The 110008-nt window shown below is 71.5% G+C and carries 122 protein-coding genes, 4 tRNA genes and 2 pseudogenes (1 of these 128 cut by a window edge); 54 read left to right on the top strand and 74 right to left on the bottom strand.

Annotation, left to right across the window (positions count from 1 at the left end):
* From OO60_RS40680 to OO60_RS40650, 7 genes are all read right to left on the bottom strand, one after another.
* A protein-coding gene (locus tag OO60_RS40680) for a thioesterase family protein (RefSeq protein WP_033263373.1) crosses the window boundary here: on the bottom strand, positions 1-791 show its 5' portion. The gene continues 28 nt to the left of window position 1, outside the view; the window shows 791 of its 819 coding nt (coding positions 1-791); its start codon is at positions 789-791; its stop codon lies beyond the left edge, outside the window.
* 143 nt (positions 792-934) lie between these two features.
* Positions 935-1747 carry a sugar phosphate isomerase/epimerase family protein gene (locus tag OO60_RS40675; protein WP_205624189.1) on the bottom strand — a complete coding sequence of 271 codons (813 nt, stop codon included), beginning with the start codon at positions 1745-1747 and terminating at the stop codon, positions 935-937.
* A 110-nt stretch (positions 1748-1857) separates the two neighbouring features.
* Positions 1858-3525 carry a hypothetical protein gene (locus OO60_RS40670; RefSeq protein ID WP_244885653.1) on the bottom strand — a complete coding sequence of 556 codons (1668 nt, stop codon included), beginning with the start codon at positions 3523-3525 and terminating at the stop codon, positions 1858-1860.
* A gap of 157 nt (positions 3526-3682) precedes the next feature.
* A complete protein-coding gene (locus OO60_RS40665) occupies positions 3683-4666 on the bottom strand; it encodes a Ppx/GppA phosphatase family protein (RefSeq protein ID WP_003062716.1) in 984 nt (327 codons plus the stop codon).
* Positions 4667-4778: 112 nt separating this feature from the next.
* On the bottom strand, positions 4779-5468 hold the full coding sequence (locus tag OO60_RS40660; protein ID WP_003062718.1) for a response regulator transcription factor: 690 nt from the start codon (positions 5466-5468) through the stop codon (positions 4779-4781).
* On the bottom strand, positions 5465-6706 hold the full coding sequence (locus OO60_RS40655; RefSeq protein WP_033263362.1) for a sensor histidine kinase: 1242 nt from the start codon (positions 6704-6706) through the stop codon (positions 5465-5467). Before OO60_RS40655 ends, OO60_RS40660 begins: the two co-directional genes overlap by 4 nt.
* Before the next feature lie 145 nt (positions 6707-6851).
* Positions 6852-7712 carry an oxidoreductase gene (locus OO60_RS40650; RefSeq protein ID WP_033263361.1) on the bottom strand — a complete coding sequence of 287 codons (861 nt, stop codon included), beginning with the start codon at positions 7710-7712 and terminating at the stop codon, positions 6852-6854.
* A gap of 67 nt (positions 7713-7779) precedes the next feature.
* Here OO60_RS40650 and OO60_RS40645 point away from each other — a divergent pair, with 67 nt between their 5' ends.
* The 3 genes from OO60_RS40645 to OO60_RS40640 are packed head-to-tail and all read left to right on the top strand — an operon-like array spanning position 7780 to position 8767.
* Complete coding sequence (locus OO60_RS40645) at positions 7780-8418, top strand: helix-turn-helix domain-containing protein (RefSeq protein ID WP_033263360.1); 639 nt, start codon at positions 7780-7782, stop codon at positions 8416-8418.
* Entirely contained in the window at positions 8415-8573 is a 159-nt protein-coding gene (locus OO60_RS46825; RefSeq protein WP_156081358.1) for a hypothetical protein, read from the top strand. The genes OO60_RS40645 and OO60_RS46825 overlap by 4 nt, the downstream gene beginning before the upstream one ends.
* Entirely contained in the window at positions 8546-8767 is a 222-nt protein-coding gene (locus tag OO60_RS40640) for a hypothetical protein (RefSeq protein ID WP_033263359.1), read from the top strand. The genes OO60_RS46825 and OO60_RS40640 overlap by 28 nt, the downstream gene beginning before the upstream one ends.
* A 116-nt stretch (positions 8768-8883) precedes the next feature.
* Here OO60_RS40640 and OO60_RS40635 read toward each other — a convergent pair whose 3' ends face one another.
* From OO60_RS40635 to OO60_RS40605, 7 genes are all read right to left on the bottom strand, one after another.
* On the bottom strand, positions 8884-9633 hold the full coding sequence (locus tag OO60_RS40635) for a phosphoglyceromutase (RefSeq protein WP_003062725.1): 750 nt from the start codon (positions 9631-9633) through the stop codon (positions 8884-8886).
* A gap of 420 nt (positions 9634-10053) precedes the next feature.
* Positions 10054-10920, bottom strand: a complete 867-nt coding sequence (locus tag OO60_RS40630; protein ID WP_051767959.1) for a DUF4349 domain-containing protein — start codon at positions 10918-10920, stop codon at positions 10054-10056.
* A 70-nt stretch (positions 10921-10990) separates the two neighbouring features.
* The gene (locus OO60_RS40625) at positions 10991-11503 is read right to left on the bottom strand and encodes a type III secretion system chaperone family protein (protein ID WP_003062728.1); all 513 of its coding nucleotides are present in this window, start codon (positions 11501-11503) and stop codon (positions 10991-10993) included.
* A complete protein-coding gene (gene mshA / locus OO60_RS40620) occupies positions 11500-12804 on the bottom strand; it encodes a D-inositol-3-phosphate glycosyltransferase (RefSeq protein WP_209441427.1) in 1305 nt (434 codons plus the stop codon). Before mshA ends, OO60_RS40625 begins: the two co-directional genes overlap by 4 nt.
* Before the next feature lie 18 nt (positions 12805-12822).
* Positions 12823-13638 carry an alpha/beta fold hydrolase gene (locus tag OO60_RS40615; protein ID WP_004559467.1) on the bottom strand — a complete coding sequence of 272 codons (816 nt, stop codon included), beginning with the start codon at positions 13636-13638 and terminating at the stop codon, positions 12823-12825.
* A gap of 3 nt (positions 13639-13641) precedes the next feature.
* Positions 13642-14820 (bottom strand): L,D-transpeptidase, encoded by a 1179-nt coding sequence (locus OO60_RS40610; RefSeq protein WP_004559466.1) that lies wholly within the window; start codon positions 14818-14820, stop codon positions 13642-13644.
* Between the two features lie 157 nt (positions 14821-14977).
* Positions 14978-16033, bottom strand: coding sequence for a UDP-N-acetylmuramate dehydrogenase (locus tag OO60_RS40605; protein ID WP_004559465.1), 1056 nt, complete (start codon positions 16031-16033; stop codon positions 14978-14980).
* A gap of 24 nt (positions 16034-16057) precedes the next feature.
* On the opposite strand from OO60_RS40605, the gene OO60_RS40600 reads away from it, so the two are divergent.
* From OO60_RS40600 to purU, 5 genes are all read left to right on the top strand, one after another.
* Entirely contained in the window at positions 16058-16564 is a 507-nt protein-coding gene (locus OO60_RS40600; protein WP_004559464.1) for a DUF2505 domain-containing protein, read from the top strand.
* Positions 16543-17343: a hypothetical protein gene (locus tag OO60_RS40595; protein WP_004559463.1), complete on the top strand. Its 801-nt coding sequence runs from the start codon at positions 16543-16545 to the stop codon at positions 17341-17343. The genes OO60_RS40600 and OO60_RS40595 overlap by 22 nt, the downstream gene beginning before the upstream one ends.
* Before the next feature lie 63 nt (positions 17344-17406).
* Complete coding sequence (locus OO60_RS40590) at positions 17407-18108, top strand: DedA family protein (RefSeq protein ID WP_004559462.1); 702 nt, start codon at positions 17407-17409, stop codon at positions 18106-18108.
* A complete protein-coding gene (locus OO60_RS46155) occupies positions 18005-18292 on the top strand; it encodes a maleylpyruvate isomerase N-terminal domain-containing protein (RefSeq protein WP_081656035.1) in 288 nt (95 codons plus the stop codon). The genes OO60_RS40590 and OO60_RS46155 overlap by 104 nt, the downstream gene beginning before the upstream one ends.
* 23 nt (positions 18293-18315) lie before the next feature.
* The gene (gene purU / locus OO60_RS40585) at positions 18316-19182 is read left to right on the top strand and encodes a formyltetrahydrofolate deformylase (protein WP_004559461.1); all 867 of its coding nucleotides are present in this window, start codon (positions 18316-18318) and stop codon (positions 19180-19182) included.
* A 54-nt stretch (positions 19183-19236) separates the two neighbouring features.
* On the opposite strand, the gene OO60_RS40580 is transcribed toward purU, so the two are convergent.
* Positions 19237-20286 (bottom strand): NAD(P)-dependent alcohol dehydrogenase, encoded by a 1050-nt coding sequence (locus tag OO60_RS40580; protein ID WP_004559460.1) that lies wholly within the window; start codon positions 20284-20286, stop codon positions 19237-19239.
* A gap of 88 nt (positions 20287-20374) precedes the next feature.
* Between OO60_RS40580 and OO60_RS40575 the strand changes: the two genes are divergently transcribed.
* Genes OO60_RS40575 through OO60_RS40565 form a run of 3 tightly spaced genes read left to right on the top strand, consistent with a single transcriptional unit; the run spans position 20375 to position 22238 of the window.
* Positions 20375-20986, top strand: a complete 612-nt coding sequence (locus OO60_RS40575; protein ID WP_004559459.1) for a TetR/AcrR family transcriptional regulator — start codon at positions 20375-20377, stop codon at positions 20984-20986.
* Positions 20987-20995: 9 nt separating this feature from the next.
* Entirely contained in the window at positions 20996-21610 is a 615-nt protein-coding gene (locus OO60_RS40570; protein ID WP_004559458.1) for a pyridoxamine 5'-phosphate oxidase family protein, read from the top strand.
* A 4-nt stretch (positions 21611-21614) separates the two neighbouring features.
* Positions 21615-22238: a haloacid dehalogenase type II gene (locus tag OO60_RS40565; RefSeq protein WP_004559457.1), complete on the top strand. Its 624-nt coding sequence runs from the start codon at positions 21615-21617 to the stop codon at positions 22236-22238.
* On the opposite strand, the gene OO60_RS40560 is transcribed toward OO60_RS40565, so the two are convergent.
* Positions 22235-23242 carry an NADP-dependent oxidoreductase gene (locus OO60_RS40560; RefSeq protein WP_004559456.1) on the bottom strand — a complete coding sequence of 336 codons (1008 nt, stop codon included), beginning with the start codon at positions 23240-23242 and terminating at the stop codon, positions 22235-22237. The genes OO60_RS40565 and OO60_RS40560 overlap by 4 nt on opposite strands.
* Before the next feature lie 94 nt (positions 23243-23336).
* Positions 23337-23771 carry an SRPBCC family protein gene (locus OO60_RS40555; protein WP_004559455.1) on the bottom strand — a complete coding sequence of 145 codons (435 nt, stop codon included), beginning with the start codon at positions 23769-23771 and terminating at the stop codon, positions 23337-23339.
* 201 nt (positions 23772-23972) lie between these two features.
* Between OO60_RS40555 and OO60_RS40550 the strand changes: the two genes are divergently transcribed.
* Both OO60_RS40550 and OO60_RS40545 read left to right on the top strand, forming a co-directional pair.
* Positions 23973-24443, top strand: coding sequence for a MarR family transcriptional regulator (locus OO60_RS40550; protein ID WP_004559454.1), 471 nt, complete (start codon positions 23973-23975; stop codon positions 24441-24443).
* A 62-nt stretch (positions 24444-24505) separates the two neighbouring features.
* On the top strand, positions 24506-25249 hold the full coding sequence (locus tag OO60_RS40545; RefSeq protein WP_004559453.1) for a class I SAM-dependent methyltransferase: 744 nt from the start codon (positions 24506-24508) through the stop codon (positions 25247-25249).
* Between the two features lies 1 nt (position 25250).
* Here OO60_RS40545 and OO60_RS44830 read toward each other — a convergent pair.
* Positions 25251-26009: pseudogene (locus OO60_RS44830) on the bottom strand (ABC transporter substrate-binding protein).
* A gap of 139 nt (positions 26010-26148) precedes the next feature.
* Here OO60_RS44830 and OO60_RS40535 point away from each other — a divergent pair.
* Positions 26149-26841 (top strand): ABC transporter permease, encoded by a 693-nt coding sequence (locus OO60_RS40535; protein WP_004559451.1) that lies wholly within the window; start codon positions 26149-26151, stop codon positions 26839-26841.
* Entirely contained in the window at positions 26838-27548 is a 711-nt protein-coding gene (locus tag OO60_RS40530; protein ID WP_033263357.1) for an ABC transporter permease, read from the top strand. Before OO60_RS40535 ends, OO60_RS40530 begins: the two co-directional genes overlap by 4 nt.
* Positions 27549-27554: 6 nt before the next feature.
* Here the strand turns inward: OO60_RS40530 and OO60_RS40525 are convergent, their stop codons facing one another.
* The 7 genes from OO60_RS40525 to OO60_RS40495 form a co-directional block, all read right to left on the bottom strand.
* Positions 27555-28118, bottom strand: a complete 564-nt coding sequence (locus OO60_RS40525; RefSeq protein ID WP_004559449.1) for a cadmium resistance transporter — start codon at positions 28116-28118, stop codon at positions 27555-27557.
* A gap of 28 nt (positions 28119-28146) precedes the next feature.
* Positions 28147-29595 carry an aromatic amino acid lyase gene (locus OO60_RS40520; protein ID WP_004559448.1) on the bottom strand — a complete coding sequence of 483 codons (1449 nt, stop codon included), beginning with the start codon at positions 29593-29595 and terminating at the stop codon, positions 28147-28149.
* Complete coding sequence (locus OO60_RS40515) at positions 29592-30599, bottom strand: ornithine cyclodeaminase family protein (RefSeq protein ID WP_004559447.1); 1008 nt, start codon at positions 30597-30599, stop codon at positions 29592-29594. Before OO60_RS40515 ends, OO60_RS40520 begins: the two co-directional genes overlap by 4 nt.
* On the bottom strand, positions 30596-31138 hold the full coding sequence (locus OO60_RS40510; protein ID WP_004559446.1) for a YbaK/EbsC family protein: 543 nt from the start codon (positions 31136-31138) through the stop codon (positions 30596-30598). The genes OO60_RS40515 and OO60_RS40510 overlap by 4 nt, the downstream gene beginning before the upstream one ends.
* 13 nt (positions 31139-31151) lie before the next feature.
* Positions 31152-31445, bottom strand: coding sequence for a DUF2516 family protein (locus tag OO60_RS40505; protein WP_004559445.1), 294 nt, complete (start codon positions 31443-31445; stop codon positions 31152-31154).
* A gap of 84 nt (positions 31446-31529) precedes the next feature.
* A complete protein-coding gene (locus OO60_RS40500; RefSeq protein WP_004559444.1) occupies positions 31530-32219 on the bottom strand; it encodes a hypothetical protein in 690 nt (229 codons plus the stop codon).
* Positions 32216-32617, bottom strand: coding sequence for a helix-turn-helix domain-containing protein (locus OO60_RS40495; protein ID WP_004559443.1), 402 nt, complete (start codon positions 32615-32617; stop codon positions 32216-32218). The genes OO60_RS40500 and OO60_RS40495 overlap by 4 nt, the downstream gene beginning before the upstream one ends.
* A gap of 144 nt (positions 32618-32761) precedes the next feature.
* On the opposite strand from OO60_RS40495, the gene OO60_RS40490 reads away from it, so the two are divergent.
* Positions 32762-33910 (top strand): methyltransferase domain-containing protein, encoded by a 1149-nt coding sequence (locus OO60_RS40490; RefSeq protein WP_004559442.1) that lies wholly within the window; start codon positions 32762-32764, stop codon positions 33908-33910.
* Here the strand turns inward: OO60_RS40490 and OO60_RS40485 are convergent.
* The 3 genes from OO60_RS40485 to OO60_RS40475 are packed head-to-tail and all read right to left on the bottom strand — an operon-like array spanning position 33903 to position 35242.
* Positions 33903-34517, bottom strand: coding sequence for an AAA family ATPase (locus OO60_RS40485; protein WP_004559441.1), 615 nt, complete (start codon positions 34515-34517; stop codon positions 33903-33905). The genes OO60_RS40490 and OO60_RS40485 overlap by 8 nt on opposite strands.
* A gap of 1 nt (position 34518) precedes the next feature.
* Positions 34519-34866 (bottom strand): TFIIB-type zinc ribbon-containing protein, encoded by a 348-nt coding sequence (locus OO60_RS40480; protein WP_081656034.1) that lies wholly within the window; start codon positions 34864-34866, stop codon positions 34519-34521.
* Between the two features lie 7 nt (positions 34867-34873).
* On the bottom strand, positions 34874-35242 hold the full coding sequence (locus OO60_RS40475; protein WP_004559439.1) for a VOC family protein: 369 nt from the start codon (positions 35240-35242) through the stop codon (positions 34874-34876).
* A gap of 83 nt (positions 35243-35325) precedes the next feature.
* On the opposite strand from OO60_RS40475, the gene OO60_RS40470 reads away from it, so the two are divergent.
* A complete protein-coding gene (locus OO60_RS40470; protein ID WP_004559438.1) occupies positions 35326-35787 on the top strand; it encodes a CGNR zinc finger domain-containing protein in 462 nt (153 codons plus the stop codon).
* A 356-nt stretch (positions 35788-36143) separates the two neighbouring features.
* Here the strand turns inward: OO60_RS40470 and OO60_RS40465 are convergent, their stop codons facing one another.
* Entirely contained in the window at positions 36144-37442 is a 1299-nt protein-coding gene (locus tag OO60_RS40465; protein ID WP_004559437.1) for a DUF445 domain-containing protein, read from the bottom strand.
* A gap of 29 nt (positions 37443-37471) precedes the next feature.
* On the opposite strand from OO60_RS40465, the gene OO60_RS40460 reads away from it, so the two are divergent.
* Both OO60_RS40460 and OO60_RS40455 read left to right on the top strand, forming a co-directional pair.
* Positions 37472-38638 carry a pyridoxal phosphate-dependent aminotransferase gene (locus OO60_RS40460; RefSeq protein ID WP_004559436.1) on the top strand — a complete coding sequence of 389 codons (1167 nt, stop codon included), beginning with the start codon at positions 37472-37474 and terminating at the stop codon, positions 38636-38638.
* A gap of 733 nt (positions 38639-39371) precedes the next feature.
* Complete coding sequence (locus OO60_RS40455; protein WP_244885652.1) at positions 39372-40592, top strand: hypothetical protein; 1221 nt, start codon at positions 39372-39374, stop codon at positions 40590-40592.
* 496 nt (positions 40593-41088) lie between these two features.
* On the opposite strand, the gene yczR is transcribed toward OO60_RS40455, so the two are convergent.
* Positions 41089-42543, bottom strand: coding sequence for a MocR-like transcription factor YczR (yczR, locus tag OO60_RS40450; protein WP_051767957.1), 1455 nt, complete (start codon positions 42541-42543; stop codon positions 41089-41091).
* Between the two features lie 61 nt (positions 42544-42604).
* On the opposite strand from yczR, the gene yczE reads away from it, so the two are divergent.
* Positions 42605-43243: a membrane protein YczE gene (yczE, locus tag OO60_RS40445; protein ID WP_033263354.1), complete on the top strand. Its 639-nt coding sequence runs from the start codon at positions 42605-42607 to the stop codon at positions 43241-43243.
* On the opposite strand, the gene OO60_RS40440 is transcribed toward yczE, so the two are convergent.
* Positions 43222-43749 (bottom strand): Clp protease N-terminal domain-containing protein, encoded by a 528-nt coding sequence (locus tag OO60_RS40440; protein ID WP_004559390.1) that lies wholly within the window; start codon positions 43747-43749, stop codon positions 43222-43224. The genes yczE and OO60_RS40440 overlap by 22 nt on opposite strands.
* Positions 43749-43958 carry a sigma factor-like helix-turn-helix DNA-binding protein gene (locus tag OO60_RS40435; protein WP_004559389.1) on the bottom strand — a complete coding sequence of 70 codons (210 nt, stop codon included), beginning with the start codon at positions 43956-43958 and terminating at the stop codon, positions 43749-43751. Before OO60_RS40435 ends, OO60_RS40440 begins: the two co-directional genes overlap by 1 nt.
* A 91-nt stretch (positions 43959-44049) precedes the next feature.
* Between OO60_RS40435 and OO60_RS40430 the strand changes: the two genes are divergently transcribed.
* Positions 44050-44835: a protein phosphatase 2C domain-containing protein gene (locus tag OO60_RS40430; RefSeq protein ID WP_004559388.1), complete on the top strand. Its 786-nt coding sequence runs from the start codon at positions 44050-44052 to the stop codon at positions 44833-44835.
* A gap of 36 nt (positions 44836-44871) precedes the next feature.
* A pseudogene (locus tag OO60_RS46150) lies at positions 44872-45438 on the top strand (DUF998 domain-containing protein); the annotation flags it as partial.
* Between the two features lie 78 nt (positions 45439-45516).
* Here the strand turns inward: OO60_RS46150 and OO60_RS40420 are convergent.
* The gene (locus tag OO60_RS40420; RefSeq protein WP_033263353.1) at positions 45517-46545 is read right to left on the bottom strand and encodes a D-cysteine desulfhydrase family protein; all 1029 of its coding nucleotides are present in this window, start codon (positions 46543-46545) and stop codon (positions 45517-45519) included.
* An 86-nt stretch (positions 46546-46631) separates the two neighbouring features.
* Between OO60_RS40420 and OO60_RS40415 the strand changes: the two genes are divergently transcribed.
* From OO60_RS40415 to OO60_RS40405, 3 genes are read left to right on the top strand one after another with little or no spacing between them, the layout of a single operon-like run.
* Complete coding sequence (locus OO60_RS40415; protein ID WP_033263352.1) at positions 46632-48008, top strand: amidase; 1377 nt, start codon at positions 46632-46634, stop codon at positions 48006-48008.
* Positions 47975-48550, top strand: coding sequence for a TetR/AcrR family transcriptional regulator (locus OO60_RS40410; RefSeq protein ID WP_003097441.1), 576 nt, complete (start codon positions 47975-47977; stop codon positions 48548-48550). The genes OO60_RS40415 and OO60_RS40410 overlap by 34 nt, the downstream gene beginning before the upstream one ends.
* Positions 48550-49416 (top strand): oxygenase MpaB family protein, encoded by an 867-nt coding sequence (locus tag OO60_RS40405; protein ID WP_003097440.1) that lies wholly within the window; start codon positions 48550-48552, stop codon positions 49414-49416. Before OO60_RS40410 ends, OO60_RS40405 begins: the two co-directional genes overlap by 1 nt.
* Positions 49417-49547: 131 nt before the next feature.
* Here OO60_RS40405 and OO60_RS40400 read toward each other — a convergent pair whose 3' ends face one another.
* On the bottom strand, positions 49548-50123 hold the full coding sequence (locus tag OO60_RS40400; RefSeq protein WP_003097438.1) for a CGNR zinc finger domain-containing protein: 576 nt from the start codon (positions 50121-50123) through the stop codon (positions 49548-49550).
* A gap of 54 nt (positions 50124-50177) precedes the next feature.
* Here OO60_RS40400 and OO60_RS40395 point away from each other — a divergent pair, with 54 nt between their 5' ends.
* From OO60_RS40395 to OO60_RS40375, 5 genes are all read left to right on the top strand, one after another.
* Positions 50178-51032, top strand: a complete 855-nt coding sequence (locus tag OO60_RS40395) for an alpha/beta fold hydrolase (RefSeq protein WP_033263351.1) — start codon at positions 50178-50180, stop codon at positions 51030-51032.
* 95 nt (positions 51033-51127) lie between these two features.
* Positions 51128-52525, top strand: coding sequence for a hypothetical protein (locus OO60_RS40390; RefSeq protein WP_003097434.1), 1398 nt, complete (start codon positions 51128-51130; stop codon positions 52523-52525).
* Complete coding sequence (locus OO60_RS40385) at positions 52522-52914, top strand: FixH family protein (protein WP_003097432.1); 393 nt, start codon at positions 52522-52524, stop codon at positions 52912-52914. The genes OO60_RS40390 and OO60_RS40385 overlap by 4 nt, the downstream gene beginning before the upstream one ends.
* An 11-nt stretch (positions 52915-52925) precedes the next feature.
* Positions 52926-54068: a hypothetical protein gene (locus OO60_RS40380; RefSeq protein ID WP_003097430.1), complete on the top strand. Its 1143-nt coding sequence runs from the start codon at positions 52926-52928 to the stop codon at positions 54066-54068.
* Positions 54061-54606 (top strand): hypothetical protein, encoded by a 546-nt coding sequence (locus OO60_RS40375; RefSeq protein ID WP_033263350.1) that lies wholly within the window; start codon positions 54061-54063, stop codon positions 54604-54606. The genes OO60_RS40380 and OO60_RS40375 overlap by 8 nt, the downstream gene beginning before the upstream one ends.
* A 117-nt stretch (positions 54607-54723) precedes the next feature.
* On the opposite strand, the gene OO60_RS40370 is transcribed toward OO60_RS40375, so the two are convergent.
* Complete coding sequence (locus OO60_RS40370; RefSeq protein ID WP_003097427.1) at positions 54724-54978, bottom strand: DUF397 domain-containing protein; 255 nt, start codon at positions 54976-54978, stop codon at positions 54724-54726.
* A 300-nt stretch (positions 54979-55278) separates the two neighbouring features.
* Here OO60_RS40370 and OO60_RS48295 point away from each other — a divergent pair, with 300 nt between their 5' ends.
* Positions 55279-55401: a hypothetical protein gene (locus OO60_RS48295; RefSeq protein WP_276204606.1), complete on the top strand. Its 123-nt coding sequence runs from the start codon at positions 55279-55281 to the stop codon at positions 55399-55401.
* A 3-nt stretch (positions 55402-55404) separates the two neighbouring features.
* Positions 55405-55659 carry a hypothetical protein gene (locus OO60_RS40365; RefSeq protein ID WP_003097424.1) on the top strand — a complete coding sequence of 85 codons (255 nt, stop codon included), beginning with the start codon at positions 55405-55407 and terminating at the stop codon, positions 55657-55659.
* Between the two features lie 118 nt (positions 55660-55777).
* Here the strand turns inward: OO60_RS40365 and OO60_RS40360 are convergent, their stop codons facing one another.
* The 4 genes from OO60_RS40360 to OO60_RS40345 form a co-directional block, all read right to left on the bottom strand.
* Positions 55778-56386 (bottom strand): class I SAM-dependent DNA methyltransferase, encoded by a 609-nt coding sequence (locus tag OO60_RS40360; RefSeq protein ID WP_003097421.1) that lies wholly within the window; start codon positions 56384-56386, stop codon positions 55778-55780.
* Positions 56383-57231 (bottom strand): SAM-dependent methyltransferase, encoded by an 849-nt coding sequence (locus OO60_RS40355; protein WP_003097419.1) that lies wholly within the window; start codon positions 57229-57231, stop codon positions 56383-56385. Before OO60_RS40355 ends, OO60_RS40360 begins: the two co-directional genes overlap by 4 nt.
* The gene (locus OO60_RS40350) at positions 57228-58055 is read right to left on the bottom strand and encodes an SAM-dependent methyltransferase (protein WP_003097417.1); all 828 of its coding nucleotides are present in this window, start codon (positions 58053-58055) and stop codon (positions 57228-57230) included. The genes OO60_RS40355 and OO60_RS40350 overlap by 4 nt, the downstream gene beginning before the upstream one ends.
* Before the next feature lie 101 nt (positions 58056-58156).
* The gene (locus tag OO60_RS40345) at positions 58157-59023 is read right to left on the bottom strand and encodes a helix-turn-helix domain-containing protein (RefSeq protein WP_003097415.1); all 867 of its coding nucleotides are present in this window, start codon (positions 59021-59023) and stop codon (positions 58157-58159) included.
* A 235-nt stretch (positions 59024-59258) separates the two neighbouring features.
* On the opposite strand from OO60_RS40345, the gene OO60_RS40340 reads away from it, so the two are divergent.
* Positions 59259-60179: an MBL fold metallo-hydrolase gene (locus OO60_RS40340; protein ID WP_003097412.1), complete on the top strand. Its 921-nt coding sequence runs from the start codon at positions 59259-59261 to the stop codon at positions 60177-60179.
* 85 nt (positions 60180-60264) lie between these two features.
* Positions 60265-61704, top strand: coding sequence for an NADP-dependent phosphogluconate dehydrogenase (gene gndA, locus OO60_RS40335; protein WP_003097410.1), 1440 nt, complete (start codon positions 60265-60267; stop codon positions 61702-61704).
* Between the two features lie 96 nt (positions 61705-61800).
* Here gndA and OO60_RS40330 read toward each other — a convergent pair whose 3' ends face one another.
* The 6 genes from OO60_RS40330 to OO60_RS40305 form a co-directional block, all read right to left on the bottom strand.
* On the bottom strand, positions 61801-62538 hold the full coding sequence (locus OO60_RS40330) for a Clp protease N-terminal domain-containing protein (RefSeq protein WP_003097408.1): 738 nt from the start codon (positions 62536-62538) through the stop codon (positions 61801-61803).
* A 52-nt stretch (positions 62539-62590) separates the two neighbouring features.
* Positions 62591-63760, bottom strand: coding sequence for a 4-hydroxybenzoate 3-monooxygenase (locus OO60_RS40325; RefSeq protein ID WP_003097404.1), 1170 nt, complete (start codon positions 63758-63760; stop codon positions 62591-62593).
* Complete coding sequence (locus tag OO60_RS40320; RefSeq protein ID WP_003097402.1) at positions 63760-64974, bottom strand: NAD(P)/FAD-dependent oxidoreductase; 1215 nt, start codon at positions 64972-64974, stop codon at positions 63760-63762. The genes OO60_RS40325 and OO60_RS40320 overlap by 1 nt, the downstream gene beginning before the upstream one ends.
* Positions 64975-65077: 103 nt before the next feature.
* Positions 65078-65854, bottom strand: coding sequence for an IclR family transcriptional regulator (locus OO60_RS40315; RefSeq protein WP_003097399.1), 777 nt, complete (start codon positions 65852-65854; stop codon positions 65078-65080).
* Entirely contained in the window at positions 65851-66171 is a 321-nt protein-coding gene (locus OO60_RS40310; protein WP_003097394.1) for an NIPSNAP family protein, read from the bottom strand. The genes OO60_RS40315 and OO60_RS40310 overlap by 4 nt, the downstream gene beginning before the upstream one ends.
* On the bottom strand, positions 66168-67307 hold the full coding sequence (locus OO60_RS40305) for a 5-methyltetrahydropteroyltriglutamate--homocysteine S-methyltransferase (RefSeq protein WP_240490755.1): 1140 nt from the start codon (positions 67305-67307) through the stop codon (positions 66168-66170). Before OO60_RS40305 ends, OO60_RS40310 begins: the two co-directional genes overlap by 4 nt.
* A gap of 118 nt (positions 67308-67425) precedes the next feature.
* Between OO60_RS40305 and OO60_RS40300 the strand changes: the two genes are divergently transcribed.
* Entirely contained in the window at positions 67426-68739 is a 1314-nt protein-coding gene (locus OO60_RS40300; protein WP_003097391.1) for a nucleobase:cation symporter-2 family protein, read from the top strand.
* On the opposite strand, the gene OO60_RS40295 is transcribed toward OO60_RS40300, so the two are convergent.
* The gene (locus OO60_RS40295) at positions 68726-69265 is read right to left on the bottom strand and encodes a TetR/AcrR family transcriptional regulator (RefSeq protein WP_051767955.1); all 540 of its coding nucleotides are present in this window, start codon (positions 69263-69265) and stop codon (positions 68726-68728) included. The genes OO60_RS40300 and OO60_RS40295 overlap by 14 nt on opposite strands.
* An 88-nt stretch (positions 69266-69353) precedes the next feature.
* Here OO60_RS40295 and OO60_RS40290 point away from each other — a divergent pair, with 88 nt between their 5' ends.
* Positions 69354-69806, top strand: a complete 453-nt coding sequence (locus OO60_RS40290) for a pyridoxamine 5'-phosphate oxidase family protein (protein ID WP_003097387.1) — start codon at positions 69354-69356, stop codon at positions 69804-69806.
* Here OO60_RS40290 and OO60_RS40285 read toward each other — a convergent pair.
* Positions 69793-70335 (bottom strand): hypothetical protein, encoded by a 543-nt coding sequence (locus OO60_RS40285; RefSeq protein ID WP_003097386.1) that lies wholly within the window; start codon positions 70333-70335, stop codon positions 69793-69795. The two genes, OO60_RS40290 and OO60_RS40285, sit on opposite strands and share 14 nt — an antisense overlap.
* Positions 70336-70504: 169 nt before the next feature.
* Between OO60_RS40285 and OO60_RS40280 the strand changes: the two genes are divergently transcribed.
* The gene (locus OO60_RS40280; protein WP_155848958.1) at positions 70505-71251 is read left to right on the top strand and encodes a rhomboid-like protein; all 747 of its coding nucleotides are present in this window, start codon (positions 70505-70507) and stop codon (positions 71249-71251) included.
* Positions 71252-71291: 40 nt separating this feature from the next.
* Positions 71292-73616 carry a sensor domain-containing protein gene (locus OO60_RS40275; RefSeq protein WP_003097382.1) on the top strand — a complete coding sequence of 775 codons (2325 nt, stop codon included), beginning with the start codon at positions 71292-71294 and terminating at the stop codon, positions 73614-73616.
* On the opposite strand, the gene OO60_RS40270 is transcribed toward OO60_RS40275, so the two are convergent.
* From OO60_RS40270 to OO60_RS48035, 8 genes are all read right to left on the bottom strand, one after another.
* Positions 73610-74401, bottom strand: a complete 792-nt coding sequence (locus OO60_RS40270) for an arylamine N-acetyltransferase family protein (RefSeq protein ID WP_033263348.1) — start codon at positions 74399-74401, stop codon at positions 73610-73612. The two genes, OO60_RS40275 and OO60_RS40270, sit on opposite strands and share 7 nt — an antisense overlap.
* Positions 74402-74434: 33 nt before the next feature.
* Complete coding sequence (locus OO60_RS40265) at positions 74435-74785, bottom strand: YciI family protein (RefSeq protein ID WP_003097379.1); 351 nt, start codon at positions 74783-74785, stop codon at positions 74435-74437.
* A 109-nt stretch (positions 74786-74894) separates the two neighbouring features.
* Positions 74895-75476 (bottom strand): class I SAM-dependent methyltransferase, encoded by a 582-nt coding sequence (locus OO60_RS40260; RefSeq protein ID WP_003097377.1) that lies wholly within the window; start codon positions 75474-75476, stop codon positions 74895-74897.
* A gap of 48 nt (positions 75477-75524) precedes the next feature.
* A tRNA-Phe gene (locus OO60_RS40255) sits at positions 75525-75598 on the bottom strand.
* Positions 75599-75629: 31 nt separating this feature from the next.
* A tRNA-Asp gene (locus OO60_RS40250) sits at positions 75630-75703 on the bottom strand.
* A 21-nt stretch (positions 75704-75724) separates the two neighbouring features.
* Positions 75725-75797: transfer RNA gene (locus OO60_RS40245), tRNA-Glu, on the bottom strand.
* Positions 75798-75896: 99 nt separating this feature from the next.
* Complete coding sequence (locus OO60_RS40240; RefSeq protein WP_003097374.1) at positions 75897-76691, bottom strand: SCO6745 family protein; 795 nt, start codon at positions 76689-76691, stop codon at positions 75897-75899.
* Positions 76692-76841: 150 nt separating this feature from the next.
* Positions 76842-77096: a hypothetical protein gene (locus OO60_RS48035; protein ID WP_003097372.1), complete on the bottom strand. Its 255-nt coding sequence runs from the start codon at positions 77094-77096 to the stop codon at positions 76842-76844.
* Positions 77097-77880: 784 nt separating this feature from the next.
* Between OO60_RS48035 and OO60_RS40230 the strand changes: the two genes are divergently transcribed.
* Positions 77881-78318 carry a hypothetical protein gene (locus OO60_RS40230; RefSeq protein ID WP_033263367.1) on the top strand — a complete coding sequence of 146 codons (438 nt, stop codon included), beginning with the start codon at positions 77881-77883 and terminating at the stop codon, positions 78316-78318.
* Positions 78319-78423: 105 nt separating this feature from the next.
* On the opposite strand, the gene OO60_RS40225 is transcribed toward OO60_RS40230, so the two are convergent.
* Complete coding sequence (locus OO60_RS40225; protein WP_003097368.1) at positions 78424-78627, bottom strand: cold-shock protein; 204 nt, start codon at positions 78625-78627, stop codon at positions 78424-78426.
* 442 nt (positions 78628-79069) lie between these two features.
* Here OO60_RS40225 and OO60_RS40220 point away from each other — a divergent pair, with 442 nt between their 5' ends.
* The 4 genes from OO60_RS40220 to OO60_RS40205 all read left to right on the top strand — a co-directional run bounded on the left by OO60_RS40220 (position 79070) and on the right by OO60_RS40205 (position 81832).
* Positions 79070-80296 (top strand): L,D-transpeptidase, encoded by a 1227-nt coding sequence (locus tag OO60_RS40220; RefSeq protein WP_420835571.1) that lies wholly within the window; start codon positions 79070-79072, stop codon positions 80294-80296.
* Positions 80297-80467: 171 nt separating this feature from the next.
* On the top strand, positions 80468-80785 hold the full coding sequence (locus tag OO60_RS40215; RefSeq protein ID WP_033263346.1) for a hypothetical protein: 318 nt from the start codon (positions 80468-80470) through the stop codon (positions 80783-80785).
* 4 nt (positions 80786-80789) lie between these two features.
* Positions 80790-81344, top strand: a complete 555-nt coding sequence (locus OO60_RS40210; protein ID WP_033263345.1) for a SigE family RNA polymerase sigma factor — start codon at positions 80790-80792, stop codon at positions 81342-81344.
* A gap of 5 nt (positions 81345-81349) precedes the next feature.
* A complete protein-coding gene (locus OO60_RS40205) occupies positions 81350-81832 on the top strand; it encodes a hypothetical protein (protein WP_063749457.1) in 483 nt (160 codons plus the stop codon).
* 314 nt (positions 81833-82146) lie between these two features.
* On the opposite strand, the gene OO60_RS40200 is transcribed toward OO60_RS40205, so the two are convergent.
* Entirely contained in the window at positions 82147-83481 is a 1335-nt protein-coding gene (locus OO60_RS40200) for an MFS transporter (RefSeq protein ID WP_003059372.1), read from the bottom strand.
* A 237-nt stretch (positions 83482-83718) separates the two neighbouring features.
* On the opposite strand from OO60_RS40200, the gene OO60_RS40195 reads away from it, so the two are divergent.
* Positions 83719-84312 carry a PaaI family thioesterase gene (locus OO60_RS40195; protein ID WP_033263344.1) on the top strand — a complete coding sequence of 198 codons (594 nt, stop codon included), beginning with the start codon at positions 83719-83721 and terminating at the stop codon, positions 84310-84312.
* A gap of 59 nt (positions 84313-84371) precedes the next feature.
* Here the strand turns inward: OO60_RS40195 and OO60_RS40190 are convergent, their stop codons facing one another.
* The 10 genes from OO60_RS40190 to OO60_RS40150 all read right to left on the bottom strand — a co-directional run bounded on the left by OO60_RS40190 (position 84372) and on the right by OO60_RS40150 (position 95756).
* Positions 84372-87008, bottom strand: coding sequence for a serine/threonine-protein kinase (locus OO60_RS40190; RefSeq protein ID WP_033263343.1), 2637 nt, complete (start codon positions 87006-87008; stop codon positions 84372-84374).
* Between the two features lie 55 nt (positions 87009-87063).
* Positions 87064-88038 (bottom strand): glutamate ABC transporter substrate-binding protein, encoded by a 975-nt coding sequence (locus tag OO60_RS40185; RefSeq protein ID WP_244885650.1) that lies wholly within the window; start codon positions 88036-88038, stop codon positions 87064-87066.
* Positions 88035-89453, bottom strand: coding sequence for a type 2 periplasmic-binding domain-containing protein (locus tag OO60_RS40180; protein ID WP_004563020.1), 1419 nt, complete (start codon positions 89451-89453; stop codon positions 88035-88037). The genes OO60_RS40185 and OO60_RS40180 overlap by 4 nt, the downstream gene beginning before the upstream one ends.
* Before the next feature lie 218 nt (positions 89454-89671).
* Positions 89672-90934, bottom strand: coding sequence for a helix-turn-helix domain-containing protein (locus OO60_RS40175; RefSeq protein WP_004563018.1), 1263 nt, complete (start codon positions 90932-90934; stop codon positions 89672-89674).
* Between the two features lie 95 nt (positions 90935-91029).
* Positions 91030-91794, bottom strand: coding sequence for a thiamine pyrophosphate-dependent enzyme (locus OO60_RS40170; protein WP_004563017.1), 765 nt, complete (start codon positions 91792-91794; stop codon positions 91030-91032).
* Positions 91791-92825, bottom strand: coding sequence for an ATP-NAD kinase family protein (locus OO60_RS40165; protein WP_004563016.1), 1035 nt, complete (start codon positions 92823-92825; stop codon positions 91791-91793). The genes OO60_RS40170 and OO60_RS40165 overlap by 4 nt, the downstream gene beginning before the upstream one ends.
* A gap of 195 nt (positions 92826-93020) precedes the next feature.
* Complete coding sequence (locus OO60_RS40160) at positions 93021-93236, bottom strand: heavy-metal-associated domain-containing protein (protein ID WP_004563014.1); 216 nt, start codon at positions 93234-93236, stop codon at positions 93021-93023.
* Between the two features lie 64 nt (positions 93237-93300).
* Complete coding sequence (locus OO60_RS40155) at positions 93301-93504, bottom strand: cold-shock protein (protein WP_004563013.1); 204 nt, start codon at positions 93502-93504, stop codon at positions 93301-93303.
* A 206-nt stretch (positions 93505-93710) separates the two neighbouring features.
* Positions 93711-93884, bottom strand: coding sequence for a hypothetical protein (locus OO60_RS47290; protein WP_004563011.1), 174 nt, complete (start codon positions 93882-93884; stop codon positions 93711-93713).
* A 213-nt stretch (positions 93885-94097) separates the two neighbouring features.
* Positions 94098-95756, bottom strand: coding sequence for a thiamine pyrophosphate-binding protein (locus OO60_RS40150; RefSeq protein WP_081656122.1), 1659 nt, complete (start codon positions 95754-95756; stop codon positions 94098-94100).
* A 183-nt stretch (positions 95757-95939) separates the two neighbouring features.
* On the opposite strand from OO60_RS40150, the gene OO60_RS40145 reads away from it, so the two are divergent.
* Both OO60_RS40145 and OO60_RS40140 read left to right on the top strand, forming a co-directional pair.
* Positions 95940-97172 carry a hydroxyacid-oxoacid transhydrogenase gene (locus OO60_RS40145; RefSeq protein ID WP_004563007.1) on the top strand — a complete coding sequence of 411 codons (1233 nt, stop codon included), beginning with the start codon at positions 95940-95942 and terminating at the stop codon, positions 97170-97172.
* Positions 97166-97579 (top strand): acyl-CoA thioesterase, encoded by a 414-nt coding sequence (locus OO60_RS40140; protein ID WP_004563005.1) that lies wholly within the window; start codon positions 97166-97168, stop codon positions 97577-97579. Before OO60_RS40145 ends, OO60_RS40140 begins: the two co-directional genes overlap by 7 nt.
* 583 nt (positions 97580-98162) lie before the next feature.
* Here the strand turns inward: OO60_RS40140 and lanKC are convergent.
* Positions 98163-100727, bottom strand: coding sequence for a class III lanthionine synthetase LanKC (gene lanKC, locus OO60_RS40135; protein ID WP_033263342.1), 2565 nt, complete (start codon positions 100725-100727; stop codon positions 98163-98165).
* Between the two features lie 444 nt (positions 100728-101171).
* Here lanKC and OO60_RS40130 point away from each other — a divergent pair, with 444 nt between their 5' ends.
* The 3 genes from OO60_RS40130 (at position 101172) to OO60_RS40120 (ending at position 102916) form a co-directional block, all read left to right on the top strand.
* Positions 101172-101537, top strand: coding sequence for a hypothetical protein (locus tag OO60_RS40130; RefSeq protein ID WP_004563002.1), 366 nt, complete (start codon positions 101172-101174; stop codon positions 101535-101537).
* 22 nt (positions 101538-101559) lie between these two features.
* A complete protein-coding gene (locus tag OO60_RS40125) occupies positions 101560-101931 on the top strand; it encodes a hypothetical protein (RefSeq protein ID WP_004563001.1) in 372 nt (123 codons plus the stop codon).
* 268 nt (positions 101932-102199) lie between these two features.
* Entirely contained in the window at positions 102200-102916 is a 717-nt protein-coding gene (locus OO60_RS40120) for a S1 family peptidase (RefSeq protein WP_033263341.1), read from the top strand.
* 47 nt (positions 102917-102963) lie between these two features.
* Here the strand turns inward: OO60_RS40120 and OO60_RS40115 are convergent, their stop codons facing one another.
* From OO60_RS40115 to OO60_RS47600, 3 genes are all read right to left on the bottom strand, one after another.
* Positions 102964-104268 carry an alginate lyase family protein gene (locus OO60_RS40115; protein WP_033263340.1) on the bottom strand — a complete coding sequence of 435 codons (1305 nt, stop codon included), beginning with the start codon at positions 104266-104268 and terminating at the stop codon, positions 102964-102966.
* A gap of 99 nt (positions 104269-104367) precedes the next feature.
* On the bottom strand, positions 104368-104877 hold the full coding sequence (locus OO60_RS40110; RefSeq protein ID WP_003083736.1) for a SixA phosphatase family protein: 510 nt from the start codon (positions 104875-104877) through the stop codon (positions 104368-104370).
* Between the two features lie 226 nt (positions 104878-105103).
* Entirely contained in the window at positions 105104-105253 is a 150-nt protein-coding gene (locus tag OO60_RS47600) for a hypothetical protein (RefSeq protein WP_003083733.1), read from the bottom strand.
* A gap of 148 nt (positions 105254-105401) precedes the next feature.
* On the opposite strand from OO60_RS47600, the gene OO60_RS44820 reads away from it, so the two are divergent.
* The gene (locus OO60_RS44820) at positions 105402-105992 is read left to right on the top strand and encodes a WxL protein peptidoglycan domain-containing protein (RefSeq protein ID WP_003083730.1); all 591 of its coding nucleotides are present in this window, start codon (positions 105402-105404) and stop codon (positions 105990-105992) included.
* Positions 105993-106002: 10 nt separating this feature from the next.
* On the top strand, positions 106003-106287 hold the full coding sequence (locus OO60_RS45260; protein ID WP_155848900.1) for a hypothetical protein: 285 nt from the start codon (positions 106003-106005) through the stop codon (positions 106285-106287).
* A gap of 112 nt (positions 106288-106399) precedes the next feature.
* Here the strand turns inward: OO60_RS45260 and OO60_RS40095 are convergent.
* Positions 106400-106472 (bottom strand) — tRNA-Lys (locus OO60_RS40095).
* Positions 106473-106592: 120 nt separating this feature from the next.
* On the opposite strand from OO60_RS40095, the gene OO60_RS40090 reads away from it, so the two are divergent.
* Positions 106593-106964, top strand: a complete 372-nt coding sequence (locus OO60_RS40090; RefSeq protein ID WP_003083724.1) for an ATP-binding protein — start codon at positions 106593-106595, stop codon at positions 106962-106964.
* Positions 106965-106998: 34 nt separating this feature from the next.
* Here the strand turns inward: OO60_RS40090 and OO60_RS40085 are convergent, their stop codons facing one another.
* Complete coding sequence (locus OO60_RS40085; RefSeq protein ID WP_003083721.1) at positions 106999-107847, bottom strand: COG1361 family protein; 849 nt, start codon at positions 107845-107847, stop codon at positions 106999-107001.
* Between the two features lie 211 nt (positions 107848-108058).
* Here OO60_RS40085 and OO60_RS40080 point away from each other — a divergent pair, with 211 nt between their 5' ends.
* Positions 108059-108601 (top strand): DinB family protein, encoded by a 543-nt coding sequence (locus OO60_RS40080; protein ID WP_003083718.1) that lies wholly within the window; start codon positions 108059-108061, stop codon positions 108599-108601.
* A gap of 4 nt (positions 108602-108605) precedes the next feature.
* Here the strand turns inward: OO60_RS40080 and OO60_RS40075 are convergent, their stop codons facing one another.
* Positions 108606-109247 carry a TMEM175 family protein gene (locus OO60_RS40075; RefSeq protein ID WP_003083715.1) on the bottom strand — a complete coding sequence of 214 codons (642 nt, stop codon included), beginning with the start codon at positions 109245-109247 and terminating at the stop codon, positions 108606-108608.
* A 68-nt stretch (positions 109248-109315) separates the two neighbouring features.
* Between OO60_RS40075 and OO60_RS40070 the strand changes: the two genes are divergently transcribed.
* The coding region (locus tag OO60_RS40070; protein WP_244885649.1) for a lyase family protein at positions 109316-110008 on the top strand (693 nt) is incomplete at its 3' end.

Below are 110008 nucleotides of genomic sequence, written 5' to 3'. Positions count from 1 at the left end.
AGCTGGCGGGCCTGGCACACCAGGCGGCCCTGGGCGTCGACCACCGTCGCGTCCGAGTCGAACCATGCCTCGTGGACCGAACGGGACTCCACCACCACCCGGAGCCAGCCCGGGGCCGGGCGGGTCCGCAGCAACGCCGTCAGCTGGACCGTCGGGGCCCAGCCGATGCGGCCGAGGTTCATCACCACCGGCGGGTTCACGTCCGAGGCCAGCAGCGTGAAGTACGGGTCCACCAGGCTGTGCCGCGGCCGCACCCACAGCCGCATCCGGGGTGGCTCGTCCGTGCGGCCCGCCAGGTAGCCCGCCGTCGCCGGGTCCAGGCGGACCTCGCAGCCCTTGGCCAGGTTGAACGGCCCCTCCGTGCTCTCGGCCATCGCCAGCGCGCCCGGTGGCGGCTCGGCGGGCATCGACGGCACGTCCGTCCACTCCGGCCGCCGCATCGGGAGCCGGCCCGTCGTCACCCTGGCCTCGACGCAGCTGCGGCCGCGCTGCTCCAGGCGGACCTCGACGACCGTCGCGCGGCGGCCGACCTTGCGGACGTCCGTGCGCAGCAGCACCGGGCCGAGCGCGGGCGCGTGCAGGAACTCCGCGCTGACCACCAGCGGCTCCGCGTGCGGCTCGCCGCGCTCGTGCAGCGCGGAGATCGCCGCTCTGGCCAGCAGGGCGAGCAGGAAACCCCCGTGCGGGTGCGAGCCGATGGCCCATTCCGCGCGCAGCACCGCGGTGAAGGTGCCGTCCCCCAGCGACCGCGCCGCACTCGCCGTGTCGAAGGACACAGCGGTGCCGTCGATTCCGCTCACGAACGGCCCGCGCCGATTCGGGAATTCCGGGAGGTGACGATCAACGAGAGCGACGGTTTCACGGTCCGAACTTTACGGGTTGGACCGGCGGAAATGCACTCGGGAGCAGTGTGTCCGGCCGGAACGTGCGCGGGTTATTGCCCGAGGTGGAACCGCGCGAACAACAACGCCTCGGCCAGATCACGGACCCGCTGGGCCGCGGTGACGGCGTGCCGGGTGTTGACCTCCAGCACGATCTGGCCGGCAAAACCGTTGCTGACCAGCTTCTCGAGCAGTTCGGCGCAGGGCTGGCCGCCGCGTCCGGGCACCAGGTGTTCGTCCTTCGGGACGCCGGTGCCATCGGCCAGATGGACGTGCGAGAGGCCGTCACCCATCCGCTGCGCGAGGGCCAGCGCGTCCATCTCGGCTGCCGCTGTGTGGGACAGGTCGAGCGTGTAGTGCCGGAACCCGACGTCCGTCGGGTCGATCGACGGCCGGAACGCGGAGACCCGGGAATTCCGGGAACCGCCGGGCGGCCGCACCTTGAACATGTTTTCGACCGCGATTTCGACGCCGCTCGACTCCTCCAGTTCCCCGACCAGATCGCCGAATGCGTCGCCGTACCGGCGCTGCCAGCGGAACGGCGGGTGCACCACCACCGTGCGCGCGCCGAGCTCGAGGGCGGCGTCGACGGACATCCGCAGCCGCACGACCGGGTCCGGCGACCAGATCCGCTGCGTGATCAGCAGCGACGGCGAGTGCACCGACAGCACGGGCACGCCGGTGCGCCGCGACAGGCGCCGCAGCGCCGTGACGTCCTGGCTGACCGGGTCGGCCCAGACCATCACCTCGACGCCGTCGTAGCCGAGCTCGGCGGCCAGCTCGAAGGCCGTTCCCGCCTTGAGGGGCCACACCGACGCCGTGCTGAGGCCCACCGGGACCGGCTGCTCGTCTGTCACGCGCGCCATCCTGCCTGCGAGCGCCGCGAATGACTCATTCGGGACCTCCGACGTCCCGAATGAGTCATTCGCGACACCGCGGCGCGGGGTGGTGCCGGGTGGCGGGGTGGTGCCGGGTGTCAGCGCCCGACGAGCAGCAACGCCGCCGGCGAGACCGTCACCACCAGGCCCACCAGCACCGCGAGCACCGTCGTCTGCAGGTCTTCGGCGCGGCGGATCTTCCGCACGATCCAGACCAGCGCGACGACCACCAGCAGCGCGGCGACCAGCGCGGCGGCCGGGATGTTCACCCACAGCCAGTTGAAGCCCAGCCAGACGGCGGCGCCGCCGACCACGCCCATCGCCAGCTGGCCGGCCAGCGCCAGCCACTGCTTGCCGGGCGAGGCCGCCGGCTCCGGCTCCGCGACCGGCTCGGGGACGTCGTCGTACTCGTCGTCCTCGTAGCCTTCGCCCTGCTCGTAGCCGTAGTCGTCCTGCTCGAAGTCCGGGCCGTCCGCCGGGTAGCCGTCGGCGAACTCGCGCTCGTAGGGCTCGAGGTCGTCCGGGATCGGCGCCCGCGAGGCGCGGTCGCCGGGCGCGAACGGCATCGGCGGCGGGTACGCGCCGGTCGGCGGCCCCGCGTCGTAGGCGGCCTGGTAGCCGCTGCTTTCCGGGGCGAAGCCGTCGGGCTCGAAGTCGTCCTCGGGGTAGCCGTCGGCCGGGGTGTCGGTGGGCACCGCCGGCATCACGCCGATCTCGGTGTCCTCCATCTGCTCCTTCTGCCGCCGCTTGCGCCAGTTCGCCAGGCCCGCGGGCGAGGACGGCTCCGGCGGCTCGGGCTTCTTGCCCTTCGGCGGCACCGGCGGGGACGGCGGTTCGTCGTCGGGGATCGCCGAGAACTGCTCGGTGTGGTCTTCGCGCTTCGGCTCGGGACGGCGCGCCGGGGCACGGCGCGGGCGGCCGGGCGCGGCGGGCGGCGTCGCGAAAGTTCCACTGGCCATCGGGCCCGGCGGGACGTCGATCTCGGCGTCCGGGGTGCCGTTGAGGCCGTCGAGCCGGGCCGAGAGCGGCCCGCCGGGCGGCGGGGGCACCGGGAGCTGCTGGGACGGCTGGGGCGGCGTCGGCAGCTGCTGCGACGGCTGCGGCGGGCCGGGGCGGCGCCGGACCGGCGGGACGGCACGGGTCTCCTCGGCCGACGGCGGGACCGGCAGCTGCTGCGACGGCTGCGGGGGCGCCGGCGGCTGCCGCCGGGGCGCGGCGCGCGGCGGCACGGGCAGCTGCTGCGACGGCTGCGACGGCTGGGGCGGCGCGGGCGGCTGCGCCGGCTCCGGCGGCCGCGCGAACTGGCCGGACTCCTGCGGCGGCCGGGCGAACTGGCCGGACTCCTGCGGGACCGGGCGCGCGTACTGGCCGGACTCGGCGCCGCCCGGGGCGGGCCGCGCCGGGGGCGGCGGCACCGGCCGCGGCAGCGGCTGCGAGTCCTGGGGCACCGCGCGGGGCGCGGGCGGCGGCGGGGGTGGCGGCTCGGCGCGACGACGTCCGGCCGGACGGGCCGGTGGCGCCGGCGGGGGCGGGGTGCCCTCCGCGGCCACCCGGTCGATGATCGCCTGCGGTCCGGTGTCGCTCACGCCGGGACGCCGGTGCGAGCCGGTCGCGCCGGGCGGGGCCTCGGGGGTGCCGGGTTCGTCGTCGTCATCGGCCGCGCGCCGGCGCCGACGGCGTCCGCCGTCGACCTGGGCCCCGTGCTGGGCGAGCAGCTCGGCCACGGTCTTCTGCGGCGGCTGGTCGCCTCCGGTCTGGTCCGTCATACCTGGTAATCCCCTGCGCGCTCCGGGTCCTCGGCACCTCGCGGGGAGGTCCCCGACGGCAGCTCGGGGGCGCAGCGCGCGCTGTACGCCGTCCTCTGCATGTCCGTCACCTCTCCACCGTGCCCATCTTCTGCGTGCGAAGTCCAGCCGTGTGCTTTCACCGGTCCTCCTGTGCGCCGAAGCGCCCCGCGAGGGCGGCTCCAGTCTCATCCGCGCCGGTGGAATGGTCCAGCCGCCGCAGGATGACACCCTCTCGCAGAGCCCACGGGCAGATCTCGAGTTCCGGCACCCCGAGCGCCCGCATCGTGGCCTGCGCGACGAGCGCACCCGCCACGAGCTGGTGCGACCGGCTCGAACTGACGCCCTCGAGCTGCGCGAGATCGGCCGACGGCATCCGCGAGATGAAGGCCAGGAGCTGGCGCAATGCGGTGTCCGTGAGCGTACGTCGCACGCGCGGGCCCGCCGCCGAGGGGGCGGCGCCGGTCAGCCTGGCGAGCGAGCGGAACGTCTTCGACGTGGCCACGACCCGATCGGGTTCACCCCATTTGGTGACCTTGCGCGCGAGGTCGGTGAGCTGGTCGTCCAGCCACGCGGACGTGGCGACGAGCTCCGAGCGCGTCGGCGGGTCGTGCTTGAAGCGGGTGCGCGTGGTGCGCCCGGCCCCCAGCGGCAGGGATTCGGCGAGCACGGGCTCCTCGTCGCGGCCCATCGCGACTTCGAGGGAGCCGCCGCCGATGTCGAGCACCAGCAGCTGACCGGCCGACCAGCCGTACCAGCGGCGGACGGCGAGGAAGGTGTGCCGCGCTTCGTCGACCCCGGAGAGCACCTGCAGGTCGACGCCGGTTTCCTCGGCCACCCGGGCGAGCACCTTCGCGGAGTTCTTCGCCTCGCGGACGGCCGAAGTGGCGAAGGCCATGACTTCTTCGCAGCCGAGCCGGGCGGCGGCGTCCTTCGCGGACTGGACCGCGGTGCAGAGCTCGTCGGCACCGGCGCGGCTGAGCTCGCCGCCCCTGGTGATCCGCTCGGCGAGGCGCAGCACGGACTTTTCGGAATGCATCGGCGTCGGGTGGGCGCCCCGGTGGGCGTCGACCACGAGCAGGTGGACGGTGTTGGAACCGACGTCGAGTACCCCTAGGCGCACGGGTGTCCACGGTACCGGGCCCAGCGCCAGGTCTCGAACATGTAACCGAAAACACTCGGTGCGGTACCGCCCCGGCGCGCCTCCACCGGGGCGATAGCCCACCAAAAAGGACTTACGTCTCGAACTTGTAGCCCAGCCCGCGAACCGTCACCAGGTGCCGCGGCGAGCCCGGGTCCGGTTCGATCTTCGAGCGCAGCCGCTTCACGTGGACGTCCAGCGTCTTCGTGTCGCCCACGTAGTCCGCGCCCCACACCCGGTCGATCAGCTGGCCGCGGGTCAGCACCCGGCCGACGTTGCGCAGCAGGTACTCCAGCAGGTCGAACTCCTTCAACGGGAGCGACACCTCCGCGCCGTCCACTGTCACCACGTGGCGCTCGACGTCCATCCGGACCGGTCCCGCCGAGAGGACCAGCGGGGCCAGCTCGCCCTCCGAACCGGGCTCGCCGCCGCGCCGGAGCACCGCGCGGACCCGCGCGATCAGCTCGCGCGCCGAGTACGGCTTCGTCACGTAGTCGTCCGCGCCCAGCTCGAGGCCGACGACCTTGTCGATCTCGCTGTCGCGGGCGGTCACCATGATGACCGGCACGGCCGAGCGCTGGCGCAGCTGCTTGCAGACGTCGGTGCCGCTCATCCCGGGCAGCATCAGGTCGAGCAGCACGATGTCGGCGCCGTTGCGGTCGAACTCCTCCAGCGCCGCCTGGCCGGTGCCGGCCACGGCCGCGGTGAACCCTTCCTTGCGCAGCAGGAAGGCGAGGGGGTCGGCGAACGACTCCTCGTCCTCGACGATGAGAACCCTGGTCACAGGTTTCCTCCATGATCTGGGCTGTCCTGCCCGGTAACCACGAGCCTCTGGGTGCGCTCGGGGGTCTTCTCCTGCCGCGGTGCCGGCGAGGTCTTGGCGGCCCGCGCCGGCTCCGGCGCCGGCTCGGGGCTGACGTGCGCGGGGATGCGCAGGGTGAACGTCGAGCCGGTCCCGGGGCGGCTCCACAGCCCGACCGAGCCGCCGTGGTTGGCCGCGACGTGCTTGACGATCGCCAGCCCGAGGCCGGTGCCGCCGGTGGCGCGGGAGCGGGCCTTGTCGGCCCGGTAGAAGCGCTCGAACACGCGCTGCTGCTCCTCTTCGGCGATGCCGATGCCGCGGTCGGTGACGGCGATCTCGACCATGCCGTCGGCGAGCCGCCGGGAGATCGACACCGGGCTGCCGGCCGGCGAGTACGCGACGGCGTTCTCCAGCAGGTTCGACAGCGCGGTGACCAGCAGCGTCCGGTCGCCCTCGATGAGCAGGCTGCTCGGGTTGTCGGTGGTGATCCGGATGTCGGCCGACTCGGCCGAGAGCGTGGTGCGGCCGAGCGCTTCGCGGACGACCGCGTCGACCTCGACGACGTTGAGGTCGGGCAGCCGTTCGGCGCCCTGCAGCCGGGACAGCGCGATCAGCTCGGTGACGAGCTGGCCGAGCCGGGTGGACTCGCGCAGGATCTTGCCGCCGAAGCGGCGGACCTCCTCGACGTCCTCGGCGGCGTCGAGCACGGCCTCGGTGAGCAGCGCGATCGCGCCCACGGGGGTCTTGAGCTCGTGGCTGACGTTGGCGACGAAGTCGCGGCGCACGGCCTCCAGCCGGATGGCCTCGGAGTGGTCGACGGCCTCGACGACGGTGAAGCCGTCGCCGAGCGGCCGGACCTGCCCGAGCACCGCCTCCGGCTGGCGGCCGCGCGCTTCGAGCGGCGAGAGATCGATTTCCAGCGGTTCGTCGGTCTCGGTCACCTGCTCGGCGGCCTTGCGGGCCCGCGGGTCGGCCTGGTTGACCTTCACCAGGCCCAGCTCGTAGGCGCGCGGGTTGTGCAGCACCATGTCGCCGAAGCGGTTGAGCACGACGATGCCGTTGGTCGAAGAGCGGACCAGCCGTTCGAGGAGCTCCGCGACGGTCGGGCCCGGCGGCCGAGCCTCTTCCCGGCGGGTGCGCGCCCGCGCGACGAAGTAGCCGACCACCGCACCGGCCACCAGTGCGCCGATGGCCAGTGCAAGTGAAACAGGCGTGGTCACGGCCCGATCGTAAGCTGAGAAGTGGCCCTTCGGCCTAGCGTTGTCCGCCTTGTCGTGAGCACCGCGACACCTGCGGAGGACATGTTCGCCGGGGCTTCAGGCCACGTTCACCCGATCGAATCCCCGGCGAGACATTCCGGGTGAATCACCCGAGGGTGGCCAGGTCCTCGGCGGTGAGTTCGATCGCCGCCGCGGCGACGTTCTGTTCGAGGTGCGCGAGGTCACCGGTGCCCGGGATGGCGAGGACGTTCGGCCCCTGGTGGAGCGTCCACGCGAGCTGCACCTGCGCCGGGGTGGCGTCGTGGCGGCGGGCGACCTCGGCGACCCGCGCGTCCTCGCCGGTCCCGCTCGCGACGGCGAAGAAGGGCACGAAGGCGATCCCCCGCTCGGCGCACATCCGGACGAGTTCGTCGTCCTCGCGGCGGGCGGTGAGGCCGTACTGGTTCTGGACGCAGACGACGGGCGCGATCGCCAGCGCCTCGGTGAGGTGCTCCGGGCTGACGTTGGAGATGCCCAGCTCGCGGATCAGCCCGGCTTCGCGCAGTTCGGCGAGGGCGCCGAAGCCGTCGGCGAGCGAGCCTTCCCCGCGGTCGAGGGCCTGGCCGATCCGGTAGTTGACGACGTCGAGGTGGTCGAGGCCCAGCTCGCGCAGGTTCTCCTCGACCTGGGCGCGCAGCTGCTCGGGCCGGGCGGTGTAGAAGGTGCCCTCGTAGTCCCGGCCCGGGCCGACCTTGGTGGTGATGACGAGGTCGTCGTACGGCGCCAGCGCGGTGTTGAGCAGTTCGTTGGCCGAGCGCGGCCCGGCGAAGTAGAACGCGGCCGTGTCGAAGTGGTTGACGCCGAGCTCGACGGCCCGGCGCAGCACGGCGAGGGACGTCTCGCGGGCGCGGATGCCGCCGTCCGTGGTGGACATCAGGCGCATGGCGCCGAAGCCGAGCCGGTTGACTTCGAAGGAGCCGAGCTTCCAGGTGCCCGCGGCGGCGGCGGGCGTGGTGTTCGTGGTCATGGCTCCAGCCTTCCGGCGCGGCCCGCGCGACCACCGGGTTTGGCATCTTGCTGCCACACTGGAATGCGTGGAGAAGGTGACAGACGTCGTCATGGTGCGCGGCGAAGCGGAGCTGTTCGAGCGGACGGCGCACCTGTTCGAGGCCGCCACGGAGATCTCGTGCGCGGCCCGCGACCTGCACACGTGGTCGGTGGCGCAGCCGACGACCACGGAGCGGGAGCACTCGATGCGCGGGATGACCGTGCGCAAGATGTACCAGCCCGCGGTGCTGCTCGACCCCACTCTGGCCGGGCACCTGCGGCACATGGCCGACAACGGCGCCCGGATCCGGATCACCGAGCGCGAGGTCAACGAGACGATCATCCTCGACCGCCGGATCGCGATCGTGGCCGGCGACCACGTCGGCGGCGTCCGCGGCTACACCGTGATCAGCAGCCCGGCCCTGGTCCAGGGCATCCAGTCGCTGTTCGAAGCGGCCTGGCACGGCGCGACCGACCTCGAGGCGTACCAGGCGAGGTTCACCGAGCTGGGCGCGCGGGAGATCCTGGAGCAGCTGGCCTCGGGCTGCAAGGACGAGACGGCGGCCCGGGTCCTCGGCGTCAGCCTGCGCACCTACCGGCGGCGCGTGGCGGAGGTGATGGAGCTGCTCGGCGCGTCCTCGCGCTTCCAGGCCGGCGCCAGGGCCCGCGAGGCCGGTCTGCTGTGAAGCGGATGCTGCCGGCGCTGGTCCTGCTGACGTCCGCGTGCACGGTGACCGGCACGGCCGTGCCGGTCGGCGGCAACCTCGCGCTGGTCGACACGAGCCGGCGCAGCCGGTGCGCCTGGTCACGCGGGTGCGAGAGGCAGCGGCACTGGAGCTGACCGGCGACCGGGTCCGGGACCTGGCATTGCTCGACCAGGACAGCGGCACGTCGAAGGGCGTGGCCAGGGTTGCGTTCACCGCGATCCGGGACGGCGGGCACTGGCGGCTCTCGGACATCGCGGTCGACCCGGCGCAACCGGCGCCCGCAGCGCGGGCGGGACGCGCGATGCGGCGCCGGCGGGCGCCCGCTTGACCGCCGAGCTCGACGTCGTCCACACCGGCGGCACCTGGAAGGCGACCGCCGTCCACCCGGTCACCGCCGCCTGAAAGCCGTGAAGGCCGCATCGAGGCGGCCTTCACGGACTCAGCTCAGCGGCCCTGGTTCGCCACCGCGGCGGCGGCTTCCTTGGCGGCCTCGGGGTCGAGGTACTCGCCGCCCGGCTTGACCGGCTGCAGGTCGGCCGTGAGGTCGTAGCGCAGCGGGATGCCGGTGGGGATGTTCAGGCCCGCGATGTCGGCGTCGGAGATGCCGTCGAGGTGCTTGACCAGCGCGCGCAGCGAGTTGCCGTGCGCGGCGACCAGCACGGTCTTGCCCGCGCGCAGGTCCGGCACGATCTCGGACTCCCAGTACGGCAGGAGCCGCTCGACGACGTCCTTGAGGCACTCGGTCAGCGGGGCGTCGTCGCCGAGGTTGGCGTAGCGGGGGTCGCCGGCCTGGCTCCACTCGTCCTTCGGATCGATCGGCGGCGGCGGGGTGTCGTACGAGCGGCGCCAGAGCATGAACTGCTCCTCGCCGAACTCGTTCAGCGTCTGCTTCTTGTCCTTGCCCTGCAGCGCGCCGTAGTGGCGCTCGTTGAGGCGCCAGTCGCGCTTCACCGGGATCCAGTGCCGGTCGGCGGCGTCCAGCGCGATGTTCGCGGTGGAGATCGCGCGGCGCAGCAGCGAGGTGTGCACCACGTCCGGGAGCAGCCCGGCACCGGCCAGCAGCTGACCGCCCTGGCGGGCTTCGCCCTCGCCCTGCTCCGACAGCGGTACGTCCACCCAGCCGGTGAACAGGTTTTCCGCGTTCCACGTGCTCTGCCCGTGCCGCAGCAGCACCAACGTCCCAATCTCGGCCATGGCCAACAGCCTGCCAGAACGCACCACGCAGCCGACTGGTGACCTCGTCCTACCCAGAGTGTGTTACTCCGAAGTAACACTTCACCCTTCGACAAGTCCGTTCGCCAACAACGCGCAAAATTCCGGCTACCCACTGCGTTCTGTTATCGCTCAGCGGTAAATTCACTCGAACGGGCTAGCCAGTAGCCTTGTGATTACCCGCCGGGATCTGACAGGTTGACTACGTCCCGAGCGGCCGGATTCCACGCACTCCCCGGCCGGTTTCGGGCTTTGACCGCGGCTCGTCTCCCCCTGCCGAGCCGCGGCCCGCCCGGCCCCGTTGGCACCCCCCTCGTCACCGGGTCCTGATCGGCGGGAACTTCAGCGGGGCGGCTCGAGATCGCGACTCCCCCCTCCCTCGAGCCGTCCCGCCTGTTCCGCTCAGCCCTCGCCCGGCTCCGGCGCCGGGACGACGCGGCGCCGCCGGTGCAGCCACCACGCGAGCCAGCCCAGCGGCGCGAGGAAGAGCAGGAACGGCGCGATCGCCCCGAGCACCGTCAGCAGGCCGCCGCCGAACACGAGGAACGCGTGCCAGCCCCCGGCCAGCCCGCCGAAGAAGCCGCTGTGGTCCTCGCCGGGCGGCGGGGGCGCGGCGACGCTGCGGACGGTCATCGCCACGGTCGCCATCGCGACGCTGCCCGCCAGCGAGTTCCGCTGCTGCTCGAGGGATTCCAGCGTCGCCTCGCGGCTCGTCAGCTCGCTTTCGACCGACGCGATCTCGGACACCGAAGTGGCCCGCGCGAGCAGCGCGCGGATCCGCTCCACCGACGCGCGCTGCGTCGCCAGCCGCGCTTCGACGTCGACGACCTGCTCGGTCACGTCCTGGGTGTTCAGCTCCCGTTTGACCAGGGCCGTGCCCAGGTGCGAGAGCTGGTCGAGCACGCCGTCGAGCTTGTCCGCGGGCACCGCGAGGCTGAGCGTCGCCGACTCGTCGCCGGTGCTCTCCTGCCCGGTGTAGCCGCCGGCGCCCTGCGCGATCCCGCGGGCCTGCGCGACGACGTCGGTGACCTTGGTGGCGGTCAGTTCGAGCCGGGCGCTGCGCGAGAGCTTGCGGTCGGTGGCGCCCGCCTGCGGCGGGGTCACCTTCTCCGCCCCGGATTTGCCGCTGCCCTGCTGCGGCGCGGCCGGGACCGGCCCCGACCCGGCACTGTCCGCCGTGGACGATGCCCCGTTCTCCGCCGCCGAGCACCCGGCCAGCGCGAACGCCACCGCGGCCGCCGCCAGCCCGGCTCTCCATCGAGTCCGCATTCCGCGTCTCCCTCCAGTTTCGACTGGCGAGGAGACGGATGTCCGGTTCAGGGCCGTTGCACGGCCCGGGTCACGACTCGGTCAAGCCCGGTTCGTGCGGCCGCTCGGGCGCGACGAGGTGCTTGAACGCCTGGAGGTTGGCGAGTGATTCGCCGCGGGAGACGCGCCAGTCCCACTCGCGCTTGATCGACGTCGCGAAGCCCAGCTCCAGCAGCGTGTTGAAGTCACCGTCGGCCGCTTCGAGGACCTGGCCGAGCACCTTGTCGAGCTCGTCGGCGGTCAGCGTGTCCTTGCCGAACCGGCCGACCAGGTAGATGTCCCCGAGACTGTCCACTGTGTAGTGGACGCCGTATAGCTTGGCGTTGCGCTGCAACAGGAACCGGTAAACGTCCTCATGGGACTCGTCGGGACGGCGGCAGACGAACGCCTCCACCGAAAACGCGTGGTCGCCGTCGACGAGCCACGCGTTCGTCTGCAGCTTCTTCGTCCCCGGCAGCGTGACGAAGTACTTGCCAGGACCGCGTTTGTCGTACTCCAGCCCGGCAGAGTCCAAAGTAGACTGGATCAGCTGGTCCAGGCTCACACCGCCACCTCCGCGCGCAGGTCCAGCGCGTTCCGGAACGCGCTCGTGGCCTGAGCATAGATGTCCAGCAGCGCATCCGTCGTACGGCGCCAGGAGAACCGGCGCGCGTGCACGACGGCGTTGGCGGCGAGTTCGGCACGCCGGTCCGGGCGCAGCGCGACGGCGGCCAGCGCGTCGGCCCACTCGTCGGCGCCGTGCCCGGGCACCAGCAGCCCGGAGACGCCGTGCGGCACCGCCACCGGGAGCCCGCCGACCTCGGCCGCGACCACCGGCGTCCCGCACGCCTGCGCTTCGAGGGCGACCAGGCCGAACGACTCGTTGTAGCTCGGCACCGCGACGACGTCGGCGGCGCGGAACACCCGGGCGAGCCGCTCGCCCGGCTGCGGCGGCAGGAACCGGACCTGCCGCTCGATGCCCAGCGAAACGGCCAGCTCGCGCAGGGCCTGCGGCTGCTCCAGCCCGGTTCCCGACGGCCCGCCGACGACCAGCACGACCAGGCGCGAGGCCAGCTCGGGGCGGCGGCGCAGCATCGCGGCCGCGGCGTGCAGCAGCACGTCCGGCGCCTTCAGCGGCTGGATCCGGCCGGCGAAGGCGAGCACGACGTCGTCGTCGGCCAGGCCGAGTTCGGCGCGGGCGAGGGACTGGGAGCCCGGGGTGAAGCGTTCGAGGTCGACGCCCGGCGGCACGGCGTGCACCGCGTGCGGCTCGGCGTCGTAGAGCTCGATGAGCTGGCGGGCTTCGACGGCGGTGTTGGCGACCAGCCGGTCGGCCTCGGCGACCACCTGCTCCTCGCCGATCACGCGGACGCGCGGCTCGGGCTTGTCGCCCTCGGCGAGCGCGGCGTTCTTCACCTTCGCCAGCGTGTGCGCGGTGTGCACGAGCGGCACCGACCACCGGTCGCGGGCGAGCCAGCCGACCTGGCCCGAGAGCCAGTAGTGCGAGTGGATGAGGTCGTAGTGACCGGGCTCGTGGAAGGCCTCGGTCCGCAGTACGCCGGAGGTGAACGCGCACAGCTGCGCGGGCAGTTCGTCGCGGCCCAGCGGCTCGAACGGGCCGGCCTGCACGTGCCGCACGGTCACCCCGGGGGCCAGCTCGGCCACCGGCGGCTGGCCGGACGCGGTCGCGCGGGTGAACACCTCGACCTCGACGCCGCGGCGGGCCATCTCGGTCGCGGTCTGGCTGACGTAGACGTTCAGCCCGCCGGCGTCGCCCGTCCCGGGCTGCTCCAGTGGCGAGGTGTGCACGGACAGCACCGCGATCCGGCGCGGCGCAGCGCGGAACCTTCGGATGTTGCTGGTCACCTGGTCACGTCTCCTGCTTCAGCATTCCTCGGCGAACTGCCGGAGCACCGCGTCGAACTCGGCCGCGGACTCGGCGAAGGGCGCGTGGCCCCCGTCAACGAACCAACGCCCGGTGGCACCCGGAATCTTCCCGATGGTGTGTTCGGCCGCCGAGGGCTCGATCACGCGGTCGGCCGTGCCGTGCACGACCAGGGCCGGGACGTCGATCGCGGCCAGCACGTCCTCGTTGCCGGCGTCCCGGCGGAACAGGGCCGAGCGGACCGGCGGCGGCACGCTCAGCGACGCGCCGAGCAGCGCCTGGACCTGCGCGCCGGGCACCGGACCGGCCACCATGCCGCGGCTGAACGCGGTGAGCGCCGGGACCGCGATGTCCGGGTCGTCCGCGAGCATCGCCCGCATGTGCTCGCGCATCAGCGCGCCGACGCGCCCGCCCGGCCGGTCGCGGCCGATCTCGGTGATGGCGCCCACCAGCACGATCCCGCGCAGGCGTGCGGTGCCGTGCACGCGGATGTGGTCGGTCAGCACCAGGCCGCCGTAGGACCAGGCGACGACGATCGCGTCCGGGCCGGCGAAGTCGAGCACCGCGGCGAGGTCGTCCGCCCAGACCCGCGGGTCGTCGTAGCCCGCGGCGGGGACGTCGGAGGCGCCGTGCCCGCGGAGGTCGACGGCGACCAGCCGGAACCGCTCGGTCAGCGCGGGATCGGCGAGCTGCGCGGCCCAGCAGCCGCCCGACTGCGCCCAGCCGTGCACGAACACGATCGGCCTGCTGTTCCCGGTACCTTCGACCCGCAGGCCGAGCCGGACCCCGCCGTGCCCGACGACTTCGGTGCGCACGGGTTACTTCGCACCCAGCCCTTGCCAGGCCGACCAGCTGAAGTTCCAGTCCTTGACGTCCGAGTTCATCGGCGGGGACAGCTTCGAGCCGGTGATCTCGACCGGGTCGCCGATCATCGCCGAGTCGAAGTAGTCCTTGGCGTCGGCCTCGAGGAGGTTGACGCAGCCGTGGGAGTTGTTGTTCTTCCCGATGTTGGCCGCGTTGTCCTGGTTCTCGTGGATGTACTCGCCGTGGTTGGAGAACCGGCAGGCCCACTTCTTGTTGACGTTCGTGTAGCCGTAGCGGGCGTTGTCGAAGACGGCCGTCGGCTCCTTGGTCATGATGATGTAGGTGCCGTTCGGGGTGTTGCGGTCGACCTCGGCGTCCAGGCCGTTCGCGCAGGGGTAGCTCTTGACTTGCGAGCCGCCGCGGTAGACGTGCATCTGGTGGTCCGGGGTGTTGACCTTGACCACCTGGTTGCGGCCGATCTTGAACTTCGTGGTGACGTCGGCCTTGCCGTACGCGCCGCCGCCCAGGTCGACGCCGTAGAGCTTCGCCTCGACGTTCACGGTGATGTTCTCCGGCCAGTACTCCTTCGGCCGGTAGTCGACCTGCCGGTCGGAGAGCCAGCCCCACGCGCCCTCGATCTTCTTGTCCGTCTTCACGGTCAGGGCCTTCTCGACCGCTTTGCGGTCCTTGACCGCCGAGGCGAACTTGACGCTGATCGGCATGGCCACGCCGACGGTCTGGTTGTCGGCCGGGTTGAGCGTGGCGCGCACCTGCGTGGCCGGGTTGAGCGTGGTGAAGCTGCCCTTGAACTCGACCGGCTTGCCGTCGCTGCCGGTGGCCTTGGCCGAGTAGGTGTAGGTCTTGCCGTAGCCGAGCGACTCGGAGCTGGTCCAGGTGAGGCCGTCGGGCGAGAGGTCGCCCTTGACGTCCTTGCCGCCGTCGGCGCTCAGCTTGCACTCGGTGAGCTTGCCGTCGGCGACCTTCAGCACGGCGGGCGTGAGCACCGGGACGTCCTTGGCGTTCGCGGCGGGCTCGGCCGTGATCTTCGCCACAGGCTGCGCGCCACCCTCGCCGTCGGCGCCGGCCGCGCCGGTGGGCAGCGCGGTGCCGTCGTTCGTGCTCGAACACGCGGCGGCGACCAGTGCGGCCCCAGCCGCCAAAGCGGCCTTGAACACCGTACGCCGTTCGATCACCGCAACCTCCCGAAATCCCCCGCCGACCAGCGGGCACACGCCTTTAGCGCTGGTCGCCCGGCCGACGTTACCCGCCGGCCGGTCAAGACCAGCCGATCAGGTGGCGACACTTTGTCGACAAAGACGTATCAGACACGGATGGGTTGCCCGGTTTGACTCAAATCACGCAGTTGATCAGCAGCGGTTCGGGGTGCAGCAGGACGCCGAAGCGCGCGAAAACGCCGTCCCGGACCTCCCTGGCCAGCGCCAGCAGGTCCTCGGTCGTCGCGTCGCCGCGGTTGGTCAGCGCGAGGGTGTGCTTCGTCGACAGCGAAACCCGGTTCCCCGGTCCGGGGTACCCCTTGCCGAAGCCGGCGCGCTCGATCAGCCAGGCCGCGGACAGCTTGACGCCGCCGTCGGCCGGGTACTGCGGCACGTCGGCGCCGACGGCCGACGTGATCCGTTCGAGGACCGCCTCGGCTTCGGCGCCCGGCACGATCGGGTTGGTGAAGAACGAGCCCGCGCTCCACGTGTCGTGGTCGTCCGGGTCGAGCACCATGCCCTTGCCACGACGCAGCTTGAGGACGGCTTCGCGCGCTTCGACGGCCGGGACGCGCGCGCCGATCTCGACGCCGAGCGTGCGGGCCAGCTCGGCGTAGCGGATGGGCGCGGAGAGACCGTCTTCGCGGACCTCGAACCGGACCGACAGGACGACGCCGGTGTCGGTGCCCTTGAGGATGCTGGTGCGGTAGGCGAAACCGAGCTCGCCGGCCTTGAGCGTGCGCACTTCGCGCGTCACGCGGTCGTAGAGCTCCAGCGAGACGATCGACTCGGCGACCTCGCAGCCGTACGCGCCGACGTTCTGGATCGGCGTCGCCCCGACGCTGCCGGGGATGCCGGACAGGCACTCGAGCCCGCCCAGCCCGGCCCCGACCAGCGCGGCCACGAACGCGTCCCAGTTCTGGCCCGCCTGGACCTCGACGTGATCGCCGTCACGGCGCCAGCCGGTGTTCGCCACTTCGATGAGCGTGCCGTCGAACCCCGCGTCGCCGACCACCAGGTTGGAGCCGCCGCCGAGCAGCAGCACCGGCTCGCCCGCCGCGTCCGCCTCGCGGACGGCCGCGACGAGGTCTTCGCTGGTCACGGCGCTGACGAACCGGCGGGCGGGGCCGCCGAGGCGCAGCGTGGTGTACGCGGCGAGCTTCGGGAGGGCGGGAGTTCGGGCGGAGTTCACGCGTCTGACGGTACTGTCCGGCTCATGGGATCCCGGATCGAGCACCGCGCCGAGTTCGCCGCCGACGTCGCGTCCACGTACGCGGCCGTCGCCGGCGAGGACGCGCTGCGGGCCCGCCTGGAGGAGATCGGCGGCCACGGCGCGGCGCTGCTGGCGTACGAGGTGTCGGGCACGGACCTGCGCTACCAGCTGCGGCAGGGCATCAGCGCGGACAAGCTGCCGCAGGCGGTGCGGACGCTGCACAAGGGCGACCTGGTGGTGACGCGCACGCAGACCTGGCGCGTCAGCAACGACGGGACCGGTCACCAGGGCAACGCGTCCGTCGAGGTCGGCGGCGTCCCGGGCGAGATCAGCGCGCGGACGGCGTTGCTGGCCAACGGCGACAAGACTGTGCACCGGACCAGCGGCGAGGTGACGGTCCGGATCCCGCTGTTCGGCGGGAAGCTGGAGAGCGTGATCGCCGAGCAGGTCACGAAGCTGCTGGAGCGCGAAGCCGAATTCACCGCGAAGTGGCTGACCGACGCAACCTGACCCCGGTCGGCGCGCCGACCCGCGGCACCACCAACCCCAACCGCCTGCGCCGGGTCGACCGGTGGATCGCGGCCGCGCCGCCGACGTCCCGGCTGCTGCGCGCGGCGGCGTCCCCGTTGGTCGTCGACCTCGGCTACGGCGCCTCCCCGGTCACGACGGTCGAGCTGGCGCGCTGGCTGCGGCGGGTCCGCCCGGACGTCCGGGTGCTGGGCCTGGAGCTGGACCCTTCTCGCGTGGCTGCTGCGCTGCCCGCCGCGTCGCCGCCCTTTCTGGACTTCCGCCGCGGCGGGTTCGAGCTGGCCGGGACGCGGCCGGTGCTGGTGCGGGCGTTCAACGTGCTCCGGCAGTACGCGGAGGACGAGGTCGCGGGCGCGTGGAACCTGGTGCTGGATTCGATGCCCCCCGAGGGTCTCCTGGTGGAGGGCACGTGCGACGAGATCGGCCGGCTGGCGACGTGGGTGCTGGTGTCCCGGGCCGGCCCGGTGTCGCTGACGCTGTCGATGCGCCTGGCCGGGCTGGACCGCCCGTCGACGATCGCCGAGCGGCTGCCGAAGGCGCTGATCCACCGGAACGTCCCCGGTGAACGCGTCCACGCGCTGCTGTCCGAGCTGGACACCTGCTGGGCGACGGCGGCCCCGCACCAGGCGTTCGGCGTGCGGTCGCGGTGGCTCGAAACGGTCCGGCTGCTGGCCGCGCGGGGCCGGCCGGTGCTGGGCCCGCCGTCGCGGATCCGGCTGGGTGAGCTGACAGTGCCGTGGGCGTCGGTCGCCCCCGCCTGAACGTTCACCGGGTCACCCCCGCTGCGTCACCCCGAAGTGACCTTCGGTGATCACCATTGAGCCGTGGAACTCCTGGGGCACGTCACCGAGCTGCTGCGCGATGCGCTCGGTTCGCCGTGGCTGTGGGTGCTCGTCTTCGCCGTGTCCGGGTTGGACGCGCTGCTGCCCTTCATGCCCAGCGAGACCACTGTCGTCACCGTCGCCGTCCTGCTCGGACCCGATCCCGCGCGGCTGACCCTGCTCGCCGCCGTCGCGGCCGTCGGCGCGTGGGCCGGTGACTGCCTCGGGTACGCCGTCGGCCGGTCCGCGGGGCCGCGGGCGATCGCGCGGCTGCAGCGGGGACCGGAGGGCCACCGTCGGTACGAATGGGCGCGTGACCAGGTGCACCGCAACGGCGGGCTGCTGATCATCGCGGCCCGCTACCTGCCCGGCGGCCGCGTCGCCAGCGCGCTCGCCAACGGCAGCCTCGGCTACCCGCTGCGCCGGTTCGTGCCGCTCGACGCCGCGGGCGCGGCGATTTGGGCGGTGTACAGCGTGCTGATCGGTCTCGCGGGCGGAACCGCCTTCGCCGAGGAGCCGGCCAAGGGCCTGCTGCTGTCGTTCAGCCTGGGCCTGGGCCTGGTGTTCGCCATCGAGGCCGGACGGCGGCTACGGTCGGCGCATGCTCGAAGCGATCGACGTCCACGCCGACGCGCTGAAGCGGGCGGCGCTGGCGGCCGGGCCGGCGGCGCCGGTGCCGAACTGTCCGAAGTGGACTGTCCATGACCTGGTGACGCACATCGCTTCCGTGCACTGCGCAGCCATCGGCCTGGTGCTGGACCGGCCGGGTGCCGGGTTCAGCCAGGTGCAGCAGCGGACCGAAACGTCGCGAATGACTCATTCGGGACGCCGGAGGTCCCGAATGAGTCATTCGCGACACCGGGGACCCGCCCACCTCCCGGCGCTCTGACCTGCGCGGGGGAGAATGCCCGGGTGACCGCTCCCGAACGCCGCTACGTCATCACCTTCGGCTGCCCCGACCGCACCGGCATCATCGCCCGGATCTCCGGGTTCCTCGCCGAGCACGGCGGCTGGATCGTCGAGGCGGCCTACCACACCGACCCGGACACGGGCTGGTTCTTCACCCGCCAGGTGGTCCGGGCCGACTCGCTGCCGTTCGACGCCGCCGAGCTGCGCGCCCGGTTCGGCGAGGTGGCCGGGGAGCTGTCCGCCGAGTCGAGCTGGCAGGTCAGCGACACCGGCGAGCGGCGCCGCGCGGTGATCCTCGTCTCCAAGGCCGGGCACTGCCTGTACGACCTGCTCGGCCGGGTCGCCTCCGGGGAACTCGACGTCGACGTCGCCGCGGTGATCGGCAACCACGACTCGCTCGCCGACATCACCCGCGCGCACGGCATCCCGTTCCACCACGTGCCGTTCCCGGCCGGGGACAAGGCAGCGGCGTTCGAGCAGGTCCGGAAGCTGGTCGACGAGCACGACCCGCACGCGGTGGTGCTGGCCCGGTTCATGCAGATCCTGCCCGCGGACCTGTGCCGCGAGTGGGCCGGCCGGGCGATCAACATCCACCACAGCTTCCTGCCGTCGTTCATCGGCGCGAAGCCGTACCACCAGGCCCACACCCGCGGGGTGAAGCTGGTCGGCGCGACCTGCCACTACGTGACGGCGGACCTCGACGCGGGCCCGATCATCGAGCAGGACGTCATCCGCGTCGACCACGGCGACTCGGTGGAGGACATGGTCCGCAAGGGCCGCGACATCGAGAAGGTCACCCTGGCCCGCGGCCTCCGCTGGCACCTGGAGAACCGCGTCCTGGTGCACGGCAACCGGACCGTGGTCTTCTGACGCCGGTCGTGAGTGTTTAGGCGGGTTAGAACCCGCCTAAACACTCACGAGGGGTCACGCGCCGATGGTCGACGCGTCGATGACGAAGCGGTAGCGGACGTCGGAGTTCTCGACGCGCTCGTAGGCCTCGTTGACCTTGTCCGCCGGGATCGTCTCGATCTCCGCGCCGATGCCGTGCTTCGCGCAGAAGTCCAGCATCTCCTGGGTCTCGGCGATGCCGCCGATCATCGAGCCCGCCAGCACCTTGTTGCCGCCGAGCAGCGAGAAGGCGTTGTAGTTCAGCGGCTCGCCGGGCGCACCGACGTTGACCATCGCGCCGCCGACCTTGAGCAGGCTCAGGTAGGCGTCGATCGGCAGCTTGGCCGACACGGTGTTGAGGATGACGTCGAACTTGCCCTTGAGGACGTCGAACGTCGACTCGTCGCTGGTCGCGTAGTACTCCGAAGCGCCCAGCTTGAGGCCGTCCTCCTGCTTCTTGAGGCTCTGGCTCAGCACGGTCACCTCGGCGCCCATCGCGGCGGCGATCTTGACGCCCATGTGGCCGAGGCCGCCGAGGCCGATCACGGCGACCTTCTTGCCCGGGCCGGCGCCCCAGTGGTGCAGCGGCGAGTAGGTGGTGATGCCCGCGCACAGCAGCGGCGCGGCGACGTCGAGGTCGATGCCCTCGGGGATGCGGCAGACGAAGGCGTCCTTCACGACGATCTGGTTGCTGTAGCCGCCGTAGGTGTTCTCGCCGTCGAAGCCGACGCCGTTGTAGGTCTGGACGTTGCCCTTGACGCAGAACTGCTCGGTGCCGGCCAGGCAGTATTCGCACTCGCCGCAGGAGTCGACCATGCAGCCGACGCCGACGCGGTCGCCCACCTGGTACTTCGTGACGTCCGAGCCGACCGCGGCGACCACGCCGGCGATCTCGTGGCCCGGGACCATCGGGAAGATCGCCTGGCCCCAGTCCTCCTTGGCCTGGTGGATGTCGCTGTGGCAGATGCCGGCGTAGGCGATGTCGATCAGCACGTCGTCGGGACGCAGGTCACGGCGCTCGATCGTGGTCGGCGCCAGCGGCGCGCCCGGCGCCGGAGCGGCGATGGCGTGCGTGGTGGTGCTCATGGAACCCTCCAAGTTCAAGTACCGTCGTTGTAAGAGGTCTCATACATGTCCTACGTAAGAGCCCTCTTACATATTTCGAACGAGAGATGTGATCCAGGTCATGGGCGGCAAGTACCACCACGGCGACCTCCGCGGCGAACTCGTGCGCGTCTCCCTGGACCTCATCGCGGAGCAGGGCCTGGCCGGCTTCTCGGTCGCCGAGGTCGCCCGGCGCGCGAAGGTCAGCCCCGGCGCGCCGTACCGGCACTTCGCCTCGCGGGAGAGCCTGCTCGCCGAGGTGGCGGGCACGATCGCGTGCCAGCTGGCGGACCGCGTCGGCGCGGCGGCGGGAGAGCACGAAGACCCGGCGGACGCCCTGGCCGCGGCGGCGGGCGCGTACACGCGCTACCTCATCGAGCGCCGGGCCGGGATGAACGTCCTCTACGCCGAGGGCCTGCACGGCCCGGAGCACGTCGGCCTGCACGAGCAGACGCGGCGGCTGACCGACGAGTTCCTCCTGCGCTGCCTGACGGTCGCGCCCGATCCGGCGACGGGCCTGGAGCTGATGGAGCAGCTGTTCACCCAGGCGCACGGCTACGGCACGTTCCAGCTCGACGGCGTCTTCGTGAAGCACGGCTACTCGGTGGACCTGGTGGTGAAGAAGTCCACGGACGCGGCGAAGATCGTGATCAAGGGCAGGATTGTCGGTGGCGACCGCTAGCTTGGGGGCATGGGGACCATCGACACGCACGAGGCGCTGCGCGAGATCATCGGCGAAGCGGCCGAGCGGACGCAGCAGAAGATCATCGGCCACCTCGACGAGCACGCACGCAACCTGATCGGGCATTCGCCGTTCGTCCTGCTGGCGACAGCGGCCCCGGACGGCAGCTGCGACGTCTCACCCCGCGGCGACCCGGCGGGTTCGGTGCTGGTGCTCGACGAGAAGACGCTGGTACTGGCGGACCGGCCGGGCAACAAGCTGGCCGACAGCTTCCGCAACATCGTCGACAACCCGCACGCCGGGCTGCTGTTCCTGGTGCCGGGCATGAACGAGACCCTGCGGGTGAACGGCCGGGCGAAGCTGGTCTCGGACGCGCCGTACTTCGATTCCCTGGTGGTCAAGGGAAAGCGCCCGAAGCTGGCGGTGGTCGTCGAGGTCGAGCAGGTGTACATGCACTGCGCGAAGGCATTCCTGCGCTCGTCCCTCTGGGACCCGGCGACCTGGCCGGACCGGGCCACGCTGCCGACCCTGGGCACGATCCTGCGCGACCAGATGGACCTGCCGATCCCGGCGGCCGAGCTGGACGCGAGCCTCGACCACCGGTCGCTGACCGAGCAATACTGACCGAATGCTGTGCGTGTTCGACGTCAATGAGACCCTGCTCGACCTCACTCCGATGGACGCGCTGGTCGGCGGCCCCGAGCTCCGGCGCGAATGGTTCGGCCTCGCCATCCACACGGTCCTCACCGTCACCGCGACCGGCGGCTACCGCGACTTCGCGGGCATCGCCGGCGACGCCGCCATCGAGGTCGCCGCCCGGCACGGCCGGGAAGTCGATCTCGCCAAGGTCGGCGAGGGGCTGCGCAGCCTGCCCGCCCACCCGGACGTCGAACCCGGCCTGGCGAAGCTTCGCGAACAGGGCCACACCCTCGTCGCGCTGACGAACTCGCCGCTCGCGACGGCCGAGGCGCAGCTGCAGAACGCCGGGCTGGCTGCCCTGCTCGACCGGATCTTCTCGGCCGAGCAGGTCGGCAGGCTCAAGCCCGCACCGGAGCCGTACCGCCAGGTCACGGCCGCCTACCCCGGCCAGACCGCGGTGATGATCGCCGCGCACGACTGGGACATCGCGGGCGCCCAGGCGGCGGGGCTCGAGACGGCCTTGCTCACCCGTCCCGGCGTCCACCCGCTGCCCGGTTCGCCCGCGCCCACCTACACCGCGCCGACCCTGCCGGAGCTGGCCGCGCTCCTCTAGTCGGCGATGCGGACCAGCATCTTGCCGGTGTTGGCGCCCGACAGCAGGCCGAGGAACGCCTCCGGCGCGTTGCGGATGCCGTCGACGAAGGTCTCCGAGTACTTGATCTCGCCGGAGTTGACCAGCGGCGCGACCTCGCTGACGAACTGCTGCTGCAGGCCCCAGTGGTCGAGCACCAGCAGGCCGCGGATGGTGAGCCGCTTGGCGATGACCTGCGCGAGGTTGCGCGGCGCCGGCGTCGGCTCGGTCGCGTTGTACTGGGAGATCATCCCGCAGATCGCGATCCGGCCGTGCAGGGTGATCGCGTCGATGGCCGCCTCGAGGTGCTCGCCGCCGACGTTGTCGAAGTAGACGTCGATGCCCTCCGGCGCCGCTTCGTGCAGCTGCGCGGCGACCGGGCCGTCCTTGTAGTTGAAGGCCGCGTCGAAGCCGAGGTCGTCGATCAGGTGGCGGACCTTCTCCGCCGACCCCGCCGAGCCGATGACGCGCTTGGCGCCCTTCAGCTTCGCGAGCTGGCCGACCAGCGAGCCGACCGCCCCGGCCGCGCCGGAGACGAACACGGTGTCACCCGGCTTGAACTCGGCCGACTCCAGCAGGCCGGCGTACGCGGTCAGGCCCGGCATGCCGAGCACGCCGAGGTACGTCGACAGCGGCGCGGCGGTGGCGTCCACCTTGACGTAGCGCCCGGCGTCGAGCACGGCGTGGGTGCGCCAGCCGGCCTGGTGCAGCACGTGGTCACCCGGCTTGACGTCGTCCACGTTCGACTCGACGACCTCGCCGACCGCGCCGCCGGACATGACCTCGCCGACCTGGAACGGCGGCGCGTAGGACTTGACGTCCCGCATCCGGCCGCGCATCGCCGGGTCGACGCTCATGATCAGGTTGCGGACCAGGATCTGACCGTCCCCCGGCGTCGGCACCTCGGTGTCGACGATCTCGAAGTTGTCGTGCGTCGGAACGCCTTCCGGACGCGAGGCCAGCCGGATTTCGGTCGCCGTGCTCATGTCGGATCTCCTCCATGTCTCGAAGCGGGGCAGACGCCCCGGATTCCACCCGATGCAACCAGCTAACCGGGGCGCAGATTCCGATTGTGACGAGCTACACGATCTCGGCGAGCTTGCCGAGCACGCCGTCGTAGATCTTCTTGAGCCCGCCCGGCGCGAACGTCTTCTCGAAGAAGCCGCCGATGCCACCCGCACCGTCCCACGTGGTCTCGATCTTCACCACACTGCGGTCACCCGCTTCGGTGACCGTCCACGTGGTGACCATGCTGGAGTTCGCGTCGGTCTCGACCAGCGTCCCCGGCCGGGGCTCGGTGACCGTGGCCTTGACGTCGCGGACCCGCTTGGACGTCGCCTGCAGCTTCCAGCCCGCCTTGGTCCCGGCGCCGACGCCGCCCTCGGTCACCTGGTAGTCGCGGTAGTGCTCGGTGAGCAGCTTGGGGCGCGTTTCGGCGTAGTCGGCGACGAGCGCGCGGACCTTGTCGGCCGGAGCGTCGATCGTGCGCTCCGCGGTGGCCGTGACCTTTCCCATTTCACTCCTCTTCCCGGCGTACGGATCAGGGTCCACGATTTCACCGCCCGGCGCACCACCGGCGGGCGCCCTCGCACGTCCCAGATAGTGAGCGGCGGAAGTCCGCTCTGGACAGCCGTTTCCGCAGTTCAGGAGCCGGCATCGACGTCGGAGCCCTCAACGCCGACGCCGGACCCGCCGCTCGGCGGTTAGGCTGCCCGCATGGGTTCGGGTGCGCACCGCCGGGCGACGGTGGCGGTGAAGGAGTCGCTGCGGGAGCTGCGCAACCAGCTGTCGCTGCTGAACCACCAGGTCAGCGCGCACCTGGCGCTCAAGGACGTCGACCTGGACTGCCTCGAGCTGATCGGCAGGCACGGCCCGCTCAGTCCGAGCGCCCTGGCCCGCCGCGCGGGCCTGCACCCGGCGACGATGACGGGCATCCTCGACCGCCTGCAGAAGGGCGGCTGGGTGGTCCGCGAGCGCGACCCGGAGGCGGCCGACCGCCGGTCGGTGGCGGTCCGCGCGGTCCGCGGCCGCAACGCGGAGCTGTTCCGCCTCTACGCGGGGATGAACACGGCGATGGACGAGCTGTGCGCGGGCTACACCGAGGAGGAGCTCGAGCTGATCGCCGGGTTCCTGCACCGCGCGACGTCGGCGGGCAACACGGCCACCGGCGACCTCGCAACGGGCTGACCAGCGGGTTTTGTGCTGTACTGCGTCCCATGTGGCAGTCGGGTGACGCGTACGAAGCATTCATGGGGCGGTGGAGCCGCCGGCTGGCGGAGACGTTCGTGCGGCAGCTCGACATCCCACCGGGCCGCCGCTGGCTCGACGTGGGCTGCGGCACGGGCGCACTGACGGCGGCGGTCCTCGCCGCGGCCGACCCGGTGGAGGTGGCCGGCGTGGACCCGTCCGAGGGGTTCCTGGCATCCGCCCGCGAGCGCGTGCCGGACCCCCGGGCAGCGTTCACCGTGGCCGACGCCCGCGACCTGCCCTTCCCGGACGACCGCTTCGACGTGGTCGTGTCGGGCCTGGTCCTGAATTTCGTCCCCGACCCGGCGGCGGCCGCGGCGGAGATCAAGAGGGTGACGGCCCCCGGCGGCCGCGCGGTGGCCTACCTGTGGGACCTGGCGCAGGGCATGGAAATGCTCAGGTGTTTCTGGGACGCAGCGGCCGAGCTGGACCCGGCGGCCGCAGAGCTGCACGAAGGCCGCCGGTACCCACTGTGCCGCCCGGAGCCGTTCGGCCGCCTGTGGACGGAGGCAGGCCTGAAACAGGCGGTGGTCGACGAGCTCACGATCCCGACGACGTTCCGCGATTTCGACGACTACTGGCAGCCGTTCCTCGGCCGCCAGGGACCGGCCCCGGCGTACCTCGCGGCGCTGCCCGAGGAGCAGCAGGGCCGGATCCGCGAGCTGCTGCGCAGCCGCCTGCCGGCGAACCCGGACGGGTCGATCCCGCTGACGGCCCGGGCGTGGGTCGTCAGCGGGACCGCGTAACTCAGAGGCCGGCCTGCGAGAGCCAGTCCTTCGCGACGTCCGCGGCCTGCTCGCCGTCGGAGTCGACCTTCTTGTTCAGGTCGCGCATCACGTCGGTCGTCAGCTTCGCGCTGACCGCGTTCACCGCGTTGGCGAAGTCGGCGCCGCGCTCGTCGAGCACCTTCTTGTTCACCGCCGGCACGACGTTCTCGGTCGGGACGATGTTGAGGTCGTCCTTGAGCACGGTGTAGTTCGGGTCACCGGTCAGCGGGCTGACCGAGTCGACCGGGATCACCGTGACGGCGCCGGACTTCAGCTGCTGAACGCGCGGCCCGGCCTCCTGGATCGTCTGGAAGCTGATGTTCGTCAGCTTGTAGACGTCCTTGAAGCCGAGGAAGCACGGAAGGCGCTTCTCGCACTCCGGCGGCCCCGCCATGACGACCTTGTCGAGCTTCTTCAGGTCGCTGATCGACGCGATGCCCTTGTCCTTGGCCAGGTCGGACTTGACGATGTAGGTGTTCTTGTCCTCGGCCGGCGCGAAGTTCAGCAGGCCGACGCCGCTGGGCTCGAACAGCTTCTAGCCCTTGGCTTCCAGCGCCTGCGCGTAGATCTCGGCGAGGATCTGGCTGTCGGTGAAGTTGAAGGACGCGACGACGATCGGCGCCCCGCCCTTGCCCTGCGCGGCGGGCTTGTCACCGCTGTCGCTGCCGCCACAGGCGGCCAAACCGAGCGTCGCCGCGACGGCCACCGCCACCACGGACGCGTTCCGGAACCAGCGCACGAATCCCCAACTCCCTCGTCACTCGAACAGACGAAAGGACCCTAGCCCCGCCCCCCGACAAGAAACCACATCGTGGGACGAACGGCGCACAATTCCCAGTCTGCGGAATTATCCCGCCCGATCGGGGTAGGGTCGGCCGGTGCACGTGACCGCGGTGACACCCCTGGCCGCCGACAGCGGCCCCCCGATCTTCCAGTGGCGGTGGGTGGACCGCAACGCCGACGCCATCGTCCACCGGCTCGTCGAGCACATCTCCCTCACCGGCGCCGCGCTGGGCATCGGCCTGGTGGTTTCCATCGGGCTGTCGGTGCTGGCGCTGCGTTACCGCTGGTCGTACGGGATCATCCTGGGCACCGCGGGCGCGCTGTACGTGATCCCGAGCCTGGGCGCGTTCGCCGTGCTGGCGCCGTTCTTCGGGCTGACGTTCGTGACCGCGATGATCCCGCTGGCGACGTACACGCTGCTCATCCTGGTCCGCAACATCGTCACCGGCGTCGACCAGGTGCCCAAGGAGGTCCGCGAAGCCGCCATCGGGATGGGCTACACGCGCACGCGGATGCTGTGGCAGATCGAGCTGCCACTGGCGCTGCCGGTGGTGATCGCCGGCCTGCGCGTGGCCGCGGTGACGACGATCGGCCTGGTCACGGTGACGTCCATGCTCGGGCTGGGCGGCCTCGGCTACTTCATCCGCGCCGGCATCCAGAACACCACTCCCAACCCCACGGAGATCATCGTCGGCATGGGCCTGTCGGTGGTGCTGGCGGTGGTCGTCGACCTGCTGCTGTGGCTGGGCGAGCGCCTGCTGACCCCTTGGACCCGGAAGGCGCGATGAGCTTCTTCGACCAGCTGAACGCGTGGCTAGCCGACCCGAACCGGTGGAGCTGGACGGACCGGGAGGGCGTGCCGTACCGGACCTTGGAGCACCTCAGGTTTTCCCTGCTGGCGCTGGTGATCGCGGCGGCGCTGACCATCCCGGCGGCGCTGTGGCTGGCCCACTACCGCCGCGGCGCGTTCCTCGCGAGCAGCGCGGTGAACATCGGCCGCGCGATCCCGAGTTTCGGGTTGATCATCCTGTTCTGGTTCCTGGCCAGCCGCTGGGAGTGGGACACGACGTTCTGGCCGTTGCTGCTGGCCCTGGTCGCGCTGGCGATGCCCCCGTTGTTCACGAACACGTACGCGGGCGTGGTGTCCCTGGAGCAGGAGACGGTCGACGCGGCCCGCGGGACGGGCTACCGCGAACGGCAGATCATGCTGCGCCTGGAGTTCCCGCTGGCGTCGCCGGTGATCCTGGCGGGCGCGCGGGTGTCGTTCCTCCAGCTGATCGCCACGGTGGCCATCGGCGCGATCGTCAACGACGGAGGCGGCTTGGGCCGCTACATCGTCGACGGCTTCGCGGTGGGGGCCCAGGGGTACGGGGAGATCTTCGCCGGCGGTTTGGCAGCGGTGATCCTGGCGCTGGTGTGCGACGGCGCGTTCGCCCTGCTGACTCGGGTTGCCACGCCGCGCGGGCTGGCGTTGCAGAACGCCCGGCGGGACTGACCGGGCCTAAAACGCGCCGACCAGGATCAGCACGCCGAGCGCGATCAGTACGGCCGGCAGCACCACGTGGCCCCAGCGGGAAAGCACGCGCGCCACTCTCCGGCGAGTGGCCAGGAACCGACCGATGACGCACCAGACCGCCACGCCCGTCAGGAACACCGCCGCGTAGCCCGCCAGACCCGCCGGCCCGGTCGCCGCGAACGCGGGGACGTACACGCCGACGTTGTCGCCGCCGTTGGCGAAGCACACCAGCGCGATCCCGAGCAGCCCGGTGGCCGGGGGCGGCTCGTCGTCGTCCTGGTGCCCTGCTTGCCAGGCCGCGCGGAGTCCGAGCAGCAGCGGCAGCACGCCCAGCCAGCGGACGGCACCGTCCGGGAGCAGCCCGGCGCCGAGCGCGCCCGCGATCGAGACCGCCAGGATCGCCGCGAAGCCGAGGAACTGACCGACCACGACCGTGACCTCGCCGCGGCGTCCGGCCGCCCGGCCGAAGAACACCGCGAGCAGCACGAGGTCGTCGACGTTCGTCGCCGCGAACATCGCGGCCGCGCGGCCGAGCAATCCGGCGTCCACACTGTCCTTCCGGTGAACCGCTCGCGGGTCAGGTGAGCGTGGCCAAGTCGTCGAAGAACGCCGTCCGGCAAGCCGCGATCAGCCGCTCGATCTCCGGCCCGAGCGGGCGGTCCTCCGCCACCGGCGGCACCACCGACCGCACCCACCGATAACCCGCCCGCAGCCCCGGCACCCCGTCCCCGCCGGCCAAATACCGGGCCTGGGACGCCGTGACCAGCTCGCACGCCGTGATCGCGAAAACGTGCCCCGCCGCCGCGCGCAATTGCTCGCCGGCCGCTGAAGCAAAGGCCTGGACGTCCTCCTGGCCCGCCGAGGTGTCCAGCGAACCGAGCGTTGCCGGGGTGGCCAGCCGGCGCAGTGCCTGCAGCTCGCCCACCGCTCGTTTGTGCAGCGGGACCAGGCCCGCCTGCGGTCCCGGGTCCGCCGTGAGCTGCGCCGGGAGCCCGGTGAACCGCTCGTCCAGCAGGCGGTGCGCCCGCTGCACCGAAACCTCGCCGACGTGCACCAGCGCCGCCGTCACCGCGTCCATCCGCAGGCCGAGGTCCACCGCGTGGTAACCCGTTCCCGGCACGAACGAACCGTCGACGAAGGACGGCGAATCGCCCGGCATCGTCCCCCAGCGCCGCCAGGTCTCGTGCAGGTCCGCGTTGACGCGGGAAGCGTGGGCGAGCGCCCGCGGCGCCACGCGGACCGACAGCGGGGCCTGCACGACTCCGGGCCGCACCGGGCCGATCCCGGCCAGCGCGTTCAGCTCGTGCAGGAGCGTCCGCAGGTGGTCGTCGCCGCCCGCCATGACCGGGGCGAAGACCTCGCGCGGAGCGCCGAGCACGTCGATCGCCATCGCCTCGGTGAGCGTCTGCAGGTCGATGAGCTGCTGCGTTTCGGTCCAGCCGCGCTGAGCGTGCAGCACCGCGAGCGGAGACCCCTGAAGCAGCGAAGCCCCTTCTTTCGGTCCGAGGACATAAGGTGCGGCACCCCGGCGAGCGAGCGCCGATGCGGCCGGCACTTCGGCGCCGTCCTCCAGGACCGTGCCGATGCCGAGGAACGTCTGGAACGCGTGGGACAGCGCGATGATCTCGCCCGAACTGCCGAGGCCGAAGCGCGGGACAGCGGGCGTGAAGCCGTCGTTCAGGCGGTCCACCAGGAATTGCACCAGCTCCGCGCTCACCCCCGACCACGGCCGCAGGAAATCCCGCAGCCGCTGGACGAGCAGCGCGCGGACGTCCGGCGGCGGCAGCCACGGCGGCCCCCCGACCGCGCGGCCGATCAGCAGGTTGCGCTGGTGCTCCGCCTGCTGCCGCGCGTCGAGGGCGACCCCCGCGAGCCTGCCCATCCCGGTGTTGACGCCGTAGACCGGTTCCGCCCGGTCCGCGAGCGCCGTCAAGACCTCTTCCCGGCGCCGCTTCAGGGCTGCTACCAGCGATTTGTCCAGAACCAACCGTTCACTGTCAGCGAACTCGCCGTCGGAGACGATCATCGGTACGGCAGCATGGTGCCGACGCCGGAAGCCTCGGCACGGGCGAGGATCATGTCGGCCACCGCAACGTCCGTTGTGGACAGTCCGCGGTGCCAGAACAGGATCCGTTCGGTGTCGTGCTCGCGACCCGGCTTCTTCCCGGCCACGACGTCGCCGATCTCGGCGTGGACGTTGTCCTCGGTGAGGAGGCCGGCGTTGAGCTGCGGGCGCAGGGCGCCGAACCGCGGGTTGCCGGACCGCGATTCGCGCCAGTCGTCGACCACGACCTTGTCGATGTCCTCGAGCAGCGTGAGCTCGAGCGCGCTGATCGTGCCGTAGGGCACCAGGAAGGTGCCCGGCCGGAGGAACTCGCGCCGCACCAGCGGTTCGGGTTCGACCAGCCGGGAGGCCTCGACCTGGATGTCCGCGCCGTCCAGGGTTTCCTCGGCCGTGACGCAGACGCGGACGTCCTTGCCGAGCCGTTCGGACAGCCGCCGGCCGAAGTCCTCGCGGGACTCCGGGCGCTTGCTGGTCACGCGGATCTCGGCGAAGTCGAACAAGGAGTCCAGCAGCACGACGTTCCACCAGGCGGTCCCGCGGGCACCGATGTGCCCGAGCACCCGGGAGTCCGGGCGGGCCAGGTACTTCGCGCCGACGGCGGTCATCGCGCCGGTGCGGGCCTCGGTGATCATCGTGCCGTCGACGATCGCCCGCGGCATGCCGGTGTCCGGGTCCAGCAGCAGGATCAACGCCATTTCCGAAGGGAGGCCCCGTTCGAAGTTCCCCACGAAGTCACCGACGACCTTCACGCCACTGACCTGCTTCGCGGACAGGTGGCCGCGAAGGATGTTGAAGTGGCCTTTGCCGCCGTTGTCCGGCACGAGGTGCGTACGCGGCTCGAAGACGACCTGGCCGCGGCCGTGGTCGGCGAGGACGTCCTCGACCGCGCCGACGATGTCGGCGTCCGTGACACCGAGCGAGTCGATGTCGGCGCCGGTCAGGTACCGGAGCCAGACGGACGTCACCGGGCGAGGTCCTCGACGACCTCGGCGCCGGGCAGCGCGGCCAGTGCGGCGCCGGAGATCAGCAGCTTGCTGCCGCGGATCCCGCTGCCGATGACGAGCTCGGGAGCGTCGGCGACGCGCCGGTCGATCAGGATCGGCCACTCGGCGGGCAGGCCGACCGGCGTGATGCCGCCGTACTCCATCCCGGTCAGGGAGACGGCTTCGTCCATCGGCGCGAACGACGCCTTGCGGACGTCGAGACGGCGTTTGACGACGCCGTTGACGTCGGCGCGGGTGGTCGCGAGCACGAGCGCGGCCGCGAAGCGGACTTCGCCCGCGCGCTTGCCGGAGACGACAACGCAGTTCGCCGACGCTTCGAGCGGCGAGCCGTAGGTCTCGCAGAAGGCGGCCGTGTCGGCGAGGGCCGGGTCGATCCCGGCGACGCCGACGGCGTCCGGGTCGGCGAGCGCGGCCAGGGCCTTGGCGACGGGCTCGGCGAGCAGGTCAGTACGCGTGGGGGCGGGAACGACGGTGAGGCTCCCGGCAATGGTCCAGGTCACCCCGCCAGCCTAACTACCAGCTGGAGCCGCCGCGCTGGACCTCGATCAGCTTCGGGCGGACGTCCACGATGTAGACCAGCACCGCCGCCATCGCCGGCACCCAGAAGATCATCCCCGGGCCCATCACGCTGAACAGCGCCATGGCGAGGGTTGCGCCGCCGGTGATCAGCATCCAGATCGGCTTGGTCTTGCGGTCGGCTGCCGAGTACGCGTCGGCGCGCTGGAGCAGCGCGTGCACGAAGGCGAAAAGCCCGACCAGCGCGCTGCCCCAGTGGATGACATTGAGGATCCAGATGGCGACTAGCACAGCGACAGCTTACGGCAAACCACCCGAACGACCCCGGCCCCGCCACCGGGGGTCCGGTGACGGGGCCGGGAGTTCACGGCGTTGTCACTTGTCGGTCTTCGGCGCGGCCGGCTTCTTCGCGGCGGCGCTCGTGGTGCTCGACGTCGTGGTGCGGCGGGCCGGGGCGGCCGTCTTCGGGGCCGTCTTGTTCGCGACGCGGCGGCTGGCCGAACGGGTCTCGTGGGCGACGTCATCACCCAGCTCCTCGATGGCGTCGGCCGCTTCGCCGGCGACCTCGGTCACCTTGCGGGCGGTCTTCTCGCCGGCCGAGCGGGTGCGCTTGGTCACCTTCGCCAGCACGCCGTCGACGCGCTCGCGGACCTCGGTCGTGACGTCCTCGACCTGGCCCTGCGCGGTGGTCAGCGCCTCTTCCAGCTGCTCGATGGCCTTCTTCACCTGCGGCTGCGCGGCGATCTTGTCCCACGCCTGCTCGCCCGACTCGGCCAGCTTGTTGTACAGCTTCAGCGCGGCCTCGGTGTACTCGTCGATGACCTTGCGCAGCTCGGCCGGGTCCAGCTTCTCGCGGAGGCTCTCGACGTCGGTCGGCAGCTCCTGCAGGTTCTTGCGGGCCACCTCGCCGCTCTTGGTCACGTTCTCCTTGGCCTTCGCCACGGCGTCGGTGACGGCGTGGGTGGCCAGGTTGCCGGCGCCGAGCGCGGCGAGCAGCGGGGTGCGGACCTGGTCGAGGGCCGTGGTGACGGCCTTCTTCACGTCTTCGGTCTTGGGCGTGGTCATGCTGACTCCTCGGTGTGGTTCGTGGCTGGGGCGGGAGCGGCGGCCGGCCGTGCCGCGGCGTTCTCCCGGCGGAAGGACTCGTAGACGTCGAGCAGGACCTGCTTCTGCCGTTCGGTCAGCTCGGCGTCGGCGCGGATCGCGTCGCCCACCGGCCCGCCGGTCGGCAGGTCGAGGATCCCGGCCTGCACGTACAGCGCTTCCGCCGAAATGCGCAGGCCCTTGGCGATCTGCTGCAGGATCTCCGCGCTGGGCTTGCGGACCCCGCGCTCGATCTGGCTCAGGTACGGGTTGGACACGCCGGCGAGCTTCGACAGCTGGCGCAACGAAATCTTCGCGGTGTTGCGCTGCTGGCGGATGTACTCGCCGATGTCGGAAGCGATGTCCGCGACCTTTTCCATGGGACTGCCGGATCCTGACGTCCCACCGGTCTCCGTCATCCGGTCACCTCCTCGCGACACCATCGACGGTACGCGCGAGTGCTAGCTATTGCAAGCACCCTGCTTGCAACCATCGGGTGTGATGCGCACCGCTACCGTGGTGCCATGACGCGCTCGGCCCGGCTGCGGCGGCGGCTCGTCGAGCACCTGCTCGACGAGGACGTCCTGCACGCCCCGGAGTGGGTCGCCGCCTTCCGCGCGGTCCCCCGGCACGTCTTCCTGCCGCGGTTCTTCGTGCCGGCGGGCGGGCTGTGGGCGGCGGTCGACCGCGGCGACCCGGGCTGGCTGGAGACCGTCTACTCCCGCGACGTCCTGGTGACGCAGCTGGACGACGACCCGGACCGCTGGGAGCTCGCGCGCCGCACCGGCCCGGTGGCGGGCACGCCGACGAGCTCGTCCAGCATGCCGTCGATCATGGCGATCATGCTCGAGGAGCTGCGGGTGCGCGACGGGCAGTGCGTGCTCGAGATCGGCACCGGCACCGGGTACAACGCCGCCCTGCTGAGCCACCGCTGCGGCGCCGGGCAGGTGTCCACAGTGGACATCGACGCCGGCATCGTCGCGACGGCGCGCGAGCGGCTGGCCGCGGCGGGGTACCACCCGGTGTGCGCGGTGGGCGACGGCGCGCTCGGCTTCCCGGCCGGCACCGTCTTCGACCGGGTGCTGTGCACGGCTTCGGTGTCGCGGATCCCGCCGGCCTGGCTGGCGCAGACGAAACCGGGCGGGCTGGTCGTGACGACGCTGAACCGCCCGATCGGCGCCGGGCTGGTCCGGCTGGTCGTCGGCGAAGACGGCGACGCCCAGGGCCGCGTCCTGGCGCGCGACGGCCGCTTCATGCCGCTTCGCGCGCATCGGCTGCCGGAGACGAGCCCGTTGCCGATGCCGTCGCGCGGTGACTGGGAGCAGACGCGGCTGCCGATGTCGGCGGTGCTCCAGCCCCGCCGCCAGTTCGAGTTCTTCGCGGGCCTGGCGCTGCCCGGGGTCCGGCCGGTGCGCGAAAGCGGCGACCACGAAGCGCCGGGCGTCGCCCTGGTCCACCCGGACGGCTCGTGGGTCCGCCACCGCAAGCGCGGCGGCGCCGACGAGGTGGCGCAGGGCGGGCCACGCGCGCTGTGGGAAGTCGCCGAGGCGGCCTACGTCGAGTGGTGCGAGCTGGGCAAGCCGGACCGCGACCGGTTCGGGCTGACGGTGACCGGCGACCGCCAGGAGTTCTGGCTCGACGCCCCGGACGGCCGCGCCTGGCCGCTCACCTAGGCAGCCGCGCGCGGATCCACCGCTCGACGTGGTCGGCCGTCTCCACCCGGGAGACGTCCGTGGTGTCGAAGACGTCGACGCCGAGGGCCGGCGCCGACTTCCGGAGCCAGTCGTTGAACTCCAGCATCTCGTCGATCCGCTCCTCGTCCCACTCCCGCCAGACCGGCCGTGCCCGCAGCCGGGCGCGCAGCGACGCCGGCGACCCGACCAGGGCCAGGTAGTGGATGTCGCTGAAGAACGCGCGCTCCGGCAACGGCTCGAACTCCGGCGGCGCCACCGTCCCGCACAGCACGACCGGGCGGCCGTTCTGGTGCAGCATCGCCGCCATCCGCAGCCAGACCGAGCGGAACGACGTGACGGCGTCGCGCAGGGCGTCGATCCAGAGGACGTCCTGGTCCAGCACCACGACGTCGCCGCCGAACCGCTCGGCCAGCAGCGGGCCCATCGTCGACTTCCCCGCGCCGCTCGGCCCGGTCAGCGCGAACAGCGGCAGCTTCCGGAACGGCCACTCGTGCCCGCACTTCGCGCACGCGACGACCGCGCCGGTGACCACCGGGCGTTCGGCCAGTTCCCCGCAGGCCGGACAGATCCGCAGGTCGAGACCCATTTCAGTCGAACAGGTTCTCGAGGAAGCTGCGCTTGCGGTGGCCGTACGGGCGCGGGGAGTCCGCGTGGCCACCGCGGTACGGCCGCGGCGAGTCCGCATACCCGCGGTGCGGCCGCGGGGAGTCCGGGTAGCCGCCGCGGTAGGGCCGTGGCGAGTCGGCATGACCCCGGTAGGGCGGCGGCTGGTGGCCGTAGAACGAGCTCTCCGCGCCGACGATCGCCTCGAGCTCGCCGCGGTCCAGGAAGATCCCGCGGCAGCCTTCGCACTGGTCGATGTGGATGCCGTTCTTGTCGACGGTCCGCATCCGGTTCTGACACTTCGGACAAATCACACCGCAGAGCCTACGCAAAAACGCCTCAGCAGGCGCAGAGGCAGAACGGGTGCCCGGCCGGATCGGCGTAGACGCGGAAGGTCTCGGGCTTGTCGTCGAGCAGCTTCGCCCCCAGGCCGAGCACGCGCTCGTGCGCCGCCTCCAGGTCCGTCACGTTCAGGTCCAGGTGCAGCTGCTGCGGGTTCTCCGCGGACGGCCACGCCGGCGGCCGGTGGTCGGGCACCCGCTGGAACGCGATGCCCGCGCCGCCCGCGGGGTTGGCCAGCGTCACCCAGTGCCCGTCCTCGGCCACTTCGGGCGCTTCCCAGTCCAGCACCGAGCGGTAGAACTCGGCCAGCGCCACCGGGTCGGGGCAGTCGAGGGCCACCACGCCCAGGGTCGGTACCGCACTCATCGTCGCTCCCTTCGATCATGAGTAACCAGTGAAGCGATTATGTGGGTTAGCACCCCCGGAGGCAACCGCCGTACAATCGGCAAGTGCACACCGACGCCTCTTTCGTGGTGGAGTTCCTCAACACGGTCAACGTCGAAGAGGGCACTGACCTGCTCGAAGATCCGGGGCAGTGGCACGGGTGGGCGGCCGGGCACGGACTGGCGGCCAACCCGGCCGCCGAGGCGCGGGCGGCGCGGGACGCCCTGCGCGCGGCGATCGGCGACCCGCGGCTGCCCGGCGGCCGCCTCGACGTCGGCACCCGGATCTCCCTCACCGACGACGGGCCGGCGCTCGTCGCGGACGACGTCGTCGGCGCGGTGTTCGCGGCCTGCGCGCGGCTGGTCGTGCGCGGCGACTGGATCCGGCTGAAGATCTGCCCCGCCGACACCTGCCTGTGGGCGTTCTACGACGAGTCGCGCAACCGCTCGCGCACGTGGTGCTCGATGCGCGTCTGCGGCAACCGCGAGAAGGCGCGCGGCTGGCGCGCCCGCGCGGCGGCGGGCTGACCCGCTCCGGCCGACACGCGCACCCAGGCGGACGACACGCGTACCCAGATGGACGACACGCCGGAGCCCACCGAGGTCCGGCCGTGTCGTCCGGCCAGGTACGCGTGTCGTCCGGCTAGGTACGCGTGTCGTCCGGTGGGGTACGGGCCCTCATCCGAGCGGCGGACCCTCGAACGGCTGTGGACAACTTGGGGACGAAGCACCACATATCCACGCCCCGGACGGCCTCGCCCCCACACGTTGTGGACAGCCGTTAGGCCATCACCGTGAAAAGTTGTGGATAACCCCGGGGATAACTCAGGTTCCTGTGGACAACTGGTTTGAAACTCCCCCAGGTGTGGTATAGGACACGGCCCTCAGAACAGCAGCTCCGCCACGGCGTAGATGACGAGCCCGGCGAGCGCGCCCACCACCGTGCCGTTGATCCGGATGAACTGCAGGTCGCGGCCCACCTGGAGCTCGATCTTGCGGGACGTCTCCTCGGCGTCCCACCGCTCGACCGTGTCGGTGATGATCGTGGTGATCTCCCGTGAGTAGTTCTTCACGAGGTACGCGGCGGCCCCCTCGACCCAGCCGTCGGCCTTCGCGCGCAGCTGGTCGTCCGAGATCAGCCGCTGCCCGAGCGACGTGAGCCCGAGCCGGACGCGCCGGCGCAGCTCGCTCGACGGGTCCTCGGCCGCGGTCAGCAGCATCTCCTTCGCCGTGCTCCACGCCGAGCCGATCAGCCGCTGCACCTCCTCGTGGTGCACGATCTGGCCCTTGACCTGCTCGGCGCGGGCCATCACGTCCGGGTTCGTCTGCAGGTCCTGGGCGAATTCGCCGAGGAACTTGTCCAGCGCCAGCCGCATCGGGTGGTTGACGTCGGTCTTCACCGCCCACGCGAAGGACAGCACCTCGCCGTACACCTTGTCCGCGAGCATCTCGTCGACGAACTTCGGCGACCAGCTCGGCGCCCGGTCGGACACCACGCGCAGCATCGTCGTGTGGTTGTCGCGCACCCACTCGTACGCGCGGTCGCACATCAGGTCCACGAGCTTGTGGTGCGCGCCGTCGGCGAACACGCCCTGCAGGATCTTGCCCAGCGGCGGGCCCCACGGCTTGTCGATGATCCGGCGCGCGACGGCCTGCTCCATGATCGCCTGGACGTCCTCGTCGCGGAGGACGCGAACGGCCGCCCGGACCACCGTGGCCAGCTCGGACGTCACGCGCTCGGCGTTCTCCTCCTGCGCCAGCCACGCCCCCAGCCGCCGGGCGATCTCGACGCGCTTGAGCTTGTCGCGCACGACCTCCTCGGAGAGGAAGTTCGAGCCGACGAAGTCGCCGAGGCTGGAGCCGAGCGCGTCCTTCTTGTTCGGGATGATCGCCGTGTGCGGGATCTTCAGCCCGAGCGGGTGCCGGAACAGGGCCGTGACGGCGAACCAGTCGGCCAGCGCGCCGACCATGCCGGCCTCGGCGGCGGCCCGCACGTAGCCGACCCAGCCCGGCCAGCCGGCCGACTGCGCCCAGCTGGTCAGCAGGAACACCAGCGTCGCGCCGAGCAGGAACGACAGCGCGACCAGCTTCATCTTGCGCAGCGCACGCCGCTTTTGCTCTTCACCGGCCGCGCCACCCGGCGGGTCGGCGGGCGTCACCTTCGCGGGGGTCAGTTGCTCCACAACGCCATTGTCCGTGAGGATGGCTGATCGTGCGCGAACCTGCTCTCGTCCCCCGGCTGCGGCCGTTCACGTCGACCATCTTCGCCGAGATGACGGCGCTGGCCGTCCGGCACGACGCCGTCAACCTCGGCCAGGGCTTCCCGGACACCGACGGCCCGGACGGCATGCTCGAAGCGGCGAAGAACGCCCTGTTCGGGGGCGCCAACCAGTACCCGCCGGGGCCGGGACGGCCGGAGCTGCGGGCCGCGATCGCGCGGCACCGGCAGCGGTACGGCACCGAGTACGACCCGGACACGGAGATCCTGGTCACCGCGGGCGCGACCGAGGCCATCGCGGCGACGCTGCTCGCGCTGACCGAGCCCGGCGACGAGGTGATCGTCATCGAGCCGTACTACGACTCCTACGCCGCCGCGGTCGCCATGGCCGGCGCCGAACGACGGGTCGTCGGCCTGGTCGAGGGCCCCGGCGGCCGGCTCGGCCTCGACGTCGACGGCCTGCGCGCCGCGGTCACGCCGCGGACCAGGGCGATCCTGGTGAACTCGCCGCACAACCCGACCGGGACCGTGTTCACCCGCGCCGAGCTGGCGGCGCTGGCCGCGCTGTGCGTCGAGCACGACCTGATCGCCATCTGCGACGAGGTCTACGAGCACCTGGTCTTCGACGACGCAGAGCACATCCCGCTGGTCACGCTGCCCGGCATGCGGCCGCGGACGGTGAGCATCTCCAGCGCGGGCAAGACGTTCAACTGCACCGGCTGGAAGATCGGCTGGGTCTGCTCGACGCCGGAGCTCGTCGCCGCGGTGAAGGCGGCGAAGCAGTTCATCACCTTCGTCTCGGGCGGGCCGCTGCAGCCGGCCGTCGCGCACGCGCTCGACCACGAGCTGCCCTGGGTCGACGGCCTGCGCGCGTCGCTGCAGGAGAAGCGGGACCGGCTCTCGGCCGGGCTCGCGGACGCGGGGTTCGCCGTGCGGCCGACGGCGGGCACCTACTTCGTCTGCGTCGACGTGCGGCCGCTGGGCTTCGCCGACGCCGCCGACCTGGCGTGGGAACTGCCCGGCCGGGTCGGGGTCGCGGCGGTGCCCGTGAAGGTCTTCACCGATCACCCGGACGAGTGGAAACACCTGCTGCGTTTCGCGTTCTGCAAGCGCAACGAAGTGATCGACGAGGCCATCACCCGATTGCGCAAACTGGTCTGACGACCGCGGCCGGGTTGAGTAGACCCGGTCCGGGGCCGTTCCGCGGCGGCACCGCGGTGAGCGCGGCCGCGCCGGGTGCGTGGCGGCGCCGGGACCGCGCGGGCGGCCGCCCACCACTTGCCGCGACCCATCGTCACGCTCCGCGATCAACGTGACGGCGTCCGGTGGGGACGGCACCGGCCGGGAGACGGCCGCGGCCCTCGGCTCCGCCTGCCGACGCTCCGCCGCGCTCGACGCCCTCCGGTGCCGCCGGGGCACCGGCTTCGCGATCACGGACCGCAAGCGGATCGCGGGCCGGTCGGAGGGAAGCGTTTTCGGCGCAGCACAACCGAAGCCGCGTGCGGAACCCGTTCGGCCCAGTGGCCGTCCCACATCCCGGACGTATTTCCGGTCACTTGGCCGAAACCACGGACCGGAATCGCGTCGGCACGCATCGCTGTCGGCGCGCGGGAAACATCAGGTCAACGCTCTGGACTGCAACTTGCACCGCTCCTCCGAATGGCCGCAGGGAAGCACCCGAACGGCACTGAGAGTGATCAACTCGTCGGCCGCAGATACCTTGCCCGGGAGGGCTGGTCCGCCTTGCGGGCTGGATCGAACGCGGGAGAGATGAAAGACTCCCGAGCGGTGCTAGAACGAGTGCAGCCCCGGGGGAACTGCGACCTGGCCGGAGAACGACCCAGCAACGACAGGCTCGACGCGAGAGCCTCAGGCGCGGACGGTGGTGGTGGCGGTGAGCAGCACGGCGGACGTGCGCCGCGGCGCCCCCGCGCTCACTCCCGGTGAAACCCCTTCATACGCGCGCGTGCGCGCGCCGCGCCCGTGGGCGGCCTCGCTGCAGCGGCCCGCCGCCAAGATCCTGTTCGCCGGCGGCCTGACCGTCGCCGGCTGGCTGCTCGGCGCCGCCCTGACCGGCAGCACCGCGTCGGCCGCCGAGGCGCCGACCTGCCCGGAAGCACCCGTCGTCTCCACTGTGGACCATGCCGCCAAGCCGCTCCTGCCGGGCCGGCACCGCAAGCACCACCACGACACCGACGCCGCCGCGTGCCCGGTGCAGCCGAAGGCCGACACCGCCGAGCCGCCGGCCGAGACCACAAAGGACACCGAAGCACCGAAGGCCGAAGAGGCCAGCGGGACCACAAAGGACACGAAGACCACCGAAGCACCCGCCACCACGAAGGCCACGTCCTCCGGCGGCCTGGTCAACGGCCTGGTCGGCGGCACGCTCAACGCGGTCGGCGGCGTGGTCGGGACCACAAAGGACACCGTGACGGCCGCGCCGGGCGGCGGCGGCGTGGCCGGCGGGCTCGTCGGCGGCGTCCTCGACGTGGTCGGCGGGACGCTCTCCACCGTCACGGGCACCGTCGGCTCCCTCACGGACACGGTCGGCACGCTGACGGACACGCTGTCCCACACCGTGCTCTCGCCGCTGACCCAGCCGTCTCCGAACAACCCGGACGCGCCGGTCCTGCTCCCCCTCGACGACGTGCTGGGCCCGGTGCTCGGCGGCTCGAACTCCGGCGGCGGCACCGCGACCGTGCCGGTCGTGACCACCGTCGTCACCCAGGCCGCGGCCGCCGAGCCGGCCGCGGACGCGGTCACCACGACGACGACGGCGGCGGACCCGCAGACCACCCGGGTCTCGGTCACGCACCTGGTCGTGCGGCACGCGCAGTCGCTGCCGGCGGTCCAGGAGCAGCCCCGCGACTCCGGCACCCACGCCACCGGCGGCGGTGACTCCACGCCCGGTCTGCCCGGCGGCACCACCGCCCCGAGCGCGCCGGCCCTCACCGCCACGCCGGGCCACGACGGCCCCGGCGGCGCCCGCCACGCGTTCGCCGTCCACACCGACCGCGTCACCACGACGCAGCTCAAGCTGATCGGCACCAGCCGCGACCACGAGGTCGACGGCGCCGGGCGCGAAGCCGCCCTGCCCACCACTTCCCCCGACTGACACGGAACCCCGCAGCCGGGGACAAGTGCGCCCAAACCAAGATCGACTTGGTGCGCCCGAACGCCGTTGAGGCGTGACGAATCCCCTGCTCAAGCGCGTAATCCGTGGCTCTCTCACGTCTCGTGACGCCCGAGCGCGTCCGACGTACCCCCAGGGGCGAAACCGATGCGAAACCCCAGTCTTTCCGACCGGCCGACCGCGCCCGGCCGGGTCGGATCCCGGTCCCGGCGTCGCGCTGCCCCCGCGACGCCGGGACCCACACCGGGCGCGCTCCGGGAGCCCTTGCTCACCGCGCCGAGCGAGGACTCGCAGTACCGCGAGCGCACCTGAGCCGCCGGCTTCCCGGCACGTCGAGGGGCGGTGCCGGGAAGCCGCGGTACCCGCGAACGGGGTCACGTCCGTGAGCGGGTGTGTGGAACAACGAACCGGTGCGCTGGATGCACCCGAACGCCGCCCATCCCTGGGAGCAGGCTCGCATCCAGCGCACCGGTTCGTTTCACGCGATGGGCGCGTCCAGCGAGGCCGGCGTCCCGCGCACCGACGCCTCCGCCGCGCTCAGCCGGCGGATCGCCTCCTGGATCTTCTCCGGCGGCAACGCGAACGGCAGCCGGATCCAGCGCTCCAGGCCGCCGTGGACGCCGAAGCGGGAGCCCGGCGCCACCTGGATCCCGTGGCTCGCCGCCGCCACCGCCAGCCGGGAGCTCACCGGTTCCGGCAGCCGGCACCACAGCGACAGCCCGCCCTTCGGGAGCGTGAACGTCCAGTCCGGCAGGTGCTGCGCCACCGCGTCCGCCAGCGCGTCCCGATGGCCGCGCAGCTCCTCGCGACGACGGGCCAGCGCCGCCCAGCCGTCGGCCTCCAGCAGCTCCGAAAACACCACCTGCTCGAAGACCGGCGAGCCGAGGTCCACGGCGTAGCGGGCCGAAACGAGCCGGCCGAGCAGGTCTTCCGACGCGCGGATCCAGCCCAGCCGCAGCCCGCCCCAGTGCGACTTCGACGCCGAGCCGACGCAGATCACCAGGTCGCCGGCGAACGCGGCCAGCGGCGGCGGCCCGTTCAGCGGGTCACCTTCGAGGTCCAGTTCGACCAGGGTCTCGTCCACCACCACCGGCGTCCGGGCCCGGGCGAGGACCGCGCCGAGCCGTTCGCGGCCCTCGGCGTCCAGGCGCAGGCCGGTCGGGTTCTGGAAGTCGACCACGAGGTACGCCAGGCGCGGCGACGCCTGGCGCAGCGCCGCGTCGACGCCGGCGATGTCCCAGCCGCGGGCGCCGGTCGGGTCGAGCGCGACGGGCACCGGGATGGCGTGCGCGGCCCGGATCGCCTCCAGGGCGTTCGGGTAGGTCGGCTGCTCGACGAGCACGCGGTCGCCCGGCCCGGTCAGCATCCGCAGGGTCAGCACGAACGCGTGGTGCGCGCCGTTGGTGACCATGATCTGCGCGGCCGTGGTGGGCAGGCCGCGCTCGGTGTAGCGCCGGGCGATCTTCTCCCGCAGGCCGAGCAGGCCACGTTCCTGGTAGCCGTGCTGCCCGAGGTGGTCGACGAGCGCGCAGCGGGCCGCGTCGACCGCCGCGACCATCCCGGGCGGGGCCGCCGGCGAGGCGTGGGCGAAGTCGATCAGGTCGCCGCCGTCCGGGACGACGGTGTCCCGGCGGCGCCGCCCGGGTGCGGTGATCCACGAGCCGGCGCCGCGGCGGCTCGCGACGAACCCGTTCTCGCGCAGCCGGTCCAGCGCCGCGCCGATCAGCGTCCGGCTCGCCCCGAGCGCGTCGGCCAGCTCCCGCTCGGCGGGCAGCCGGGTGCCGAGCGGGAGCTGGCCGTCCAGCACCTGCAGTTCGATCGCCGCGGCGAGGTCCGCCGCCCCTTGCCGCGAGCCACCTTGGCGCCACGAGCCCAGCATGATGGCCAATCGCGGACCGGAGATGCGTCCACCCAGCGGGATCAGCGGTTCCATAAGGCCAATATTCCAGAATTGGCTATGGTTTACCAGGCCACCTGCCGTCAATAGTGGACGCGTGGCTCAACTCGATCTCCGTCCCGTCCGGATCACCCGCGACCCCGCCCGGCGCAGCGTCCAGCTGCTCGCCGGGCTCGCCCTCTACGGCACCAGCGTCGCCATGCTCACCCGCGCCCACCTGGGCCTCGAGCCCTGGGGCGTGCTGGCCGAAGGCGTCATGAAGCACACCGGCCTGACCTTCGGCACGGCGACCGGTGTGATCTCGGTGGCCGTGCTGCTGCTGTGGATCCCGCTGCGCCAGCGGCCCGGGATCGGCACGGTGGCGAACGTCGTGGTCATCTCGGTGACCGTCGACCTGGTCCGGGCGGTGCTCCCGGACGCCCACGACCTCGCCTGGCAGATCGCGCTGCTGGCCGGCGGGGTCGCGCTGAACGGCTTCGCGACCGCCACCTACGTCGGCGCCCGGCTGGGCCCGGGCGCCCGCGACGGGCTGATGACCGGGCTCGCGGCGCGCACCGGCCGGTCGGTCCGGCTGGTGCGCACCGGGATCGAGGTCACCGTGGTCGTCGCCGGCTTCTTCCTCGGCGGGACGGTCGGCGTGGGCACCGTGCTCTACGCCCTCGCGATCGGCCCGCTCACCCAGGCCCTGCTGCCGCTGGTGGTGTGGCGCGACCGTCAGCCCGCCTTGCGCTCCTGAACGACCCGGCGCAGCGTCGCGTAGTCGGCGCCGCGCCGGGCCAGCACCTCTTCGGTGCCGCGCTGCTGCGCCAGCGCCAGCAGGATGTGCTCCTGCCCGAGGTGCTTGTCCCCCATCCGGACGGCCTCCTTGAGGCTCAGTTCCAGGGTCTTCTTCGACTGCGTGGTGAACGGCAGGTGCCCGCGCTTGGCCGGGCCCAGCCGCCCGGCCAGGGCGCCTTCGCCGTGGGTCTGCTCGACGCGTTCGACGATCTGCTCGACGTCGATGCCGAACTCGGTCAGCGCCGCCGCGTCGGCGTCGCTGACCCCGCCGCGGCGGCGGGTGCGGGCCAGCTCCGCCGCGATGTCGTCGGCGGCCACGCCCAGCGCGGTGAGCAGCGGGACGTCCGCCTTGACCAGCCCGGCCAGCAGGTGCACCGGGCCGATCTCCCCCGAGCCGGACTGCCGCGCCACGATCTGCGCCTCGACGACGGCCATCCGCGCGTCCGCCGTGAACCTCTCGAACATCAGTGCCTCCCGTACTTCTTGTGCACGGCCTGCCGGCTGACCCCCAGCTCGGCGGCGATCTCCTGCCACGACCAGCCGTGCACCCGCGCGCTGCGCACCTGCACGGCCTCCAGTTGTTCCAGCAGCCGCCGGAGCGCGGCGACCGCACGCAGTCCCACCCGGGGATCGCGGTCACCGGCCCGGGCGGCCAGGTCCGTTGCTTCGGTCATGGTTGTCAACCTACGTTGACATTCGGCGCGTGTCAACTCCGGTTGACACGCTCAGCGCGAAGCCGCCGGGCCACCGACGTACAGTCGGGTGATGCCCGAGATCGCGATCGCCGAACGGGCCGGGGTGGGCGCGGACGGCCACCCACGCCCCACCGAGGACCACGTCGTCGTGCTCGGCAACGCCGTGCTGGTCCTCGACGGCGCCACCTCTTCGGACCCCTCGCAACCCCCGGGCGGCTGGTACGCCGAACGGCTGGCCAGGCGCCTCGCCGACGACCTCCGCGCAGCGCCCGGAGCCGACCTGACCGACGTCCTGACCAGCGCGATCGCCGCGGTGACGGCGGACAACGGCCTGCGTCCGCAGCAGTCGCCGTCGAGCACGGTCGCCGCCGTGCGCTGGCTCGGCGACCGCGTGGACGCCCTCGTGCTGGCCGACAGCCCGGTGGTCGGCTTCGGCGCCTTCGGGGTCGACGTCGTCTCGGACGACCGGCTCGCCCGGCTGCGGCGGCGCGGGATGCTCCAGACCGGCGCCGACGTCCGGCGCCGCCGCAACGCCCACGACGGGTTCTGGGTCGCCGAGGCCGTTCCGGGCGCCGCCGCGCACGCGGTCCGCCGCAGCTGGCGGCGGGCCGACGTTCACGCCGTCCTGCTCGCCAGCGACGGCGTCTCCATCGGCGTCGACCAGTACGCGCTCTTCGACTGGCGCGAGGTGCTGGCGACCGCCCGCGCCGACGGGCCCGACGCCGTGCTGGCCGCCGTCCGCGCCGCGGAAAAGCAGGATCCGGACGGCGAACGCTGGCCCCGGCCGAAGCGGCACGACGACCAGGCCCTGGTCCTGGTCGACTTCACCTCCGGGGGAATTCAGGGTCTTCCCTGATCACGGGCGTGCCGCCGGGACGGGAACCTGGACGGCATGGGGACGGAACAGGGGAAACGCACCAGACCGTGGCGGCTCGTCGCGCTGGGCGCGATCGGGTGGGGCCTCTTCACGGCCGTGGTGCTGCACATCGTCAGCTCGCGCAACCCGGTCTACGACACGCTGTCGAGCTACACGGTGACCGACCGCGGCGAGGGGATGCTCGGGGCGAGCGTGCTGTCGCTGGCCATCGGGTCGCTCGCGGTGCTCGGCGCGCTGCAGGTGGCCGGGGTGCCGCTGTCACGCACGACCCGGGTGCTGCTCGCGTTGTGGGCGCTCGGGCTGGCCGCGGCCGCGATCTTCCCGGCGAGCTACCCCGAGGCGCCGGACCCGGTGAGCGGCGAAATCCACCTCTACGCGTGCCTGGTCGCCTTCTGCAGCCTGCCCGGCGCGGCGATCTCGCTGCTGGAGCCGTTGCGGGGCCGGCCGGAGCGCGCCGCGCTGGTCAAGGCGATCCGGCTGTCCGCGGGGGCGTTCGCCCTGTTCGCCCTGAGTTTCCTGTTCGTGCGGCTGAGCGAAGCCGGCATCGAGCCGTTCCGCGTGATCTCGGACGCCTTCCCGATCGGCGTCATGCAGCGGCTGCTGCTGCTCGCCGACGTCGTGCTGCTGGGAACGTTGCTGTGGCTGGCGACCCGGCTGGAGTCAGCGTTCGACGGCCGCCGCGAATTCGGGCGCGTAGCCGTACAGGCCGGGCATGCCGCCGGTGTGCACGAACACCACGTGGTCGTCCGGGGCGAAGTGGCCGGCCCACTCGACCAGCGCGGCGGCCACCTTGCCGGTGTAGACCGGATCGAGCACCACGCCTTCGGTGCGCCCGAAGAGCCGTAGGGCGTCCCAGACGGCGTCGGTCGGGATGCCGTAACCGGGGCCGAGCGTGGAGTCGCCCAGCCGCGCGTGCGTGAAGGGCGGCGGCTCGACGCCGAGGAGCTTGGCCGCGCCGCCGACGAGGTCGTGGAGGTTCTCCGTGGCCTCGTCGAGCGGGTGGCTGACGCAGGCGATGCCGACGCCGAGGTTTTTCAGCAGGGCGGTGGCCAGAACCACCCCGGCCGCGGTGCCGCCGCTGGCGTGCGGGACGACCAGGTGCGCGCGCTCGATACCGCGTTCTTCCAGCTGCTTCGCGAGTTCGTGCGTGGCGCGGACGTAGCCGAGCGCGCCGAGGTCGTTGGAGCCGCCGACCGGGATGGTGAAGACCTTCCGGCCGTCTTCCCGCGCTTCGGCGACGAGACGGTCGTAGGTGCGGCCGGTCTCCTCGCCGTCGGCGCAGATGTGGACGGTCGCGCCGAAGAGCCGGTCGAGGGGCAGGTTGCCGCCGCGTTCGTACGCCTCGCCGTCACGCGGGACCTTGGCGGTGAGCACGAGTTCGCAGCGCAGGCCGAGCTTCGCGCACGCCGCGGCGGTCTGCCGGCCGTGGTTGGTCTGGAGCGCGCCGAAGGTGATCACGGTGTCCGCGCCGGCCACCTGCGCGGCGCCGAGGTGGTACTCCAGCTTGCGGAGCTTGTTGCCGCCGGCGCCGAGCGGGTGCACGTCGTCGCGCTTGAGCCAGAGGTTCCGCAGGCCCAGTGCTTCGCCGAGCCGCGGGGCCGCGTGCAGCGGCGTCGGCCAGCCACCGAGGTCGACGCGGGGGATCGCGGCCAGTGCGGCGTCGGGGAAGCCGGCGAAGTCGAAGGTCATGCGTCCCAGTCTGCCGCAAGGGTGGCCGAAGACCGGCGGTATCCGGTAACGTTCGTTCGAACGAACGAGAGCCCCCGGGAGGTGCCATGACCGCCGCCAGCCTGGACTTCACCGGTCTCGCCGCGCAGGCCGCGCAGCTCGCCGGCGGAGAAGTCACCTCCGCCGAGCTGACCGCGGCCGCGCTGGGGCGCGCCCACGCGAGCCAGCCCACGCTCAACGCCTTCCGCTGCCTGCGCGACGACGACGCCCTCGCCGAAGCGGCGAACGCGGACCGGCGCCTGCAGGCCGGGGACCGCGCGCCGCTGCTCGGCGTCCCGATCGCGATCAAGGACGACGTCGACCTCACCGGCCTCCCCACGTCCTTCGGCTGTCCCGGCGAATTCCCGCCGGCGACGTCGGATGCGCCCGTCGTCGCGCTGCTGCGCGAGGCCGGAGCTGTGATCATCGGTAAGACGAACACCCCCGAGCTGGGCCAGTGGCCGTTCACCGAGGGCCCCGCCTTCGGCGTGACGCGCAACCCGTGGCACCCCGGCCACACCCCAGGGGGTTCTTCGGGCGGGAGCGCGGCCGCGGTGGCGTCGGGGGTCATCGCGGCCGCGCTCGGGTCCGACGGCGCCGGGTCGGTGCGCATTCCCGCCGCGTGGACCGGGCTGGTCGGCGTCAAGACGCAGCGCGGGCGGATCCCGACCGGCGGCGAACTGTTCCACGGCCTGACCGTGCTCGGCCCGCTGGCCCGCACGGTCGGCGACGCCGCCCTGCTGCTCGACGCCGCCGCGGGCACGCCCGGCCTGTTCCGCGCGGCCGCCGCGCGCGAGCCGGGGAAGCTGCGGATCGGGCTGTCGACGCGGATCCCGTTCACCGCCACCAAGACCCGGCTCGACCCGGTCGTCGAAGCTGCCGTGCGCCGGCTCGCGGAGTCGCTCGCCGGGCTGGGCCACGAGATCGTCGAGGTCGAACCGGACTACGGGCTGATCGGGCTGACGTTCCTCCCGCGCTCGCTCACCGGCGTCCGCGACTGGGCGCTGCGGGTGCCCGACCGGACCGGCCTGGACCCGCGGACCCGCAGCAACGCCGGCCACGGCCGCCTGCTGGCCGGGCCGGCGCTGCGGCTGGCGCGCGCCCTCGAGCCGGGCCTGCACCGGCGGATCGGCTCGGTGTTCGGCCGCGTCGACGTCCTGCTGACCCCGACCACCGCGACCCCGCCGCCGCCGGTCGGCACGTTCGACGGGCTGTCCGGCTGGGAGACCGACCAGGCCATGATCGCCGCCTGCCCGTACGCTTGGCCGTGGAACGTGCTGGGCTGGCCGGGGGTCAACGTCCCGGCCGGGCTCACGGCCGGCGGGCTCCCGCTCGGGGCCCAGTTGCTCGGCCCGTCGCACGCCGAGGAGCGGCTGATTTCGCTCGCCGCGCAACTGGAAGAGGTCGAACGGTGGCCGGAGCGGCATCCCGAGACAAGCTGGTAAGCACCCGGGACGCCATCCTGCGCGGCGCGCTGACCGTCGTCGGCGAGCACGGCGTGGGCGGGCTGACGAACCGCCGGATCGTCGCGGCCGCCGGCGTCTCCCTCGGCACCTTGACCTACCACTTTCCGAGCCAGACGGCGTTGCTGCGCGAGGCGATGCTGCTGTTCGTGGAGGAGGAGACGGCGAAGCTCGGCGCGATCGTCGACGGCTACCGGTCGGAGGGGCTGAGCGTCGAGCAGGCGGCGTCGGTGGTCGAGCACGTGATCGCCCAGCTGCCGTTCGGGGCCGACGAACTCGGCGCGCACGAGCTGTACCTGCAGTCCGCGCGGGATCCGGAGCTGCAGGAAGCTTCGTCGCGCTGCTTCGCGGCGTACGACGAACTGGCGGTGACGATCCTGGCGGCGCTGGGCGTCCCGGAGCCGCACCGGCTGGCCGGCCCGGTGGTGGCGCTGATCGCCGGTCTCCAGCTGCGCCGGCTGGCGACGGGCGAGACGGACACGCCGGTGGCCGAGCCCCTGATGATGCTGATCCGCGGCGCTTGATGGCTCCGCCGATCGTCCGCGGCACGGCGGCGTGGCGGTACTACGGCGACGTCCGCGACGCGTTCCTGGCCGGCCAGGTACTGGTGCTGCAGGTGGCGCACCCGGTGGTCGCGGCGGGCGTGCGGGACCATTCCGACTACACATCGGACCCTTGGACGCGGTTGCTGCGGACGGTGGCATCGCTGTCGATCTACGTGTACGGAGGAACAGCGGGCGCCCAGGTGGAGGCGGCGCGGTTGCGGTCACTGCACCGGTCCTTCACGGGGGTGGCGGAGGGACGGCGGTACAGCGCTCTGGATCCGGCGGCGTATGCGTGGGTGCACGCGACGCTGGTGAAGGCTCCGGTTGACGCGCAACGGTTTTTCGGCGTTCCGCTGTCCGATGTGGATCTTGAGGAGTACTACGCTCAGATGCGCGGCATCGGGCGGCTACTCGGGGTGCGGGAGCGGGATTTGCCGCCGGATTGGGCGGGGTTCGAGCGGTACTACGACGCGATGGTGTCGGGTTTCGGGCCGAATCCGACGATCGAGACGCTGCTGGAGACTTTTCGGACGGTGGCCAAGCCGGTGGAGTGGGTGCCGGATTCTTGGTGGCGGGCGGTGCAGCGGGGGCAGATGTTCCTGATCCGGGCGACTTTGCCGCCTGCTTTGCGAGCCGCGCTTGGTCTACAGTGGACGGTTTCGGATCAGCGGCGGTTCGCGCGGTTCGCGGCTTGCGTGCGGGTGGTGGGTGCGTTGATCCCGGCTTGGGTGCGGACGGCGCCGATGCGGTGGGTGGGGAAGCTCAACGTGTGGTTCCGTGCGCACCCGAAGGTTTACGAGCGGCTGATCGGCGGAACCGGACCCGGCTCGACGCAAGGGTCGTGAGTGGTAAGGCGAGTTCTAACTCGCCTTACCACTCACGACCCAGCGGGGCAGGTGGGGTGAAGGGCCGCGGGGGCGCCCCCCGGGTCCAGCGTATCGGCCGGCTATGACGAAAACCGGCGGGCGGGCGCGTGCTACACCGGGTTGTCCACATCTCGCCTTGCCTGTGGACCGGTGCGGGCGTAGTGCGCCCGGGCCTTCGCTCGGTTCCCGCACCGGGACATCGAGCACCACTGCCGGTTCCGCCGGGGTGACGCGTCGCAGAAGCGCAAGCCACAGTCGTCCGCCGCGCACACGCGGACCTCCGCGTCGCTCGTCGCCAGGTCGATCGCGTCCGCGGCCAGGGCTGCGAACGCCGCCGCCACCGGGTCCTTCGGGGCCGGGACCTCGCGACGGTAGCCGTCGCTCGTCAGGGTCAGCCGGGGTGGCGGCGCCGGTGCCGAGGCCGCCGCGTTGTTGACCAGCTCCACGTCCATCTCCGACGGCTCCTCCGGCGGCAGCAGCACCCGGTCGATCGCCTCCCGCAACGCCTTCGCCGCCAGCACGTTGCCCGCCGTCACCGGGACCGGGCCCGTCGTCAGCCCCGCCCTCGCAAGCCACTCCGCCAGCGCGTGCGGGCCGGTCAGCAGTTCCACGCCGGCCTCGTGCCTGCTGCGCATCGTGTTGACGAGGTCGAGGCACGGCCGTCCGCCGTCGAAGACCCACTCCATGCCCCACACTCTAACCCTTGAAGACAGTTAGAAGCAGCGCTACCGTCTAACCCTATGAACCGGTTAGACAATATCGCCACGGTGAACGGCCTCCGCATGCACTACCTCCGCGCCGGCGACGGTCCGCCGCTGTTCCTGCTGCACGGCTGGCCGCAGACGTCGCACTGCTGGCGCAAGGTCCTCGCGCCGCTCGCCGAGACCCACACCGTGATCGCCCCCGACCTGCGCGGGTACGGCCGCACCGACAAACCGAAGGACGGCTACGACAAACGCACGATGGCCGCCGACGTCGCCGCGCTCGCCGACCACCTCGGGTTCGCCACCACCGCCGTCGCCGGGCACGACCGCGGCGGCCGCGTCGCCCACCGCTGGGCCCTCGACCGCCCAGACCAGGTCGAACGCCTGGCCGTGCTCGACATCGCACCCACCCGCGCCATGTGGCAGCGCCTCGACGCCGGCATTGCGAAGGCGTACTGGCACTGGCTCTTCCACCTCCAGCCCGACCTGCCGGAACTGCTCGCCGGCCAGAACATCGCCGCCTACCTCGGCTACTTCTTCGAACGCTGGACCCACCAGCGCCACGCCCTCGACGCCGAAGCGCAGGCCGAGTACGTCCGCGCCTTCTCCCAGCCCGGCGCGCTCCGGGCCGGCTTCGACGACTACCGCGCCTCCTTCCCCGACGACGCCGAACTCGACGACGCCGACTTCGCCGCCGGGAAGCGCCTCACCCAGCCCCTGCTCGCGCTCTGGGGCGCGAACGGCCTGCTCGGCACGCTCCCCACGCTCGACATCTGGCGCGAGTACGCGGCCGACGTCACCGGCGAAGCCCTCGCCGAGTGCGGCCACTTCCTGCCCGAGGAACAGCCCGAAGAAACCGTCGCCCACCTGCGGCGGTTCCTGCAGCCCTGAGATTCCCGGGGGCACCGGTCCCCCGCACTGGGGACCGGGTTTCCCTCGGCGCCGTGACGCCCGCCACCGGTTGCGCCGGTTAGGTTCGGCTCACCATGGGGACCCAACCGAAACTGGCGCTGCTGATGCTGCTGGCCGTCCTGGGGATCGCGGCCGGCAGCGGGACCGCGCACGCCGACGGCGCGCCGTCCGGCAGTGACGTCCAGGTGGCGCAGACGCTCGGCGCCCGCGAACTCACCGTGATCATCCGCCGGGTCGCCACGACGCCGTCGCCGCTGCGGGTCGACGTCGTGACGCACCGCGGCACCGCGCCCGGCACGCTGCACCTGGCCGTGGCAGCCGACGGCGTCACGGTGTCGCGCACCGACGTCGTCCTCGGCGCCGAACCCGGGATGTACGCGGGAAATCTCCAAGTCGACAAGCCGGGGCCGTGGCTGCTGTCGCTGAGCGACGGCGCCGGGCCGGCGGCGACCATCCCGTTCCTCGTGCCCGCGCGGGTGGTGCCGCCGTGGGAAAGGGCGACCTACGGCGGGTTCGTCGCCGCCGGCGGGTTCCTGCTGCTCGCCCTTATCGTCGGCGTGCGGGCGAAGCGGACGGCGTTCGCGCTGATCCCGGCGGGTGGCGCGGTCGCCGCGATCGCCGTCGCCGTCACGGGTGCGCTGCTGTCGGCGAGCACCCCGCCGCCGCCCGCGCCCGGCAGCCAGCTGGACCCGACGTTCGACAACGTCACCGACCCGTACGCCAACGCCCAGCTGTCCCCAGTGGACTACTCGCGGCCGCCGGTGAACCTCGCCGTCGAAGCCCGGCCGGAAAGCCTGCAGCTGCGCCTGACCGACGGCGCCACCGGGCGGCCGGCCGACGACCTGCTGGTCCACGACAACGCCCTCGTGCACCTGGTGCTGGTCTCGCCGTCCGGGCGGATGAGCCACCTGCACCCGGTGCGGGTCGGCCCGGGCGACTACCGCGTCCGGCTCGCCGATCCGGAGGCCGGCACCTACGCGGTCGCCGCGGAACTCGCCCGGCGCGGCGGCGGTGTCCAGCTCGTCCGGTCCACAGTGGACCTCAAGGGGACCGCCGCGCCCGCCCCCGAGCCGCCCGCCGCCGGGCCGCGGACGGTCGACGGCACCCCGGTGGACCTCACGATCACCCCCGGCACGCCGTCCACCATCACCGCGCACTTCCCGGCCCGCGACCTCCAGCCGTGGCTCGGGATGCTCGGCCACCTGATCGTCACCGGGCCGTTCACCGGCCCCGCCGGCGAAGGCGCCGCCAAGGCACCGACGTGGGCGCACGTCCACGCCATGATCCCGCCGGTCGCCGGCCAGGCCGACCGTCCTGATGAGACGGTCGCCGCGTACGGGCCGGACGTCAGCTTCACCTACACCTTCGCCGAACCCGGCCGGTACCGGATCTGGCTGCAGGCCGAGCGCGGCTACCAGGTGCTGACCGTTCCCGCCGTGGTCGACGTCCCGAGCACCGGAGCCGGACGATGAAACGCCCCACACTGCTGATCGCCGTCGTCGCCCTGGTCGTCGCAGCGGGCGCGGCCTGGCTGCTCTGGGGCGCTGGCGGCACGAAATCCACCACGCAGCAAGCGGTTTCAGGCCCGTACACCGTCCAGTTCTCCGCGGACCAGCCCCGGATCGGCGGCAACACGTTCGCGGTGGCGGTGACCGGGCCCGCGCCCGACGCCGTCACGGTCGCGCCGGTCATGGCACAGATGGGGCACGCGCTGGCGCCGGTGCCCGCCGGGCCGGACGGGCCGGGCCGCTTCCGCGCCGCGGACGTCGGGCTGCCGATGGCCGGGCAGTGGGAGATCACCGTTTCCCTGCGCGGCCCCGGCGGGCCGGCCCAAGTCGTCTTTCCGTTGTTGGTCAAGTAGAAGGAGGGGGAATGGATCTCACCGCATCGGGCGTGCGCACCACGTCCGCGGTAAAACCGGCGCGAACGGGGTTGCTGCCGGCGAACGTCGTGCTCGGCGGGTCGCTGCTGTCGCTGATCGGGCTCACCTGGGACATCCAGTGGCACGACGACGTCGGGCCGGACACGTTCTTCACGCTGCCGCACCTGTTCCTGTACGCGGGCAGCGCGGTCGTCGGGCTGGCGAGCCTCGCCGTCGTGCTGCTGACGACGGCGGCGCGGCGCGCGGGACGGCCGGTCGACCCGCGGATCGGCGGGCGCGTGGTCAACGTGTTCGGCCGGACCTTCGCGGCCCCGCTGGGCTACCTGGTGTCGGGCGTGGGCGCGGCGACGTTCCTGCTGTACGGGCTGTGGGACCAGTGGTGGCACGGGCTCTACGGCTTCGACGCGGTCATCGACTCGCCACCGCACATCGGGCTGCTGCTGGCGATCACGGTGTCGCTGATCGGCACCACCGCGGTGTTCGCCGCGGCGCGGGAACACCGCTGGGGCCGGCTCGGCACGCTGGCGTCGCTGACGGTGCTGCTCACCTTCGGGCCGGTGCTGGCGCTCGGGTTGCAGCAGGTGCCGGACGACTACGCCGACGCCGTCGCGATCGGGACGTCGATGATGGCGGTGCTGCTGGTCTCCGTCGGCGCCGGGTTCGCCCGCCGTCCGGGCGGGGCGGCCGGGACCGCGGCGATGGTCGCGGTCGTGCAGGGCGTCTTCTGGTGGTTCTCGCCGTGGGCGGCGAAGGCCTACGCCGACCTGGTCGGCCTGCCGCTGCGGGACGCGGTTTCGGGCGTGCCGGCGATGCCGTCGCTGGCGCCACTGGCCCTGCTGCCGGTGGCCGCGCTGATGGAGCTGGTGTTCTTCGCCGGACGACGCCGGGGGTGGCGCGCGGGCCGGGTGTCCGTGGTCGCCGGCGGGCTCGCCGGGCTGCTGATCGGCCTGAGCCTGCCGGTGCAGCGGACCCTGCTCTACACCGGCGCGCACCTGCCGCCGGTCTGGTACCTGACGACGACCGCGGTGCTCAGCGGCCTGCTGGGACTGCTCGGCGGCTTCGCCGGGTGGCGGTTCGGCGGGATGCTCTGCCTGCTGGCGCCCGCGAAGAGGGGGGAAACCGCTGATGCGTAAGGCACTTCTGGCTTTGACCGCCGTGGCCGGGATGCTGTTCGCCACCGCGGCACCGGCGAACGCCTACGAGCCGGTGAACATCGTGCACACCGAGCGGGTGCAGGCCGGGCCGTACGGGCTGACCGTCGGGTTCAGCACCTGGCCGCTGAAAGCCATGCAGTCACTGGACTTCACCTTCATCCCCGACGGCGGGATCGAAGACAAGTCCGGCACGCTCGCCATGCTCGGCCCCGGCGGCGCGCAGCGGCGGGCCCAGCCGCTCGTGCGGCACCCGCGCAAGCGGGAGGTCTGGGGGCTGGACGTCCGGTCGCTGCCGCAGCCGGGCGACTGGACGCTGCGCTTCACCGTCAACGGCCCCGCCGGGTCCGGCACCGGTGAGCTGCGTTCGCTGCCGGTGCTGGACCAGCCGGGGCCGCCGATGGGGGTGAGCTGGGCGATCAGCACGCTGCCGCTGATCGGGCTCGTGGTGCTCGTCGTGGTGGCGTGGCGCCGGACCCGCAGCCGGTTGCGCGGCGGGGAACTTCCGGCAATCGGGTGAGATTCCGCTCACATTCGGCGCCCGGACGTATTCGGGGCGTCGCGGAGGCCTCCTTCACCACAGGACGGGAAGGGGGCCTCCACCATCTTTTCTCCAGCGACAGCAGGACGGACCGGCTCAGGCCGGCAGGTCGAACTGCCCGGCCTTGACCGCGATCAGGAACGCTTCCCACTCGGCGGTGTCGAAGACGAAGACGGGGCTGGTCGCGAGCTTGGTGTCGCGGACGCCGATCACGCCGTCCCGGCCGAGGTTGACCTCGACGCAGCTGCCGCCGTTGGGCTCGCTGGCGAACGACTTCTCCCAGGCGGCCTCTTCGAACATAGACACGGCCGTGTTCGGATCGTAATCCGCGAACGACGGATAATCCGCCATGGGTCGTACCTCCGAGGATCGATGGGGTCGCGGCCGCGAACTGGTCGAAATGCACCCGCTCCCGGCTACTCAGTGTCTCAATGGCGCAAGCCACAGGGCCAAGCGGGTGATCAACTAGCTCCGGCCTCGACATGAAGATTATTCCAGGAGTAGGATTAATCGCATCGGCCGGGGCGCCGGCGTCGGTGAATGACTGCCTGCTCGCGGCGGGCGGTCGCCGGCACGGGTCGAAGTGCCGGGGTGACCAGCGCCGGGCCGGATAAACCAAGCCGCCGCACGACCTCATGGGGGAGGATCAGCGTGATCGTCGAGGACCGGGCCGACGTCTCCGGACGCACCGCCACCGCCGCGACCGGGCTGATCCGCGCGCACCTGACCGGCGGCGACCCCGCCCGGTCACCGCGACGAGAGCTGGGGGTGTAGACGATGGCCGTCCGGGTGAACTCGCTGTTCCGCCGGGAGGACGAAGCACACCGTGGCCGCCGGGGCATCGGCAACGAGCTGCGGAACCGCTTCGGGTTCAGCCTGATCCAGGCACCGCTGCGCAAGACGACGACGTGGGCGGCGGACCAGGACCTGCCGCTGCGCCGCCACTCCGACGGGGTCCGGACCACCCGGCCGCTGGAGACGTCGATCGACCTGACGCCGCTGCTGCGCGGCCGGCTCGGCACCCGCGTCTGAGAGTCAGCTTTTCGGGTGTCCGGGTGGCGAAGCCCCCGGTGTCACAGACCGCCGAACTGCCGTACCACCACTGAAGAGCCCCGGTTTCCTGCGGAACCGGGGCTCTTGCCGTGCCGGGCTACGGTTTCCGGAGCAGCAGGCCGGCGTGCCGCAGGGGGCGCTCCCCCGCGACCGGTTCGCGGTACACCCGCCCCACTTCACTGAGCCCCGCCGCGGCCCCGAATCCGGCCAGTTCGTCCAGCGGCCAGCAGTAGGCCGTCGTCACCTTGTGGTCGAACGACGTCAGCGGGCCGCCGCGGGATTCGAAGCACCCCAACAGAACGTGACCGCCGGGTGCCAACATCCGGGCGAATTCGGCGAAGTACCGCGGCACCTCCGCCGGCGGCGTGTGGATCAGCGAGTACCACGACAGGATCCCGGCCAGTGAGGCGTCGGGCAGCTCCAGTTCCGCCATCGACCCCACTTCGAACCGCAGGTCCGGGTGCGCGGCCCTGGCGAGCTCGACCATCGCCGGGGACAGGTCGACGCCGAAGCTGTCGAGCCCGAGGGAACGCAGGTGCGCCGTCAGGTGGCCGGGCCCGCAGCCGAGGTCGGCGACCGGGCCGCGGCCGCGGACGGAATCCGCGAACGCGGCCCACACCGCCCGTTCCAGCGCGTGGACGTCCCAGACTTCGCGGGCGAACTCCGCGTACTGGACGGCGACCGCGTCGTAGGCGGCCGCCGTCACGGCTTGCGGCCGAGGCCGCAGAGGTGGCCGACGAACGACGGGTCGTTCGCGAGCTTCTTCGTGGCCTTGGACTCGATTTCCTCGGGGTGCCACTCCGGCAGGTAGACGATGCCCGGCTCGACGAGTTCGAGTCCCTCGAAGAACGACGTGAACTCGGCTCGGGTGCGCAGGTGCAGCGGCGTGCTCGACTGGTTGTACTGGTTCATGATCCGCTCGCGGCTGTCCGCGTCGGCCATCTCGTGCAGCCCGTCGCTCGTCAGGTGCGAGGACAGGAAGAACGAGCCGGACGGCAGCAGCGACAGGTACTTCTGAATGGTCTGGGCCACCGGCTCGTCCTTGCCGAGGAAGTACAGGACGCCGACGATGATCAGGCCGATCGGGCGGTTCGGGTCGAGGACGCCGGTGTCGAGCGCGCGCTTCCAGATGTCGGCCGGGTCGCGCAGGTCGCCCTGCAGCACCGCGTGCCGGTCCGCGACGCCCTCCTGCTCCAGCAGGATCTGCGAGTGGGCCACGGCGACCGGCTCGTTGTCGACGTACACGCACCGCGCGTCCGGGTTCACCGCCGTCGCGACTTCGTGCACGTTGCCCACCGTCGGGACGCCGGAGCCGAGGTCGAGGAACTGGTCTATCCCGTTGCGCGCCAGGTACCGGACGCCGCGGCCGAGGAAGTCGCGACCGGCCCGGGCGACGGTCTTGATCATCGGGAAGGTCTTGACGGCCTGTTCGCCGAACTGGCGGTCGATGGCCCAGTTGGCGTCGCCGCCGAGGAACCAGTCGTAGATGCGGGCCGCGTTCGGCCGGTCCAGGTCCACGCCTTCCGGGGCTTCGGGGTCCTGCGTAGTCATTGCGTCCTCCAGGCTTTGCGGCCGACACCGCCGACCACGCTCGCGAGGGGGACCGTGGCGGCGCCGGGCTCCGGGCGCCACTCTCCCACAGGCACGATCCCGGGCTCGACGACGTCGAAGTTACCGAAGAACGCGGCGATCTCGTCGAGGGACCGGGAAACCGCGGGCGAGCTCGACCGCTCGGACAGCTTGACCAGCCGCCGGATCTGCTCCAGCTCTTCGCCGTCGACGCCGGATTCGGTCGCGTGCGAAAGCACGTACGCCGATCCGGGCGCCAGCAGCGTCCGGTAGTCGCGGATGGCTTCGCGGACGCCGGTGACGTCCGGCAGGAAGTGCAGCACCGCCACGGTGAGCAGGCAGATCGGCTGGTCCGGGTCGAGCACGCCGGTCGCCAGCGCGGCTTCCCAGACCTCTTCGGCGTCCCGCAGGTCGGCGTGCAGCACGGCGTGCCGGTCCGGGTCGCCGGCCTCTTCGAGCAGCATCCGCCCGTGCGCGACGGCCACCGGCTCGTGGTCGACGTAGACGCAGCGGCTGTCGTCGGCGTAGTCGTCGGCCACCTCGTGCACGTTGCCGGCCGTCGGGATGCCGGAGCCGAGGTCGAGGAACTGCGTGATGCCTTCGGCGAGGCAGTAGCGCACGGCCCGGCCGAGGAAGGCGCGGTTGCTGCGGGCGAGGACCTTCGCCAGCGGGAACGCCTGCACGGCCTGCTCGCCGTACTGCCGGTCGATCGCCCAGTTCGCGGTGCCGCCGAGCGCCCAGTCGTAGATCCTCGCCACGTTCGGGCGGTCGAGATCGATGGCCTCGGGGAGGAAGTCGGGGTCCACGATGTCCCCTTCGGGCGGCAACTTCCGGTGGATTCGGGCGCAACAGGGGGACTCTACCGAAAGTTGTTCACAGCCTGGGACAGTTCACACGGCCATTCGCCCTATTGGAGCTGCTGCATCTGCGCGCGGTAACCCTCCGCGAGCTCCTTGAGGAACTGCCGGGTCTCCTGGCGCTCCAGCGCGGCCCCGCGCAGCCTGTCCCACGAGTCGACGAAGATGTTGAAGTCCTTGACGTCGTCGAGGTAGAGCCCGCCGGCTGAGTGCTCGATGTAGACGAAGTCCCGCGTGCGGTCCGGGAACCGCATGATCGTGAAGTCGTTGGGCACCGCGGCCAGCCGGGCGCCGAACGGCAGGACGTGCACGTAGACCCGCGGGTGCTTCTCCAGCGAGAGCAGGTGCTCGACCTGGTCGAGCATCACCGCGGGCGCGTACCCGCCCGGGGCCCGGCGCAGCGCGCCTTCGCTGATGATGAACCGGTAGTAGGGCGGCTGCTGCTGCTGCTCGAACACCGCCTTGCGGTCGAGCCGGTTGCGCACCAGCGACGTCACGTCGGTCGCGCCGGCCTCGGTGAACTGCTTGAGCATGTAGTGCTCGGACTGCAGCGGGCCCGGGATGCGCTCGCCGTGCCAGGTGAGGATCTCCGCGGCCGCGGGCTCCAGGTCGGTGAAGGTGCGGAACCAGTGCGGCACCACCGAGCGGTAGCCGGACCAGTGGCCGCGCTGCCCGGCGGCGGCCCGCGCCAGGTTCATCAGCGTGTCGGCCTCTTCGCCGTTGATCCCGAACGCGTTCAGCATCGATCGCACATCCCCGAGCTTCACCCCGACGGCACCGGACTCGATCTTGTTGACCTTGCCCTGGGTGCAGCCGAGGACCTCGGCGACCTGCTGCTGTGTCATCCGCGCCGCGGTGCGGGCATGCCGGAGCTCGTTCCCGAGCTGCTTCCGGCGCGAGGTGACGGTGCTGGCCATCGCCCTGCTCTCCCGGACCACTACCAAGCAACGGCGGCCACCGGCCGCCGTCGCACGCGAACTATCGAACCCACCCAGGTTAGTGCTTCACCTTGCGGATCTCGATGATGACATCGCGCAGCGTTCCAGGAAACGCCGCGGAATGCCAGTCACCTGCAGCGTCACTCGCCTGGACCAGTGAAATTCCGAATTATTCGGCCAACCGGAGGAGCCGTCTCTGCGGCATAGTGACCCGGTGACCGATCGCTCCCCTTCCGCCGCCGCCGTCACCCGGCTGGCCGACCGGGTCCACGGCTACGTCCAGCCGGACGGCTCCTGGTACATCAACAACTGCGGGTTCGTCGACGCCGGCGACCACACCGTCCTCATCGACACGTGCTCGACCGAGCGCCGCACGCGGGCCCTGCTCGCCGCGGTCGAAGGCGCCACCGGCAGCCCGGTGACGACCCTGGTGAACACCCACCACCACGGCGACCACACCAACGGCAACTACCTGGTCGAAGGCGCGGCCGTGGTCGGCCACCGCAAGACGCGCGAGCTGATGGTCGCCGAGGGCATCCAGAAGTTCGACGGCATCTTCGTCGGCAGCGACTGGGGCGAGCTGGAGTCCCGGCCGCCCGAGATCGTCTTCGACGACCGGCTGACCGTGCACGCCGGCGACGTCACCCTCGAGCTGATCCACCCCGGCCACGCGGCCCACACGACCAACGACGTCCTGGTCTGGCTGCCCGAGCAGCGCGTGCTCTACGCCGGTGACCTGGTGTTCCACGGCGGCAGCCCGTTCGCGCTGATGGGCTCGGTGGCGGGCTGGCGCCAGGCGCTCGACATCATCCGGGAGCTGGATCCGGCGGTGATCCTGCCCGGGCACGGCGGGCCGTGCGGGCTCGACGTGGTGGACACCGTCGACCGGTACCTGGCCTTCGTCCAGCAGACGGCCGAGCGCGGGAAGGCCGCCGGGCGGTCGCCGCTGGAGCTGGCGAAGGAGACGGACCTCGGCGAATTCGAGTCGTTGAGCGAGCAGGAGCGGCTGCCGGGCAACCTGCACCGCGCGTACGCCGAGCTGGACGGCGCCGAGTGGGGTGCGGACATCGACCTCGTGGCGGCGGTGACGGACATGGTCGCGATCAACAAGGGCCCGATCCGCTGCTTCTCCTGAACTAGGTGAGCTGCTCCTCCGTGGCCTTCCATGAGGCCTCGATCGGACTAGTGTCTGAATCGAGAGAGACTTCGGAAGGATGCGGATGAGCAAGAAGGCGAGCATCGGGGTCACCGGCCTGGCGGTCATGGGCCGCAACCTGGCCCGCAACCTGGCCCGGCACGGCCACACGGTGGCCCTGCACAACCGGTCCGAGGAGCGGACCCGCGCGCTGGTGGAGCAGTTCGGCGACGAGGGCGACTTCATCCCGGCCTACTCCGCGCAGGAGTTCGTCAACGCGCTGGAGCGGCCGCGGCAGGTCGTGATCATGGTCAAGGCGGGCGGCCCGACGGACGCCGTCATCGAGGAGTTCGCGCCGCTGCTCGAAGAGGGCGACGTCATCATCGACGCCGGCAACGCGCACTTCGCCGACACGCGCCGCCGCGAGAAGGCGCTGCGCGAGCGCGGGCTGCACTTCGTCGGCAGCGGCGTCTCCGGTGGCGAGGAGGGCGCGCTGCACGGGCCGAGCATCATGCCCGGCGGCTCGAAGGAGTCGTACGAGTCGCTCGGCCCGCTGTTCGAGGACATCTCGGCGAAGGTCGACGGCGAGCCGTGCTGCACGCACATCGGCGCGGACGGCGCCGGCCACTTCGTCAAGATGGTGCACAACGGCATCGAGTACGCCGACATGCAGCTGATCGCGGAGTCGTTCGACCTGCTGCGCCACGCGGGCGGCTACTCCCCCGCCGAGATCGCCGACGTGTTCCGCACCTGGAACACCGGGCGGCTCGACTCCTACCTGATCGAGATCACCGCCGAGGTGCTCGCGCACGTCGACAAGGCGTCGGGCAAGCCGTTCGTCGACGTCGTCGAGGACGCCGCCGAGCAGAAGGGCACCGGCCGCTGGACCGTGCAGATCGGCCTCGACCTGGGTGTCCCCATCTCGGGCATCGCCGAAGCCGTCTTCGCGCGTTCGCTGTCCGGGTCCAAGCCGCTGCGCGCGGCGGCCCGCGGGCTCGGCGGTCCTTCCGCGACGCCGCTGTCGGGTTCGTCGCTGGAGCGCTTCGCCGACGACGTCGAGCAGGCGCTGTACGCGTCGAAGGTGGTCGCGTACGCGCAGGGCTTCAACCAGATCCAGGCCGGCGCGACGGAGTACGGCTGGGACATCGACCTCGGCAAGGTCGCCTCGATCTGGCGCGGCGGCTGCATCATCCGCGCGAAGTTCCTCAACGACATCACCTCCGCCTACGCCGAGGAGCCGCAGCTGCCGACGCTGCTCACCTCGGGCGGCTTCCGCAAGGCGGTCGAGGACGCGCAGGATTCGTGGCGCTCGGTGATCTCGACGGCGGTCAAGCTCGGCATCCCCACGCCGGGCTTCTCGACGGCGCTGGCCTACTACGACGGCCTCCGCGCGGACCGCCTCCCGGCCGCCCTGGTCCAGGGCCAGCGGGACTTCTTCGGCGCCCACACCTACCGCCGGGTGGACCGCGAAGGCTCGTTCCACACGGCCTGGGCCGCCGACGGTCGCCCGGAGTCCGGCGCCTGACCGGCCGCTGCTCTGACCGGGAGGACCCCCTGGTCCCTCCCGGTCAGAGCAGCGTCACCAGGATCAGCGCGAGCAGCGCGGCCCCGAGCAGGAGTCTCACTGCCCGCGGGCGGCGAGGATCTCCGCCGACACCTCCAGGATCTTCGCCTCGGCCTTGTCCTTCTTGATGCCCAGGCCGTCGAGCACCTCGAAACCGGCACCTTCGCCCTGTTCCAGCAGCGCCAGCAGCAGGTGCTCGGTGCCGATGTAGTTGTGCCCGAGCCGCAGGCCTTCGCGCATGGTCAGCTCGAGGGTCTTCTTGGCGGCCGGGGTGAACGGGACCACGCTCGGCACCGGGTCCACCGGCTCGGGCAGCCGCGCTTCGGCGGCTTCGCGGACGGCGTCCAGCTGGACGCCCTGGGCCAGGATCGCCCCGGCCGCCAGGGCCGCCGGTTCGGTCAGCAGGCCCAGCACGAGGTGCACGGTGTCGATCGCCGGGCTGGCGTGGTCGACGGCGGCTTTCTGCGTTTCGACGATGACGTGGCGGGCCCGGTCGGTGTAGCGGCCGTAGACGCGTTCGATCGTCCCGCTCGGGTCGCCGCCGGGGTCGACCTTCGGCACGAACCGCTTCTGGGCGGCCTGTTTCGTGACGCCCATGCTGGCGCCGATGTCGGTCCAGGAGGCTCCGGACCGCCGGGCCTGGTCGACGAAGTGGCCGATCAGGTGGTCGGCCACCTCGCCGAGGTGCTGGCCGAGGTAGACCGCGTCGGTCAGCTGGGCGAGGGCGTCCTTCTCGTGGTTGCTCTTGATGGCGGTGATGAGGTCGTCGAGCTTCACGTTGAACGGAAGGGTCATACCGTCAACTTTAGGTTGACGCCCGGCCCGCGTCAACCTTGCGTTGACGATCTCAGGCGAACGGCAGCCCGACGTAGTTCTCGGCGAGGCTGGTCGCCGCCGCGCGCGACGACGTCGTGTAGCGCAGTTGCGACAGCTGCAGCTGCCGCGCGAAGCCGTCCGCGTGCGGGTCGGTGTGCAGCATCGTCGTCATGAACCAGGAGAAGTGCTCCGCCCGCCACACGCGGCGCAAGCAGGTGTCCGAATAGGACGCAGCGAGCGATTCGTCGCCGCGCAGCAGCGCTTCCAGGGCCCGTGCCAGCACCCGGACGTCGGCGATGGCCAGGTTCATGCCCTTCGCGCCGGTCGGCGGGACGATGTGCGCGGCGTCGCCGGCCAGGAACAGCCGGCCGTGGCGCAGCGGCTCGGCGACGAAGCTGCGCATCGGCGTGATCCCCTTGTCGAGGATCGGGCCTTCCCGGAGCGTGAAGCCGCCGTCGACCTCGAGCCGCGCGGTCAGCTCCGCCCAGACCCGGTCGTCGGACCAGTTCGCCACGTCGTCGTGCGGATCGACCTGGAGGTAGAGCCGGGTGATCTCCGGCGTGCGCATGCTGTGCAGCGCGAACCCGCGCTCGTGGCAGGTGTAGATGAGCTCGTGGTGCGACGGCGGTGTGCGCGCCAGCACGCCGAGCCAGGCGAACGGGTACTCGCGCTCGTACACCGTCAGCTTGTCCGAAATGGACGGACGGCAGATCCCGTGGAAGCCGTCGCAGCCCGCGACGGCGTCGCACTCGATGACCTGCGCGTTGCCTTCGCTGTCGACGTAGGTCACCTTCGGCCGTTCACTGTCCACATCGGATAGTGAGACGTCCGAGACCTCGAAGGAGATCGGGTACCCGCGGGCCTCGTGCGCGTCGATGAGGTCCTTGACGATCTCCTGCTGCCCGTAGACGGTGATCGCCTTCCCGGTCAGCTCGGTGAGCGCGATCCGGTGGTCGGCGCGGTCGAACCGCAGCGACAGGCCCTCGTGCGGCATGCCCTCGGCCGCCAGCCGCTCGCCGAGGCCCAGCGACGTCAGGAGCTCGACGGTCGGCTGCTCGCACACGCCGGCCCGCACCCGCTGCCGGACGTACCCGCGGTCGCGGGCCTCCAGCACCACGCAGTCGATCCCGGCCCGGTGCAGCAGGAACGACAGCAGCAGCCCGGCCGGGCCGGCGCCGATCACCGCGACCTGCGTGCGCATCACGCCGCTCGCGACTTCAGGTGCGCCTTGAGGTCGAAGGCGCTGGCTTCGAGGTCGGCGTACGCGGGCTTCGGCTCGGCCGTGAACAGGCGGCGCGCGGCGATGTGGTCGGCCGGGCGGTTGACCGATTCGACGGCGATGAGGACATCGTCGCGGAAGGACAGCACGGAGAACTTGCCCGCCGCCTGGTCGCCCGCGACCACCGTCCGGTCGGCGCCCGAGAGGATCCCGGCGATCTGCAGTTTCGCGCCCGCCTGGTCGGTCCAGAACCACGGCAGGCTGGCGTACGGCTCTTCCGTGCCGGTGATCGCAGCGGCCACGCAGCGGGCCTGGTCGACGGCGTTCTGCACGGACTCCAGCCGCGTCTCGGCGCCCGCCTGCACGCACGGGAAGTTGGCGCAGTCGCCGATGGCGAAGATCTTTTCGTCCGCCGTGCGCAGGTGCGCGTCCACGACGACGCCGTTGCGCACCGGCAGCCCGGCGGCCTCGGCGAGCGACGTCTCGGGCACCACGCCGACGGCGACGACGACCAGGTCGGCGGGCAGCCGGGTGCCGTCGGCCAGCTCGACCTCGCGGACCCGCTCGTCGCCGTGCATCGCCGCGACGCCCTGGCCGAGCAGCACGGTGTGCCCGGCGTTGCGGTGCAGGTCGGCGAAGTACGCGGAGATCTCCGGCGTCGCCACGCGGTTGAGCAGGCGGTCCTGGGCCTCGACGACCGTCACCGGGCGGCCGGCGTGCGAGGCGAACTCCAGCCCGATGAACCCGCCGCCGGCCACGACGACGTTCCCGGCCTGCTCGAGGGATGCCCGGAGCCGGTCGGCGTCGTCGCGCGTCCGCAGGGTCAGCACGCCCGGCAGGTCCGCACCCGGTACCGGCAGCGTCCGGTTGCGGGCGCCGGTGGCCAGGACGAGGTAGTCGTAGTCCAGCTCGCGGCCGTCTTCGAGCTGCACCTTCGCGGCCGTGCGGTCGATCTTCGCGGCGCGGCCGGCGACGAGCTCGATGTCCTTCTCGGCGAAGAAGTCCTCGCCGCGCAGGTGGAGTTGTTCGAGTCCGGCGGTGCCGGCCAGGTACGCCTTGGACAGCGGCGGCCGCTGGTACGGCACGCCCGGCTCGTCCCCGACCAGCACGACCCGGCCGGCGAAGCCCCGGTCCCGCAGCGAAGCCACGGCCTGGAACCCACTCTGACCAGCACCGACGACGAGAACGGTGGTCATTCCTGCTCCTCACCCGATCCGGCTCTTCCACCGCCATCCGACCACACCCGCCCGGCCTCGTCGAGCAACCGGTCGTGAGTGGTAAGACGGGTTCTAACCCGCCTTACCACTCACGACCGCGGGGCCGGGGCGCGCCCAGCACCCGCGAGATGCCGCGGGCCGCGGCGCGCACCGCCGGGACCAGCGTCCGAGGGTCCGTCCCTTCGGCCGGGACGACCACCGAGATGGCCGCCACGACCTCGTCGGTGGCGTCGTGAACCGGCGCGGCGACCGAGAGCGCGATCAGCTCGACCTGGCCGTCGCTGATCGCGTACCCGTCGCGGCGGACGTCCGCGAGCACCCGCCGCAGCTGCGCGGGCACGCTGATCGTCTTCGGCGTGAACGTCTTCAGCGGCCCGGCCAGCACCTCCTCCTGCACCTCGGCCGGGGCGTGCGCGAGCAGCACCTGCCCGACGCCGGTGGCGTGCGCGGGCAGCCGGCCGCCGACGCGGGTCAGGACGTTGACCGCGCCGCGGCCGGAGATCCGCTCGACGAAGACGACCTCGGCCCCGTCGAGCACGGCGAGCTGCACGTTCTGGTGCGTGGCTTCGTAGAGGTCCTCGAGGAACGGCATCGCGCTTTCCCGCAGTTCGGCGCCGTGCGGCGCGAGGGAGGCGACTTCCCACAGCCACAGCCCGACGCGGTAGCCGCCGGATTCGTCACGCAGGAGCGCGCCACGCCGGGTGAGCTCGCCGGCCAGCCGGTGCGTGGTGGACAGCGGCAGCCCAGCACGGCGGCTGAGCTCCGACAGCGTCAGCCGCGGCCGCTCGGCGGTGAAGGCGCCCAGCAGGTCGAGGACGCGATCCACCACCGAGGGCGGCCGCTGCGCGCTGTGTCTCACCTTTCTTCGTCGTCCGGCAGCAGCGGCCGCATGAACGTCCGCCGGTACCGCACCACGCACCCGCTCTCCTCGCGGATCTTGTCCGCGTCGATGAAGTCCGGGTCGACGCCGAACAGCGTCCGGTAGCGCTCGTACGCGGCGAGGCTCTCGAAGCTGAACAGCGCCCGGGCTTCGTCGCTCGCCCCCTCCGCCGGCAGGAAGTAGCCGTGGTGGATGCCGCCTTCGCGCTGTACCAACCGCATCCACGCGGCCGCGAAGCGTTCGAAGTCGGGGAGTTTCGCGGGGTCGATGACGTAGTCGACGACGCAGGTGATCACTTGCCGCCCCAGACGCGGTCGGCCGTCGCGACGATCAGTTCCAGCTTGCGCAGCTGGTCGTCCGCGGTCAGATCGTTGCCCTCCTCCGTCGAGGAGAAGCCGCACTGCGGCGACAGGCAGAGCCGGTCGATGTCGACGTACTGCGAGGCTTCCTCGATCCGCCGCACCAGGACGTCCGGGTCCTCCAGCTCCGGCCGCTTGGTGGTGACCAGGCCGAGCACCACCTTCTTGTCCTTCGGCACGAACCGCAGGGGCTCGAAGCCGCCGGAGCGTTCGTCGTCGTACTCCAGGAAGAACCCGTCGACGGCGAGCTCGCCGAACAGCGCCTCGGCGACGAACTCGTAGCTGCCCTCCGCGGCCCACGACGAGCGGAAGTTGCCGCGGCACAGGTGCGTCGTCACGGTGAGGTCGCCGGGACGGCCTTCGAGGGCCGCGTTCATCGTCGCGATGTTGCGCAGGTGCTGGGTGTCCGGGTCGCCGCCCATCCGCGCGACGAGCTCCCGCTGCGCCGGGTCGTTGAGGTAGGCGAGGCTCGTGTCGTCGAGCTGCAGGTACCGGCAGCCGAGGCCGTGCACGGCGTCGACCTGCTGCTTGTAGGCCGCGCTGAGGTCGGCGAAGAACTCCTCGAGGTCCGGGTAGACGCTCTCGCTGACCGCCGCCCGGCCGCCGCGGTAGTAGACCATGCTCGGCGACGGGATGGTCAGCTTCGGCGTCACGCCCGGGTCCACATGGGACTGCAGGAACCGGAAGTGGTCGGCGAAGATCGGCTCGTCGAGCCGCACCTTGCCGTCGACCTGCAGGCCCGGCGGGCTGAACTCGAGGTCGCCCGCCAGGTTGTGGAACTTGACGTGCAGCCGCTGGTCGCTCTTCGAGACGCCGCCGAGCGCGTAGATGAAGTCCATGTGCCACGAGCCGCGCCGGAACTCGCCGTCGGTCGCCGAGCTCAGCCCGGCCGCCTTCTGCATCTTGATCACGTCGCGGATCGCGTCGTCCTCGACCGCGCGGAGCTGCTCCGCGCCGATCTCACCGCTTTCGTGCCGCCGCCGCGCGTCGCGCAGCACCGGGGGCCGCAGCAGGCTCCCCACGTGATCGGCGCGAAACGGCGGGCCCACCTGGGAAATGCCACCCGAAGTCATGCACCGATGGTCACACATTCCGAGCCGTTGCGCCGCCCCCTGAAACATGATCATCACGCCCGGGACTTGCCACCGTCACCGGCACCGCGTTGGCTGTGCCCGGGAAAGGGGCGTGATCATGGCGAAACACCCGGTCGACGAGGTTCTGCCCGCGGGACGGCTCGCCCTCCTCGGCCTCCAGCACATGGCGATCATGTACGCCGGTTCGGTGGCGGTGCCGCTGATCGTCGGCAGCGCGCTGAAGCTCGACCCGGCGACGATCGGGCTGCTGGTCAACGCCGATCTGCTGGTCGCGGGCATCGCGACGCTGATTCAGGCGGTCGGGATCGGGAAGCTGCTGGGCATCCGGCTGCCGGTGGTGGCCGGGGCGACGTTCACCGTCGTCAACCCGATGATCCTGATCGCGGCGCAGTACGGCCTGCCCGCGGTCTACGGCGCGATGCTCGCCTCCGGCGTGTTCGGGCTGCTGATCGCGCGGCCGTTCGCGAAGCTGATCCGGTTCTTCCCGCCGCTGGTCACCGGGACGCTGCTGCTGGTCATCGGCGTCTCGCTGCTCGGCCCGGGCGCGGCGATGATCGCCGGCCACGACAGCACGTCACCGGACTACGCGGCGCCGTCCCACATCGGGCTGGCGTTCGGGGTGCTCGCGCTGCTCGTGCTCTTCACCCGGGTGCTGCGCGGGTTCGCCAACCAGATCGGGCCGCTGCTGGCGCTGGCGATCGGGCTGGTGGTGGCGATCCCGATGGGGCTGGTGCACTGGGACGGCCTGCGGGCGGCCGGCTGGTTCGGGCTGGCGTCGCCGTTCCACTTCGGCGCACCGACGTTCCCGGTGGCGGCGATCCTGTCGATGTGCGTGGTCATGCTGGTGACGTTCACCGAGTCGACGGCGGACATGATCGCCGTCGGCGAGATCACCGGCCGCCCGCCGACCGACGCGGACCTCGCGCGCGGCCTGGCCACCGACGGCGTCTCGGCGGTGCTGGGCGGCGTGATGAACTCCTTCCCCGACACGGCGTTCGCCCAGAACGTCGGCCTGGTCCGGATGACCGGCGTGCGCAGCCGCTGGGTGGTCGCGGTGACCGGCGGGATCCTGGTCGTGATGGGGCTGGTGCCGAAGGTCGGCGCGTTCATCGCGGCGATCCCGGAGCCGGTGGTCGGCGGGGTGGCGGTGGTGATGTTCGCGATGGTCGCCGCGGTCGGCGCGCAGAACCTCCGGACGGTCGAGTTTTCCGGCAACCACAACACGTTCGTCGTGGCGGTCGCGCTGGGCGTCGGGCTGCTGCCGGCGTTCGCACCGGACTTCTTCAAGCACTTCCCGGCCTGGCTGCAGACGATCTGCGGCAGCTCGATCACGGTGGCGGCGGTGCTGGCGTTCGTGCTGAACCTGCTGTTCAACCACGTCGGCAGGCGAGCCGCGCTCAAAGCGAGTTGAGCAACCGCTCGACGAGGAGGGCCCCGGTGCCGGGCTCGACCGGCCGCCGGAACAGCACCCGCAAGTAGAGCGGGGCCAGGACGAAGTCGAGCACGTCGTCGACCGACGGCGCGGGTTCGCCGCGCGCGGTGGCCCGGTCGAGCGCGGCCTGCAGGTCTTCGCCGCGGGCACGGAGGTGTTCGAGCGGCTCCTTCTCCGGCCCCAGGGTGGCGACGAGCGCGCGCAGCAGGATCTGGCCGCGCGGGTCGGACATCGCGCGTTCGACGCCTTCGGCCCAGCCCAGCAGGTCGTCGCGCAGCGAGCCGGTGTCCGGGATCGGCGACGTCGCGCGCAGGCGCGTCACGGCGGCGTCGAGCAGCAGCTGTTCGCGGCTGCCCCAGCGCCGGTAGACGCTCGTCGGGTTCACGCCCGCCTTCTCGGCGATCTTCGGGATCGCCGCGTTGATCTCGCCGATGACGAGCAGGTCCACGACGGCGTCGTGGACGGCGTCGCGCACGCGGGCACTGCGGCCACCCGGTCGGGTCATGGATCTCATTCTAAAGCAAACTCGCTTGCTTTTGCAGTTCAACCCCGGCTATCGTTAAGGCAAATCAGATGGCTTTAAGGAGACCGAGATGGCCCGCAAGATGACCAAGGACGAGCGCGAGCGGTTCCTCGCCGCGCCGCAGGTCGGCGTGCTCAGCGTCGCGGCCGAGCCCGGCCGGGCGCCGCTGACCACGCCGATCTGGTACCGCTACGAGCCGGGCGGCGACGTCGTCGTGATGACGTCACCCGGGCTGCGCAAGGCCCGGCTGATCGAGGCGGCCGGCCGGTTCGCGCTCTGCGTCCAGCAGCAGGACGGCGTCTACAAGTACGTCTCGGTCGAGGGCCCGGTGGTGGATTCGTGGCCGATGACGAAGGCCGAGCGGCACGAGATGGCCGCGCGCTACCTGCCACCGGGAGTGAGCGAGGCGTACACCGACGCGACCGACGGCACGCACGGGAGCAACATCGCGATCGTGATGCGCCCGGAGCGCTGGAACACCTCGGACTTCAGCGACCTTTCGGAGGAGCTCACCAGCAGATGATCAGCAGCACACACGAAGGGTCGGACCGCGGCGTGGTGGTCGGAGTCGGCGGGCGACCACCACCAGGAGGCGGCGGGTTCCCCGGCGGTGTCGTCGTCGGGCTGCCCGTGGTCGCCGGGGCGGAGCCGGACGGCGTGGCGGTCGGCGTCGCGGTTCCGGTGCTGTTGCTGTCCGAGGTGGACGGGCGGCCCGGCACCTCGGTGACGGTGCCGCGGTGCTCGTTCGACGCGGTGACGACGTCGCCACCGGTGCCGCCGCCGATCCCGCCGTCGGGCGGGGAGTCCGTGGCCTGGTCGGCGCCACCCAGTCCGGTGGTGCGCTGCGGGAACGGGATGACCTGGATCTGGTCGACCGGCGAGGCGTCCTGGCGTTCCTTGCCGCCGAAGGCGACCAGCAACGCGGCGGCACCGCAGCCGACGATGACGGCGAGCATCACCGCGACCACCCGCCAGCGTGACTGGCCCGGTCCCGGACGGTCGCCCCAGCCCTCGCGCACGAGCAGCTCGGCGACCGATACCTCGTCGTTCACCCCGACAGACCCTCCCGAAAGGCCTTTCGGCCGACATCGTGGCCGTATTCTTACCGTAAAAAGACCCCGAACGGGTGAAGTACCGGCAAAAAATCGTCACGTAACGCTCTGCTTGACGGTCAGTGACTTCCACAGCGTTTTCTAAGCCGACGCTCGTGATACTCCCAGCATGACCACCGAGACTCGTCCCATGCTGCTGAAAGCCGCCCCGCCGGTGCCCGCGGTCGCCGGTGTGCGCGGCCGGTGGTCGGTCCTGAAGTTCGTCCCGAACCCGAAGACGACGCCGTTCACCTTCGGCTACCTGGTCGTCCTGCTGGGCACCACGCTGCTGCTCAAGTTCGCCGACCCGGACCTGACCGAACGGCTGCTGCGGCTGTCGAGCACCGACGCCCACAACCTGTGGCGCCGACCGCTGACTTCGCTGCTGACCAGCGCACTGTGGCTGTCCGACGAAGGCTGGCTCGCCTACGTCGTGATCTTCGCGATCGCCGTCGCGCCACTGGAACGCCGGTTCCGCGCCCGCCGGGTGGCGATCGTGTTCTTCTCCGGCCACGTGCTGGCCACGCTCGTCACCGAGCTGCCGGTGATGGCCCTGATCAGCGCACACGTGCTGCCGAACTCGGCCGGGCACTGGCTCGACATCGGGGTCAGCTACGGCTTCTTCACCACGGCCGGCGCCCTGGTGTTCCTGCTCGGCGGCCGCGCGCGGCTGCTGGCGCTCGCCGCGACCGAGGCGTTCATCGCGGTGATCTGGCTCAGCGACGACCCGGTGAGCCTCGACTCGATCGTCACGCTGCTCGGCCACGCGTTCGCCGCGCACTTCGGGCTGCTGTTCTGGGGGCCACGGCTGCGGCGCGCTTCCGCAGGCCGGGAGCGGATTCCGCCGGGTAGGCACGAACCGGCGTCGGTGGTGTAATCGACGAGCCACACGCCGACCGCATGGGGGACGAACGCTCATGGAGGCTGACTCGCTCGCCGCGCTGGTCGAGCTGAGTCCGGACGCGATCTGCGTCCACGAGAACGGCGTCCTCACCTACGTCAACCGCGCCGCGCTGGAGACGTTCGCCGCCCGCTGCCCGGACGAGATCGTCGGACGGCGGTTCACGGACTTCGTCGCCGAGGAGTCGCGGGCCGCCGTGGTGGCGACGCCGGCGCAGCTGACTGAGCCCGGGCAGGCGAGCGAACCGGTCGAAGCGCTGATGTCCCGGCTCGACGGCAGCAAGTTCGCCGTGGAGACGGTGTCGGTGCGCCTCGAAGCGCCCGGCGCCTACCAGGTCGTCATGCGGGACATCACGGCGAAGAAGGCGGCCGCCGACGCCCTCCGCTACCAGGCCGCGCTGGTGTCGCACGTCAGCGACGCGCTGATCGCGACCACCGGCGAAGGCGTCGTGACCAGCTGGAACCCGGCCGCCGAGGCGGTGTACGGCTGGACCGCGGCCGAAGCCGTCGGGCGGCGCGCGAGCGAGCTCATCGGCGCGCCCCTCGACCTGCCCGCCATCCGGCGCGGCGGCGGGGTCGCGGAGGCGGTGCACCGGCGGCGGGACGGCGCGCCGCTGGCGGTCCGCGTCTCGGCCGCGGAGATGAACGACGGCTACGTGCTGGTCTGCGCCGACGAAACCGCGCGGCGGCGGGCCGAGCAGAACTACCGGACGGTGGTCGCGTCCCTCGACGAAGGCGTGCTGGTGATGGGCCCGGCGGGGCTCATCGAAGCCGCGAACCCGGCGGCCTGCCGGATCCTCGGCGTCGCCGAAGCCGACCTGGTCGGCGTCCCCTGCCACACGCTGGTGCTGTTCACCGAGTCCGGGCAGTGGATCCCGCCGGACGAGCTGCCGTCGGTGCAGACCCGGCGGACCGGGGTGACGCACAACGGCCTGGTCGTGCGCCTGCGCCGGCCGGACGGCCGCGACGTCTGGGTGTCGCTGACCTCGCGGCTGCTCAACCCGGACGACCCGGCGGCGATGGCCGTGGTCACGTCGTTCACCGACATCACCGAGACCCGCGCGATCAGCGCGCAGCTCGCCCACGACGCCACCCACGACCCGCTGACCCGGCTGGCGAACCGGACCCTGGTGCTGGGCAGGCTCGACGTCCGCGAGCGGGGCGCGGTCACCGTGCTGTTCCTCGACCTGGACAAGTTCAAGGTGATCAACGACTCGCTCGGGCACTCGGTCGGCGACCAGGTGCTGCGGATCGTCGGCGAGCGCCTGCGCCGCAGCTCGGGCCGCGACGACCTGGTGGGCAGGCTGGGCGGCGACGAGTTCGTCGTCGTCACCGCGGAGGTCACCGACCCGGGCGAGGTCCGCGCGCTGGCCGAGCACCTGCGGGCGGCGCTGGCCGAGCCGATCGGCGTGCTGGGCAGGCAGCTGCACCTCGACGCGAGCATCGGCGTCGTGCTCGTCGGCCATGACGACCGCCGCAGCGCCGAAGACTTGCTGCGCGACGCGGATGTGGCGATGTACCAGGCGAAGACGCTCGGGCGGGCCCGGCACCACTTCTTCGACGTCGGGCTGCGCGAGCGGATGCAGCGGCGGCTGCGGATGGAGCAGGACCTGCGCGACGCGGTGCACGACGGCCAGCTCTGGCCCGCGTACCAGCCGGTCGTCGACCTGCGGAGCGGCGAGATGGTCGCGGTGGAGGCGCTGCTGCGGTGGACGCACCCGCGGCACGGCGCGATCTCCCCGGCGGAGTTCATCCCGCTCGCCGAGGAGAGCGACCTGATCAACGTGATCGGCAAGGAGATGCTGCGCGCGACGACCCGCGAACTCGCCGCGCGGCGGATCCGGCAGGGTCTGGACCTGACGCTGAAGGTCAACCTGTCGACCCGCCAGCTCGACGACCCGCACCTGGTCCCGGCGGTCCAGGACGCGCTGGCGAGCACCGGGCTGCCGGCGGGCGCGCTGTGCCTGGAGGTGACCGAAAGCGCGTTGATGCGCGACCAGGAGGCGGCCGGGGAAGTGCTGGCGTCCCTGCGGTCGCTGGGGGTGCTGCTGGCGATCGACGACTTCGGCACCGGTTATTCGTCGCTCGCGCAGCTGCGCCGGCTGACGCTGGACACGCTGAAGATCGACCGCTCGTTCATCACGGGGATCGCCGAGTCACGGGACGCCGAGGCGATCGTGACGAGCATCATCGCGATGGCGCACGCGGTGGATCTGACGGTGATCGCGGAAGGCGTCGAGTCGGCGGAGCAGGTGGACCTGCTCCGCGCGCTCGGCTGCGACCAGGCGCAGGGCTACCACCTCGGCCGTCCGGTGCCGGCGGCCGAGCTGTTCGGTCAGTAGCCGGTTTTCAGGCGCTCCAGCTCGTCCGGCGTCAGCTCGATGCCGAGGTCCTTGAGGGTGGCGTCGAGCTCGTCCGGCGCGATGGTGGTGGTTTCGCTGCTGCCGTCGGGGCGTTCGACGGTGAGCTCGCGGCCCAGGAGGCGGCGGCTGACGCCGGGTTCGAGCGTCATGATCACCAGCCGTCCGGTGAACGGCGACTTCGGGTGCGTCGACGTGTAGTGGTGGTAGACCTCGTAGTCGATGGGGTGCATCTCGTTGAGCCGGAACTCGAGGATGTCCTCCTCGCCTTTCTGCAGCGTCCACCAGTCGCCGTTCCGCGTGATGCGGTGCAGCCAGCCGGCCTGGTCGACCTCGTGGCCGTCGAGGAGCGGCATCGGGTCGAGGATCCCGGCCCCGAACCCGACGTCGGCGAGGAAGCTCCGGCCGTCGACGTCGACGACGAGCGTCATGTGGGTGTAGGGCCCGGGCCGCCGCGGCTGCACGCGCGCGGAGAGCCGGTGCACGGTGTAGCCGAGCTGTTCGAGAACGGCGGCGAAGAGGCCACTTTGTTCGTAGCAGTAGCCGCCCCGCCGCCGCCCGACGAGCTTCGCGCTCACGACGTCGAGGGAAATCCCTTGGTGCTGCCCGAGAACGACGTCGACGTTCTCGAACGGGATGGCCTGGACGTGAGCCCGCATGAGGTCTCTGAGTGCGTCTTCGGACGGGGCCCGGCGAGGCTGCCCGACGCGTGCGAGGTAGGCGTCGAGATCGACGGCGCCGATCCCCCATTCCCCTTCAGTGGTCATGAGTCCATGGTGGAACCTCGACCTTGCTGGAGGTCAACCTTCGTGCACGACCGCCCGCACCTCGACGGCGGTGTAGGCGGCGTCGGGGATCTGCGCGGCCAGCTCGACGGCCCGCGCTTCGCTTTCGACGTCGACGACGTAGTAGCCGCAGAGGAAGGTCGCGGCGTCGACGAAGGGGCCGGTCTCGGTCTGCGCTTTTCCGTCCTTGACGCGGACGGTCTTGGTTTCGGCGGGTTCGGCGAGTGCCTTGGTCTCGACCATCTCCCCGGACTCGGTGACGAGCTTGATGAAGGTTCCGTGCCCTTCGTAGACGCCGTTCTTCTGCTCGTCGGTGAGGGTGGCCCAGAGGGTGGGGTTCATGTGGAGGGTGAGGAGGTAACGCATGTCCGGCTCCCGGGTTCGCAGGTGGTTGCTTTTGCCGGGTGGTCGGTGCTGTCCGGCCCGTCCGGACACGGGTTCAGCCGGTTCACTCGTTCGGCCTAGCGAGTGGCGTTCAGCGCCGGCTGACGAGCACGTACCGCTCGTCCTCGATCGGCGCACCCCACAGGGCGGGGTCGTCGAGCCGCGTGACCACCGTCTCATTCCGGTGCAGGAGAACGAGGCGTTCGCACTCCGCGGCGGCGATCCCGGCCCCGGTGAACCACCGTCCTTCGACGAGAACCAGGCGGCCACCGGGTTTCAGCAGCCGAACCCAGGCCCCGAGCGCGGCGGCGGGATCGGGCAGCGCCCACAGCACGTGCCGCACGAGGACGACGTCGTAGGCACCGGGCGCACAGGGCGGATCAGCGGCATCCCCGGCCCGGAAGTCCACCTCGACCCCGGCGGCCACGGCTTTCTCCGCGGCAACGGCAAGCATCCCGCGGGACAGATCGACACCGTGCACGAGGTGACCGGCCTGCGCGGCGAGGATGGCAAGACTGCCGGTCCCACACCCGAGATCGACGACGGCAGCGGGCGCGGGCGGCAGGAGCGGCAGCAGGAGATCCGCCCAGGCGGCCCGCACGGCGGGGTCTTTCAAGCCGTGGTCGGGTTGCTCGTCGAAGGAGGCGGCCTCGGCGTCCCAGATGTCCGTCACACAACAAGAAAACCGCCTTGACCAGTGTCAAGACGGTTTCTTCGTGCGTGGCCAGGGCCGGGATCGAACCGGCGACCTTCCGCTTTTCAGGCGGACGCTCGTACCAACTGAGCTACCTGGCCGGGAACGCCGGCAAGGAGCCGAACGATCTTGCGACCCTGACGGGACTCGAACCCGCGACCTTCGCCGTGACAGGGCGACGCGCTAACCAACTGCGCCACAGGGCCTTGCATCACTACAGTACTGCGTACTCCCAACGGGATTCGAACCCGCGTTGCCGCCTTGAAAGGGCGGAGTCCTAGGCCGCTGAACGATGGGAGCCCGGCCGGTTTCGGGTGACCGACCGACCGCGCTCTCAGGTTCCCCTGGGAGCGATTACAAGCATAGGGCACGCCGCCACCGGTTTGCACCGGGGGTTCCTTAAGTCGTCGGCAGGCCCGGGAGCTGCGCAAACGCCGCCAGTTCCGCCAGGCGGCGGTCGAGCTCGGCCCGCTCCTGGTCGGACAGTGCCGACACGAGCAGTTCGGCGATCCGGTCGTCGGTCAGCGCCTCCGCGTGCCGCCAGCGGTCGCGCAGGTCCGTTTTGCGCTCCGCCGCCGCCGTCAGCTCGTTCGCCGCGTCCTCGGGCCACGCCGTGCGCAGCAGCCGCTCGCGGCCGCCCTCCGGGTCCGCGATCACCGCCTCCGGCACCGACAGGCCCAATGCGCGCAGGGCTGCGAAGTGGAGGCCGCCGCGCAGCTCGCGGAAGACCATCAACGCGAAGCCGAGGCGTTCGACGTCACCCGCGGGACGTTCGGCGTTCTTCCAGCCGGCGAAGAGCGCCAGCGCGCTGGCGTCCGCGGTGTCCACCACGTGGAACAGCAGCTCGGCCAGGCGGCCGGGTTCCGATACGGCCGAAAGGTTGACGCGGGACCACCGCGCCGATGACTCCGCGTAGGCGCGGACCGCGGCGGGCGCGTCGAGGACCGCCGTCGCCGCCGGCAGGACGTACTCGAACAGCCAGTGCGGGAAGATGCCGAACAGCTCGGCGGCCACCTTCGGCGGCACGTCCCCGAGCACGGCGGACCGCCCCCGCAGGTACAGCGAACGCGGCGGAAGACCCACCTCCGCCTCGACCGCCGCCAGCTCCGGCGACGTCATGAACTTCCCGCCCAGCGCCTGCACGACCGGCCTGATCCGGTTCGCCAGCTCCGCCACACCCTCGATCGCCGTCATGGCCGTCCCCTTTCGACACAGCGACCGCAACACTGTTACGAAACGCGGGTCAACTAGACGGGACGGCCTTGCCAATCACTGCCGGAAAACCGGCACAACCTGCGGAAATATCACGGAACAGGCCCAGCGCGACCCGCCGGGCCCACCCGCTCACCGCTGGACCGGCGCCTGCCCGTCCTCATCCAGGTTCAACCCCAGCATCTCCAGCAACTGAACACAGTCCTCGACCCCCAGCGCACCATGCGCCACCGCCAGCCGAGCCCGCCGGACCTGATCATCCGACACCCGCTGCGCATCGGCCGCCCCGCTCCGCTGAGCCGGCAACGCCCCCGCAAACGGCGCACTCCCCCCATCGGCACCTTCGTACCGAAGGAGGAACTGCCGCACTTCAACAGACCCGCTCATAGCCCCTCCATACGGCTCACAACAACTTGGCCGCGAGGCTAACCAGCGCCGGCCACCACACACAGCCCCCCGGAGAGTGAACCTGAGGCCACGCTCCGCTCAACGCAGCGCAATCGGCACAACCGAAGAAGAACCCAGCCGAACGAGCGTCACCCAGACCGCAAAGTGACACCACACGGGGAAATTTCCCGCTCTCCACTCGCCCAACCACCCAACTCGTGCAACAATCGAGGTGCTGACACACCCCCGGTCAGCGCCTGTGGAGATCCCCTCCGACCCCCGCGTTCCTCCCCCTGGCGCGGGGGTCCTCCATTTGCGGGGGCTGCTCGGGCTTCGCCCTTCGCCTCCCCCGCAATGTCGGAGTGCTGACCCGGGGGGCCGAGCCCCCCGGACCCCCCACGGTGCCTCCTGCTCGGCTTCCAGCGTTGTCCCGTTTTCGCTTCGGGCGCTGGGCGCCCTTGCGCGTCTGGTTACGTCCGTCGGTGACCTCGCCTTGGGTGGACCAACTGGGGCGCTGCGCGCGCCAGCTCGCGCTGCGCTGCCCGCTCCTGTGATGCCCCTCCAGTCACGCGTGATGCCTCTGCAAGCACGTGTGATGCCCCTCCGGTCACGTGTGGTGGCTCTCTTGGTGGGGGTGATCGACTCGGTGGGTTATTTGGGGGTTGCTTTGTGTTGGTGGGGGTTGGGCTTTTTGGGTGGGGGTTGAGCTGAATGGGGAATGTTTTGGGCGTGTTGTAGCTCACAGTGGTTTGTGTTGCGAGATCTAAACGTTATCGTGGCCAGCGTGCCTCTTCCCTCCCTTGGCCGCCTGAGCAGCCGCACGAACCTGAAAGCCGCCGCGTCTTCCGGTCGTCATCGTGGTGCCGCGAAGCCTGCGGACGATGGTGTTGCCGAAGACACCGAGCTGACCTCCTACCTGGCCGCGCTCGCCCCCGACAACGACCTCGAGAGCACCGGGTCCGGCAAGCGATTCGGCGAGGCGCAGGTCTACCAGCTGCGGATGAGCCTCATCGCCAGCCAGCAGCTCAAGGACATCGCCGCCGAGCGGCAGATCTCGCCCCAGGCGCTCGCCCAGGAATGGATCCTCGAGCGGCTCAACTGGGAAGGCCAGGCCACCTCGCTGCAGGACCAGCGGCAGCAGGCCGGCGACCTCACCGACCTCACCGACGAGTTCCACTTCCCCGCCGACGCCTTCGACGCCCCCGCCGTCGGGCTCCGCTGACCACACACAGCCGAGACACACAGCTGGGACACACGCACGAGAAAGGGCCCCCGGCGGATCGCCGGGGGCCCTTCGCTCAGGCCTTGAAACGCAGAGGGCCTGTCGTCAGATCGCGCGGACCTTCTGGGCCTGCGGACCCTTCTGACCCTGGCCGACCTCGAACTCCACCCGCTGGTTCTCCTCGAGGGTGCGGAAGCCGCGGCCCTCGATCTCCGAGTAGTGCACGAACACGTCGCCTTCGCCGCCGTCCTGCGCGATGAAGCCGAAGCCCTTCTCCGCGTTGAACCACTTCACAGTGCCTTGCGCCACCGCTGTACTCCTCGTTACACAGATCCGCTTCGAATGCCACCGAAGCGGCACCCCGACCGTCCCGGGCGGTTCCAACGAGACGAGTCAAGAGCGGGTCGGCTCCATGGCTCGCGTCAGAAGTTCCGCGAGTGTGAAGCCACGAACACGCAAAACGACGGCCTGAGAGCAGACTACCGGGATCTGGCCAAAGTTGAACCCCGTGATCGAGGCGAAAACCGGCTGTGCGCACCAAGGTCACCGGAACGTCGTAGGGCTCCGGCCCCCTTCCGGCGGACCCACGAGCTAGTCTTGCGCAGCGCATCGGCACCGTGATCACCGGATACGGCTCGGAGTCGGTCGTGCCCCCACAGTGAGAGCCTTCACCGGCCAGTGTGACACGCGTCACGTAATGGTTGCTCAACGTGTACGGTCCGTGAGGCGTCTCGAAGGGGGGAAGCACCAAATGGGGCAAAGGGGAATGGGTGTGACGGTGAGGACTTCCACGCGGCGCCGGGGCGCAGGCGTGGCACTGGGCTTGGTCGCCGTGCTCACGCTGGGGGCGTGCAGCAGCGAGCCGACGGTCTCGGCGAGCGGCACCTCGGGAGGCGGCCCGACCAGCTCGCCCGCCCCGAGCGCGCAGCCCGCGAAACTGACGGTGACGCCGGCGGGCGGCGCCCAGGACGTCGCACCCGGCGAGCCGGTCGTGGTCAAGGTCGACAGCGGCACGATCGTCTCGGTCACGCTGACCAACCCGGACGGCAAGCAGGTGCAGGGCCAGGCGTCGGCGGACAAGAAGAGCTGGAACACCACCGAGCAGCTCGGCTACGGCAAGACCTACACCTGGTCCGGCCAGGCGCAGGGCGCCGACGGCAAGAACGTGCCCATCGGCGGCGCGTTCACCACCGTCAAGCCGAAGCGGCAGCTGTCGGCCAGCCTGAACGTCGGCGACGGCCAGACGTACGGCATCGCGATGCCGATCGCGCTGACCTTCCCCAGCCGCGTCACCGACAAGGCGTCCGTCGAGAAGGCGCTTTCGGTCGAGACCACGCCGAAGACCGAAGGTTCCTGGGGCTGGACGAACGGCGACACTTCGGTGCACTGGCGGCCGAAGGAGTACTTCAAGCCCAACACGCAGGTGAAGGTCAACGCCAAGATCTACGGCGTCAAGATCGGCGACGGCGTCTACGGCAAGCAGGACGTCTCGGCCAGCTTCGCCATCGGCCGCTCCCAGATCGTCAAGGGCAACACCACGCAGCACACCATGCAGGTGATCCGCGACGGCCAGCAGATCGCGGACTACCCGGTGAGCTACGGCCTCGACTCCGACCCGGGCCGCGTCACCCACAGCGGCGTGCACGTCGTCATGGGCAAGCAGGCCACGTACGCGATGAGCAACCCGAAGTACCACTACGAGAACGTCGTGGTGCCGTGGGCGGTCCGGATCTCCAACAACGGCGAGTTCATCCACGGCCTGGCCGCGTCGGTGTGGGCGCAGGGCAAGAAGAACATCTCGCACGGCTGCCTGAACCTCTCGCCGGCGCGGGCCAAGGAGTACTACGACGGCGTGCTGACCGGCGACCCGGTCGAGATCACCGGCAGCACGCAGACGCTGACCGCCAAGGACGGCGACTACAGCGACTGGACCTACGACTGGGCGAGCTGGCAGAAGCTGTCGGCGCTCGCCGGCTGAAGGACCACCGGGGAACACCGGGCGGCCGGGAAGTCCAGTGCGGGCTTCCCGGCCGTTCGCGTTCCCGGGGAAAGTCCGCGAAATCCGGTGCAACCCCGGTGATCACCGGGCGCATGACTGAGGGCAGAGGCGCAGCGATCCCAGCCGCGCCCGCGAGAATGAGGAGCTGTCTTGCGTATCCGCATCGCCCTGACCCTCGGCGCGCTCGTGCTCGCCGGTGGCGCCCTGACCGGTGGCATCGCGCTGGCTTCGGACGCGCAGGCCCCGGCCGCCCCGACGCAGACCCAGGCGACCCGGCCCGGCGAGCCGACCGTGGCGCCCGCCCCGGCCACCCGGACCCGGCCTCAGCCCCAGGACGCGCCGAGCGCCGTCCCCGCGACGTCGCGGGCCCCGATCGCCGTCCCGGGCCGGCCCCAGCGCGTCCCGCGGGCCGTCCCCGCCGGGCCGACCGGTGACCTGCACCTCCCGGCCGTGTGGGAGACCCGGTAACCCGGTGATCTCCCGCTCCCGTCCGTCGACCGGGCCGGGCTCGCCGTGGGACGGCGAGTTCGCCCGGTACTTCGGCGAGCGCGCGCACAGCCTGCGGTCGACCGCCTTCCTCCTCTGCGGGGACTGGCACCAGGCCGAAGACCTCACGCAGGCCGCGCTGCTCAAGCTCTACCTCGCCTGGCCGAGGCTGTCGCGGCACGACGCACTGGACGCCTACGCGCGCAAGGTCGTCCTGCGCACGTTCCTCGCCGAGCACCGGCGCAGCAGGTGGAAACGGGAGCGGCTCACCGACACGCCGCCGGAACTGCCGGTGGAACCGGCCGCGAGCGGCCAGGACGAACTCGTCCGGCAGGCTCTGGCCGTACTGGCACCGAAGCAGCGGGCCGTGCTGGTGCTGCGGTACTTCGAGGACCTGAGCGTCGAGGAGACGGCGAAGGCGCTCGGCTGCAGCACCGGCACGGTGAAGTCCCAGGCCTCGCGCGGGTTGGCGACGCTGCGCAACCGGCTCGGCCCGCACTACGGTGCGCTGACCTTCAGCGCGCCCACGGAGGGGAGGTGACGAACATGGACCCCGAAGACGACGTCCGCGCGTTCCTGACCGGCGCGGCCGGCGGTACGCAGCCGCCGATGCGCCTCGAAGCCACCGACGTGATCGAGCGCGGCGGCCGGGTCCGGCGACGGCGCAAGCGGTTGGCCGTGGCCGGCACCTCGGCCGCGACGGCGGTCGTCCTCGCGGTGGCCGGTTTCCTGGCCGGCCACCGCCCCGGGCCGCCGGAGCCGGTGGAGCCGGCCGGACCCGGGCTGTCCACGGTCGTCACCACGTCCCCCAGCCCGTCGCCATCCTCGGACCTGCCGGTGCCGGCGACGTCGATCGCCCCGGCGGCGCCGTCGGCCCAGCCGGGCGAGGGCCGGACCCGCCCCCAGCGCACGTCGGTGCCGCAGGTGCCGTCCGCGGGCACGCGGACGGCGTCCCGCCCGACGCAGTCGACCCCGTCCACCTCGGTCCCGGTCGCGACCCGGCCGGGCGCGCCGACGAGCACGCGCTAGCCGTGGCGTAGATCACCGGTTTTCGTGGGTTTTCGGCGAAATACCCGGCCGGTTCGTGGCGATATGCCCGGTGGCGTTCCGTTCGGACGCCGGACCACCTGCTCAGCCGGCCACCGCGCCGGCCCGAGAACCCGAGGAGGAAGCACATGGTGCTCGCCGCGCTGATCGTCGAAACCGGAATCGCTGTCGTGGTCGCGGGGGCGCTCGCCGCCTGGTCCCGCAAGCGCTTCACTCCTCGCGACGCGAACTGACCTCCGGCGCGCGTGTGCCCCGCCCGGTGATCCGGACGGGGCACACGGCTATCCGGGGACCGCTCAGCGCTGAGCGGCCGCGGAGGCCAGCTTGCCGGTGTTGTCCTCGGTGTCGATCTGCTCCATCGGCACCTGCGACGTCTCCGGGATCTTGATGATCGGGATGATCGCGATCAGCGCCGCCGCCATCAGGTAGTACGCCGGCCAGTCCTCGTTGCCGGTGCTCTTGATCAACGCCGTCACGATGACACCGCAGGTGCCGCCGAACAGCGACGTCGAGACGTTGTAGCCGATCGCGAAGGAGCCGTAGCGCACCCGCGTCGGGAACATCGCCGGGAACGTCGACCCGATCACCGCGAGCATCAGCACCAGCAGCAGCGCCACGACCAGGAAACCGACGAACAGCCAGAAGATGCTGCCGGACTGCATCAGCTTCAGTGCCGGCCAGCTCAGCACCAGGAACCCGATGGCCGCGGTGAGCAGCAGCGGTTTCCGGCCGATCCGGTCGGACAGCGCGCCGAGCGGGATGATGATGGCCATCTGGATGACTTCGACCGCGATGATGATCAGTGTCGACGTGTTGTCGTTGATCTTCAACGTGTCCGTGAAGTACGTCGGCATCGTGGTCAGCAGCAGGTAGTCCGCGACGTTCAGCAGCAGGACGATGCCGATCAGGTTGAGGATCATCCGCCAGTTGCGGACGAAGATCTCCTTCAGCGGCGCCTTCTTCGGCGCCTCGCCCGCGGCTTCCATCCGGCGGAATTCGGGGGTGTCCTCGAGCTTGTTCCGCAGGTAGAGCCCGATCAGGCCGAGCGGCAGCGCGACGAAGAACGGGATCCGCCAGCCCCAGGCGTCGACCTGTTCGGGCGACAGGGACAGCGTCACCGACAGCACGACGAGGTTGCCGAGGACGTACCCGGCCAGCGTGCCGAGCTCGAGGAAGCTGCCGAAGAAGCCACGGCGCTTCGTCGGGGAGTACTCGGCGATGAACGTCGCCGCTCCGCCGTATTCGCCGCCGGTGGAGAAGCCCTGGATGATCCGCAGCAGCAGGATCGCGATCGGCGCCGCGATGCCCATGCTGTAGCCGCCGGCGTACGTCGGCAGGACGCCGACCAGGAACGTGCAGCCGGACATCAGCAGGATGGTGATGGCGAGGACCCGCTTGCGGCCGATCTTGTCGCCGAGCGGGCCGAAGAACGCCCCGCCGAACGGCCGCACGATGAACCCGACCGCGAGCAGGGCCAGTGACTTCAGGACGGCGTTGCCTTCGCCGGGGAAGAACAGCGTGCCGATGCTGGCGGCGATCGCGCCCGAGGTGAAGACGCCGTAGTCGTACCACTCGGTGGCGTTGCCCATGGCCGACGCCCACACGGCGCGCTTGACGGTTCTCTCGTCCACTGACGGTTTATCCGTCGTTGCTGCTGGTTCGCTCATGCCGGCGACGACTCCTCCCGTGCAGGGCCCGTGGGGCTGTTCGAGCTCATCAGCCCAGTCTTGACCGGCTGTTGCAGGTCGGCAGCCTGAGCCGGAAATTGTCTACGGTGGGGAACTTTCCGGCTACTGAGAGATGTTCGTTGCGGACATACCTCGCGGGCCGGGCGCAGTCGCCGGCTACCCGCCGGTTAACGTCAGCGCATGAGTCGTGTTTCTCAACCCTGGCCGCCGGTGGCCGTGGAGCCGGCGCTCCCGCACCCGAAGGCCCCGGCGCCGGGCACGGAGCTCGGCGTGCACTTCGCCGAGTGCTTCGGCTGCGGCGACGAGGCCGACGCCGGGCTGCACCTGCGCTCGACGGTCGGCGAGGGCCAGGTCGTGCACTCGCGGTTCACGGTCACCGCGGCCCACCAGGGCGCACCGGGCCTCGCCCACGGCGGCCTGCTGGCCTGCGCGTTCGACGAGGCCCTCGGCTCGACGGTCGGCAACCTGATGCGCCGCCCGGCGGTGACCGGCAAGCTGGAGACGGACTTCCGGCGGCCGGTCCCGGTCGGTTCGACGTTGTTCATCGAGGCCCGCCTGGACGGCATCGCGGGCCGCAAGATCTACGTGAGCGCGGACGGCCGCCTCGACGCCGAGGACGGCCCGATCGCGGTGAGCGCGCGGGCGCTGTTCGTCGTCGTGGGCTTCGAGCACTTCAGCACGCACGGCGACCCCGAGGCGCTGAACAAGCTGGCGGCGCAGCACGAGAAGAACCAGCGGGAGCGCGCCGAGCGCGACTGGGAGATCAACCCCTGACCCCGGCTGGTCGTGAGTGGCAAGGCGAGTTCTAACCCGCCTTACCACTCACGACGGCGTCAGGTGAGGGTGCGGGGGCGGATGGCGTTCGCGCGGTCGACCAGCTCGACGCGCTGCTCGATCGTGGCCGCCAGCCGCGCCAGGGCCCGGTAGCAGCGCTCGAGGCCGAACCGCAGCTCGCGTTCCTCGAGCGGGCAGCCCAGCACCCGCGCGCCCGGCGTCGGCCTGCCGTGCTTGAGCCACTCGTGCGCGGCCTCGAGCACGTTCGCGCTCAGCCGGGTCTGGCGTTCGACGTCCAGCCGAAGCCGTTCGAGCCGGGCCGACGCGTCGAGCAGGTCGTTCTCGGTGACCGGTGTCTCACGGCCGTTCGCCTTGGTGACCGTCGTCTTGATCTTGATCGCCGCGACCTGCGCGTCGACGTAGTGGGTCGACGACGGCGGCACCGTCTCGAGCACCTCGACCGCGCTCGCCCGCGCACCCTGCGCCAGGTACACCCGAGCGAGGCCGAAGGCGGCGCTGACGTAGGTGCGGTCGGTGCGCCAGACGAGCTCGTAGAACCGCGCTGCGGCGAAGTAGTCGCCGACGCCTTCGGCGCTGATGCCCAGGGCGAGCTTCGGGGCGATCTCGCCCGGCAGGTCGTCGTACACCGCTTCGAACGCGACGTGCGCAACCCGCGAACGGCCGCCCGCCAGCTCGATGAGGCCGCGGTACCAGTCGATCCGCCAGTCGTGCGGGAAGCCGTTCTTGATCGCCAGGTACTGCGCCGCCTGCAGCTGCCGCTGCGCCTCGGCGAGCTCGCCGAGCTCGATCCGGGCGCGGACGATCCGCAGCCGGACCTCGATGGACTCGCGCGGCGCGCCGGCGAGGGCCTCGATGGCGGCGCGCGGGTCGAGCGCGGTCGTGGTGGCGAGCACGCCCGCCGCCGGGTCGTCCGTGTCGACCTGCGGGATCGGCAGGCCGGCGACGACCTCGGCCGCGCCCGGCAGCGGCACGCTGGCGCCGGCTTCGGGCACCACCAGCTGCACGCCGAAGGTGCGGCTCTCCGGGCCGAACACGGTGGACGCGCCGGGGCGCGGCTTGCCGGTGCCGAGCGCCATGATTTCGCGCAGCACGCCGGTGAGCTGATCGGCCATTTCCTCGGCGGAGAGGAACCGCCGGTCCGGGTCGGCGTGCGTCGCGCGCCGCAGGAACCGGTAGTAGGAACCGAAGAGCGCGAACAGCGGGACCGCGTCCGGGCCGGGCAGGGTCGTCTTGAACTTGGTGGTGTAGCCGGTGAATTCGAAGCTCAGCACGGCGAGCGTGCGCCCGACGGTGAACAGGTCCGACGCGATCGACGCGCCCTGCGTCGGGAGTTCCGGCGCACTGTAGCCGGTGGTGAAGAACAGCGGGCTCTCGTAGTCGTCGGTGCGGCGGACCGCGCCGAGGTCGATCAGCTTCAGCTGCTCGTTGGTCTGGATGACGTTGTCGGGCTTGAGGTCGCAGTAGAGCAGGCCCTGGCTGTGCAGGTAGCCGAGCGCGGGCAGGATCTCCAGGCCGTAGGCGATGACCTGGCCGATCGGCAGCGGCTCGGGACGCCGGCTTTCCCGGTGGTGCGCCAGGGCGAGCTGCCGCAGCGACTGGCCGCCGACGTACTCCATGACGATGTAACCGGTGGTCGTCCCGCTGTGGGCGTCCGGGTGCTGCACGAAGTTGTGGATCTTGACGATGTTCGGGTGCTCGACCTCGGCGAGGAACCGCTGCTCGTTGGCCGCGGCCGCCATCGCCGTCGCGTCACCGGTGTCGATCAGTCCTTTGAGGACGACCCAGCGGTCGGACACGTTGTGGTCCTGCGCCAGGTAGATCCAGCCGAGGCCGCCGTAGGCGATCGCGCCGAGGACTTCGTACTGGCCGCCGACGAGCTCGTGCGGCTGCAGCTTCGGGAGGAACGAGAACGGCGCGCCGCAGTTCTCGCACTTCCCTTCCGGTGAACCGGGTTCGCCGTTCTTGCCGCGGCCGACCTTCGCGTTGCAGCTGCCGCAGAACCGCTTTTCCTCCGACACCACCGGGTTCGTCAGCACGGCGGACGCGGGGTCGCGCGCGGGCACCGGCGGGACCTCGACCAGCCCGGCGCCGAGCCGGCCGCGGCGGGACCGCGACGTCCGGGACGACGTCCGCCGCGAGGTGCCGGGGAACGAACCGGATCCGGAGACCGAGCCGCTGCCCGCTCCCGTGCCGGTTCCGGTGTGCCTGCCTTCGCTGCTGCGCTCGGGCAGGACGCTTTCGGTACCCGGGTCCGGCAGCGGGGTCCCGGGGCCGGTGTCCGGCCTCGGCACCGGCGGCATGATGCTCTGCGTCTCCGGCGCCGGCGAGGCGAGCACGCTCGTCAGCTGCGGCTCGTCGGGCTGCGGCGGGCGGACGGCCTGCGTCGGCACCGGCTGGACCGGCGGCACGACGGGGTTCATGCTGCCGGGCGGCTTGGTCGGGTCGTCCGCGCCGGGGATCGGCGCGCCGCGCGGCGGCGTCGGCGGGCGGCGCACGGGGGCGTGGAAGACGGTCTCTTCCCCCGCTGCCTCGCCCTCGTCGAGGCGGCCAGAGATCGACGGCTCCGGCGTCTCCCAGCGCACCGGTGGCGGCGGCTGCCAGCTGCTGCCGGGCGTGGCCGGCTGCGGCCGGTCGTCCGGTGCGGCGTGCCGAGGACGGCGCGGCTCCTCCGACACTGCTACCTCCCAGATCCCCGACGACGTGCGGGAATCGATCCTAGTCGCGACCGGCTCACTGGTACTGCGGCTGCGGCGGTGACGCCGGCCCCAGCGACGGTTCCACCCAGTGGCGGTAGCTGTTCTGCCAGGCGCCGCTGTTGCGGATGTTCTCGAGGACGGCGTTGACGAACTTGACCATGTCCTCGTTGTCCTTCGGCACGCCGATGCCGTAGTTCTCCTGGGTGAACTGGTCGCCGACGACCTGCAGCGTCGGGTCCTGCGCGGCCATCCCGGCGAGGATGGTGTCGTCGGTCGACACCGCCTCGACCTGGCCCTGCTGCAGCATGACCAGGCAGTCCGACCAGTTGTCCACCGAGATCGCCACCGGCTTCGCCGGGTCCGTCGCGATCTTCGCCAGCGACGTCGACTTCTTCGCCGCGCACACCTTCTTGCCGCTCAGGTCGGCCAGCTTCGTCGCCTTCGACTCCTTCGTGACCAGCAGCCGCTGGCCGGCGACGTAGTACACGGAGGAGAACTGGACGTCCTTCTTGCGCGCGCAGGTGATGCTGTACGTCCGGACGACGATGTCGACCTGGTGCTGCGCGAGGACGTCCTGGCGCTGCGACGACGTGATCGCGCGGAACTGGACGTGCCCCTCGGGTGCGCCGAAGATCGAACGCGCGATCTCGTTGACGAGGTCGATGTCGAAGCCCTCGAGGTTGCCCGAGGTGGGGTTGCGGAAGCCGAACAGGTAGGTGGTCTGGTCGACGCCGGCGATGAGCTTGCCGCGTTCCTTGATCCTGGCCATGGTCGAGCCGTCGGGGATCGACGTGCCCTTGTCCGGCGCCAGGCTGGCCAGCGGGTTGCAGCTGGTGTCGCTGCCGCCGCCGGCCGCCGCGTCCGGGCCGCCGACGTGCGCGGGCTGCGGCCAGGCGGCGTCGCCGACCGGGGCCGGGTCGACCGGTTTCCCGGGGCTGCCGCAGGACGCCGCCAGCAGCGCGATGACCGCCAGCACGCCCGCCCGGACCGTGATGCCGCGCCTGTTCACCGGTACTCCCTCAGTCGCTCCCGGATTCCCATGGTGACACCGGCCGCGGCGACGATCGCGAGCACGGCGAGGCCGGGCGCGAGGAACGTCAGCGCGTTGTCGCCGCGGTGGGTGTCGTCGAGGAATTCCTGCCTGCCGACGTCGATGGCCGCCTGGAGGCTGTCGTCGAGCCGCCGGAACGCCGGTGCCGAGCCGTCGGTCTTGTCCTCCAGCACGGCGAAGTCGACGGCCTCCTGGTACTGGCCGGCGTCGTCCTGGGAGCGGACCACCTTGTGCGCCTTGAGCCAGTCGTTCGCGGCCTTGGTCGCGTCGGCGACCCGCGTGACGCCGTCGCCGTCCTTGATCAGCCCGCGCGCTTCGCCGAGCAGGCCGCCTTGGCCGTCGGGGCCGACGAGCTGGGCCGCGTTGGCGCCGAAGTCCTTCTCGTACGCTGCTCCGTCGCCGCGGGCGACCAGGGTCAGCGTTTCGTCCGCGCGGGCCTGCAGCGCCGCGATCCGGGCGCGGACCAGCACGTCGACGCGGTGCGAGCCGTCGTCCTGGCCGCTGCCGACCAGGCTGCCCTGCACGACCATCGCGACCGCGCCCCACAGCAGGGAAACCACGACGGCGGCCGTGGCGACGACGAGCCCGACGTTGAGCAGCCGGTTGGTGCGCCGCGTGAGGTGGATCTGCGCCACGACGAGCGCGGCGAGCAGGGCGACCAGCAGGATGGTGGCGGGCCACGGGAAGCCGGTCGCGCTGTCCTGCTCGTTGACCAGCCGCTCGGTGTCGACGCGGTAGAGGTCCTGGGCGGCGGGGAGGATCTTCGCCCGCATCAGCTCGGACGCCTCCCGGAGGTAGGACGCGCCGACCGGGTAGCCGAGCCGGTTGTTCGCGCGGGCCGTCTCGACGAGCCCGGTGTAGACCGGCAGCGACTGGTTGAGGACGTCGACCGGGGCCGCGTCGGCGACGTCGGAGGCGTCGGACGCGGCCTTGGCGAGCGCGGCGCCGGCTTCGGCGATGTCGCGCTCGTAGCGCTGGCGGAGCTCCGGCGGCTCGGTGCCGATGGAGAGGAACGCGCTCGCGGCGGTCGCGTCGGCGTCCGAGAGCGAGCGGTAGACCTGCTGCGCCGCGGCGGCGAGGGGTTCGCGGTGGTCGATGACGCCGCTGATCGTGTCGTCGCGGTTCTGCACCGAGAGCGTCGCGACGAGCCCGGCGATGAGGGAGAGCAGCACCAGCCCGACGGCGATGACGGTGAGCCGGCCGGGGGTGGTCGCGGCGGACCGGATGATCGCGCGGACACCCTGGCCCGGCAGGTCCAGCAGCCCCAGCAGGCCGCTGCGGCCCGCGGCGCGGTCGCGGTCGCGGTCCGGTGGCGACGGTGGGGGTCCCGGCGCGGGCGCCGCGGGACCCGGGGCCGTCGCAGTGCTGGTCATCCCCGATTCCTCCCCGTACCTTCCGGGGCTGCGGGTTTCCCCACCCCGGATCCCCCGAAAAGCTCTGTGAGCCGTACCCGCAGAAGGTAGCCGAGTCGCCGCACGCGCAGCCACCGGCACCGCCCGCCGTCATCAGCACGTGATCTCGGCGTGCAAGCCGCCCAGCCGCGCTTCACCTGTTCGAGTGACGTGCGCCGCACTTTGAGTCCACAGTGGACTCAGCCGCGGATGGCCGGGGCGAGTGAGTGCGGGAGGACGGCTTCCGGCGTCGGCGGCCGCCGGACCACCACCTCGACTTCGTCGGCGAAGCGGTACGGCTTCGCGCCGAGGATGCCGCCGAAGTGGCGCCGCAGCCGGGACATCTCGGCGCGGACGGTGACGGTGCGCCCAGCGTCGCCGAACAGGTCGGCCGACAGCTCCGACGCCGAGCGGCCGTCGCGGTGGCTGGCCAGGACGTACAGCATTTCGGCGTGGCGCGGGCTCAGCCGGTGCGTCCAGGTGCCGGCCGCACCGGCCACGGTGAGCTCCGGCTCGCGCGGCGACCGGACGTCGAGCACGACGCGGGTGGGCAGGGCGGCTTCGGTCTCGGTCAGCCGGATCAGCCAGCCGCCGGGCACCGGCTCGACCGCGCAGCTCCCGTACGCCGGCAGCCAGACCCGGCCGGGCGTGAGACCGGTCGGCAGGGCGATCCGGTCGACCGGCGCCAGCCCGGCGGCCGCGGCGACCCAGCCGTGTTCGTCGGCCACCAGGGCCCGGCCGCCGACCTTCGCCAGTACCGGGACGGCGAAGCCGCGAAGCCGTTCGAGCTCGGTGAGGTGGGTGGTGCGCAGCTGGGCCTCGGCCAGCCGCGTCACGGCGTCGACCAGCGCCAACGTCGTCGCGTGGACGGTCGAGGCCGGTCCGGAGAGGTCGACGACGCCGAGCAGCCTGCCGTCGCGCGGGTCGTGCAGGGGCGCGGCGGCGCAGGTCCAGGAGTGCTGGGCGCGGACGTAGTGCTCGGCGGAGTAGATCTGGATCGGGGTGCGCGCGACCAGCGCGGTGCCGATGGCGTTGGTGCCGACGGACTCTTCCTGCCAGTCGACGCCTTCGACGAACCCGAGCCGGTCGGCGCGGCGGCGGACCGCGGCGCTGCCGTCGCGCCAGAGGACCGCGCCGGCCGCGTCGGCGATCACCATGATGTGCGCGGCCTGCTCGGCGAGGCTGATCAGGCCGCCGCGCAGGGTCGGCAGCGCCTCGGCCAGCCCGCTCGCGCGGCGGCGCGCTTCCAGCTGTTCGAAGCTCAGGACGGGGGCGGCGGCCCGGCTGTCGGGATCCATGCCGAGGCGGCGCATGCGCTGCCAGGACGCGCCGATCACGGCCCGCGGGCGGCTGGGCGGCGTTTTGCCGCTCAGGGCCGCTTCGTGCACCTGCGCGAGGACACGGGCGTGCCGCCGGGGATCCGCCCCGGCCGGCAACGCCGCCTCGAGGTCTCGCTGCCCCAACCGCCGCTCCTTGTGCCTTTGCCTCCTCGGAGTCTGCCGTTTCGATGCCGTGATCGGAAGGTGGCGCACATCGCGGTCGGTCCGTCTTGCCCGGTTCAGTAGATGATGTAGACGTCGGTCTGCGGGTCGTCCGGGGCGGTTGTCATCGTGGCGAGCGAGTCCTCGATGAGCTTCGCGACGTCGGCGTCGATGTCGTCGAGGACCTGTTCGGCCAGCTCACCGCTGTCGGTGACGCGGGTGCGGAACCGCTCGAAGCCGCCTTCGCCGGGCGTGATCTCCATCAGCGTCGGGCCGCCGCCGCCGCGGGCGCGGTCGATCGCCTCACCGGCGGCCTCGTGCACGGCGAAGAAGTCGGCGCCGTCGACGACCACGCCGGGCATGCCGAGCGCGGCCACCCGATCGGCGTAGCCGCTGTCCTCCGCGACGAAGATGGCCGGGAGGTTCCAGGCGCACGCGAGGTCGAGCGCTTCCGACGTCGTCCCCGGGTGGCCGGCGCCGTCGCTCAGGAAGGCCACGCCGACACCGCCGTTGTGCTGCTGTTTCGCGGCGAGCGCGGCTCCGCAGACGAGGAGGGAGACACCGCCGAGCGTGCCGTCGGCGACGCGCGTCCGGCGGCCGCGGATTTCAGCCAGCACGGCCCGGAGGTCGACGCCCTTGGCGATGCGGTGACCGTGCCGTCGGTGGGCGCCCGCGATGACGTCCCGGCCGTCGAGGTGGAGGCAGACGCCGGCCGCCGCCGCTTCCTCGCCGGTGGTCCGGCGGCCGGGGCGTTCGCCGCTCGCGAACTCCTGGTGCACCCGTTCCTCGAAGGCCCGGATGGTGCACATGACGCGATACGCACCCCGCAGGGCGTCAGTCATCGTCGACGCTCCTTCCCCTGGTCGGTCTCCGTGCGCAACAGCCCTTTCCGCGCCGCCTCCGCCATCGCCGCCCGGACGTCGACGACCCACGGCCCGTCTGGTTTGAGCTCGACGAACGCGCTCTCCCCGGTCTTCAGCTCGAGTTCCCGCTCGCCGTCGAGCGCGATGACACCACCGGCGGCCGCGAGTTCGACGCGCACGCCGGGCTGCAGGAGCCCCCAGCCGCGCACCCCGACCGGCCGCACGAGCCCGGGTGCGATCGGCGCGTGCACGACGTACGGCGTCTCCCCGACCGGGCCGAGCTGCAGCGCGACGCCGTCCGGGCTCGACCGGGGGCTGGGGCAGAGTTGGCCAGGAACGCTCGAGAGGCCGATTCCGTCCGGCTCGGCGAAGGTGCAGTACAGCTCGGTGAGCGAGGACGGGTCCCACAGCGCCCGCGCCCCGATGTGCCTGCTCAGGGACACGCAGACGTCGACGAGCGCGATCTCGCGACGCGCCTTCGTGACGACCTCCAGCAAGCTGACCCGGTGGGTGACGAGGTCGGGATCGATCTGGCCGGTGGCGATCAGCCCGGCGGCCAGTCCGGCCACGGTCGCCTCCCGCACCTGCGGGAAGACGTTGTTGGTCCCGGTGGAGAGAGCGAGGATCGGCACGTCTTCGCACGCGGCGGCGGCCACGCGTGCGGTCCCGTCTCCGCCGAGGACGACGATGACGCCGGCGCCGGCCTCGACCATCCGGCGCACCGCGTTCGTCGTGTCGGCCGCGGTGCCGGTGATCGGGTCTTCCGCGCAGAAGTCGACCTTCGGCCAGGTCCCGCCGCGCCCGAGGGCGCGCAGGACCGCGGCGGAGATGCCGCCGAGGTCGGTCGAGACGAGCGCGCGGTCGAGCCCCGTGACAGCGAACGCCGCCAGCAGCCGCTGGACCATGTTCGCCTTTTCCGCGGTGGGGAACACCGAAGCCTGCGCGACCAGCCGGCGGATGTCCCGCCCCGAAGCCGGGTTCGCGACGATCCCCGCCACCGTTTCGCCCACCTGACCTCCCTGTCGTGCTTCGCACAACAGGAGACTCCGCGATCGGCGCGGGCGGAAGGGTTGCAGGGCGTTGCAGTGTTCGAGTGTGCTCGAAGCGTCACAGATCACACCGGCGCGTCCCACGGGTTGGTCGTCAGTGGACTGTCCAACCGGGAGACGGGTAAGAACCAACCGGGACTCGGCCCCGGCGGAGGGTTACCGCAGAGCGCCTTCGAAGGTGTAGCCGGCTTCTTCGACGGCGGCGCGGACGTCGGCGTCCGTCAGCGCGGTTTCGGCACGCACGAGGACGCGGCGCGCCGGGACGTCGACGTCCACTTCGGCCACTCCGGGCAGCGCCGAGATTTCTTCGGTGACCGACTGGGCGCAGTGTCCGCAGCTCATCCCGGAAACGGTGTAACCGTGCTCGATCATGCGGCGCAGCCTACGAAAAGGGCCGCCACCCCGAACGGGTGACGGCCCTTTCCCAAGATCAAAGTCAGATCACGGTGACCGACGTGGCCTGCGGACCCTTCTGGCCCTGGCCGATCTCGAACTCGACGCGAGCGTTCTCCTCGAGGGTACGGAAGCCGTTACCCTGGATCTCGCTGTAGTGAACGAAGACGTCGCCGCCACCGTTGTCGGGGGTGATGAAGCCGAACCCCTTCTCGGAGTTGAACCACTTCACAGTGCCCTGAGTCATCAAAAATCTCCATGTGTAACACCAAAACAGGAAGCCACTTCGGCGACCCGGGTCAGCACCCGGACGGTTTGCTTCCTCGGCGAGGAGACACTACGCCCGCTGAGTTCTGCGAGCGTGACTCATCACGAACACAAAAATCGAGACCGTAAGCAGTAAAGCACACGTTGACCTGGGCGGACAAGCGGTCTTCACCCGGGCGGGGTGAGCTATTCGCCACTCGCCGGGCGCAGCCCTTCGGTCGCGAACGGCGAGCGCCACGCGGTGTCGTGCTCGCCGGCGATGACGGCGTCGTCGTGGGCCTCGGCACTGGCGCTGAACAGCACCGGCACGACGCCGGAGGACTTCCGCACTGCTTCGGATGCGTGCTGGTGATCGGTCACGTCGAAACTCCCCTCGTTCCCTGCCCGCTTCGGCGCGGGTCATGACCGTGATGGTGCCATGCGGCACCGACAGAAACCGGTTGTCTCCCGCCGGGACTCGGCCGGGAAGGTTCAGCGGCGAACCACCACCGGAACACCGTCAGGCTACCCGAGCCAACGCCCTGCTACCACACGACATTCCCGCCTTTTCCGGAACGAAACGCAGCAGAATCCTTACTGTGCGGGAGGTTGCGGCCGCGCCTGCCCGAGCAGGGCCGAAAGCCGCACGTCCGGGGTCACCACGTCGGGATCCGTGCGCACGTCGATGACGCACGGCCGTTGCCGCACCAGCGCGCTGGCGATGATGGGCTCGAGCTCTTCCCGATCGTCCACGGTGTACCCGGCGGCGCCCAGGCCACGCGCCCACGAAGCGAAGTCGGTCAACGGGATGGAGACCCCGGTGAGCCTGCCGTAGGTGCGGGCCTGGTGCATGGCGAGCGCCCCGTGCACGCCGTTCTGGAAGACGACGACCATCACCGGCGCCCGGTACCGGACGGCGGTTTCGATCTCCTGCCCGGTCATCAGCGTCCCGGCGTCCCCGACCATGGCGACGACGGTCCGCCGCGGTTCGGCCAGTTTCGCCGCCACGGCGGCCGGCACGGCGTAGCCCATGGCGGCGTTGCTCGGCCCGAGCTGGCTGCGCGGCGCGGTGAAGCACCAGTAGCGGTGCATGAACTGCGCGAAGTTGCCCGCGTCGCTGGTCACGATGGTGTCCTCGGGCGCCAGCCTGCGCAGCGCGCGCACGACGTCGACGGGGTGCACCCGGGTGTTCCCGCTGGTGTCGGGCGGGGTCATGAAGGTGTGGACGGCCGCGTTGGCCGCCGAAGCCCGTCGCGTCCGCGGCGACGCCACCGCCCGCAGCTCCCGCAGGAACGGCTCGACTTCAGAGTCGACGCGGAAGGTCAGCCCCCGCCGCTTCGGGCTGACGTCGATGCCGGTGCCGACCATGACCAGCGTCTGCTGCGCCGTCGGGTAGCGGTAGGCCTGCGTCGTCACCTCGTCGAGCTGGGTGCCGAGCGCGAGCACGAGGTCGGCGCGCTCGAGCGCGTCCAGCTGCCGGGCGGGGATGCCGAGCCCGAGGTGCCCGGCGTACCGGGCGTGGTTCTCCGGGAAGGCGTCCTGCCGCCGGAAGGCGTTGTAGACGGGCAGCGCGAGTTCGTCGGCGACGGCGATCAGTTCGTCCCGCGCCGACCGCGCCCGCCCGCCGACGATGACGACCGGGTACTTGGCCTCGTCCACCAGCTGGGCGACGGCGTCCGCCGAACGGCCCAGCGTGCCGGACGCCGGCGGCCGCACCCGCGCCATCGGCTTCGCCGCGTCGTAGGGCATGCCCCAGATGTCGCAGGGCACGCCGAGCACAACGGGCCCCGGCCGGCCCTCCTGCGACGTCGTCAAAGCGTGCGCCAGCAGCCCGGGCAGGCCGTCCGGGTCGGTCACCCGCAGTGTCGATTTGGCGATCGACTCGAACATGGCCGTGAGGTCCGACGTCGGCAGTTCCCCGGACGACGACCACACCGGCTCGGTCGCCGGCGTCTCCAGCAGGACGACCATGGGCGTCTCGTCCTGGTAGGCCGTCTGGACGCCGATGGCCAGGCTCGCCGCGCTCGGTCCCCGGCTGGCGAGCAGCACGGCGGGACGTTCGGTGAGCTTGCCCTCGGCCTCCGCCATGAACGCCGCGCCCGCGTCGTGCCGCGCCGAAACCAGCGTGATCTCCCGCTCGCGCTGCAGGGCGTCGAGCAGTTCCAGGAAGGACTCACCGACCACCGCGTACACGCGGCGGACACGCGCCTCGGTCAGGATCCGCACGGCCGTCTGGGCGACGGTCGCTCCCAGTTGGTATCTAATGAGGAGAGCTTAGGCGGGCACCGTTCAGTGCAGTCAAGTGATCTTCACCGAAACCGGACAAGGATGGGCCGAATGTCCGATTTGACCGACTGGTAGCCGATCAAGGGAGCGAGGACCGCAGACTTGGCCGCGACCGAACATGAAACAGTTTTTACTTATGGCGCACCGGCGTTGAAGTACGGCACCGGCGCCAGCGACGAAATCGGCTACGACCTCACCCAGTACGGCGCGCACCGCGTCCTCGTCGTGACCGACCCACAGGTGGCCGCGACCGGCTGGCCGCACCGCATCGCCGAAGGAATCGCCGGCTACGGCATCGAGACCGAGGTCTTCGACGGCGTACACGTCGAACCCACCGATGTCAGCATGCAGAAGGCGGTTGACTTCGCCCGCGGAACAGGCCCGTACGACGCCTTCGTCGCCGTCGGCGGCGGCTCGGCCATTGATACGGCCAAGGCCGCGAACCTGCTGACCAGCAACGACGGCGAGCTGATGGACTACGTCAACGCCCCCGTCGGCGGCGGCCGCGCACCGGACCGTCCGCTGAAGCCGCTGGTCGCGGTGCCCACCACCACCGGCACCGGTTCGGAGAGCACCACGGTCTGCGTCCTGGACGTGTTGTCGCTGCGCGTCAAGAGCGGGATCAGCCACCTGCGGCTGCGCCCGACCCTGGCCGTCGTCGACCCGCGGCTCACCGTCAGCCAGCCACCCGCGGTGACGGCCGCCAGTGGCATGGACATCCTGTGCCACGCCGCGGAGAGCTACACCGCCAAGCCGTACACCGAGTTCGAGCGCAAGCGCCCGGAACAGCGCGTGCCGTACTGCGGGTCGAACCCGCTGGCCGACATGTTCGCCGAGCAGTCACTCCGGTTGTTGTCGTGGGCCCTCCCGGCCGCCGTGCGCGACGGTGCCGACCTCAAGGCGCGTGAGGCCATGGCGTTGGCCGCGACGTTCGCCGGACTCGGGTTCGGCAACGCCGGCGTGCACATCCCGCACGCGAACGCGTACCCGATCGCCGGGCAGGTCAGGGATTTCCACCCGGAGGGTTACCCGGGCGAAGAACCCATGGTTCCGCACGGCATGGCGGTCTCGTTGACCGCGCCCGCCGCGTTCCGCTTCACCTTCGGCGCGGCCCCGGACCGCCACCTGCGCGTCGCACGCCTCCTGGCGCCCGACTTCGAGTGGCCCGGCGACTTCGCCGACCACCTGCCCGCGGTGCTGATCGACCTGATGCGGCAGATCGGCATCCCGGACGGCATCGGCGCCGTCGGCTACACGGAGTCCGATGTGGACTCCCTGGTCGAAGGAACGCTGAAGCAGCAACGCCTGCTGGCCACCGCCCCGCGCGAGGCGTCCGCGGACGACCTTTCGGTCATCCTGCGCGAGTCGGTGTCCCTGTGGTGAACGGGTACCCGCACTGGCAGACAGTGCCGTTGCGCTGGAAGGACAACGACGTCTACGGCCACGTCAACAACGTCGTCCACTACTCGCTGATGGACACCGTGATCAACACGTGGCTCATCGAGCAGGGCGGCCTCGACATCGAGAACGGGGCGGTGATCGGGCTGTGCGTCGAGTCGCACTGCGGGTATCACGCATCGGTTTCCTTTCCTGGGTCGCTGCGGGTCGGGTTGCGGGTGGCGCACCTCGGGAAGTCCAGCGTCCGCTACGAGATAGGGATGTACGCCGCCGACGAGTCCCTGGTCGCGGAAGGGCACTTCGTGCACGTCTTCGTGGACCGCGAGTCCCGCCGGCCGACGCCGGTGTCCGGCAAGCTGCGCGAGGCGCTGGAAGCGCTGCAGCCCGGGTGAGGTGCTCCGCCACCGGGTCACCTCCTTTCCGGCGGTGTCGATTCGCGGGCTGCGTTCTTCCTGCACTTCCGATGATGCCGGACGGCACCGACAGAACCGGCCGATCAGCCCGAGTTGTCCACAGGCACTGCAACAATCGGCGAGTTGTCCACAGATTCCCACCGAGGGGTTCCGCGGCCCACCGACGGCGATAAGCTGAAAGCGCATTAAATCGATCCACAGTGGACGAGCAGACGGCTCACCGGAGCGGCTGGTCACACGGATGGCGACCTAGGCGTCGATCCGGTGGCGGCACGGGTGTGAGCAGCCGGCTCGGCACAGAAGTGGATTCGCAGTGGCTGCGCGCCGTTCCCGGAAGGCGTCCCGCGCGCGGACGCACCACTGCCCACACGCGGTCGTGGAGCCTGCGGAGCCGTGCCGGAAGGCGCCCCGCCGGCGATCGCACCACGACCGCAGACGGCCAGGTAGAGGTCGCGGTTCGTTGCCGGAAGGCGCCCCGGCAACGACCGCGCCTCTACCCCGGGCGGCTAGCTCCCGGTGCTGGGAGGTTGGCCGCCCGCCCCGGGCCGTCGTGGCGGCATCGTCACCGGCCGGTAGCCAGGTGGGGCGGTGTGCCACCCAGGAAGGGCAGGACTTCGCTGCCATCGAGCAGAGCGGCGAGCGAGAGGAGGATCCCCGAACTGCCGGTCTTGACGTCCATCGAGAGCCGAAGCAGCCGGTCGCCAGGGAAGGCAAGGCCGCCTTTGTACGGCACCGCGTACCAGGCCAGCCAGGCCAGGTGCTGGTCGATCGCCGCGCGGACGGCTTGGCCCGCGCCCGCGTTCGCGCCCAGCGCCACCGCCAGCCCACACCGGCCGTTGAGCAAGCCGGGGTGCATGACGAACTCACCGCGGCAGGCATCGCGCAGCGCGGTGACGCTCTCGCATGCCTCGGCATCGGGACGGTGCCGCGCCAGCTGCTCCGCGACCAGGAGGATCCCGGCGCTCCCGACGCCGGCGTAGGGCAACGTACGGGCCACACCGTCGCGCACCTGGAATGAGCCGTCGCCGCCCTCGACACATTCCTCGAGGTCACGGCATAACGCCTGGTCGGCGAACGACAACCAGGCCGGCTCGCCGGTGCGCTCGAAAAGCCGCACGAACAGCAGCGCAGGCCCGGACCAGCCGGACAGCAGCCCGGCGCGGGCCGAGTTCCCCGGCGGCGCCGCCGTCTCCAGCGCCTCGGCCAGCCGGACGGCCGTGGTCAGCGCCTGGCGGCCGAACTCGTTGTCCTGCCGCACCGTCGCGAAGTGCAACATCGTCAGCCCGATCCCGGCCAGCCCGCTCTCCAGGGAGTGGTCGGTCATCTGCTCGACGAGCTGGGCGCACGACGCCAGCAGCTTGCCCGCCTCGTCGTGGTGTCCGAAGCTCTCCAGCACGTAGGCGATCCCTGAGCTGCCGTCGTAGAAGCCCGGCCGGGTCGGCGGGTCACGACGGACCGACTCGATCAGCCATCGTTCGTGCTCGGGAAACCTCCCGGCGCCGACGACGTCGAGAGCGTGCAGCACGCCCGCAGCCCCGACGCCGAAACAGGCGCCACCCACCTCGAACTGCTCGACGTCCCCGGGGAACAGCCGATCCTGGCGTGCCGGGGTCGCGCTGGCCAGGATCGCCTCGACGATCTGCTTGCGGACCAGCGACCAGTCCGGTTTGTCGTGGTCGAGCTCGGTGTGGAGCGGCGCCGGCTCCGCAGCGCCTCCACGCGGGGCCAGCACCGAGACTGCGCCATCGGCATACCCCTCAGGCAGCGCAAACCGGTGTTCGACGAAGCCGGCGACACGACGCAGCTTCGCCGGGGCGAGCTTCATCAGCGGGAGAAGCGGCAGGAACAGCAACAGGCGCAACGCAGCCACCGCATGCTCGTCGACCTCGAAGCCAGCGCGGTCCTCCGGAGCAGAGAACCCGGGCGTACCCGGCGCCGGCCGGATGCCAGGCTCGACGTCGAACGCCGATTCGAAGTCGGTCAGGGAGATTCGGTCGTCGTGGTCTTCGTCGATCAGGATGTTCAGCGGGTGCAGGTCGCCCAGGACGATGCCGCAGGCGTGGACCGCCTCGATCGCCTTCTCCACTCGCGCGACAATGTCCAGCGCGCGCCGCGCGTAGGCGGAGAGGTCGGCCGCCGTCGCACTATGGCCGGTCAGCGGGTGGTTGCGGGTCATCCAGCTGTCGAGGGAGGTGCCGGGTAGGTACTCCACCGCCAAGTAGTGGCGTTCCGAGACGGTGAACCGGTCGAGGACCTGCGGCACGCCGGGGATGCCGGCGAGCCGGACGAGCACGTCGTGCTCACGGCCGAGCCGTTCGACCGCATCGGCCATCCCTTCGTCGAGGCCGGTGTGCGGGCGGGCCTCCTTGAGGACGACCTGATCCCCACCCGCCTTCGGGACGGCTAGGTAGCTGCCGCCGCCGATCGAGGAGCGGAGAGGGCTCGTCAGCCGGTAGGGGAACTGGACCGGCGCACCGCGCCTGCGCGCGGCGATCGTGGTTTGCAAACAGGCCGGAATCTTCACCCAATCGGGCACAGCGAACGTGGGCCCCTGCCGGTCGGGCACCAGCCTGCCGTCCGGCTTGCGGACCGCGGGAACGCGGTGACCGTCATGCTCGACCCACTGTTCGTCGAATCCTCCGTAACGCACGTAGAGCGGTCCGTCGCCGTACCGAAGGGCGCTCGGAATGTCAGGACCGTGCTCAGCCGCGAGCCGCGTCGACAGGTCCGCGAGCACTCGCTCGAGTTCGTTGTCGTCGGCCGGGTAAACGGCCGCCAGCTCGACGCCGCCGACCGGGGAGGCGTATTTCGAATTCCGCGCGAGCAAGGCCGACGCCGAGCGGAGGTGCTCGTACGCGATCCGGTGCTCGACGCAGCTCTCGTACACCTGCGCAAGCACGCGGCGCGCGTTGTCCGGGCCGGCGGAGACACGGATCTTCCAGCCTTGCGCGGGAAGAGCCCGTCCTGCAGGGCGCATCGCGCGCCAGATTCCCTTGCCGGAGGCGACCCAGCCGGTTTCCGGCAGCGGGAGCGTCGTGGTGAAATCGTCGATCGGCGCGCCGTTTTCCCGCTGCTCGTCGTAGAACAACGGATCAGCGAAGCAAAATGCTTCGTGGCGCAGGTCCATCCGAGATACCCCTCCGTACGATCCCCAGGCATCAAGGCTCTGGGACGGAGAATATTCCCCCACGCCGAACCGCCCTGAGCCAATCCGCCAACCCGGCGGTTCAACTGGGCTATCCGAGGTAGGCAAAAAGGTCACTTACTCGCCGGTAGTCGAACCCAGGGTGATCCTCTCGACCGAACACGTCACACCAAAGAGTTGTAACGTAAACGTTTCCCCGAGACATTGCGCAGGTCCAGTGAAGAACCAGCTCAAATGCCCGTCGAATTGGCAGAATGCCATCAACACGACCGGTGATTCATTTTCACGTCACCCGTATTTCGTGTCGAGGCCGTCGAGCAGGCAGGATCGATGCGGTGGCCCACACCACGCCCGCGGCACCTCGGCGCACGGACCAGCGGGTACCACGGAGTAAGTTGACGGCCGGCGGACCGGAAGGAGGAACGGGTGATCTTCGGATTCGCCGTGACGGTCGCCATGGCTGCCACGCTCGTCGCGCTCTGGAGCTTTGTGCAGTCGGCTCGCAACCGGCTGCCGGACAACCCGCTCCTGGTCGCGCTCGCCGGGCTCGAACTGCTGCTGGTCGCGCAACTGGTCATCGGGATCGTGCTGCTCGCCGGCGGTGAGCGGCCCGGCAGCCTGGCGACCTACCTGGCCTACCTGATCGGCTGCCTGGTCGTGCTGCCCGTCGGCGCCGCCTGGGCGCTGGCCGAGCGAAGCCGGTCGAGCACCGCGGTGCTCGGCATCGCCTGCCTGGCCATCCCGGTGATGGTGCTGCGACTGAACGAGGTGTGGAGTGGAGCAACAGCGTAGGACGGCCAGCGGCCCCGGGCGGGTGCTCGTCGCTGTGTACGCGATCTTCGCGCTGGCGGCGACGTCGCGGGCCGGCGTCCAGATCAGCACGAAGTTCCACGAAGCTCCGCTCGCCTACCTGCTCTCGGCCTTCGCCGCGGCCGTCTACATCGTCGCGACCATCGCACTGGCCCGGCGCGGCGACGGCTGGTGGCGCGTGGCCCTCGCGGCCTGCTCGATCGAACTGCTGGGTGTGCTGACGATCGGCACGCTGAGCCTCGTCGACGCGGCCGCCTTCCGGCACCCGACCGTCTGGTCGGTCTACGGCGAGGGCTACCTGTTCATCCCGCTGGTACTGCCGGTCATCGGGCTGTACTGGCTGCGGAAGACAGCCCCGGCGAAGATCGCCGCCTGAACCTCCCCTGAACTCAAAGCCGCCCGAGGACCGAGCGGCCCGATACCGGTGCCCCGGGGCGGCACCGGTCGTCGCCATGTCCCGGGCGCGCACGCTCAAGCTCGGAACACTAAGGGAACTGCACGTACCCCGCCGCGGGCAATAAATACGGATTCGACCGGCGACTTTCGTCGGTTCCGGACATTCGCCGAGAACTCGGACAATCCTGGAGTTCGGTCCCCACCGGCTTTCCCCCACGCGGTTCTCCCCCGTGTGAAAAGGAGTGAGCGTGAAATTCGGCAAGTTCGTCCTGCTGGCCGCGAGCACCGCATTGGCCGTCGTCGGGCTCGGCGGTCCGGCCGCCGCGGACAGCACCCCGCAGGCCCAGCCGTCGATCATCGGCGGCAGCACCGCCACCAGCGGCCCCTGGGCGGCCCGGCTGTTCGTCAACGGCCAGCAGAACTGCACCGCGACCATCATCGCGCCGCAGTACATCCTCACCGCCAAGCACTGCGTCAGCAGCTCCGGCACCTACACGTTCCGCATCGGCAGCCTGGACCAGTCCAGCGGCGGCACGACGGCCACCGGCTCCACCATCACCCGCTACCCCGGCTCCGCCGACCTGGCGATCGTCCGGCTCACCACCTCGGTGAACGCCACCTACTCGCCGCTCGGCAGTGTCGGTGACGTCTCGGTCGGGCAGAACGTCTCGGTCTACGGCTGGGGCGCGACGAGCCAGTGCGGCTCCGAGATCAACTGCCAGTCGCGCTACCTCAAGGTCGCGACCGTGCGGGTGAACTCGATCAGCTGCAGCGACTACACCGGCGGCGTCGCGGTGTGCGCGAACCGCGTCAACGGCATCACCGCCGGCGGTGACTCCGGCGGTCCGATGTTCGCGTCCGGCCGCCAGGTCGGCGTCGCGTCGACCAGCGACCGGTCGAACAACACCGCGTACACGAACATCACGCGTTATCGCAGCTGGATTTCCCAGGTGGCAGGCGTCTGATTCCACCGGAAAGGGCCCGGCGCAAAAGCCGGGCCCTTTCCGCGCCGTCAGGACGTCGAAATGTCGTCGAGTTGTTCGGCGGCGGGCCGGACCGGGTAGAGGTCGCCACCCGGCTCGGCCGGCACCCGCGGCAGCGCCGTCCGCGCCGCCCGGTCGCCCGCGTCGGCCGCCGCGTGCAGGACGTCCAGTGCCGCGTACGGCCGGAAGTCCAGCTCCGGGTACGGCCAAGCGGCCTGGCCCTGCGTGGCTCCCGGGATCAGGAAGTCGACGGCGGAGAACAGCGTGGCGCCGCTGGGTGCGGTGTAGTGCCACAGGTCGACGCCGACGTGCTTGCCGATCTGCGCGAGCCGGGTCAGCGCGACCAGGTTGAACGCCGAGTAGTGCCAGCTGCGGGTCCGGCTCGTCTCCTGCGGTTGCGGGCCGCCGGCCTGGATCTGCGCCGCTATCCGCTGGGGGCCGGCGTCCCGCGCGACGGCTGCGGCCACGTCCCGCTGACCCGTGCCGAGAGCGAGCGAGGCAACGAGCATGTCGTAGAAGCTGCCGTGGTTGTTCTGGGCCTTGGCCTCGTCGGTGCCGTTCTTGCTGGTGCGCAGCCAGCCGAGGAATTGCGTGTACCAGCCGGTCATGCCGGCCTGGTCGGTCTTGGTCCACCCGGGTGCGCCGGTGGCGAGGATCGCGGTGGCGTCGACGACCTGGGTCAACGTGTAGGAGAACTCGATGATGCCGATGCCGCGGCCGTCCACTTTGCACGGGATGCCCTGCGCGAAGTTCATGTTCGGGTTCATCTTCGTGGCGGCGTCGAGGAACCACGTACGCAGGTCGAGCGCCGCACGCTGGGCGTACCGCGTGTCCCCGGTGTAGTACCAGGCGAGCGCGAGCCGGTAGATCGCGGCGAACGCCGAACCGCGGTAGGCGTGGTCGGTAATCTCGTCGACGATCGGGTTGCGCTGGCCGTCACGCTGCACGAACGGGCAGCCCCACGGGTTTTCGGCGGTCGGCTGCGTGGTCGGCCACCAGTAGGGCGCGAGGCTGAGGTAGTCGTGCTTGTCGCCGCTGGGCGGCACCTGTTTCTTCGAGGTGACACTCCACGGCCCCGCGGTGAGGTCGGTCTTCGCCGCCGCGAGAAGGTTGTTCAGCGCCGTGCGGGACGTTCTTTCGCCGACGAGAGCGGCGAACTTCGTCCGAAGCAGTTGCTGGCCGTCGAGGACGGTGGTGTCGGGGGCACACACCGGCCCGAGGACCGGGACGGTGCAGGGGGCAGGCCACGACGCGGCTTCGGCCGGCGCGGCGAACGACGTGGCAACGAGGCCGAGCGCAGCTACTGCGGCCACGACGGTGTGGCGGAGAACCATGTCCGCTCCATTCACAAATATGAACATCAGACCTGTGAGTGAATGGAGCGTACGCATGTGAACATCGCCGAGGCAATGCCCGAGTGCGGACCGCAGGGCTCAGTCGGTGAAGTCGCGAGGCCGGAAGAAGGCGACGAGCCGGGCGGTGCGGAGCTCGTCCCAGGGATCCGTGGTGGCGAGCACGGCCGCCGCGCCGGTCGGGAACTTGGTCTGGACCTGCAGGGTCGCCTCCCCGTGACCGGCGAGGTGCAGGGTCACGTCGCTGACCCCGGGCTCGTGCCCGACCAGCGCGAGCGTGGTGACGTCGGACGGCGTCCGGCGGGCGGCGCTCAGCAGTTCGGGAACGTCGGCGCCGTAGAGATCGTCGTCGTACTCGACGGGCGGCGACGCGGGGAGTTCGCCGCTGACGCGCTGCCAGGTCTCCCGGGTCCGCCGGGCGGTGGAGCAGACGACCAGCTCGGGAACGCGCCCGGTCTCGGCAAGCCACCGGCCAAGCCGCGGCGCATCGCGGACGCCCCGGGGCGCGAGCGGCCGTTCGTGGTCGGGCAGGCCCTCCGACCAGTCCGACTTCGCGTGCCGGAGAACGATGAGCCACCTGGTCGCGTCCATGCCCGCCACCCTAACGGCGACGCGTTGCCGCCCGGCATCGAGGAATTCCACTCGATCCGGCACCGACGGCAAGCCGTTAGCCGAGCCGGATCACGATCCCGGTCAAGCCGCTGAGCACACTCGCGACGCCGGCCCGGACCGCGGCCGCCGCGCGGGCGGGGGTGAACGAGGCCGGGTCGTAGCCCGTCGACGTGCCGAGTCCTTCGCCGCGGAAGGAGGCTCCCGGTCAGTTGGCCGCCGTGACGTTCGCCGTCGGTTCGGCCAGCTCGGCGCCGAGCACGAGGAACTGCCGGTCGAGGTGGCTGGCCGTGACCAGGGCGAGCGCGTCGACGAGGTCCTTGCCGGTGCTGATGATCAGGTCCGGCGCCAGCTTCACGGCTTCGCTGATGCTCTCGGTGTACCGGCTGGGGTTATTGGCCTCAGCCCGCCACCGGCCCCGGGCGCACCATCACCACGCTGAACTGATCCGTTGCCGGTCCGCGGGGCGGCCTCGCCCCGCGGACCACTCCCGACTTGGACTCCCCATGCCCTCCATCGCCCGCGCCGTCGTCAGCCTGCTGGCCGCGACCGCATTCGCCGGAGCCACGGCCGGTCCCGTGGCCGCCCAGGACGCCGTGCCGTGGACGATCACGACGGCGGCCAACGACTTCGGCGCCGACCGCGAGAACTTCACCTACACCGCCGACGCGGGCGAACAGATCACCGACGGCTTGACGATCACCAACCACGGCACGAGCCCGCTCGAGCTGGCTGTCTACGGCGCGGACGCCTTCACCACCGGAACCGGCCAGCTCGACCTCCTCGCGAAGACCAAGCCGTCGACGGGCGTCGGCGCTTGGGTCCACCCGAGCACGGACCACCTCACTGTCCAAGCTGGACAGACAGCAGAAGTCCTTTTCACCGTAATGGTTCCTTCCGACGCCAAGGCGGGTGACCATCTGGGCGGCATCCTGACCTCCGTTCGAGACGCGGGACGCCACCGTCAGCTACACGATCCGCAACACCGGCAACGCCATCGTGACCGCACGCCAGTCCGCGGCGGTGTCGGGGCCGTTCGGGACCTGGCTGGTCCAGGCGCAGCCGGTGCCGGACTCACCGCAGCTGCTTCCGGGTGAGACTTGGCAGGTGACCACGCCTGTCCACGGCGTGACGCCCACGCTGTACCTCGCTGCGACGGTTACCTTGATCCCGTTGCTGACGGACGCGGCTGGCTCGACCGCTCCCCTGGCGGGGGCCGACACCACGGCACACTCGTGGGCTGTCCCGTGGACGCTGCTGTCCGTTATTTCCCTGGTTGGCCTCGTCGTTTTGGCCCTCGTGGTTCGACGTCGCCGGGCCGACCGCCTTGCGGACGCGGCCGACAGGGTCGATCCGGCTCGCAGCTCCGCCGAGTCGATCAGCCCGGCCTGAAAGACAGATACGGCCTGCAGAGGGAACACGCCGCTGCGAGTTCGGCCCTGCTCGACGAGTCCGGCCGGATGGTCTCGGTCCGGCCGGACGCAAGCGTTGACCTGGTTTTTTGTGGGCCGCCTGGGGCTCGAACCCAGAACCTACGGATTAAAAGTCCGCAGCTCTACCAATTGAGCTAACGGCCCGCGCCACCAGTTTAGCCAGGGCCCGGTCAGCTGCTTGCACTCCGGGTCCGGGTCACGCTCCCGGGGAGGTCAAGACTGGCTCTTCGCAGGTCGGCTCGCCATGATGGCAAGTCTGGTTCCGTGCTGATCCGCACCGGGCCGCCCGGTGCCGGGAAGTCGAGCGTTGCGCGGCTCGTCACCGAGGACGCGCCGCGGGCTGCCGTGCACCTGCACACCGACAGCAGCTTCTACGTCTGGATCCGGACCGGGTTCGTTCCGCCCTACCTGCCCGAGGCCGCCCGGCAGAACGACGTCGTGCTCGGTGTCATCGCCGAGGCCGCCTGTGGCTATGCCCGCGGGGGTTACGACGTCGAGCCGCTCAAGGGGGTGCATGCCGCCTTCGGTGGGCTCGGGGAGATCGAACGGCATGTCCTGGACACCACTTCACAAACCGTCGAAGAGACCGCCGACGCGGTGCGGAATCGCGGCCGGTCGGCGGCCTTCTCGCTCTGACACTCCTGTGTGGACGGACCCGCGCGTCAGGCCGTCAGCACTGGACGAACAGACCCGTGTACGCGCTGCACTTCTTCGACGCGCTGTCGTTGGCGACGTTCGGGTCGGCCGGGGCGCTCGCTGTGCGCTGGGCCGTGGCCGTGAACGCGCCCCACGCGAAGAAGCCGCCTTCCGACGTGAACTTCGCCGTCGCCGTGGCGCCCGGCGCCAGCGTGCCGATCGCGCAGGTCAGGGTCGCGCCCGAGCGGGTGCAGCCCGTTGCCGCGGTGATCGTGCGGGCCGTTCCCGGGTTGGCCGTCACGCGGACGCCGGTCGCGGAGGCCGGTCCCGTGTTCGACACCGTGATCACGTAGTCGACGCGGGCGACCAGGCCGGCGTGGGGCGTGCCGGTCAGCGCGATCTTGACGTCGGCCTTGGCCGGCGCGGCGATCGTGACCACCGGGCCGTCTTCGACGTCGAACGCGTAGTTGTCGCCGGCGAACTGGTGCTGGAGCGTGAACTGGCCGGGCTCGACGTCGTCCTTGAGGTGCAGCGTCCACGTCACCGTCCGGCTCTCGCCCGCGCCCAGGTCGCCGACACCGCCGCGGAAGCTGCTGAGGTACGGCGCGCACGGCGCGATCGCGCCGGTGCAGGACACCAGGTCCAGCACGTCGGCGATCGGCTTCTCCTTGACGTAGAGCGCCGCCTTCGCGCCGGTGACCGTGAAGTCCGTCGGGTTGGTCAGCTGCTCGGTGACCGTGAGCGTGTCGCCCGCGCGCACGGTGGTCGCGCTGACGTCGATCGTGCTCGGGGGCGGCGCCGCGGCCGCGACGGCCGGTGCTGCGCACAGGACCGCGGTGGTCAGCGCGGCCAGTACGGCGGTTCTTCGTCCGGTTCGCTGCATAGTCGTGATCTCCTGGTTCCGAACCGAGGGGTGCCGCTCCGACCGGTGAAGACGGGCGTGCGCAGCAGGGTGACGAAGATCAGATCGGCGCACCCCGAAATTCGTTACCGGGTTCGCCGAACCGTGCTTGAACTGGGGTTTCGGCGGGTTGCCCGGTCACCGGCCACCCCGGTGATCCGAAATTGTCGGACCCCTGTGGCACGCTCCGCGTATGACCGAACACACCACCCCGGTGGCCGCTCCGCCCCGCTTGACCGGCCCCCGACGCGACCCGGCACCGGTCGCGGACGAACGCCAGGCCCTCACCGAGAGCCTGGAGTACTACCGGCGCACCTTCGAGCTGAAATGCGCCGGTCTGGACCCCGCACAGCTGTCGGAACGCTCGGTGCCACCGTCGACGCTGACCCTGCACGGCCTGCTGCGGCACCTCACGGGCGTCGAGCGCTGGTGGTTCCGGATCCAGTTCACCGGCGAGGACGTCCCGAACCTGTACTACTCCGACGACGACCCGGAGCAGGACTTCACGGACCTGGGCGGCGACGTCGACGAGGCGTTCGCCTTGTGGCACGCCGAATGCGCGCGCTCCCGGGAGATCGTCGAGGCCAGCTCCATGGACCAGACCGGCACTCGCCGCAGCACCGGCGAACCGTTCACCCTGCGGTGGCTGATGCTGCGCATGATCGGCGAGTACGCGCGCCACATCGGGCAGGCCGACCTGGTCCGCGAGCGGATCGACGGCGCGACCGGCGAGTGACAGCTCAGGCAGCGGCCGTCCGGCGGCGGACGCGGAAGAGGAGGTTGACGACGATCGGGATGACGATCCAGCACGTGTAGGCCCAGTGCGTGAAGAAGGCGACCGGGATGGAGACGGCGAAGGCGGCGATCAGGGCGCCGATCCCGCGGTACACCGAGCCGAAGAGCTCCGGCGGGGTGTCCGCGCGGTAGAGGTGGTGCCGCTGGATCTGCCGGGCCATGACGAGGAACAGCGTCAGCGCGACGACCTGCACGACGGCGTAGAAGACGAACCGGAACTCGAACCCGCCGTTTTCGGCCAGCACCTTCGTGGCGAACGGCATGATCACCTGCGTCAGGAGCCAGCCGAAGGTGAGCCGGGCGAGGCCGCCGCCGAGCGCGGTGACGTAGTTGAACAGGCGGTGGTGGGCGCGCCAGTGCCCGCCGATGACGACGAAGCTGATCAGGAAGGAGACGTATTCGGACTGGTGATGACCGAGTGACCGCAGCAGTTCGGCGCTGGTGGGGCCCTCTGGCAGCGGCAGCTCGAGCGCGAGCAGCGTGATCGCGATGGCGACGACGGCGTCCGAGAAGAAGGTCAGCCGTTCGGCGGCGATTCCCCGGGGTTCGTCGCCGGCGGAGTCCTCCGCGGACGGGGCGCTGGTCATGGCCGGTGAGCGTGCCAGACGCGGCCGCGCGGCCGTCGCGGAGGTCGTGCGCGTGCGATGCTGACGCCATGACCGTCGACCCCGACTCCGGGCTCCTGTCCCCCGTGCGGGCCGGCACGCCGGCCGAAGCGACGACCGGAGACGAGGCGTGGTTGCGCGCGATGCTCGACGCCGAGGCGGCGCTCGCGCGGGCGCAGGCGCGGCTCGGGACGGTGCCGCCGGAGGCCGCGGACGCGATCACGGAAGCCGCCGGGAGTGCGCGGATCGACGTCGTCGAGCTGGCGCGCGGGTCGCGGGCGACCGCGAACCCGGTCGTCGGCCTGGTGAAGGCGTTGACGTCGGCGGTCGGCGCGGTGGCGCCCGGCGCGGCCGAGTACGTGCACCGCGGCTCGACCAGCCAGGACATCTTCGACACGGCGATGATGCTGGTCGCCGACCGGACGCTGCGGCCGCTCGCCGCCGACCTCGACGCGACGGCCGGGGCGCTGGCCGAGCTGGCCCGCGAGCACCGGGACACGACGATGGCCGGCCGGACGCTGACGGCGCACGCGGTGCCGACGACGTTCGGGCTCAAGGCCGCGGGCTGGCGGCAGCTGGTGCTGGACGCGGCCGTCCGGGTCCGGCGCGTGCTCGACGGCGGGCTGCCGGTGTCGCTGGGCGGTGCGGCCGGAACGCTGGCGGCGTACCTCGAGTACGCGCGCCTGGCCGACGACGGCGCCGACGCGGACACCGGCCAGGGGCAGGGCGGGGGCGGGGGCGGG

This window comes from Amycolatopsis vancoresmycina (assembly GCF_000716785.1).
GTDB lineage: Bacteria > Actinomycetota > Actinomycetes > Mycobacteriales > Pseudonocardiaceae > Amycolatopsis > Amycolatopsis vancoresmycina.
Note: the sequence above shows the minus strand (reverse complement) of the source record. Positions and strands in the feature narration are given on the sequence as shown.

Coding starts and splice junctions, on each gene's coding strand:
- OO60_RS40675 (WP_205624189.1), bottom strand. CDS start 1,747: ATGGCGCGCGTGACAGACGAGCAGCCGGTCCCGGTGGGCCTCAGCACG.
- OO60_RS40670 (WP_244885653.1), bottom strand. CDS start 3,525: ATGACGGACCAGACCGGAGGCGACCAGCCGCCGCAGAAGACCGTGGCC.
- OO60_RS40650 (WP_033263361.1), bottom strand. CDS start 7,712: ATGACCACGAACACCACGCCCGCCGCCGCCGCGGGCACCTGGAAGCTC.
- OO60_RS40635 (WP_003062725.1), bottom strand. CDS start 9,633: ATGGCCGAGATTGGGACGTTGGTGCTGCTGCGGCACGGGCAGAGCACG.
- OO60_RS40630 (WP_051767959.1), bottom strand. CDS start 10,920: ATGCGGACTCGATGGAGAGCCGGGCTGGCGGCGGCCGCGGTGGCGTTC.
- OO60_RS40600 (WP_004559464.1), top strand. CDS start 16,058: ATGGGATCCCGGATCGAGCACCGCGCCGAGTTCGCCGCCGACGTCGCG.
- OO60_RS46155 (WP_081656035.1), top strand. CDS start 18,005: ATGCTCGAAGCGATCGACGTCCACGCCGACGCGCTGAAGCGGGCGGCG.
- OO60_RS40580 (WP_004559460.1), bottom strand. CDS start 20,286: ATGAGCACCACCACGCACGCCATCGCCGCTCCGGCGCCGGGCGCGCCG.
- OO60_RS40570 (WP_004559458.1), top strand. CDS start 20,996: ATGGGGACCATCGACACGCACGAGGCGCTGCGCGAGATCATCGGCGAA.
- OO60_RS40565 (WP_004559457.1), top strand. CDS start 21,615: ATGCTGTGCGTGTTCGACGTCAATGAGACCCTGCTCGACCTCACTCCG.
- OO60_RS40560 (WP_004559456.1), bottom strand. CDS start 23,242: ATGAGCACGGCGACCGAAATCCGGCTGGCCTCGCGTCCGGAAGGCGTT.
- OO60_RS40555 (WP_004559455.1), bottom strand. CDS start 23,771: ATGGGAAAGGTCACGGCCACCGCGGAGCGCACGATCGACGCTCCGGCC.
- OO60_RS40550 (WP_004559454.1), top strand. CDS start 23,973: ATGGGTTCGGGTGCGCACCGCCGGGCGACGGTGGCGGTGAAGGAGTCG.
- OO60_RS40545 (WP_004559453.1), top strand. CDS start 24,506: ATGGGGCGGTGGAGCCGCCGGCTGGCGGAGACGTTCGTGCGGCAGCTC.
- OO60_RS40530 (WP_033263357.1), top strand. CDS start 26,838: ATGAGCTTCTTCGACCAGCTGAACGCGTGGCTAGCCGACCCGAACCGG.
- OO60_RS40520 (WP_004559448.1), bottom strand. CDS start 29,595: ATGATCGTCTCCGACGGCGAGTTCGCTGACAGTGAACGGTTGGTTCTG.
- OO60_RS40500 (WP_004559444.1), bottom strand. CDS start 32,219: ATGACCACGCCCAAGACCGAAGACGTGAAGAAGGCCGTCACCACGGCC.
- OO60_RS40495 (WP_004559443.1), bottom strand. CDS start 32,617: ATGGAAAAGGTCGCGGACATCGCTTCCGACATCGGCGAGTACATCCGC.
- OO60_RS40490 (WP_004559442.1), top strand. CDS start 32,762: ATGACGCGCTCGGCCCGGCTGCGGCGGCGGCTCGTCGAGCACCTGCTC.
- OO60_RS40485 (WP_004559441.1), bottom strand. CDS start 34,517: ATGGGTCTCGACCTGCGGATCTGTCCGGCCTGCGGGGAACTGGCCGAA.
- OO60_RS40475 (WP_004559439.1), bottom strand. CDS start 35,242: ATGAGTGCGGTACCGACCCTGGGCGTGGTGGCCCTCGACTGCCCCGAC.
- yczR (WP_051767957.1), bottom strand. CDS start 42,543: ATGGAACCGCTGATCCCGCTGGGTGGACGCATCTCCGGTCCGCGATTG.
- OO60_RS40440 (WP_004559390.1), bottom strand. CDS start 43,749: ATGTTCGAGAGGTTCACGGCGGACGCGCGGATGGCCGTCGTCGAGGCG.
- OO60_RS40435 (WP_004559389.1), bottom strand. CDS start 43,958: ATGACCGAAGCAACGGACCTGGCCGCCCGGGCCGGTGACCGCGATCCC.
- OO60_RS40430 (WP_004559388.1), top strand. CDS start 44,050: ATGCCCGAGATCGCGATCGCCGAACGGGCCGGGGTGGGCGCGGACGGC.
- OO60_RS40420 (WP_033263353.1), bottom strand. CDS start 46,545: ATGACCTTCGACTTCGCCGGCTTCCCCGACGCCGCACTGGCCGCGATC.
- OO60_RS40415 (WP_033263352.1), top strand. CDS start 46,632: ATGACCGCCGCCAGCCTGGACTTCACCGGTCTCGCCGCGCAGGCCGCG.
- OO60_RS40405 (WP_003097440.1), top strand. CDS start 48,550: ATGGCTCCGCCGATCGTCCGCGGCACGGCGGCGTGGCGGTACTACGGC.
- OO60_RS40400 (WP_003097438.1), bottom strand. CDS start 50,123: ATGGAGTGGGTCTTCGACGGCGGACGGCCGTGCCTCGACCTCGTCAAC.
- OO60_RS40395 (WP_033263351.1), top strand. CDS start 50,178: ATGAACCGGTTAGACAATATCGCCACGGTGAACGGCCTCCGCATGCAC.
- OO60_RS40390 (WP_003097434.1), top strand. CDS start 51,128: ATGGGGACCCAACCGAAACTGGCGCTGCTGATGCTGCTGGCCGTCCTG.
- OO60_RS40385 (WP_003097432.1), top strand. CDS start 52,522: ATGAAACGCCCCACACTGCTGATCGCCGTCGTCGCCCTGGTCGTCGCA.
- OO60_RS40380 (WP_003097430.1), top strand. CDS start 52,926: ATGGATCTCACCGCATCGGGCGTGCGCACCACGTCCGCGGTAAAACCG.
- OO60_RS40375 (WP_033263350.1), top strand. CDS start 54,061: ATGCGTAAGGCACTTCTGGCTTTGACCGCCGTGGCCGGGATGCTGTTC.
- OO60_RS40370 (WP_003097427.1), bottom strand. CDS start 54,978: ATGGCGGATTATCCGTCGTTCGCGGATTACGATCCGAACACGGCCGTG.
- OO60_RS40365 (WP_003097424.1), top strand. CDS start 55,405: ATGGCCGTCCGGGTGAACTCGCTGTTCCGCCGGGAGGACGAAGCACAC.
- OO60_RS40355 (WP_003097419.1), bottom strand. CDS start 57,231: ATGACTACGCAGGACCCCGAAGCCCCGGAAGGCGTGGACCTGGACCGG.
- OO60_RS40345 (WP_003097415.1), bottom strand. CDS start 59,023: ATGGCCAGCACCGTCACCTCGCGCCGGAAGCAGCTCGGGAACGAGCTC.
- gndA (WP_003097410.1), top strand. CDS start 60,265: ATGAGCAAGAAGGCGAGCATCGGGGTCACCGGCCTGGCGGTCATGGGC.
- OO60_RS40330 (WP_003097408.1), bottom strand. CDS start 62,538: ATGACCCTTCCGTTCAACGTGAAGCTCGACGACCTCATCACCGCCATC.
- OO60_RS40325 (WP_003097404.1), bottom strand. CDS start 63,760: ATGCGCACGCAGGTCGCGGTGATCGGCGCCGGCCCGGCCGGGCTGCTG.
- OO60_RS40320 (WP_003097402.1), bottom strand. CDS start 64,974: ATGACCACCGTTCTCGTCGTCGGTGCTGGTCAGAGTGGGTTCCAGGCC.
- OO60_RS40305 (WP_240490755.1), bottom strand. CDS start 67,307: ATGACTTCGGGTGGCATTTCCCAGGTGGGCCCGCCGTTTCGCGCCGAT.
- OO60_RS40300 (WP_003097391.1), top strand. CDS start 67,426: ATGGCGAAACACCCGGTCGACGAGGTTCTGCCCGCGGGACGGCTCGCC.
- OO60_RS40295 (WP_051767955.1), bottom strand. CDS start 69,265: ATGACCCGACCGGGTGGCCGCAGTGCCCGCGTGCGCGACGCCGTCCAC.
- OO60_RS40290 (WP_003097387.1), top strand. CDS start 69,354: ATGGCCCGCAAGATGACCAAGGACGAGCGCGAGCGGTTCCTCGCCGCG.
- OO60_RS40280 (WP_155848958.1), top strand. CDS start 70,505: ATGACCACCGAGACTCGTCCCATGCTGCTGAAAGCCGCCCCGCCGGTG.
- OO60_RS40275 (WP_003097382.1), top strand. CDS start 71,292: ATGGAGGCTGACTCGCTCGCCGCGCTGGTCGAGCTGAGTCCGGACGCG.
- OO60_RS40270 (WP_033263348.1), bottom strand. CDS start 74,401: ATGACCACTGAAGGGGAATGGGGGATCGGCGCCGTCGATCTCGACGCC.
- OO60_RS40265 (WP_003097379.1), bottom strand. CDS start 74,785: ATGCGTTACCTCCTCACCCTCCACATGAACCCCACCCTCTGGGCCACC.
- OO60_RS40240 (WP_003097374.1), bottom strand. CDS start 76,691: ATGACGGCGATCGAGGGTGTGGCGGAGCTGGCGAACCGGATCAGGCCG.
- OO60_RS48035 (WP_003097372.1), bottom strand. CDS start 77,096: ATGAGCGGGTCTGTTGAAGTGCGGCAGTTCCTCCTTCGGTACGAAGGT.
- OO60_RS40220 (WP_420835571.1), top strand. CDS start 79,070: ATGGGGCAAAGGGGAATGGGTGTGACGGTGAGGACTTCCACGCGGCGC.
- OO60_RS40205 (WP_063749457.1), top strand. CDS start 81,350: ATGGACCCCGAAGACGACGTCCGCGCGTTCCTGACCGGCGCGGCCGGC.
- OO60_RS40195 (WP_033263344.1), top strand. CDS start 83,719: ATGAGTCGTGTTTCTCAACCCTGGCCGCCGGTGGCCGTGGAGCCGGCG.
- OO60_RS40180 (WP_004563020.1), bottom strand. CDS start 89,453: ATGACCAGCACTGCGACGGCCCCGGGTCCCGCGGCGCCCGCGCCGGGA.
- OO60_RS40170 (WP_004563017.1), bottom strand. CDS start 91,794: ATGACTGACGCCCTGCGGGGTGCGTATCGCGTCATGTGCACCATCCGG.
- OO60_RS40160 (WP_004563014.1), bottom strand. CDS start 93,236: ATGATCGAGCACGGTTACACCGTTTCCGGGATGAGCTGCGGACACTGC.
- OO60_RS40155 (WP_004563013.1), bottom strand. CDS start 93,504: ATGACTCAGGGCACTGTGAAGTGGTTCAACTCCGAGAAGGGGTTCGGC.
- lanKC (WP_033263342.1), bottom strand. CDS start 100,727: ATGGACCTGCGCCACGAAGCATTTTGCTTCGCTGATCCGTTGTTCTAC.
- OO60_RS40115 (WP_033263340.1), bottom strand. CDS start 104,268: ATGGTTCTCCGCCACACCGTCGTGGCCGCAGTAGCTGCGCTCGGCCTC.
- OO60_RS40110 (WP_003083736.1), bottom strand. CDS start 104,877: ATGGACGCGACCAGGTGGCTCATCGTTCTCCGGCACGCGAAGTCGGAC.
- OO60_RS44820 (WP_003083730.1), top strand. CDS start 105,402: ATGCCCTCCATCGCCCGCGCCGTCGTCAGCCTGCTGGCCGCGACCGCA.
- OO60_RS40085 (WP_003083721.1), bottom strand. CDS start 107,847: ATGCAGCGAACCGGACGAAGAACCGCCGTACTGGCCGCGCTGACCACC.
- OO60_RS40080 (WP_003083718.1), top strand. CDS start 108,059: ATGACCGAACACACCACCCCGGTGGCCGCTCCGCCCCGCTTGACCGGC.
- OO60_RS40075 (WP_003083715.1), bottom strand. CDS start 109,247: ATGACCAGCGCCCCGTCCGCGGAGGACTCCGCCGGCGACGAACCCCGG.